This is a genomic window from Sphingobium yanoikuyae, assembly GCF_034424525.1.
GTDB lineage: Bacteria > Pseudomonadota > Alphaproteobacteria > Sphingomonadales > Sphingomonadaceae > Sphingobium > Sphingobium yanoikuyae.
The window spans coordinates 1,722,115-1,815,000 of sequence record NZ_CP139979.1; the positions used below are offsets into that span (position 1 = coordinate 1,722,115).

A 92,886-nucleotide genomic window follows, 5' to 3' on the forward strand; every position below is an offset into this window, starting at 1 on the left:
TTCGCGCCGTTAGGCAAAGGTGCCTTTCCGGTTCAGAGTTTGGGGAGGTCGGCAAATGTCGGCGCCGCACGACGCGTGCAGCGACCCATGCTTATTGATGACCGTTCAGATAGTGCATTTGCAGGCCCTCCCGAAAAACTGGAGTTCCGGCATCATCCCTTGCGTGGGAAATCGTTGCTGCTGTCGCCCTCACGACGGCAAGGCTTTTTCCGGGCACAACACCCACCATTGTGCGCGTTCATTGCGCTAGAACTGATGGGCGTGAAATTTCCGCCATATGTTTCGAAATATTTTTGAAATAAAATCGGATTTACCGGCATATAGCGGAAAAATCGGGTTGGCTCGTTGTTGCGCGTATCGGCCGGCAAACGCCTTCCCTCGGGTGATGCCGGACAGGCCGAAAACAGGGGATTCCATCGATGAGCGATAACGCAAAGCAGGGGGTGACCCGGCGGGAGTTCGCGGCGTCGGCCATGGCCGGTGCGGCCCTGGTCGCGGGTGCCGGGCCAGCCTCCGCCCAGGCGGGCAATGCGCCGGCAAAGCCCGGCAAGGCGGCGATAGAGCCAACCAGATTGGTTAGCGCGGGCGAAACGCTGCGGCCAGAGATCGTCGGCCAGTTCGGCATCGTCGCGGCCGGGCGCCACTATGCCGTGGCGGCAGGTACGCGCATCCTGCTGGCCGGCGGCAATGCGACCGACGCCGGTGTGGCGGCGGTCTTTGCCGCGGCCGTGACCGAGATTTCGCATTTCGGTTTTGGCGGTGAAGCGCCGACCATCATCTATGACGGCAAGACGAAGAAAGTGTCGCTGATCAGTGGCCAGGGCGTTGCGCCGGGGCTGGCCACGCCCGACAAGTTCGCCGATGCCGGCGTCATTCCGGGCAATGGCCCCAATGGCGGCACCGTGCCGGCGATGGTCGATGCAATGGCGCTCGCGCTCCAGCTCAACGGCACGATGGGCCTGCATGACGTGATGCAGCCGGCGATCGAGCTGGCCGACGGTTTCGTCATGTATAATTTCCTGGCCGAAGTGTTCGTCAGCCAGCAGAAGGCGACGTCCAAATACAAGGACGCCTACGACGCCTATTATCCCGGTGGCCAATTGCCCAGGACCGGGGAGATTTTCCGCCAGCCCAATCTCGCCCGCACGATGCGGATCATTGCCGACGCCGATGCCGCCGCGTTCAAGAAGAGCGGCGATCGCAAGGCGGCGATCCAGGCTGGGCGTGATGCCTTCTACAAGGGCGACATCGCCCGCCGGATCGGCGCCGCGATGGAGCGGGACGGCGGCCTGATGCGCTACGAGGATCTGGCCAAATATAAGGGCAAGGTCGAGGCGCCGGCGATGACCAGCGTCTTTGGCTATCAGGTCTGCAAGGCGGGTTTCTGGAGCCAAGGTCCGGCCATGCTGATGGCGCTCAACATTGCCGAGGCGGCCGGGATCGCGACGATGGAGCCGGGCTCGGCGCCCTATCTCCACACCGTTGCCGAGGCAATCAAGCTCGCCTTCGACGATCGCAACATGTATTTTGGCGATCCCGATTTCGCGACGGTGCCAATGAAGGGGCTGTTGTCGAAGGACTATGCGGCGCAGCGGGCCAGGCAGATCGGCCCGCGTGCCTCGCTGGAGCATCGCTTCGGCAATCCCTGGGCGTTCGAGGGCAAGGCGCGGACCACGCCGCAATTCACGCCGCATATGTTGAAGGCCCCGCCCAAGCCAACCGCTGATACGACGGCGATCGAGGTGGTGGACAAGGACGGTAACCTCTTTTCCTGCACGCCCAGTTCCGGCTGGATGCTGGGCGGCGCCTATATTGCGGGCGATACCGGCGTGCCGATGAGCAACCGCCTGACCGTGTTCGACCTTGATCCGGAAAGCCCCAATGTCCTGGTGCCGGGCAAGCGGCCGCGCACCACCCTGTCGCCATCGATGGTGCTCAAGGATGGCCAGCCCTATCTGGCGATCGGGACGCCGGGCGGCGACAATCAGGATCAGCAGATCATGAACGTGCTGCTGCGGGTGCTGGCCTTCAACCAGCCGCTCCAGGCCGCGATCGAGGCGCCGCGCATCAACTCCAATCATTTCCACGGCTCCTTCGGCATCAAGAAGGATGAGCCGGGCGTACTGGAAATCGAGGATCGCGTACCAGAGGCGGTGCGCGACGATCTGACCGCGCGCGGTCACAAGCTGGACGTGCTGGGGCCGTTCGCGGTGTCGACCGGCATCGTCGCGGCCGGCGTGGTGCCGGGCAGCGGCACGCTGCGCGGCGGCGCGGATGTGCGCCGCGAACGCTATATATTTGGTTGGTAAGGGGATCGATCCGATGAAATCTGCCTTCAAGCTTCTGTCGCTGGCCCTGTTGTCGGCCGGCGCCGTCCAGGCCTATGCCCAGCCCGCCAATCTGCCCCCGCCCGGCGGCGAGACCCCGATCGCCTTCGATGTGCATGAAGGCACCTCCATGGCGGTGTCGGTATCGCCCGACGGCAAATGGCTGGCGGTCGACCTGCAGGGGAGCCTGTGGATCATCCCGACCAGCGGCGGCAAGGCGAAGCGGATCACCGACTATTTCAACGATGCCCGCCAGCCGGTCTGGTCGCCCGACGGTTCGCGCCTCGCCTATTTTTCCTATCGCGACGGCAATTATGATCTCTGGACGATCAAGCCCGACGGCAGCGACATGCGCAAGCTGACCGAGGGCGCTTATGATGATCGCGAGCCGGCCTGGTCGCCCGACGGCCGGACGATCGCCTTTTCATCTGACCGCAGCGGCAATTACGACATCTGGACGCTGGACATCGCCAGCGGCGCGATGAAGCAGGTCAGCAGCAACGGGCGCGAGGATCGCATGCCCAGCTGGTCGCCCGACGGCGCGCGCATCGCCTATTCCGGCACGGACGGCGCCAAGACCGCCCTCTATGTCACGGCCCTTGCCGATGGGCAGGAAAGCCTGTTGAAGCAGGTGCAGGGCAAGATCGATGCGCCCTCCTTCGGCCCCGGCGGCGAACTCGCCTATGTGGTGCAGGACGCCCAGGGCAGCCGTCTGGAGGTCGATGGCAAGGCCGTCAGCGGCGCCGAGAATGTCTTCCCCTTCCGTGTGTCCTGGGGGAAGGGCGGTTACTATTATGTGTCCGACGGCAAGATCCGCAGCCGCAAGGGCACCAGCCTGTCGACCGTCAACTTCGCTGCCACGCTTGAGGTGGTCAAGCCCAGCTACGCCCGCGCCAAGCGCGACTGGGATTCGACCGCGCCGCGCAAGGCGCTGGGCATCGTCCACCCGACCTTGTCGCCCGACGGCAGCCGCATCGCCTTTGCCGCGCTCGGCGATCTCTATGTCATGTCGTCTAAGGGCGGGGTGCCGGAGAATCTGACCAAGGATGGCGCGCTCGACACCGATCCGGCCTGGTCGCCCGATGGCCAGAGCCTGGTCTATACCTCCGACAAGGGCGGTGGCCTGCCGCAACTGTGGATCCGCGACATGAAGACCGGCAAGGATCGCCGGCTGACCGATATCGACACCCAGCCGCTGGGCGCCGCCTGGTCGCATGACGGCACGCGGATCGCCTATATCGATGTCGACGGCCGCTGGGGCGTCGCCGGCCTGTGCGTGGTCGATGTCGCGACCGGCAAGATCACCCGCCTTCAGGGATCGCTGGGCCAGCCCGGCAGCCCCAGCTGGTCGCCCGACGGCAAATATGTCGCCATCCCGCTATCCTACAAATATTCCAACAGCTTCCGCGAGGGCACCAACCAGGTCTACATGGTGCCGACCGATGGCGTAGGCAAAGCCTTCTGGCATCTGCCCGAACCCAATATGTCGATGGACACCCGCGCTGGTGGCGGTCCTGCCTGGTCGCCCGACGGAACGAAGATGGCCGCCATCTATGAGGGGCTGCTGAAGATCTGGCCGGTGGCCGCCGACGGCAAGCCGCTGGGACCGCCGCGTTCCTACACCTCCGACATCTCCTATTTCCCGAGCTGGGCGGGCGACAACAAGACGATCCTGTTCCAGTCGGCCGACAAGCTGAAGTCGCTCGACACCGAAACCGGCGCGATCACCGACATTCCGCTGGATCTGACCTATCGCATCGCCAACCCGACCGGGCGCACCGTCATCCATGTCAGCAATCTCGTGGACTCCGTCCATGACGTGACCCAGCATGACAAGGACATCATCGTCGACGGCCACCGCATCGCCGAAATCCGCGACCATGATCCCGCGCTGCACCAGGCGGAGCATTTTGTCGACGGCACGGGGCTTACCGCCATTCCCGGCCTGATCGAGCATCATTCCCATGCCCAGAAGGATTTCGGCTCCAATCTGGAACGGGCCTGGCTTGCCTATGGCATCACCACGGTGCGCGATCCGGGCACGCAAATCTATGATGCAGTGGAGGATCGAGAGGCGGCGGAATCGGGCGTGCGCCTGTCACCGCGCCTCTATGTCGCCGGGCCGCTGCTCGAATGGCAGCGCGTCTATTACAAGATGGGCGTGGCGGTCTCCAGCCCGGCCCATCTGGAGCGGGAGTTCACCCGCATGCGCGCGCTCCATTATGACATGATCAAAAGCTATGTGCGCATGCCCGACCTGTTCCAGCGCCAGATCGTGCGTGCCGCCCATGAGATGGGCATACCGGTCAGCGGCCATGAAATCTTCCCGGCTGCCTTTTCCGGCGTCGATGGCACCGAGCATATGGGCGCGACCAGCCGGCGCGGCTATTCGCCCAAGCAGGGGCCACAGGGCATGGCCTATGAGGATGTGATCCAGCTTTTCGGTCGTAGCGGCCGGACGCTGACGCCGACCCATTTCGGCGCGATGACGCCCTATCTGGCCAAGCATCCCGGCTACAAGGACGACCCGCGCCTCAACCTCTATCCGGTCTGGGCACGGGAAACGATCACCGAAGCCGATCCGATGGCCAGCATGCTGCGCCCGTTGCTGGAGGGGCAATATAAGAGCCTTAAGAAAATGTATGATGCCGGCACACTGGTGACGGCAGGCACCGACACGATGATCGCCAACAATCTCCATGCGGAGATTTCCTCCTATGTCGACGCCGGCTTGACGCCGTTCCAGGCGCTCCAGACCGCGACCGTCAATTCGGCGAAGGATCTGAACCTGGATGCGGGCACGCTGGAGGCCGGCAAGCTGGCCGACATCGTGCTGGTCGACGGCGATCCGCGCGCCGACATCGCCAACACCTTCAAGGTGAAGAAGGTGATGATGAACGGCGTCATCCATGACGTGGACGACATCGTTGCCGGCGGCATGCGGAAATGATCTGGTGACTGCCATTCGCTTTCGATTGACCTGAGCCGTCGGACTGCTGCTATGGGCGTATCCAAAGGGGCGCCATGCGAATTGTCATCATCGACGACAGCGGATTGAGAGCGACGGTCCTGGAAGAAGGGCTGCGTGAGGCGGGCTATGACGATATTCATATCGTCCCGCCCCGCGGCGCCTTCGTTGCCCGGCTGGAGCGGATGGCGCCCGATGTGGTGCTGATGGATCTGGGCAGCCCCAGTCGCGACACGCTGGAGGAGATGCTGACGGTCAGCCGCGCGCTTGCCCGGCCGATCGCGATGTTCGTCGATCAGTCCGACGATGCAATGATCGGCGCGGCGATCGATGCCGGCGTGTCGGCCTATGTCGTCGACGGCCTGCGCAAGGAGCGGGTGAAGCCGGTGCTGGAATTGGCGGTGCGACGTTTCAATGCCTTTGCCCGCATGCAGTCGGAACTGGACGAGGCGCGCACCGCGCTGGCCGACCGCAAGATCATCGACCGGGCGAAATCGATCCTGATGAACCAGCGCAGCCTGTCCGAGCAGGATGCCTATGCGCTGCTGCGGTCGAGCGCGATGAACCAGGGCAAGAAGATCGTGGATGTGGCGCAGGCGCTGATTACCGCCAGCGACCTGCTGGGAGGGGGCATATGAGCGAATTGCTGCGGATAGCCTTTCTGCCGCTGACGGACGTGGCCGTGCTGGCGGTCGCGCGCGAACGGGGTTTTGCCGAGGAAGAGGGGATCGCGCTCGATCTGGTGCGGACCACCAGCTGGGCGACGCTGCGCGACCGGCTGGTCTATGGCCAGGTGCAGGGCGCGCAGATGCTGGCGCCGCTGGCCGTGGCGGTCACGCTGGGCCTCAGCCAGCAGCCCGCCGCACTGGCCGCGCCCTACAAGCTCAACGTCAACGGCAATATGCTGGTGATGGCACCGGACTTCGCCAGGGCACTGGAGCCGGACATCGCCCGGCGGCTTGCCGACCCGCTGGGCACTGCCCATGATTTTGCCGCCGCGATCGGCCTGTGGCGGCGCAAGCCGGTGATCGGTGTCGTCCATCGCTTTTCCAGCCATGCGATCATGTTGCGCTATTGGCTGGCGAGCGCGGGCATCGATCCCGATCGGGATGTCGTGCTGCGCGTGCTGCCGCCCTCGCTGACGGTCGAGGCGATGCGGGCGGGTGAAATTGACGGCTTCATCGCCGGCGAACCTTGGGGCAGCGCGGCGATCGAGGCCGGGCTCGCCGAAACCGTCGCGATCGGCGAACGCATTTGGCAGCGGGGGGTGGAGAAGGTTCTGGCCTTTCGGCAGGACTGGCTGGAGGCGAACCCGGAAACGGTCGATCGCCTGTTGCGCGCGCTCGCCCGGTCGGCCGCCTGGTGCGACGATCCGGCGCATCATGAGGCACTCGCCGATCTCCTGTCCGACCCGCGCTATGTCGACCAGCCCGCCGACCTGATCCTGCGTGCGCTGTCGGGGCGGATCGTGGCGCGCCTCGGCGACGCGCCGATCGCCAATCCCGATTTCATGCTGTTCGCGCGCGAAGCGACCGCCTTCCCCTGGCGCAGCCAGGCGCTGTGGATCTATTCGCAGCTGGTCCGCTGGGGCATGGTGGCCCATGATGCGGAAACAGCGGCGCGGGCCGCCGCCGTCTTCCGGCCGGATATTTTCCGCCGGGCGCTGGCCGATAGCGGCCTGCCGATGCCGGGGGCTAGTATGAAACTGGAAGGGGCGCTCACGACCCCGATGCCGGTCGGCGCCCATCGCGGCGACCTGACGCTTGGCCCGGATCGCTTTTTCGACGGGCGAATCTTCGACCCCGAACGGATTGAGGATTTCCTGCGGGATTCTGCGCCCCTCCGTTGAAATGAAGGGCGAATTTGTGCCTTGCAACATAACGCATTCTACGGGATAAGATAAAGGATCGCGCGACGAGGCGCGTCCAGACGAATGCGCCGTCCCAAGGGTGGGATCGCCATTCCATCCATTTTTCGCAGCAAAGCCGCTGACCGGACCACGCCATGAGTGCGCGCGTCCGGCCTGCGGCTTTTTTCGTTTCCAATTCCATTGGTTGGGGGACGCATCATGGCTACTGCTTATTGGGACCGCGAAGGGGAGGCCGCATCGGCCCCCGCCACGACAAGCTTCTGGAAGGCCGGCCACGCGCCGACCCTGATTGCCGCCTTTCTCTATTTCGACCTGGCCTTCATGGTCTGGGTCTTGCTGGGGCCGCTGGCGCCGATGATCGCCAAGACGCTGGCGCTGACGCCCGCGGAAAAGGGGCTGATGGTGGCGACACCGACACTCGCCGGCGCGCTGCTTCGCGTCGTCAACGGCCTGCTGGTCGATCGCATCGGCCCGAAGCGCTCCGGCGCGATCAGCCAGATCATCGTCATCGCCGGCCTGTTCCTGGCCTGGCTGATGGGCGTCAACAGTTTTGGCGGTACATTGGTGCTGGGCGTGATCCTGGGCTTTGCCGGCGCCAGCTTCGCGATCGCGCTGCCGCTCGCCAGCCGCTGGTATCCGCCCGAGCATCAGGGCAAGGCGATGGGCCTTGCCGGCATGGGCAATTCGGGCACGGTGCTGGCCTCGCTGTTCGCGCCGATGCTGGCCAAGGCATTTGGCTGGAATGCGGTGCTCGGTCTTGCCTGCATCCCGCTGTCGATCGTTTTCGTCGCCTATATGATCATGGCCAAGGACGCGCCCAACGCGCCGCCGGCCAAGCGGCTGGTTGATTATTTCGAGCCGCTCAAGACGGCGGACGCCTGGTGGCTGATGGCCTTCTATGCCGTCACCTTCGGTGGCTTCGTCGGGCTGGCGGCATCACTGCCCATCTATTTCACCGACCAGTTTGGGCTGACCCCGATCATCGCGGGCTATTGCACCGCAGCCTGCGTCTTCGCCGGGTCGCTGGTGCGGCCGATGGGCGGCGCGCTGGCGGATCGGATCGGCGGCGTGAAGGCGTTGATGATCGTCTATGTCGTCGCGGCGCTGGCGCTCGCCGGGGTGTCGCAGGCGACGACATTGGCCAGTGCGCTGGCCCTGTTCGTCCTTGCCATGCTGGCGCTGGGCACCGGCAATGGCTCGGTCTTCCAACTGGTGCCGCAGCGTTTCCAGGCGGAAATCGGCGTGATGACCGGCCTAGTCGGCATGGCGGGCGGCATTGGTGGCTTCTACCTCGCCAGTTCGCTGGGCCTGGCCAAGCAACTGACCGGCAGCTTCGCGCCCGGCTTCCTGATCTTCGCCGGTCTTGCCGTGATGGCCCTGCTGGGCGTGGCGCTGGTCAAGGCGAAGTGGCGCGCCAACTGGACCAGCGGGGCCCGCATCTGAGTTGGAGAGGAGGGCGGCGGCCTCTTTTGAGGACTGCCGCCCCGAGCCACGCTCTTTCCGTCCGAGGGGGGACGATCATCCATGAAATATCTTCTCGTAACGACGGCCGGGCTGGCCGTCGCCGGGCCTGCTTGCGCCCAGCAGATCGACCTGAAACCCGTCGCCGAGGCGCGGCTGCGCTACGAACATGCCGACCAGCATGGCCTGGCGCAGCAGGCCGATGCGCTCACTGTACGGGCCCGCGCCGGCCTGACGGCCAGCAGCGGCGCGCTGTCGGCGACATTGGTGGGGCAGGGGACATTGGCGGTGATCGACCGCTATTTCGACGGCTTCGACAATGCAGCGATCAAGCCGCTGGTGGCCGATCCGCAGAATGTCGCCCTCTATATCGCCCAGTTGCAATATCGGACCAAGTCACTGACCCTGACCGGCGGGCGGCAGAAGATCGTGCTGGATGATGAGCGCTTCGTCGGCAATGTCGCCTTTCGCGACAATGGCCAGACCTTCGACGCGGTCCGCGCCGAACTGACGCCGGCCAAGGGGCTGAAACTGGACGTCTCCTATGCCTGGAGCGTCCGAACCATCTGGGGCTTTCAGGGCAAGGGCGCGCGTCAGCAGGCAGTGAGCGGCGACAATATCCTCGCCAATCTCTCCTATGCCACGCCGCTGGGCACGCTCAGCGGCTTTGCCTATCTGGTTGATCAGGATGAGGCGGCGGTGCAGGCCTATCGCCTGTCGAGCCAGACCTATGGCGTGCGCCTGGCGGGCAGCCAGCCGCTCTCCAAGTCTGCCAAGATCGCCTATCAGCTCAGCTATGCCCGCCAGTCGGACTATCATCGCAATCCCAACGACTATGCCGCCGATTACTGGCTGGCCGACGCCACGCTCGACCTGGATGGCTGGAAGCTCAATGCCGGCTATGAGGTGCTGGGCGCCAGTCATGGCACGGCGCTCACCAGCTTCCAGACGCCGCTTGGCACCAATTTCAAGTTCCAGGGCTGGGCCGACAAGTTCCTGACCACGCCCGCCAACGGCATGCGCGACCTCTATGTCGGCACCGGCTATGGCTGGAAGCAGGTGGGGCCGCTGTCGGGCGTCGCACTGGCCGCGACCTGGCACCGGTTCGAGAGCGACCGGCTCGACCAGCATTATGGCAATGAGTGGGATATCATCGCATCTGCGAAGCTGCGCAGGACCGCCCTGTCGGTGCGCTACGCCCATTATGATGCGCGGGCGATGGCGACCGATACCGACAAATTATGGCTTCAGGCCGACTGGAGCATCTGATTGAAAAGCCATGAGAGGAATCGCTTGAGCGTTCGGGCGATTCCCCATATGCTGCACTGCAAGGGACAAGGATGTCCCGCTTCACATCGCTGCGACGGTTCAGGGTAGGACTGGCAAGGCACTAGATGATGGCAAAGCCGCCATCCAGACTCTCGGGTTTCAATCCCCGAGGGTCTGGATGGCGGCTTTTTTCTTTTCTGGAGTAACGGGGATGGACTTTCAGGACGGGATCGACCCGGTCACGCAGGATGAGGACACTGTCCTGCCGCCCGTGGGGCAAGCACGGGAACATCTGGTCGTCATCGGCAACGGCATGGCCGGCTGCCGCGCGGTCGAGGAATTGCTGGCGCGCGATGCGGGGCGCTATCGCGTCACCATCTTCGGCGCCGAACCCTATGTGAACTATAACCGGATCATGCTTTCGCCGGTGCTGGCGGGCGAAAAGACGTTCGAGCAGATCGTCATCAACGACGCCGCCTGGTATGCCGACAATGGCATCGAACTGATCGCCGGGGATCCGGTAAAGGCCATCGACCGGGCCTCGAAGACCGTCTCCAGCCAGTCGGGCCGCACCATCGGCTATGACAAGCTGCTGATCGCGACCGGTTCCGATCCGTTCATCATCCCGGTGCCCGGCAAGGATCTGCCCGGCGTCATCAGCTTCCGTGACATGAAGGATGTCGACACCATGCTCGCCGCTGCTGCGGATGGCGGCAGCGCGGTGGTGATCGGCGGCGGCCTGCTCGGCCTGGAAGCCGCCCATGGCCTGACCCTGCGCGGCATGAAGGTGACCGTCATCCACCTGATGGACACGCTGATGGAGCGGCAACTGGACGAGGCGGCCGGCTGGCTGCTCAAGACCGCGCTCGAAGGACGCGGCCAGACCATCCTGACCGGCGCCAACACCGAAGCCATTTATGGCGACGGCAAGGTCGAGGGCGTTCGCCTGAAGGACGGCCGCGAGATCCCGGCCAGCCTGGTGGTGATGGCGGTCGGCATCCGCCCCGCGACCGCGCTGGCCCGCGACGCCGGCCTGGCCGTCAATCGCGGCATCCAGGTCGACGATCATATGGTCACCAGCGATCCCGACGTGCTGGCGGTCGGCGAATGCGTCGAACATGACGGTAATGTCTATGGCCTGGTCGCGCCGCTGTGGGACATGTGCCGGAGTCTCGCCGATGGCCTGACCGACCAGCATTCGGGCTATAAGGGCTCGGTCACTTCGACCAAGCTCAAGGTCGCGGGGCTGGACGTCTTTTCCGCCGGTGACTTTTCCGGCGGCGAGGGGTGTGAGGATATCGTCCTGCGCGACGCCTCGCGCGGCGTCTACAAGCGGGTCATCGTCAAGGACGACAAGCTGATCGGCGCGGTCCTCTATGGCGATACCGTCGATGGCGGCTGGTATTTCGACCTCCTCAAGCGCGAGGAAAATGTCGCCGACATGCGCGACATGCTGATCTTCGGCCAGGCCTTCGCCTCGGGAGGGGGCGCGCTGGACCCTAAGGCGGCCGTTGCGGCGCTCTCGGACGAAGCCGAGATTTGCGGCTGCAACGGCGTAGCCAAGGGCCAGGTCGTCTCGTGCATCGCCAAGGGCGCGCACAGCCTGGATGCGGTCCGCGCCACCTGCAAGGCGTCGGCCAGTTGCGGCAGTTGCACCGGCCTCGTTGAAACCCTGCTGGCGCTGACGCTGGGCGACGATGTCCAGTCGGGGCCGAAGACGATGTGCAAATGCACCAGCTTCACCCATGATGATGTCCGTCGCGAGATCGTGGCGCAGGACATGCGCTCGATCCCCGAAGTCATGCAGAAATTGAACTGGTCGACGCCGGAGGGTTGTTCCTCCTGCCGGCCCGCGCTCAACTATTATCTGCTCTGCGCGCTGCCGGGTGAGTATCAGGACGACCAGCGCAGCCGGTTCGTCAACGAACGCATGCACGCCAATATCCAGAAGGACGGCACCTATTCGGTCGTGCCGCGCATGTGGGGCGGCCTGACCAACCCCAGGGAACTGCGCGCGATCGCCGATGTGGTCGAAAAATATAACGCCCCGATGGTCAAGGTGACCGGCGGCCAGCGGCTGGATATCTTCGGCATCAGGAAGGAAGACCTGCCCGCCGTCTGGGCCGATCTCAATGCTGCGGGCATGGTGTCGGGCCATGCCTATGGCAAGTCGCTGCGCACGGTGAAGACCTGCGTGGGGTCGGAATGGTGCCGCTTCGGCACCCAGGATTCGACCGGTCTTGGCGTCAAGCTGGAACATATGACCTGGGGGTCATGGATGCCCCACAAGTTCAAGATCGCGGCATCGGGTTGCCCCCGCAATTGCGCGGAGGCGACGATCAAGGATTTCGGCGTGGTCTGTGTCGACAGTGGTTATGAACTGCATGTCGGCGGCAATGGCGGCATTCATGTCCGGGCCACCGACCTGCTCTGCAAGGTCGCGACCGAGCAGGAGGCGCTCGATTATTGCGCCGCCTTCATCCAGCTCTACCGCGAGGAAGCCCGCTATCTGGAGCGCACCGCGCCCTGGATCGAGCGCGTCGGCGTCGATTATGTGAAAAGCCGCATCGTCGCGGATGATGTCGGCCGCGAAGCGCTGCGCGCGCGCTTCCTCTTCTCCCAGCAGTTCATGCAGGATGATCCCTGGGCGCGTCGCGCCGCCGGCGAGGACGCCGAACTGCACCAGCATCTGGCCGAAGTCCGCCCCATGGAGACGCTCGCATGATCCCGAACACCCAAGTCGGCACCTGGCTGGACATTGGCCCCGTCGATCAGATCTCGCCCGGCAATGCCCGCACCCTGCCGGTGCGCGGCGGCGAGGAAATCGCCATCTTCCACACGCAGGACAACCAGTTCTACGCGCTGGTCAACAAGTGCCCGCACAAGCAGGGACCGCTGAGCCAAGGCATCGTCCATGGATCGGTCGTTGCCTGCCCGCTGCACAATTGGAACATCTCGCTCAAGACCGGCAAGGCACTGGGCAGCGATGAAGGCTGCGTCCCCACCATTCCGCTCAAGGTCGAGGCGGGCCGCATCTTCCTGCTGCGCGAGGCGGTCATTCCCGTGCCCAGCGCGGCAAAGGCGGCCTGATGGCGCAGGCGATCCGCACCACCTGCGCCTATTGCGGCGTCGGCTGCGGCATCGCCGCCACGCCGACCGGGCCGCGCTCGGTCATCATCAAGGGGGACGAGGCGCATCCGGCCAACGGCGGGCGCCTCTGTTCCAAGGGCACCCATCTGGGCGAGACGGTGGGCCTGACCGGCCGGCTGCTCCATCCGATGATCGGCAAGCGCCGCGCCAGTTGGGACAAGGCGCTTGATCTGGTCGCGAAGAAATTTCGCGAGACGATCGAGCGTCATGGCCCGGACAGCGTGGCCTTCTATGTCTCGGGCCAGTTGCTGACCGAGGATTATTATGTCGCCAACAAGCTGATGAAGGGCTTCATCGGGTCGGCGAACATCGACACCAACAGCCGCCTGTGCATGTCGAGCGCGGTCGCTGGCCATAATCGCGCCTTTGGCGAGGATGTGGTGCCGGCCAGCTATGATGATCTGGAACAGGCCGACCTCATCATCCTCGTCGGCTCCAACACCGCCTGGTGCCACCCGATCGTCTATCAGCGCATTCAGGCCGCCCGCGCCGCGCGCGGCACGAAGCTGGTCGTGATCGACCCGCGCCGCACCGAAACCTGCGAGGGCGCGGACCTTCATCTGCCGATCCGGCCCGGCAGCGACGTCGCGCTGATGACCGGGCTGCTCGCCTGGTGCGATGCGCAGGGCGTGACCGATCCGGCCTATCTGGCCGATCATGTGAACGCGCCCGACGGATTCTGGGATCATGTCCGCACCGGCCATGACCTGTGGACGACGGCCCAGGCCTGCGACATCGACCCGGCGCTGCTGAAGGCCTTTTTCGAGCTGTTCGCCGCGACCCCGCGCACCGTCACCCTGTTCAGCCAGGGCATCAACCAGTCGATCCGCGGCACCGATCAGGTCAATGCGATCATCAATGTCCACCTCGCCACGGGGCGCATCGGCAAGCCGGGCGCGGCGCCCTTCTCCATCACCGGCCAGCCCAACGCCATGGGCGGGCGCGAGGTCGGTGGTCTCGCCTCGACGCTCGCCGCGCATATGGACTTCGCGCCGGAAAATGTCGCCCGCGTCGGCCGCTTCTGGGCCGCGCCGCAGATGGCGAGCAAGCCGGGGCTGAAGGCGGTCGACCTGTTTCGCGCCATCGACGAAGGCCGGATCAAGGCCCTCTGGATCATGGCGACCAATCCCGCCGTCTCGCTGCCCGATGCCGGCCGGGTGCGCGACGCGCTGGAGGCGATCCCCTTCCTGGTCGTGTCGGACATCATCGCCGACACCGACAGTAGTACCCACGCCCATGTCCGCCTGCCGGCCGCCGGCTGGGGCGAAAAGGACGGCACGGTCACCAATTCGGATCGCACCATCAGCCGCCAGCGCCCGTTCATGGCATTGCCCGGCGAGGCCCGGCCCGACTGGTGGATCATCACCCAGGTCGCCCGCCGCATGGGCTGGAAAAACGCCTTCGCCTATGATCGGCCGGCTGACATCTGGCGCGAACATGCGCGCCTGACCGCTTATCAGAATGAGGGGCAGAGGCTGCTCAACCTGCGGGCGCAGGCGGCGATCGGTAACGACGCCTATGACGCGATGGACAGTTTCCGCTGGGGCGGGGTGCCCTTTGCCGACGGACATTTTCCGACCCCGGACGGCAAGGCGCGGCTGGTGCTCACGAAGCAGATGGATTTGCAGGGGCCGCTGCGCGACTGGCCGCTGACGCTCAACACCGGTCGCTATCGCGATCAATGGCACACGATGACCCGCACGGGTCTGGCGCCCAAGCTGGCGCGTCATCGCGAGGAGCCGCTGGTCGAAATCCACCCGCAGGATGCCGATGTGCTGGGCCTGGCCGATCGCGATCTGGCGCGGGTGTCGACCGCGCAGGGCAACAGCATCTTCCGCGTCAGCATCAGCGACGGGCAGCGGCCGGGCGAAATCTTCACCCCGATCCACTGGACCGACCAGATATCGAGCGGCGGGCGTACCGGCCTGCTACCGCGTCCGCTGGTCGATCCGCATTCCGGCCAGCCCGGCTTCAAGTCGACCCCGGCCGCGGTCGAGAAGATCTCGACCCAATGGCAGGGCTTCCTGATCCTGCGCGGGCAGGAGCCAGTGAATCTGCCCTGCCTCTGGGCAACGCGGGTCGCGGTGCCGGGCGGGGCGCTCTATGAACTGGCCGGCAATGGCGATGCCGCCCGACTGGAAGCCTGCCTGCCCAGGGGCGAGCGGGTCGAGGCGATCGATCATGTGCGCGGCAGTCGCCGGGTCGCGATCATCCAGGACGGCCGGCTGGCCGGCGTCCTGTTCGTCACCCGCACCGGCCTGTTGCCCTCGCGCGACTGGCTGATCGGCCAGTTGGCGGCCGACGATGTCGGCGCAACCGTGCTGGCCGCCCGCGGGCCGGGCAGCCAGCCGGACAAGGGCGCCACCATCTGCGTCTGTTTCGATATCGGCCTCAACCAGATCGTCGCAGCGATCCGCGATCAGAAACTGGTCGACGTGCCTGCGATCGGCAAGGCGCTGGGCGCCGGCACCAATTGCGGTTCCTGCCGCCCCGCCATCGCCAATATCCTGGCCCAGACATCTCAGGAGACATTGCATGCAGCCGAATGACCTCATCGCGCCGGGCGACGTCTGGCTGGTCGGTGCCGGGCCGGGCGATCCCGACCTGCTGACGCGCAAGGCCGAAAGGCTGATCTGCGCGGCGGACATCATCTTCCACGACGCGCTGGTCGGGCCGGGCATATTGGACCTCATTCCCGATCATGCCGAACGGGTCAGCGTCGGCAAGCGGTCGGGACGCCATTCGAAGGACCAGCAGACGATCGACGAGATGCTGGTGGAGGCGGCGCTGGCGGGCAAGCGGGTGGTTCGGCTGAAGGGCGGCGATCCGGCGATGTTCGCCCGTTCGACCGAGGAAATGACGGCGCTGCGCGCGGTCGGCGTTCGCGTTCGGATCTGCCCCGGCATCACCGCGGCCAGCGCCGTCGCGGCGTCGGCGGGCATTTCCCTGTCGCTGCGCGGCATTGCGCGCCGGGTCCAGTTCGTGACGGCGCACAGCCGCCGGGGTCAGGCGCTGGATCTGGATTGGGATGCCCTGGCCGATCCGGCCTGCACCCTGGCCGTCTATATGGGACGCGAGGCCGCTCAGGAACTCAGTCGCGCGCTGATCGCTGCGGGCTTGCCGGGCGCGACCCCGGCGCTCATCACCTGCGATGCGTCGCTGCCGCAGGAACAGCAGTTGCGTACGCGCCTTGATCTCCTGCCGCTGGTGACGCAGGCTTTTGCCGATGATCGTCCGACCCTGATCCTTATCGGCAAGGCGGTGGCTCAGGCCGACATGGCCATGGCTGGCGCAACGGACGATGTCCGCCGATCGATGGCATCGCGCTGAAGCAGTAACAGCGACGCCGTATATCTAACTGATAATATTGGAAAGTGTTCGGGGAGACAGGATCCCTGACCGAACATCGCGCATATCTAAGTAACTGATTTCACGTCAGTGAACGGCCTGCTCTATCAAGCAGGTGTACACCGATGGGTACAATGATGGGGGGGCAGCCGGGCAAACTATTTCGCAGCTCTCCGTATTCTTTGTTTTACCGCAGAGGTGCTGGCAACTTTTCATGCTTCGCAAATTTCAGGCGTTGTTTGGTAAAGGGTTGAACCGTTCAGCCAAATGTAGGGGTATTCAGACATTAGGTGAACAGAGCAATGTCGGCGACCCATGGCCTGATTTTCGGTCCCCAACAGCATACGTTTGGCTTTTCCGGCAACTGTCGACCAGAATGCGTTGTTCATCAATCGAGCTTTGGACGGCAGCTTCCACCGGAACCAACCACTCGCTCATCGCGAAGCCGCCCAGTAGCTATGCGCCTTACGCTCGGCCATTTAGGCTGACCCGACGCAAGTCCGAAACCTGCCGTTTGTTCGTCTTGTCCTCCGTACCTCAACAAGCTGACCAAAGGAGCGCACCTAGTCGGTGTTCGACCAGTGCACATGCTTCTCCGTATTACCCTCGAACCAAAGCAATCCATTGTAGCGCACGCGGATGTCTGGGTGTCGCTTCTTCCTGAGCGTTGTCGCGCGGCGTTCGCCGATCACCGTCCAGATCGGCTCGAAGTCGTTCTTTCGTGCCAACTCTAGGAACGGGTCGCGGCGAACAAGGACGTAACTGCTCCGAGCGCCACCCTCGGCACTCCCTGTGACGATCGTCGGTGCTCCTTTCGCATCGAGGAAGACGCCGAGGTTATTCGTGTCTGCCGTAAGTCCCATACCATTGATCAGCCAAGGTATCGGCACGTGACGGGAGAACCCGTTGGGCAGGCTTCCATCGAGATGGCTCTCCCAGACGAAGTTTGCGGTAGGCCGAATGGCCCTGTAACTGCAGGACTTTCCGACCCGTCGAGCGTCGAGTGTCATCCACGGTTCATCGCGCCAAGTGTCCCGTCTCGCCAACTCGCCGAGGTAAGGACCGTCGGTCGTCTGGCCCGGCAGCCATTCGTGGAAGTCGTATGCGTCGGCAACTGCGTCTTTGATCAGGCGTGCCTTGTCGTCGGGAGAGAGGAGGACAGGGGCGAGAAAGTGGAAGTCGCTCTGGAGCCACGGCGCATCCAAGTGCCGGTCATCGCGTTCGGCGTCGATGTCGTGCCCCGCATAGCGATAGAGGGTCAACCAACCCGGCTCGCCGAGGTCAGGGCAGATTGCGAGAGCGAGACGGCTGCCAGGCAGGTCCGGATCCGCTACCCAGTCGCCTCGCCGCTCGACCGGCAGCGGTTCGCAGACCAGTGGCGGGACCTGTGGCAGGTCGGTCCGCGTCGTCGTCTCTTGGTCGGCAGGCATGACTGAAGGTTCGAGGTCGCGGGTAAACTCGACGTCGAGCGGATTGTCATAGATCGCAGCACCGCTGCCCCATTGCGGCTTCATCCAGAAGTTGTCGGCGAGGCGCGCCAGCAACTCCATCATGGCGATCCGCTGATATTTCTTGCCAATCCGCTCGATGCGTCCGCCCCGTTCGCTTTTTCCAGAAAGATATCGATCGCCGGGGAAGAGGTCTGCCGTCCAGCCGAACGAGAGCGCCCGGTTGGCCACCCAAACCTTGCATTTCTGAGCGCCGAACTCCGCGCCCTTGCCCTTGCCCGGGATGATCCACTCGTGGCTACCGCCTCCCGTCACCCAGGCGTTTGCTTCGGCCGCATAGCGCTTGCGCTGCGCCGGCGTCAGTAGCGCCAGAAGAGTCGCCGTTGCGCTGGCTATACGGCGGCGGTCGGCCGGAGGGACAATCACCTTGAAGGAGTCGCGATCGAAGCTGACGCGCCTTTCTGCGTAGGCGGTGCGGAGTTCGGAGAACGCGCTCTCAATGTCGCTTCGGCCTGCGACGACTTCCTTGAAGAACGCCTCCCCGCTTTCGTCGGCCGTGATCGGACGCGGACCGGACAGGCGAGCTTCCGAGAAGCGATGCACGCGCCCTTCCAGAACGTAGCGACCGAAGTCGGCGAGGCCATTGTAGCAGGAACTCAGGATGGAATGCGCGCCGACCCGCTCGCCGCGGGCGTCGACGCGAGCCTTCGTGACGCTAAAGCTGGGTGTCGTCGAGCCATAAGGCGGGCGGCAGCGCACGAGATCGACGGATGGATCGCACGAGCCCGCCGACACGGCGAGTTCTATGGTCCCGCGCGCGTAGTCCCTGGCAAGCAAGTGGAACTGGGGCGCCGACCTCGAAGCAATTACTCCAGGCGACGTTCGCGAATGTGCTCAGGATGGCAGGATCTAGCGTTCTCAGCGCTGCTCCGTACAGCGCCGCGTAGAGCCGTTCCACGACGTATGGATCGTCGCAGCTGGTGAAGCGCTCGAACAGCGGCCCGGCGAGCTCGGGGCGGGTCGCGAGGATCGAGAGGATCGCCTTCGACGCCGTGTCACGGATGCGAGCGCTTGTGCTGGCACAGCTCCAGGCGAGAGTTGCGAGCGAAAGGCCCAAGGTGGCGTCGGAGGCCTGGCCGACGCCGGAGTTCAGGCTCCAGTCTGTGAGGCGGACGAGTGGATGACCAGGATCGTCATGGGCGGCGTTGATCGCGACTGTCCAGAAGGCGTCGCGCTCTGCAATGGTCCGGGAGATCAGGTTGCGGTGGAGGAGCTCGACGTTCCAAGGGTGATCCTCGACGACCGCAAGTTCAACCAGCAGCGCGGTGATGTCTTCCTGATGTCGGCTGAGGCGGTTGAGCAGTTCGAGCGTCCGTTCGGAAAAGGCCGCCGGCGAACGCCAGCGGATGCTGTCGACGAAGGCGTCCTCTACCGACCACTTGTCCCACCAGTCGTCGAACCCGCCCGGCAGCTCATCAACCAGTTCCACGCCATAGCGGTCGGCGAAATGCAGGAACAGCGCGTAGAACAGCCCGTTCCACTCATAGACGACCCCATATTTTGCGAGGAGAAAGGCGAGCTTGCCTCCGGGCTCGAATAATCCAGCGGGGGACGGCACCCCTTCGAGTAGTGCACGGGCCAGGAGATGGTCGCCGAAGCGCTGGAATGAAAAGCGGACCACATCGACGTGGGCCGCGAGCGGATCCTTGGGGTTGGTGCCCGGGTCGGGATCGTATCTGAGCAGCCCCCGGAAGCGCAGGGTCTCCAGCCAGGTCTTGCTCGGTGGAGAGGCGAACCCTTCGAAAGCCTGCTCGACGATCCGGTGCGCGTCGCCGCGCGGGACGTTGTCCCGCATTGCTACCGCCATGGACGTCGCCAGCGCCAGCACTGCTGAGCGCAGCGGCCCGACGAGCACATCGCTACCGTCATAGCTCGTGCCGAGATGACGACCGGTCGACGTCAAATAGAAGTTTAGCACCTCGCTGGTGCCCCGCATCCCGCGCGGGAAAGCGGCACGCCCCTCGGCTTGGAGCGCAAGGCATGTAGTCCGCAGGAATAGCGGATTGGAGAATTCCGGGTTCAGCCAAGGCGTTGCCGGGCGTACGATGCCGCGCTTGTCCATGTAGACGCGCGCCGCCCGCTCGACGTCGGCGGGGGTCTCGAAGCCCGTGATCTCGACCGTCGTCGCCATCTGCGTGACCGCGGGCATGATCAGGTGGTCCAGGTATTCACGCCGACATGACACGCAAAGTGCCAGATTGGGGAACGCCAGCACCCGTCGCGCGAACCCTAGTAGAGTGCCCCTCCAGAGCGCGGCGCCGGCACCTTCGTTAAGCGCGTCGATCGCGACGAGTCCCCGTGTCCCGGCCGCTTCGGCGTGAGCAGACAGCGCACCCAGCATCTTGTCGAAACTGGACTGGCCCCATTCAAAGTGTGCAAGCGTCTGATTCTCGGGCGTACCGTGGGTGGTGAAGTCCGTGCCGATCATGAAAAGGGCTGGCGCACCGCTTGCCAGCGCGCGCTCGATTTCGGAGGCGATGAGGTGTGACTTGCCCGAGCCAGCTCTCCCGTCGAGCAGGGCTAAGCGCGAAGCATCGGCTCTGCAGGCGCTGGACGCGAGCAGCTGCAGCACGTCGCCGATCGCGTCATGCAATTTTCGCAGCCCGTCGAGATGGTATTCAAGGGACGCTCGATCATTACTTTCCTCGATCGGAACAGGCGTCGTCCTGTCGGATGGGGCGGCCTTGTCCTTGACCTTTCGCAGGAGGTCGCCGTCGGCCTGGATCGACTCGAACAGTAGCTTTCGCAGTTCGAGCGCGGTGTTTTCCCAGCCGGAATATGCTGCCGCGTCGCGCGGGCCGGGAGGCTGCGCCATGCTGTCGATCAGCTTAGTGGCCAGCGTGTCGATCGTATCCAGTCGCGCACCGTCCGCACTGCCGAGCAGGGTCGGCCGAGGGCCGAGGCGCCGTGTATCAACGAGAACCGCGCGCGTGGTCGCGATGGTTTGGCCGAGAGCGGCGTTGTGCAGCAGGCCGTCAAAGACCGACCGCGTCGATACGTCAACGTGGTCCTCTGGGTGATACCGTTCCTCGAGTGCGTCGACCGTTCGTTGACATTCAGTCGCAAGCCGCTCCGGTGTCATTTCGATCGCGCCGAACCAGTATTCGGAGAGTCCGATCGTCTCTGGTCTGGTGAGCAGTTCCTCAAGGTCGGGTGCCGTCCAGGGGACGAATTCGACCGCCCGACCGAGAGTCGCTGCGTTTGCCGTCCACTTAGCTTTGTGCGTGTCCCACTCGGTCCAACCGTTGGCGGTGGGCGCCCCCGCCTTGGTCCGGCGCTTCGTCGGCCCGGTTAGTGAGCAGGCGATGGCAATGTGCATTGTCGTCATCGTTGGGTGGGTCGACAGCGCGGTGTCGACCGAGTTGTCGATCGCGCCCCAATCGATGCCGGAGGAGGTGACGTAATATTTGGCCTGGTATCCGACTTCATCGCCGTTCTTAAGCAGCCAGACGGCTTCGACCCCGCCGTCGCCGCCCGCGCCATGGATCCGACGGAATTCGGAGCTTCCGTTCGGCGGCACGCGCCTGCCGATCTGGCAAACCAGTTCCTCGAACGTCTCGCGCTGGCCGGCAACGCCGGCGATGATCCGTGTAAAATCAAGCATCTCGTGTAGCCTGGTAAGCGTATCCGCTAATTTTTGTCGCGATTTTTATCGGCACACTGAAATCATTTTTTGGCGCCTCGTCGATAGCCGCCATATCGGCTCGCCTATTGGTGCGCGAGGGCTCATGACCGCGCTTCTTCGGTTGGCGCGGACTCCAAGGTCGCGCCGGCAATCTTCGGCAGCTACACCTATCGATGAGTGGGCCAGCGCGCACGCCCGGTGCACTCGAAACTCGCAGTCCTGATCATGCATGCTAAGACGATGCCGCATGACTGGATCGAACAGCCAAGAGCCCGAAGCAGCGGTGACCGCCGTCAACCACGCGCGGGGGGCCGCCCCGGCGTCGGGCCTTAATTTCCAGGCGGCCGTGACCGCCATCGCCGCCGTTCATCTGCTCGACGGCAGTCCGGTCGGGTGGCTCGACGAGCTTGCTCATGACGCCCCGCTTGCGATCTGGGCGGAGAGCGGCGGACCGGGCGATGATGTCCGTCTCGAGCTTGCCGCCGCCACGGTCGAGGTTCAGGCGAAGAGCGGGCTCCGTGCGGACGACAAGCTGTGGGACGCCCTGCTTGACCTAGCGCGCGGCCTGAACGCGAGACAGATTGCGTTCGGTGTCCTGGCGGTCTCCCCCGACAGCAGCCAGACGGTGCGGCACAAGCTCGAGCGCGACTTGCGCCTGATCGGCAGCGGCCGGACCGACCGGCTTTTCGACATCGGCCACAAGTGGATTGCCAAGCTCGAGGCGGAGGGTTTCGACCTAGTGACCATCTCGCGCGGGCTCCGGATCCAGACGGTCGCCGCGACCGACGGCAATGTCGATGCCGTCCGCGCCGCCAAGGCCGTACTCGGGCGGCATTGCGGCAGCGCCGCCGCCGATCGGGCCTGGTATGCACTGCTCGAAGGCGCCCATACGCTGATCGCGCGCAAGGGCCGCTGGGATTTGCTGGCCGTTGTCCGGCTGCTCATGGCGGCTGGCGTGCCGCTGGCGCAGGACGGCTCGCGCGGCCGAGCGGCCGCGAAACTGATCGCCTGGGTCAGCAGCGCCAATCAGGACTTTATGGTGTTCGGCGCGGACCGGCCGATCCCGCTCGACGATGCTTGGATCGCGCTGAACACGCGGCTGATCGACACGGCGGCGATGCCGGCCGATCCAGCGGCGGCGATCGCGCGCTATCGCGGTCTCGAACCACAAGGCAGCGGACAGGAGCGTGAGCGGACCTATGATGCCGAGTTCGTCGGCAGGTTCCGGCGTAGGGCGGTCATCGTCGCCGGCCCAGGACTTGGCAAATCGACGCTGCTTCGGCGGCAGGCGCAACGTTATAGCGGTGACGGCTATCCGGTGCTCAAGGTCCAGCTACGCAAGGTCGCGGCCTCGCTCGCGGCGGGGAAGACGTTCGAGGCAAGCGTCGTCCGCCACGGTCTGGATGGCTCGGGGATCGATTCTGGCAACCTTCCCGATCCCGGCGGCGATGGTTGGGTTCTGCTCGCCGATGGTCTCGACGAATGCGGCAGCGGGCAGGACGATGTGGCCGGTGGGCTGAGCCGCTTTGCCGCCGGACATCCCGAATGCCGCATCATCGTGACCACCCGGCCGATCGGCTATGAGACCGTGGCGCTGGCGGCTTGGCCGCATTACGAACTGACCCGGCCCGACAGCAGCAGCGCGGCCGCGCATGTCGGCCGGCTGATCGAGGCGATCGCGCCGGAGGGTAGTCCGCTCAAGGCGGATGGCGATGACGCCGCTATGGTGGCATTTCGCCGCGACGGGCCGGCGAACGAGATCGGGACCGATCCGCAATTGCTGGGCATGGCGGCCTCGCTCATCGTGCGCGGCGAACCGCTCGGCGGCTCACGGACCCAGCTCTTCCAGCAGCTATTCTCATCGGTCGAGCGCAGCGCGTCGGTGCAGGCGACGCGTCATGCGGTCGATCTGGAACTCGCGAAGGCGGTGCTCGACCGGCTTGGCTGGTGGGTCACCGCCGAGCCGCTCTGCGGATATGATGCCATCCTCAAGCACGCGACCGCGGACATTGCCGCGCGGCTCGGGACGAAGCCGCTTGCTGCTTCGCGGCAGGTGCGCGACGCCATGCAGTTCTGGGAACGGATCGGCGTGATCGAGCGGATCCATCACCGCCACATGCCGCTCCTCGCCTTCGTGCATAAGAGTTTCGGTGAATATGCCGCGGCTCGTCACCTGGCGGGGATGGACGATGACGCACGGGCGGACGCGTTGCGGGAAGTCGCACGCTCGGCCGAGTGGGCCGAGGTGCTGAGCTTCGCTGCCGGCCTCGGCTTGGGCGCCACCGTCGTCGATACGCTGCTCGGAGAAGGCGAACTGGCGCGGGCGGTGACGATCGCGGCCGATCTCGCGGTCGATCTCCCGCGCGATATCGCCGAGCGCCTGGGCGACACCGCCTTCGCCGCGCTCGAACAGGGGCACCGCGATCGCATGAAGATCGCCTTCGCGCTGGTAACATTTGCGGCGCGCCATCCCGAGGTGATCGGCCCAAAAGCCGCCGAGCGGCTCGATGCGGCGGATGAGGAATTGCAGCAAATCGCCTGGGCCTGCGCGGTTGAAACCGGTCCCCGCTATCATGATCCCGACCGCGCCGCGCAGCACGCGGTGGCGATGCTCGAACGCGAAGGCTCGGGCGTGCGGACCTCGATCATGGGCGGCATCCGGCTGATGCGCTCGGACCGCTTCGACCTCGCGCGGCGTATGGCACTTACCAACCTCAAGCTCCTCGCCACTCGCCTCAGCAAGACCGAAATCGAGGCGCACGTCGGCCGGCTGACCGCCGACGGCAATTCGGCAACGGTCAGGTTCCTGCAGGACGTCACCGATCTCGTCGAGCCCTTGGGAATCAGGCCGAATTGGCCCAAGCGTCGCGCGGGTTCGCTGTCGGACATGATGCGTCGCGATAGCGAATATGGCCAAGCTGAGACCAGGGCGATGCACCGTTTGATGGACGCTATCGCCAGTGCGATCGGCATGGACATGCAGGGCACGCCCGCCGAACCCCTCGACGTCAACCGACATCCCCTGCTTCAGCTCTCGGCGCTGATCCAGATCATCGGCTATTGGGAGTCCGACGGACGCGAGGTCTGGTCCTGGGACAAACCCTATTCGCGCGAGGCCGTTGCCGAGATCTTGCGCGTGGTCATTGTCCTCTCGGACATCGATTGCGTGCGGCTTGCGCGCGAGGTCGCAACGATCCGCCGCAAACTGGCCGATGAATGGCGATCCATTTTTTTCTGGGCGCTCTCGGATATTCATCAGGTCGATGTTGACGATCCACGGTGGGAACGGCTTGCCGAGGCCTCGCCCGACCTCGCGCTGGTCGAGCGCGCCGTTGAACATGAGGCCGTCTGGGTCATGTCGGTCGCCACCGAAATCCTCGCCCGCGCCGGGACCAGTTCCGAACATGTTGCGAAAATGTTGGCCACCAAATCCGGCCTCGCCCTCGCATCGGCAGGCTATCTGGCATTACAATTGGGCGAACCAGCCGGCAGCACTCTCCTGCTCGATCGCCTCGAAGGTCCGCATGTCGGCGGGATGCGGCATCTCTTCTATAATCTGGGGTCGACCGCGACGGCATGGACCGAGCGCATCGCCGCCGTGGCCGAGCGCCACATTCTTGGGCAATCCGAATGGACCGCCAATGCCGCGGCGAAGTTCATTCTCGGCAGGGCCAAGGCCGGCGCCGCAATCGATCCCGATATGCTATGGCGCAGCTATCGGCATTGGCAGACACATGAACCGCGCAATGACGCCGGCGGCGTCATTCCCGATACGCCGCGCGCGCCGCTGTTCGATGCATTGCTGGTCAGGCATGCGGTCAGCGACGACCAACTCATCGAAGCCGCCGGCGATTATCGCCACGATGTAAGCAAGTCGGCCAAAGAACAGCTGATGGCGCGCGCCGCGCAGGATCCCGCCTTCGTTCGGCGGCTCGGCGCCGGCATTGTCGACGGCACGCTCGGCCCCCACCTCACCCGCGAGCTTCTGTCTGCCAGCGTGCCGCTCGACGCGGACACGATCGAAACGATCGTGCAGCGTCTCGACGATCCCTCGCCGCAATGGCGGCTTGCCGCATCGGCGATCCTGCGGGCCGATGCGCTACCTCGGGCGCGCGTCCATACACTGCTCGCGCAACTTGCACGCGACGAGCGAGCCGAGATCCGCGAGGCGGCGGCCCGTATCGAACAGGATCTGTCAACCTAGCCGGCTAGCGGCGCGCCGCAGCCCGACCGTGCGGGCGCTGGCGCGCGAAGCTTCTCACCACACTCAGCTCGTCCATACCGTACTGGCCCAGATCGCGTCATGGGTGCGTGAGGCCAGGCAGGTGACGTCGCGCAGCGCATGGAAGCGCTCGAGCGCCGCATAGTCGAAGCCGCGGCCCGGATTGATCCGGTTGACCAGTAGCGCGCGCTATGCGCTGCGATGACCTGACCTGACCTGACCTGACCTGACCTGACCTGACCTGACCTGACCTACAAACTGCTGAAGGCCAACGCTGGTTAGCTGAGCCATTCCAGTGAATCGCTTGTTCTCTCCAACCCCGCCAAGCTTGATTGCGAGGCGGCTTTCGACCCTGCATTTCTGACAGCGGTCGACCAGTTTGAGCCATTACAGTTCGACTAGTTAGTGTCGGCTATCTGCAATGAATCCGCCATTCCCAACTGCCGCGGTCAGGCTAGAATAATAAACGGACGAGGGTGACCGTTAGCCACTCAACAGTGTTTCGGGCAGTACTATCTGAAAAATAATCCTTCATTATCAGATATTTTTCTTGAAAAAATACATCGTGCTTGATGGCGTGATAAAAACTAAAAACTCACGCAAATAATTTCAATCTCACTTGCAATTTGTTACTTTTCTAGCATATTGCGGTAGGGGGCACTTAGACCATGCCGCATGCTTTGACTTACCGGGGGCAGTCTTAATGCGCTCAAGCTTTCGGTTCTTTGTCGCCATAATCACCGTCAGCGCTGCAGCACCTGTCGCGGTCGCGCAGGATGTCGTCCCGAAGTTACAAGCCGAGCAGGACATTGAGCGGTTGAAGGAGCGCGCAGCGCTCGAACGTGCCCGGGCCGACATCATCGCCGCGAGGCTTGAGCCCATGAAAGGACTAGCGGGGGAAGGGAAAGTCACGCTGGGTGAGGGGGCTGGCCAAACCGAGGCATGGCTCCTGTCGAGCGACGCTGTCGGAGCGGCCGCCGCTATCATTGCCGGTCAGCTCGGCTCGGGTCCGCACGTGATATTGGCCGGTGACGAGGCCCTCTCGTTCAAGCCGCTGACGGCATTTGGCGCAGAGAGTTCTTCGTTGCAACTGCAGCTTGCGGAAGCAGTCGGAGGCGCGCCCAAGAGCTGCGGCGGCGGAGGAGACCTTAACATTGCCGCCGCGCCGATCATCCCACTAATTGCGGGCATCGCCAGCAGCCTCCGCACCGACACCGAGGTGCGAGGAGTCCCCGTTGAAGCCAAGGACCGGCTGCTGGCGACCGCGCTGGCGCGCAGGCTGGCCGGCAGGGCCTTGATCCCGGCGGCGCTGACCGCGCCCGACGAGGCCAGTTCAACAGCTATGCAGCAACTCGGCAACATCCGAAAGTTGGCGAGCACCGCAGCCCGCGTTTCACGGTGCCTTGCCACGGTAAAGAAACCGAGCGAGGTCGCGAAGACCTCGGCGGCCGAACTTACCGCCGCGCTTGCGCGAGCGACGACGTTTCAGACCGCAATTGGCACTCCCGATGCGTCCGGGTCGCCCCCGCTCGCGAACCTTTTAGTGCTGGAAGCCCTGAAAAAGTCCAGTCCCACCGTGGTGCGCGTGCACCTGGACAAGGCGAACGGCACGTTGATCACCCGGCGGAACCTCTGGACGGCGCTTGGAGCGCAAGCGGTCGCAGTGAGCGGCGGCGTCGTAGCGAGCTTCACCGCGACTAAGTCAGCGTCGGGAACGGTCACGCAGGCCGGCGTCGTGCGCTGCACGACGAGGCTCGCTGGTCTCAGGTCGATCCAGACCAACACTGCTGCGGCCGCCAACTGCAGATTAGTCGAGGGAGAAGGTCGATGACGGGACTGTTCCGGTGGATATCGCTGGCGCTCGCGCTTGTGACGGTGGGAGCCGTTGCCGCGACTGGACCGACCGCCGACAAAGAAGCGAAGGTCGTTGTCACGCCTGCGGCGCCTGTAGGCAACACGACGAACGCCGCGCCGACTCTGAGAGAAGCGCAAGCGCGCCCAGCGGATACGTTGGCTATCGACCGCCCGTTCGCCTTCATCTCGCTCGCCAACGTTTGGCGCTTTACTGATGGACAGCCGAAACGGATTCCAGTTTGCTGGGAAACTACGGGGTCAGCACAGGAGAAGGCTTGGGTTAAACAGGCCATCGCGGCATCGTGGGAGGCGGGCTCGGGGATACGTTTCGACTGGCGGGAGACGTGCCCGGAGGGGCTGCAGGGCATCCGGATCCAGGTGGCCGACCAAGGGGCTCACACCAAGGGCCTTGGCGTCGAGTTGCGCGGCGTCCGCAACGGCATGGTGTTGAACTTCGCTTTCGGCGCTTGGAACCAGCCTTGCGCGACCCAGCGCGAATACTGCATTAAGGTCATAGCGGTGCATGAGTTTGGCCACGCGCTGGCCTTCTCGCATGAGCAGAACAGGCCTGACGCACCTGGCGAGTGCGCGATCCAGCGGCAGGGCAGCGACGGCACGCTGCTACTCACGCCCTACGATCCAGACAGCGTTATGAACTATTGCAATGCAACTTATAACAACGACGGGAAACTCAGCCAGTTCGACCGCTTCGCCGCGCAAGCGCTCTATTGTGCGCCCGACGCGGCGCTATGCAAACCCACTGCGCTCAATTGACCCGTAGCAGTTCGCCTTACCTCCACCTTATGGTGAGCTTGATGGCGTTACTGGCGGGGGCGCCCGCCACGGCCCAGGTCGCGACGGAGGTGAGAAGCCAAGTCCGGCGGGCGGTCGTCCGCCTCGAGATCTCGGGTATCGGAAGCGACGGTATGAAGGAGAGCAAGGTCGGAACCGGCTTTTTGGTCACCGAGGACGGTTACGTCCTCACCGCCGAGCACAACGTCCTCTACAAGAACTCCGAGGCCTACTCTAGCGACCGCAAGATCGTAGCATTTGTCAACATCGCACAGGGTCTGCCGCTGGAGGCGCAGTTAATATCGACCGACGCTAGCCTCGGGGTAGCGATACTTAAACTTCCTGAGGAAACGGAGCTCAGGTACCAACCGGTCCCACTCTGCATGGACGCGGAGCCGAAGGCCAACGACGGGCTCGTGGCGTTCGGTTTCCCCGAAGGGCAGCAGTTCGCCGCCCGCGACGGCCCGCTGGACTCGAAGGACGGGGTCGGCGCTCGATGGCAGACGGGCATTTTCGCCATGCCTGGCATGAGCGGTGGACCGGTGACCGACATACAGGGACGTGTTGTCGCCATAATGGAGTCGGGGTCGACGCAAGGCGGACCGCGCTCGACGGTGACTCCCATCCGATGGGCTACCCGGCTCCTGAGCCTCGCACAGCCTTTGTGGGTCAGCTGTGCGCAGACGGCGACCGTCTCGTCCAGCACCGACGTCATAAGCGTCTCGGCGAGCGTCGACTTGATCAATGACGACCATTTGGGCATGTCCGCACGTTCGCGAATGTTCCGGCAGATCATCACGCCGACGCCGGGATACCGCATCGTAAGCACTGCAGTTACAGCGACCTCCGCAAACAACAACTCCGAGCCTTCGGTCGCGCTGCAGCCGGACGGGTCGGCGGAGTTTCGCGTCAACTTGACAAGCGGACCGGTATTCGACCGCTGGCGAGGTTGGTGGAAGGGCGTAGTGGTCACCCGGCAGCGGCGTATTTCCCCTTGATGTAAGTGATACGGGTGCCGTGAGAGTGGGAAACATGCCCAGTCCGTATCCCGCACTGGCGGGGAACGACTTTCACACCTGAGAAAGGCTGGTTCCGCCGGAAGCCGGCATTCAAAGATTTAATTGGGACGGCAGAAATGTCCCAAGTCCCGTGTTGGAGCGTCATGCCATCCCCATGTTGTAACTTCAGGCACAGGCTTGATCTAGTGCACGCCGCACCAAGGCCCAAGGGCCGTCACGTCTGGGATGAGTCTTTACCGTCACTCGAGTGTCGATCGCAGGAACGTGCAACCTGGGCGTTTCCGTCTGCTCGATATGGACGCTGTAGTCGCTGATTTCGGCGAGGTTGCTGAGGTTGGCGATTACCATCCTGCCGATTTCACGGGGGGCGGTCTCAACCCCTCCCGGCCAAACTTCGATTTTCACGATCATCACCGATGGAGGCTCCTTTCCCGGTCATGCGGTTATGCTGCATAGCAGAGATCGTTCCACCGTTGCGGCAGCGGCATTACGTCCGTAATTTCCCGGATCATCGTCGAGCCCGCGTGGCGCTGCGCGCGCCAAAGGCATCACTGCCGACGATCGGTGGCGGTGAGTCTAGCCGCCCGAGTTTGACCACGGGAATGCCGGAAATCTGGCATTTATCCCACATTTTCTGAAAACCGTAATTTGCGGGATAAAACGTCACAGGGTGGCGGAGGAGCGCAGATCCACAGATCATGCTTCATCCTCCCCGCCATAGCCCTTAAGATCTTCCAGGCTGAACTCCACAAGCCCCTTCAGCAGCAGGAGGGCGGCCATGTTGGCACGGTTTCGGGCGCGGGTCTTAAGCATCAGCGCCTTGAGATGGGTTTCTGCGGTGCGCGGAGAAATCGAGAGGGCCCGTGCTATCTGCTTGGCCGTGTGCCCGCGCAGCACCCATCTGGCGACCTCGCATTCCCGATTCGTCAGCTTCACAGATCTTTGATTCACCATATATTTTCTTCAAACTCCTAAGGTCTGATCAAAGACCTCAAGACATTCGAAGACGGTGGTATTCGCGGCCTGCGTAACAGGCTGCGATACGCCCGGCCTCCTAAACAATCCCTCATTTCACGTAGGTAGGCACACGCTGGCGGTCGCTGCTTAATCTGTAGAAAATGGCCATGCTTCAGAGCGAGAAATGACGATCAGATGGAGTTGCCGGCATGCAGACAGAGATAAGCGAACGATTGGTGGAACTGCTGCGGGAAACCGGCCTGCACAGCTCCGACTTCATCGATCAGATACTTGGCACCTCCACCGCCCAGCGGACTTACCACGGCGCCGATGGGAAGGACGCGCTGCTTGGCATCATGCAAAGCCTCCTCATGCTTTGCGGTTCAGAGGAGGCGGCTGTGGACTGGCTGTTCCATTCAGTTTCGTACCAGCAGATCAACGGCAACTATCCATATCTGGCGTTGGAAAATGGCGACTTCTGGTCACTCACCGTCCTACAGGACTGGCTGCAAATCATCGTGCGCTATTGCGCATCCTGTCCGGATCTGATCGCCGAGATTTTCCAGAATTAGAGCTGCATGTCAGGACGCTCGCCTTCGTGACGAGCAGAGTGATGGGCGAAAGCACCTCTGGCTTGATCCACATCTTATTTGCCTTCCGGAGCCGCAAGCGGTGGAGGACCTGGCGCGTCTCCGCGCCACAAGACAGCCTGATACGGCTGGAAAGCCATGCCCTCAGACCCTGACAAAAAGGTGGAGGCGGGGGTAGGCGAACATTGGCAATTTTCACATAATAGCGGGGTCGGCGTTTAAGCCGCCCCGCGAAGGCGCCGCAAAAGTGGGACCCCCACTTTTGCAGTATTGCGCCCAACTTTTCGTGCCTGTCAAAATGGCTGTTTGGTCAGGGTGCCAAATCGCGATTTGGTCATGCTCAGGGGTCAGTTTGACATGCTGCTGACCGCTGGCGCAGCCAAGGCGGTTTACCCTGTCAAAACGATAGGGGGCGGGGTCAGCGGGCTCCGCGGAATTTTCCATAAATTGGGGGGTGGCGTAACAGTCGCCCCCCAAATGCGCAGTAAACTTGGGTCCCCCAAGTTTACGGTATTGCGCCCAACTTTTTCTGCCTGTCAGAATGGCAGTTTTGACAGGGTACCAAATCGCGATTTGGCCATACTCAGGGGCTGGTTTGACATGCTGTTGAACGCTGGCCCGGCCAAGGCCGTTTACCCTGTCAAAACCATGGGGGGCGGGGTCGACACTTCCGTACGAAGAATGGTCGGCAAGGAGGCTTGCGTTATGGCAATTCAGGTGGGGGTTGAATCGCTCACGTCAGAGCATTGAACGACGAGCGCCCTTTCACCCTTGCCTTAGCTTGCGCGCGAACGCCGTGCCTGAGCCTATCAGCAGGTCGGATACGGATCGGCAGGCTCGGCTGAATGTGCGCGGTGAGCGGAGTGAGATACCGCAACGCTTCCAGCTTGATGCCCAAGGCGGCCTCTTCGTCATACGTGCGGGAGGTCTCTGTCTCCCCTTCATGCCCGAAGATGTCGCATCTGACGCTGTCTTGTACGTGGCCTTTCAACAGTGACGTGGCGGTGCTTCTGAACGAATGGACATCCTTGTCCTTCCACGCGCCTCGCTGCTTATGTCGCCATGCTGTTCCTTCCGGAAACGCCCAGGCTCGCCATTTGCTGAAGATGCTTTTGTAAAAGGTGCTGGCAAAGCTGGAGGAGTTTGGCGACGACATTTCCGGAAACAGCATCTTGCAACCGGCTGCTCGGATCTGCGTGACGTAGTCGATGAAGCCCAGGCGGATGAGCTCTGGATGAATCGGAAGCTTTCGGATCGACTGTACAGTTTTCAGCTTCCGGTCCTCCGTGTAATCAATCTGGAAAAACGGAATTTCAGCCTGCTCATGAACTTCGGTGAGCGCGAGTCCGGCAAGTTCAGAGCTACGGCCGCCGTACAACGGCAGCATGAGAGGGAGCCAATACCATGCGTCATGGATGATCTCTGTTCCGGTCTCCAGCCGACGGTCAATCCCAGCGGCGCCTGTCCAGACCGGCGCAGACAGGAGATGCGCAATCTCCTGCTTGCTCCAGCTGGCCCGCTTGTCGCGATCCCTCTTGCGTTGCAGCCGAGCCTTTCGCGCTATGCCCTTACGCGCCGACTTGAACGAGAGAGGTTGGGCAGGGCGATGCCCATCCGCCTCATTGTCACCAGCGGCGAACTCAAGAACTGCGGTGATCCACGTCAGGTGCTTGTTAATCGTAGCCTGGCTCAAGCCGACGTCGTCATCGTTCATGCGGGTCGCTCGATCAAGGCTTGCCGCGATCCCGCCAGCCTTCTCTTCGGCGGTGCGGCCCCATCTGCCTGGCAGCGCCCGGCATAGCTTCACGAACGCCTGCACATGTGACTGTTTGAGGTCCTGGATGTGAACGTCGCGGCCACAAGCATGGTCGAATAGCCGCAAGGCCGTTCGGACCTGACCCACGGTTACCGTATCCCATGCTTTCTCGCTCTCGTGCAGGGCGATGCATTCTTCGGTTGCCTCGAGGAGCAGCTTCTTTGCTCTGGTCGTCCCCCGATTATCGGATGTCGGAGCCGGCGGCTCCTTTTCCGCCACCACGGACGCGAGATGCCCCTCAAGTCCACTGTTCGGCATCTGCTCGAATGCGAAAGGCGTCGTGTCCGCCAACGCATCCTGAATCCAGTCAGCAGTAAAGTTCTCCTCGGCGGACAGCCGTCCCGTTGCCTCCCGGCATGCTGCTGCCCGAGCTGCGCAGACCGTTCGTTTCATGCGGTCGAGATTGTCCTGTGTCGAGCTTATGCCGAACCGTTCGACATAGCTCTGCAACTGTGAACCCGAGACCACGCTGCCCGACTGATAATCGAACACAGCGTTGCCGACCGCCTTCGCGTCAATGAATTTCCAGCCACCGGCAACGAGCCGCTCAAGATCATCGAGCGACCACTTGGCGTCTGGCCCGTTTCGAGCGAGGAAGCTCCACGCCTCAGCGTGGATGGAGTTTGTGGTGGCGTGCTCGCCTGCGGGCGCACGGCTTCCGGCCTGATCTTCAAGTATCCGCTGCAATTGCCAGCGCATCGCGTCGCTGAAAACGCGTTTGAGCTTGTCGGGCCCCATACCCGACGACTGACCGTATGCCATGCGTAATGTCTCGACTGCCGTTCCCAAGCGGAGAGCAATAGAGCGGGCGGAATTAAAATTTCCGGTACGCAATGGTAACGACAGCGTTAGGCATGTGCCTGCAACCGTGATCTTTTTTCGCCAGTAATAGGTGCCGCCACGCAGCGCCACGTTCGGAAATCCCACTACGCCGCCTCAAGGGGTACAGCGAGGGGTACAACCGTGCGTACAATCATCCCACCCCGCGAGGGTTGAGACGTAAAATCAATAACTTAGAGAAAGTTGGTCGGGGAGACAGGATTCGAACCTGCGACATCCTGCTCCCAAAGCAGGCGCGCTACCAGACTGCGCTACTCCCCGATGCACGCGCGCCTTAGCGGTCGATCGCCGCCGGCGTCAATGCCCGAAAATCATGTCGGGCCACATATATTGCGCGGACAAACAAAAAGGGCGGACCATATAGGCCCGCCCTTCGAAATCTCGCCGTGGCAGAGATTAGTGCGCGTTCGCAACGTTCTCAGCAACGTTAGCGGCGTTAGCAGCTTCGTTGGCGGCGTTGGCGGCGTTGTCAGCAGCGTTGGCGGCGTTTTCGACAACGTTCTCGACGACGGCGTTCGAAGCGTTCGCGGTTTCGTTGGCCGGCTTCTCACCGCAAGCGGCGAGGGCCATCAGGCTGGCCGAAGCGAAAACAACAGCGATCTTCTTCATTGTGTACGGCTCCCATAGCATTATGCCGCGTCTGGCACGTTAGAAATGTGACCCTACGCGAGCGACCCGCATTAACGTGTGCGCTGCACAAATCAATGCTTTTCTGACGTCGGTGAAGCGGCAGAATCACGCGACGGGGCGTTCTCTACTATAAAAGTTCAGTTAATGCCCAATGTTTCTGTCGCATTCGCAGCAATGTTGAGCGTGACCGCCCAGGCGGCGACATTCTGCCGCAGCTGCGCCGGATCGATCTTGTCCAGCGTGTCGTCGGGCGTGTGGTGAATGTCGAAATAGCGCGTGCCATCCTGCTGCAGGTCGATCACCGGAATGCCCGCTTCCACCAGCGGTTCGATGTCCGATCCGCCATGCGCCTTGTCACGGCTCGGCACGATGCCCAGCGGCGCCAGCCCCTGTGCGATCCGGGTCGAAAGCGCTTCATGGCCGGCGGGCAGGGTGAAGTCGACCTTCCACACCTTGTCGGCGCCAAAGTCCGATTCCAGCACCAGCGCGTGCGGCTCCTTACCATGGGCGGCATAATAAGCGCGGCCACCATTGCCGCCCACTTCCTCGGCGCCGGCGAACAATATGCGGATCGTGCGGCGCGGCGTGCCGGCCTTGGCGACCTGCAACGCAGCAGCGGCCACGATGCCGCAGCCCGAAGCGTCGTCGATCGCCCCGGTGCCCTGGTCCCAACTGTCGAGGTGACAGGCGGCGACAATGACGCCGGCCTTGGGATCGCTGCCGGGGATTTCGCCGATGACATTGCCCGACGGCTGGTCCTTGGCGGTCTTCGATACGGCGGTCAGGTGGACGCGGACCGGCTGGCCGCGCGAGACCACGCGCGCCATCTGTTCGGCATCGGGTATGCTGACGGCCACGGCCGGGATCGGCGTCACACCGTCGGCCCACATCTGCACGCCGGTATGGGCGATGCGGTGATGATCGGTGCCGATCGACTTCACCAGGATAGCGATCGCGCCCTTCCTGGCGGCGATGCTGGGGCCCTGGCGGCGGGCGGCACCATAATAGCCATAGCCCGACCCGTCCTGGGCGGCGACCATGTCATGGCTGACGAACACGATCTTGCCCTTCACCGCGCTGTCCGGCGCGGCCTGCAGGTCGGCGATGGTCGGGAAGTAGGCGATTTCGCCCTCGATCCCCTGGGCCGGGGTTGATCCGCTGTTGCCCAGCGCCGCGACGACCAACTTCTGCGGGAAGGGGGCGATGATCGCCGCCTCGTCATGGACGCGTTCCCACAGCGGCATCTTATAAGGTTCGATGCGGACGTTGGCGAAGCCCAATGCCTTGAGCTTGGTTGCGGCCCATTCGCGCCCGCGCGCTTCGAGCGGCGTGGCGGCCGGGCGCGGACCGACTTCGGTCGTCAGCCCTTCGGTAATGTCCCAGGCGACATCATCCTTCAGGGCGGCTTCGCGAATCGCCGCGTCACTGGCCGGGGCGGCCTGGACCAGAGCGGGGGTGAAGATGCTGCCAAGGAGCAGGGCGGCGAGCGGGCCCGATCGGATTTTCTGCATGGCTGAAGGCTTACTCAGACATACCCCATTTGCCAATGGCTTCCGCCTTCGCTAATTCGGCGCAAATTTTCCTGTCCATACCCTTTGGAGCTGCGCGAACCCATGTCCGCCTCATCGCAATATGCCTATGTCATGAAGAACATGACAAAGACCTTCCCCGGCGCGCCCAAGCCGGTGTTGAACAACATCAATCTGCAATTCTATCGCGGGTCCAAGATCGGTATCGTCGGCCCGAACGGCGCCGGTAAATCGACCCTGATCAAGATCATGGCCGGCATCGACACCGACATCAGTGGCGAAGCCTGGCCGGGCGAGAATGTCACCGTCGGCTATCTGCCGCAGGAGCCCCAGCTCGATCCGACCAAGAATGTGCTGGAAAATGTCAAGGACGGCGCCCGCGAGATGGCGGACAAGCTGGATCGCTTCAACGAGATCAGCATGATCATGGCCGATCCGCCGGAAGACGTTGATTTCGACGCGCTGATGGAGGAAATGGGCACGCTGCAGGAACAGATCGACGCGGCCGATGGCTGGACGCTCGACAACCAGCTCGAAATCGCGATGGAAGCGCTGCGCTGCCCGCCGTCGGACTGGTCGGTGGAAAGCCTGTCGGGCGGTGAAAAGCGTCGCATCGCGCTCACCCGCCTGCTGATCCAGAAGCCGGACATCCTGCTGCTCGACGAACCGACCAACCATCTTGACGCCGAAAGCGTCACCTGGCTGGAAAATCACCTCAAGGAATATGCCGGGTCGGTGCTGATGATCACCCACGACCGCTACTTCCTCGACAATGTCGTCGGCTGGATCCTGGAGCTCGATCGCGGAAAATATTTCCCTTACGAAGGCAACTACTCCACCTATCTGGAGAAGAAGGCCAAGCGTCTGGAGCAGGAAGACCGCGAGGCGACCGGCCGCCAGAAGGCGATCAATGACGAGCTGGAGTGGATCCGTCAGGGTCCCAAGGGCCGCCAGACCAAGTCCAAGGCGCGTATCGCCAAGTTCGAGCAGTTGGTCGCATCCCAGGAAAATCGCGCGCCCGGCAAGGCGCAGATCGTCATTCAGGTGCCTGAGCGTCTGGGTGGCAAGGTGATCGAGGCCAAGGGCATTTCCAAGGCCTATGGCGACAAGCTGCTGTTCGAGGATCTGTCCTTCATGCTGCCGCCCGGCGGCATCGTCGGCGTCATCGGTCCGAACGGCGCGGGCAAGTCGACCCTGTTCCGTCTGATCACCGGTCAGGAAACCCCCGATTCGGGCGAGATCGACATCGGCTCAACCGTGCGTCTGGGCTATGTCGACCAGAGCCGCGACCATCTCGACGCGTCGAAGAATGTCTGGGAAGAAGTCTCGGACGGTCTCGATTACGTCAAGGTCAACGGCCATGACATGTCGACCCGTGCCTATGTCGGCGCCTTCAACTTCAAGGGCCAGGACCAGCAGAAGAATGTCGGTAAGCTGTCGGGTGGTGAGCGCAACCGCGTCCACATCGCCAAGATGCTGAAGCGCGGCGGCAATGTGCTGCTGCTCGACGAACCGACCAACGATCTTGACGTCGAAACGCTGGCCGCACTGGAAGAGGCGATCGAGAATTTCGCCGGTTGCGCCGTGGTCATCAGCCATGACCGCTTCTTCCTCGATCGTCTCGCCACCCACATCCTCGCCTTCGAAGGCGACAGCCATGTCGAATGGTTCGAAGGCAATTTCGAAGCCTATGAGGAAGACAAGCGCCGTCGCCTCGGCGATGCTGCCGATCGTCCGACGCGCCTTGCCTATAAGAAGCTGACGCGCTGATTTGATCGGGAGGCTGGAAACGGCCTCTCGCAAAATAGCGTCATAACAATGACTTGAAACGCCCGGTGTCCTTCAGGGATGCCGGGCGTTTTATCGTTCCATCGCCTTGGCGGTAATGAAGTTGCAATATCTGCAACGTCGGTTCCGCCCTTCGCAATTGCGAAAGAACGCGCTGCGCTGCACATAGGACGGGCCTTTCAGGCATCCTCTCCTAAAACTTATCAAGGCCGGCCTTTCGGGGCTGGCCCTTTTTTTGTCCTTCGAACGCGGTTTTTTAGGCGGGCACAGCTCACGCGGGGATGGGGCAGGACGCGGCCGGCCGGGCCAGTGCGGCATTCTTCAGGAAATCATGGTCCGTCAGCGCGTCGAGAAAGGCGAGCAGGGCAGGCATGTCGACATCGACCAGCATCGGCGCGGCGTGGCGGCGGATCGCCGATTCGATCGTCGGCGACTGGCCATCGTGCAGCCAGGGGCCGGTGACGGCGACATTGCGCAACGACGGCGTACGGAACTGCTCGGGCGGCGGCTCGAAGCCCGGCGGCAGGGGCTTGCCGCCATAGGCCGCCGCATCGACCTCCTGCGGCGCAGCGGTGCCGACATAATGGGTCTTGCTGTCGGTGAAGTCCGGCTCGGAATGACAGCTGCCGCAGCCCGCTGCGGCAAATTGCCTGGCCCCACGCTGCGCCAGTGGCGACAATGCGCCGCGATCATGGGCGCTGCCGAAGGAGATCATCGTGCGCTGGAACGCCGCAAGAGCCGCGGTCACCCTTGCGAAATCCAGGTCACTGGGTGCATCGGGGAAGGCGGCCGCAAACATCCGGCGATAGCAGGGATTGGCGCCGATCCGCCGGGCCAGCCCGACATCATCCTGCGCCAGCCCCATCTCCACCGGCTTGGTCCCGGTCATCGGCACCATCGCCTGCTGTTCCAGCGTCGACAGGCCGGCCTCGGTCCAGGTCAGGCCGCTGCGCCACGCGACATTGGCAAGGCCGGGCACGTTGCGCACGCCCATGTCGCCCATCACGCCGCGATGGGTGGTCAGGCCATCGGCAAAGCCCTTCTCCTGCTGGTGGCAGTCGGCGCAGGCCATGCTGCCATCGGCCGACAGGGCGCGATCATAAAAGAGCCGCCGCCCGAGTGCGACCTTCGCCGCGCTCATGCCATTGTCGGATGGTACGGCGGGCACCGCGATGCCGGCGGGCAGGGCGGGCCAGCGCCAGGCTGGACGCGCGGCCCCTAGCCCCGTTGCCAGCAATGCCGCCGCCCCGATGATAGCCGCTCCACCCAATCGCATCCGCCGTCCCCTTCGCCGCGCATGACGAACAAAGGCTGACCGATCCGCAGGCTGGGGTAAAGGGGGGCGAGCGTACTCGATCAAGATAGAGCATGGCGACCACCCGCAATGTCATTGCTTCGAACGACGTAGGATATTCTCCCCCGACTGAAAGGGGAACAAAGGAGCGGGATGGCGAATGCTTCTCTATCGGATCATGTCAGCGGAGGCTGGGATGTGGATCACGTTCGAAGTGCAACATGTGATTGGCGTTGAAAGAATGCCTCGGCGGGCGTTTTGAAGCCGAGGCATTTCCTTGATGTATGGCTATATTGGTGAGCGGCAGCGAGAATGCTTGCCTGATCGAAGGTATCGAGGTTGGTTTTGCGCGGGAGGAAGCGGCGCTAAGGCAAGCGCCGGTCGGCACGGCGCCAATTGCATTGCCGCTCGTACGACGGCCTGGCCTATCCGTTCAATGCCGTGCTGCGATCGGGTGGGATTGCCATCGGGGGCTGCGGGCGATGGTCCCGCAGTCCCCAACGCTTTCAGGTCGCGTCGAACCGGGGGGCGCCGGCCGGCAGCGAGAAGCGCTTGAGCGTGCGCGCCTCTGCCTTGGGGGCATAGATGGTCGACATGGCGATATAGTCGCCGGTCGCCTTTTCCCGCGTCAGCGTCAGCAGGATATAGCCCTTGGCGCGCTGGTCGCAGAAGGCGACCTCCGGGCTTGCCTGTTGCAGCAGGTCGCCGATCGGCATTTTCGGCAGCATGTCGCCGATCGACGGGCTGCTGATCGATGACGTGCCGAACTCGACGCCGATGGCATTGCCCTGTGCGTCGGCCAGTTGATTGGCCCAGAAGGCATGGCTGTCACCGGCCAGGACCAGCGGACGGGCGCCGGCCCGGCGGATGCTCTGGTAGAGCCGCTCACGCGCGGCGGGATAACCGTCCCAGGCATCGAGGTTGAAGGGCAGGCCGGCGCGATAGCCGGCTTGCGCCAGTTCCACCTGCGCCCGCACCGACGGCTCCAGCGTCGCGACCATCGCCGCGGCCTTCTCCGCGCCAAACAGCTTGGCGAGGTCCGGGCCGTTGACCCGCGCCATCACCACCTGATTGCCCAATATCTGCCAGGGCGTGCCGGCCTTGACCGATACGGCCAGTTCCTTTTCCAGCCAGGCGCGCTGCGGTTCGCCCAGCATCTCGCGGTCCGGCCGGTTGCGTTCGGCCAGCACCGCCGCAACTTCCGATCGGCCCGGCGTCTCGCCCTTGAAGCCCGCCTGTTCGCTGCGGGCGAGCAGGCGCGTCTCGACCATCAGCAGGGTGGCCAGGTCGCCAAAGTCGAACCGGCGGTTGATCGCTTCCCAGGGATCATTGCCCTGCGGATCGCGGATCGGCATCCATTCGAAATAGGCCTGCATCGCGGCCGCCTTGCGCTTGGCCCAGTCGCCCTCGGTCGCGGGCTGATGATTTTCCGCGCCGCCGATCCAGCTGTCATTGGCGGTTTCATGATCGTCCCAGACGCAGATGAAGGCGGCACGGGCATGCGCCGCCTGCAGGCTCCTGTCGCCCTTGTAATGGGCGTGGCGGGTGCGATAATCGGCCAGCGTCACGATCTCATGCGCGGGTTCCAGTCCGCGCCCGATCTTCTGGCCGATCTCCGCGCCATAGCCGTCGGCGCCATATTCATAGATATAGTCTCCCAGATGCACGACCGCATCGACCCGGTCGAGCGCGGCGATCGAGTCATAGGCTGTGAAAAAGCCGCCGGGGTAGAGCTGGCAGGAGACAACCGCCAGCACCGCATCGGCCGCGGCGCCCCTGGCCAGGGTGCGGAAGCGGCCGACGGGTGATTGCGTGCCGTCCGCCAGTTCGAACCAGTAATGATAATCATGGCCGGCCTTCAGCGTGCGCGGTTCGACCTTGACCGTGAAGTCGCGGGCGGCGCGTGCCTGCGCCGTGCCGCTTTCGACCGGCTTGCCGCCGGCGCTTTCGGCGACATGCCAGCGCAGCGCGATCGCCGCCTGCTGCGCCGGGTCGGCCGGGGTGGCGCGGGTCCACAGGATCGCGCCGCGCTGGGTCGGATCGCCGCTGGCCACACCATGGACGAAGCTGGCGGCGACGGCGGGCGTCGCCGCCATGCCGATGCCGGGGAGAGCGGCGCCCGAGCCGATGAGGCCCAGCGCCGCGCGACGGTCAAGCTTCATGCTGTCCTCGCTCATTGCGCACCGCCAAAGCGGAAGCTGGCCGACACGCCATAGAAGCGCGGCGCACCGCCGATGAAGGTCGGCATGCCCAGGCTGTCGCCGGTATTGCCCGCATCCATGATATATTTCTTGTCGAAGGCGTTCTCGATGAAGCCCTCGATCCGCCAGGCGCCACCGGGCGCCTCATAACCCAGGCGCGCATTGACCAGCGCATAGCTGCCCTGCCATTCGTCCTGGATAGTGTCGGCGACCAGCGCGGCGGGCGGCTGCTGCAGGTCCGGGCGGTCATTGTCATCGTCGAAATAGGCCTTGGACTGCCAGGTGACGCTGGGCGTGAAGATGATGCGGCCGGGACCGGCGGGCAGGGACGCCTGCGCACCGAAGGACGCGCTATGGTCGGGCGACAAGCGGAAGCGGTTGCCATCGCGCACGCCCGTCTTGAAGCGGCTGTGGTTATAGGCATAGGTTGCGAACAGGGTCAGCACATCGCTCGGCACCCAGCGCAACTGGCCCTCGAAGCCATAGCTTTCCGCCTTGCCGGCATTGGTCAGGACGAACTGCGTGCCCTGCTGCACCGTGGTCTGGAAATTATCATATTGGTAGAAGAAGGCCGCGCCGTCGAGGAACAGGGTGCGGTTCATCAGCGCTGTCTTGGCGCCCAGTTCGAAACTGTCGACCGTTTCGGAGTCCAGCACGGAAAAGCGGGTGGCGCCCATCGGCGCGGACGGCGCGCTGGCCGCCAGCACTTCGGGGCGACGGCCACGGGCATAGGTGGCATAGAGGCTGGTGTCGGTGCCCGGCTTGTAGCGGGCGGTCAGGCGCCAGGAAAAGCCGCCATTGCTGAGCGTGTCGCTGTCGACCCCACCATTGCCGGCGGTCGGCTGGGCGCCGAGGCCGAACATCGGCACCGGATAGGCGGCCGAGGTCGGGATGTTCGCCGCGCCGGGCACGGCCAGCGCCTGCAGCAGGGCCGTGCGGACCGCCGCCGGCTGGCCCAGCGCGCCGATCAGCCCGCCCAGGATCGACCGGCCATTGTCGACCGACGACATATAGGTGCTGCGCTTGTCGTCATGGGTGTAGCGCAGACCGCCGCCAAGCTCGAACTGGTCGGACAGGCGCAGGGTCACGTCGCCGAACAGGTCGAAGGCGCGGGTGCGCGCACCATTGGTGGTGCTTTCGAGATGATTGGACTTGAGGTTGGCGGCGATCGCTTGGGCCTGCGCGCTCGACAGCGCGACGCCATAGGCGCTGGCGACCCCCTGCAGCAGCGCGCCGGTGAAGGCCGGGCTGGCGAGCAGGGCGGCCGGCACCGGATCGGTGGCGGCGCGGCCGGGGATGGCACCGCCGCCATTCAGCGCGCCGGCCAGCCGGGCGAGGGTAGCGCGCTCGTCAAACTGGGTGGGGACGCGCTGCGTGCCATTTTCCCAGAAATAGCTGCCGCCCAGGAAGGCGGAGATCGGGCCGCTTTCATAGGTCAGGCGGAATTCCTGACTGAACTGGCGGCCGCGCGCATCTTCCGCCGCGGTCAGCATCGGCAGGGAAATGCCGTCCGCGTCGAAGATTTCCAGCGCGTCGAAGCGGCGGAAGGCAGTGGTGGACGTGAGGTTGAACTGGTCGTTGAGCTTCAGCCTGGCGATGCCGGTGACGCCCCAGACCTGACGGTCGAGGCCAAGTCCCTTGCCGCCCTCGAAACCATCGGCGGCTGCGAGCGCGGCGCCGCTGTTGCGGCCGCGATCGCCGATCACGGCACCGGTGGCCGGATCGGTTGGGTTATAGGCGATCGATTTGAAGCCGGTGCCGCTTGGCGTGTCCTTCTGGTAATTGCCGATCAGGTCGAAGCGCAAATCGCCCTTCTCGCCATGGAAGCTGCCGCGCACCGCCTTGGTGTCGGCCGAGTTGAAATCGGCGCCGCCCAGCAGATTTTCGGTATAGCCGTCGCGCTTGCGGATGCGGCCGGCCAGGCGGATCGCCATGCCTTCGCCGATCGGCGCATTGACCATGCCCTCGGTCAGCCAGCTGTTGTAATTGCCATAGGACACCCGGCCGGCGGCTTCATAATCGTCCAGCTTGGCTTTGTTCTGGATGATGTTGACCGCGCCGATCAGCGCGCCGCGACCATAGAGGGTCGATTGCGGCCCCTTGGCGATCTCGACCCGCTCGATATCGAACAGCTCGACATAGGAGCCGCGCGACTTGGAGATGGAAACGCCGTCCTGATAGACAGACACGCGCGGTTCGTTGCTGGCGGTGCCGCTGTCCGACGTGATGCCGCGCATCACGAAGCCGGGATTGTTGGGCGACTGGTTCTGGACGTCGAAACCGGGCACGAAGCGCGACAGCGCGTCGAACTCATAAAGGCCCATACGGTCCATCTGTTCGTTGCCGACGACGCTCAGCGCCATCGGCACGTCGATCACATCCTGTTCGCGCAGCTGCGCGGTGACGATGATCGAATCGGCTGGGGCGGCATCGGGCGTTTCGGCATGGGCGGTTGCCGTGGCGAAAACGGGCAGGCTGATAGCGGCCAGAGCAAGAGAACGGAAGTGCATGATATTTCTCCCCTGTCGGCGCTCGGGTAGGAGGGGAGTATGAAGCGCGCATGACAGTGATGCGCAGCTTATATGACGGCCGCCGCAGTGCGGCAGGGGAGCGACCTGCCCAGATGGAAGGTGCTGGCGGTCCCCCAAGAAGGAACGCCAAGGCCTGCGACCCGCATGCCGGTCGAAATCACCGCCATTTGCCGATTGGCGTTGCAAATCCTCTTGTCCCGCCACACCAGACATCTACACTGATGGCGGGTGCAGGGGAGTGTCATGGGAATATTGGATTTTCTCTCGAAGCAGTTCGTGGACGTCATCGACTGGGTGGAGGAACCGGGCCAGCTTGGCTGGCGGGTTCCGCTGGCCGATCGGGAAATCCAGAATGGCGCGCAACTGACGGTGCGTGAGGGGCAGATCGCCGCCTTCTTCAACGAAGGGCGCATCGCCGACATGTTCGGCCCCGGCCTCTACACGCTCGACACATCGACCCTGCCGCTGCTTACGGCGATCATGAATTGGGACAAAGGGTTCAAGTCGCCCTTCAAGTCCGATGTCCATTTCTTTTCCGAAAAGGAGCAGATCGGCCTCAAATGGGGAACCGCGCAGCCAGTGACGCTGCGCGACCCCGAACTAGGGCCGCTACGCGTCCGCGCCTTTGGCAGCTACAGCTTCCGTATCAAGGAGATCGCGCCCTTCGCCGCGCGTATCATGGGGACGCTGGGCGAGGTGAAGGTGGCGGACGTCGAGCCACAGCTTCGCGCCGCGATCCAGACCGCGCTGGCGACCGGCGTGGCAGGCGGCGGCACCGCCTTCCTTGACCTGGCCGCCAGCCAGAGCGCGCTGTCCGATGCGCTCAAGGCCGCGGTCGCTCCGGCCTTTGCGCAATGGGGCCTGTCGGTCGAAAGCTTCTTCGTCGAAAGCCTGTCGCTGCCCGAAGAGGTGCAGAAGCATCTCGACAAGGCCAGTTCGATTCGCGTGCTGGGCGATCTCGACCGCTATGCCAAGTTCCAGGCGGCCGAGGCGATCGAGACCGCTGCGGCGCAGTCGGGCGGCGTTGCCGGCGTCGGCGCAGGCGCGGCGGCCGGCCTTGCCATAGGCCAGGCCATGGCCGGCGCGATGGGCAGCGCGGCAAGCGCGCCCGCAGCGCCCGCCGAAGACCCCTTCGCCCTGATCGAAAGGCTGCACAAGCTGCTGGAAATGGGGGCGCTTACCCAGGCCGAGTTCGACAGCAAGAAGGCGGAACTGCTGGGCCGCATTCGCTAAGCCGTCGATGCAATCCCTTGCCTGTCCCACATGCGGCGCGGAGGTCGTCTTCCGCTCGCCGGCGCTGCCCGTCCGGGTGTGCGACTATTGTCGCACGCTGGTCGTGCGCTACAGCCAGAGTGCGGGCGCGATGGGGGAGGCGGCGGTCCTGCCCTTCGACATCAGCCCGATCCAGATCGGCACCGAAGGCCAGTGGTTCGACCAGTCCTTTTCCATCATCGGCCGGGTCCGCTGGGCCTGGGACGATGGCGCCTGGAACGAATGGCTGATGCTGCTGGCCGACGGCAGCCATGGCTGGCTGGGCGAGGCGATGGGTCAGTTCATGGCGCTGCGCGAGGTGGAACTGGCCGGATCGCTGGCGCAGATGATCCGCCGCCTGATGAACGACACGCCGGTCATGCCGGGCGAGAGCGGCAATATTGCCGGGCACAGCTATGAGGTCGCCGATATCCGTACCGTGCGCTGCATCGGCTGCGAGGGCGAACTGCCCTTCACCGCGCCGGCCGGCTGGGAAGCGTTGAGCGCCGATTTCCGCAACCGCGACGGGCGCTGCGCATCCTTCCAGAAGGATCGGCAAGGCCCGTCCCTCTATGTCGGCCATCATGTGACGCTGGCCTCGCTGCAACCGCGCAAGCTGCGCGCGCTGCCGGGCTGGAGCCTGCCTGCCGATGTCGCCTGACGACAGCAGCGTCCGCACCCTGTCCTGCCCGGCCTGCGGCGGGACGATCGCCATGCGCGCGGCCGGCTATACGGTGACGCTCGCCTGCGAATATTGCGGCACGCTGATCGATGCGGCCAATCCCGATGCGCGGATCATCACCCGCTATCATGAGGTGCAGGCATCGCTCGCCATTCCGCTCGGCACGCGCGGCACGCTGCGCGGCGTGGAGTGGGAAGCGATCGGTTGGCTGCAACGGACCGATGGCTGGGCGGCCTGGGACGAATATCTGCTGTTCAACCCCTATGCCGGCTATCGCTGGCTGATCGCGCAGACCGGTCATTGGAGCCTTGGCACCATGCTGACCGCCACGCCGCAGCGCGACGGTGGCGACCTTATCGTCGGCCGCCGCCGCTTCAGCCCCTTCTACAGCGGCAGCACCGCGCGGGTGACGCGGGTGGCGGGCGAATTCTACTGGCGGGTCAAGGTAGGGGAGTCGGTGCGCGCCACCGATTATGTCCGCCCCGGCTTCATGCTGAGCCTGGAACAGGACGACCGGGAGAAGAACTGGACGATCAGCGAATTGCTGACCGGACAGGAAATCGGTGCCGCCTTCGACGTCGCGCCGCCGCCGGCCTGGCTGCCGGGGATGACGCCGCTCGCGCATCAGCCATCGCCCTATGCCCGACGGATCAAGGGCTGGTGGCCGATCGCCGCCCTGTCCTTCGTGGCGCTGCTGGTGCTGGCGTCCCTGTTCGGCTGGACCGCGCAGCCCCAGGGTTTCAGCCTGTCGGCGATCCCCGATGGCCCGGCCGTGTCGCAGACATTCGGCCCGATCCAGTTGCCGCTCGGGCGGCAGGCGATGACGGTGGAGGTGGAAACGCCCGGCGTCGATCAGGGCTGGGTCGATGTCGATGTCGCCTTCGTCGATCGCAAGACCCAGGACAGCTATGATGCCTATGCCCTCAACGAACATTATTCGGGCCGGGATTCCGACGGCTATTGGTCGGAAGGCGCGCGGGCCCAGACGCTGAAGGTCGCCAGCCTGCCGGCCGGTACCTATGATCTGGTCGTCGATGTCCAGGCGCATCATTGGGGCGGCACCGGCAATTTTGCCTTCGATCCATCGAGTGGAACCTACAAGGCCGAAGGACTGCCGCCGGTCGAGATCGTCCTCACCGTGGCGCGCGGCGCGCGCTTCGCCTCCAATTTCTGGCTGGCGGTGCTGATGATCCTGGTTCCGCCATTGTTGATGCTGGTGCTGCACATCCTGTTCGAAAATGCGCGGCTGGCGCAGAAGGATGGCTCGCCGGCCGATGCCGACGACTGGCTGCAGGGGATGCAATTGCCATGAGCCGCAGCAGCTTTCTTTACGCCCTCTGGTGCCTTGGCGTGCTTGGCCTCTATCTCGCCGCCGCATCGCAGGGCTATTCCCCCTTCGCCGATGGCGGCCGCACGGCCGGCGCCTATCGCGCTTATGGTCCCACGCATAAATAGGAGACGTCGATGCTCATCTCGCTGCCGACATTGCTCAATTCGCTCGTCTATGCCGGGGTCGGCATCCTCGTCTTCGTCGTCGGCTTCGTCATTCTCGACCTGCTGACGCCGGGCAAGCTGTGGGAGGAGATACGCGACAAGCAGAATCTCGCCGTCGCCCAGTTTGCGGGCGCCATCGCCATTGCGCTCGGGATCATCGTTGCCGCCGCCATTCATGGCTGACACGCCTTCTGCCCCGACGGAGCGCAGGCGCACCGCGCTGGTCGGGCTGTTGCTGGCCAGCGTGTTCGCGGTCGCGACCTGCGGCCTCATCTACGAACTGCTCGCCGGGACGATCGCCAGCTATCTGCTGGGCGACAGCGTCACGCAATTTTCGACCGTCATCGGCACCTATCTCTTCGCCATGGGCGTGGGCAGCTGGTGCTCGCGCTATGTGAAGCGTGACGAACTGAGGCTGTTCATCCGGGTGGAAATACTGGTCGCTTTGCTGGGTGGCTGGTCGGCTGCGGGCCTGTTCCTGCTCTTCCCGCTGGTCGAACAGTTCCGGCCGATCCTCTACGGCCTCGTCTTCGTCATCGGCTTCCTCGTCGGCCTCGAAATCCCGCTGCTGATGCGTATCCTGCGCGACCGTTTCGACTTCAGCGAGACGGTGTCGAACGTCCTGACCTTCGACTATGTCGGGGCGCTGGCGGCATCGCTGCTCTTCCCGCTGCTACTGGTTCCGCATCTGGGGCTGATCCGCACCGGCCTGATGTTCGGCCTGCTCAATGTCGGCGTCGCGCTGCTCCTGCTGCTGCTGGTCCCCGCGCGGGCCAGCCTGATGCGCGAGCGCATCCTGGCGTTGCTGGTGATGGCCAGTCTGATCGCCGGTTTCCTGCTCGCCGATCGCATCCAGCGCTGGTCTGAAATCGCGGCCTATGGCGAACGCGTCATCTATGCGTCCTCCAGTCCCTATCAGCGGCTGGTGCTGACCCGGCATGACGACGACATCCGCCTCTATCTCAACGGTAATCTGCAATTCTCCTCGCGCGACGAATATCGCTATCATGAGGCGCTGGTGCATCCGGCGATGGGGCGGGTGGCACGGCCCGAACATGTGCTGATCCTGGGCGGCGGCGATGGCCTCGCCGCGCGCGAGGTGTTCCGCCATCCCCAGGTGCGCAGCGTCACGCTGGTCGATCTCGACCCGGCCATGACCCGCCTGTTCAGCCAGACCGGCCTGCTGCGCTCACTCAACGGCGGCGCACTCACCGACAAGCGCATGCATGTTGTCAATGCCGACGCCTTCCGCTGGGTGCGCGAGACCAAGGCGCGATTCGACATCATCATCGTCGACTTTCCCGATCCGGTCGATTTCTCGGTCGGCAAGCTTTACACCGAGACTTTCTACCGCATGCTGCGCCCGCATCTCGCGCCGGGCGGCATGGCGGTGATCCAGAGCACCTCGCCGCTGGTCGCGCCCGCCGCGTTCTGGACCGTGGCGCAGACGCTGGAAGCAGCCGGTTTCCACACACGCCCCTATCATGTCTATGTGCCCAGTTTCGGCGAATGGGGCTTCATCCTGGCCGGACTGGCCGACCCGGGCGCGGCGACGCGGCTGCTGCCTGGCAATCGCTTCCTGTCGGACGCCACCGCGCGCCAGGCACAGTTCTTCCCGCCCGATATGGCGCGCCGTCCGGTGCCGGTGAACCGGCTCGACAATCAGGCGCTGGTGCGCAGCTTCGCCGAGGAATGGGCGCGCTATGAAGGCTGATCCTATAGTCCAGAACAGGCGCGCCGTGCTCAAGGGCGGCATGGCGGCGGCCACTGCTTTGGCTCTGCCCGGCTGTGAAACCTCGACTTCGGGCAGCAGCGGCGGCGCCGATATGACGCTTGGCCACCGGCTGCGCGACGGGGCCTTTCCCGAACCGGAGCGGGAGGCGCATGTGCCCATCCTGATCGCGGGCGGCGGCGTTGCCGGCCTGACCGCCGGCTGGCGGCTGCGCGAGGCGGGCTATGATGATTTCCGCTTGATCGAACTGGAGCAGCAGCCCGGCGGCAATGCGCGCGGCGGCCGCAACGCCGTGTCGGCCTATCCGCTGGGCGCCCATTATCTTCCCATTCCGAATGAAGAGGCGCGAGGTCTACGCCATATGCTGCGGCAGCTTGGCATGATCGTCGGCGATCGGGACGGCAGACCGGTCTATGATCCGCTGCAGCTTTGTGCCGACTTGCAGGAACGCCTGCTGTGGCAGGGCAAATGGCAGGAGGGGCTGGTGCCGAAAACCGGCCTGTCGGCGAAGGACAGAGCCGATCTTGCCGCCTTCGACCGGGCCATGGCCGATTTCTCCCGCCGCCGGGATGCGCAGGGGCGGCCCGCCTTTGCCATTCCCATCGCCTATAGCGCGCAGGATGCCGACCTGATCGCGCTCGACCGGATCAGCTTCGCGCAGTGGCTCGATCGGCAGGGCTGGACCTCGCCGGTGTTGCGCGCCCATGTCCGCTACGCCTGCCGCGATGACTATGGCACCGAACCGGCGGAGGTGTCCGCCTGGGCCGGCATCCATTATTTCGCCGGCCGGCGCGGCTTCACCGCCGATGGCACGGGCGACAATGAACTGACCTGGCCCGAAGGCAATGGCCGCCTCACCCGACTGATCGCCGATCGGCTGGGCGACCGCGTCCTGACCGGCCAGATCGCCTTTCGCGCCCGCCCTGACGATGCCGGCGGCGCAACGGTGGATGTCTTCGATGCCGCGCGCGGGACCAGCATCCGCTACCGCGCCGATGCCGTCATCCTCGCCATGCCGCACTTCATCGCCAGCCGCCTGCTGGGCGAGAAGGCCGACGCCGCCCACAGCTATGCGCCCTGGCTGATCGCCAATGTCACCGTCGATCGCGCGCCGGCGGGGAAGGGGAGCGTGCTTGCCTGGGACAATGTCTCGGCCAGCAGCGCCTCGCTCGGCTATGTCGTTGCCACGCATCAGAACGCCTCGCGCGAAGGGCCGACGGTGCTGACCTGGTATATGGCGCTGTCCGACATGCCGCCCGCCAACGCCCGCCGCCTGCTGGTCGAGCGGTCCGATGCCGACTGGCGGCGGCTGGTGCGTGATGACCTGCTGGCCATGAACCCCGACCTCGACGGCGGGATCGGCTCGATCGACCTGTGGAAATGGGGCCATGCCATGATCCGGCCGACGCCCGGCTTCCTCTGGCAGGTCGCGCCGTCGCAGCGCGCCGCGATCCGAGCGCCCTTCTTCCGCGCCCATTCGGACCTCAGCGGTCTGTCGCTGTTCGAGGAAGCCCATTATCAGGGCATGGCCGCGGCCGAGGCGGCGTTGTCCGCGATCGGCCATGCTCATGAGACTTTGCTGTGAAACCGCCCATGACCTATGATGGCCGGCATCTGCTGGCGGACCTTTATGGCTGTCCCGTGCTCGACGATGTGGCGCTGGTCGAAACCGCCCTGCGCGCGGCTGCGGATAGCGCGGGTGCGACGGTCATCGGCCTGCATCTCCATCATTTCGGCGACGGTCAGGGCGTCACCGGCGTCGCGCTGCTGGCCGAATCCCATATGTCGATCCATAGCTGGCCCGAACATGGCTATGCCGCGGTCGACATCTTCCTGTGCGGCGCGCGCCATGATCCGGCGGCGGCACTGGACGCGCTCTGCCGTCATCTGGCACCGACCCGGATCAGCCAGCAACTGGTCCGCCGCGGGGATATATAGGCGCCGCCCGGCTCAGGCCACCAATACAGGTCGCGTCAGCCGTTCCGCCAGGAAGTCCACGAACACGCGCAGCCGTGCCGGCACATTGGTGCCGCCCAGGAACACGGCATGGATCGTCTCGATATCGCCCGGATTATAGTCTTCCAGTAATGGCACCAGATCGCCCGACGCCAGTTCGGGCTGGACGCTGAACCGGCCGACCCGCGTGATGCCGACGCCATCGGCCGCCAACTGCCCCAGCGTTTCGCCATTATTCGCCTCGATCGTGCCGCGCACGCTCAGTGCATAGTCGCGCCCGTCCTTGCGGAAGGGCCAGACCGGTTCGGCCCGCCGGAAATTGAAGTTCAGGCAGTTATGATCGTGCAGATCCTCCGGTACGACCGGCGTGCCATGCCGGGCGAGATAGGCGGGGGAGGCGACGATGACGCGGCCATTCTCGCCCAGCTTGCGGGCGGTCAGCGGGCTGTCGGCCAGCGGCCCGAAGCGGATCGCGACATCGGCTTGCCCGCCGGCAATGTCGACCAGCCGGTCGCTCAGGCTGATGTCGACCAATATATGCGGATAGAGCTGGGCAAATTCGCCGAGCAGCGGCACGATGCACAGCCGGCCATGGGAATGGGCGGCGCTGACCCGCAGCCGCCCGCGCGGCGCGCCGCGATCGGCGATCGTCTGTTCCGCCTCGTCCAGATCGGCCAGGATGCGGCGCGCGCTGGCCAGATAGGCCTGCCCCTCCGCCGTCAGCGTCAGCGCGCGGGTGGAGCGCAGCAATAGCCGCACCCCCAGCCGATCCTCGATCCGGTCGACCGCGCGGCTGACGGCGGAGGGGGTGAGGCCCAGCAATCGCCCGGCGGCTGAAAAACTGCCCTCGGCCACCACGGTGGCAAAGGTTTCCAGCGCCCGCGCCCGATCGGCATGAAAGGGTATCTTTTCATCCACTGCAAAGATCCTTCGCCTTGCGCCCCTCTAAACTCGGGGAGTCCTGCCTTCCATTTATGCGTCCATCACGGAATGGAAAGGGATGACGATGGAATATCGGCAATTGGGGGCGTCGGGCCTGCGCGTGCCGGCGCTCAGTTTCGGCACCGGCACCTTCGGCGGCTCGGGGCCTTTGTTCGGCGCCTGGGGCCATAGCGACGCGCAGGAGGCGCGCCGGCTGCTCGACATCTGCCTCGCCGCCGGCATCACCCTGTTCGACACCGCCGACGTCTATTCGAACGGTGCGTCTGAAGAAGTGCTGGGCGCGGCGATCAAGGGACGGCGCGATCAGCTTCTGATCTCGACCAAGCTCGGCCTGCCGACCGGCGATGGTCCCAATGACTGGGGCGTGTCGCGCGACCGGCTGATCGGCGGCGTGGAAGCCGCGCTCCGGCGCCTTGGCACCGATCATATCGACCTGTTGCAACTCCACGCCCTCGACGCCTCGACCCCGGTCGAGGAATTGCTGGCGACGCTCGACCATCTGGTTCGCGCCGGCAAGCTGCGCCATGTCGGCGTGTCCAACTATCCCGGCTGGCAGCTGATGAAGGCGCTGGACGCGGCGGATCGCCATGGCTGGCCGCGCTTCGTCGCCCACCAGGTCTATTATTCGCTGATCGGCCGCGCCTATGAGGCCGACCTGATGCCGCTCGCCGCCGACCAGGGCGTGGGCGCGCTGGTGTGGAGCCCGCTGGGCTGGGGCCGCCTGACCGGCAAGATCCGGCGCAGCAGCCCGATCCCGGAAGGCAGCCGCCTGCACCAGACCGCCGCCTTCGCGCCGCCGGTGGAGGAGGAACATCTCTATCGCGTGGTCGACGCGCTGGACGAGATCGCGGCGGAAACCGGCAAGACGGTGCCGCAGGTCGCGCTCAACTGGCTGTTGCAGCGGCCGACCGTGTCGTCGGTCATCATCGGTGCCCGCAATGAGGAACAGTTGCGCCAGAATCTGGGTGCGGTCGGCTGGTCGCTGACCGCCGATCAGGTCGCCCGGCTCGACCGGGCCAGCTACCAGATGCCGGCCTATCCCCACGCCCCCTATCATCAACAGGCCGGCTTCGCCCGGCTGAACCCGCCGCTTGTCTGACGGGAGGAGCATCATGAAGATCAATCCACCGCTGCTCGCGCTGGCGACCGGTGCCTTTGGCATCGGCGTCACCGAATTTGCGCCGATGGGCCTGTTGCCCGTCATCGCCACCGACCTTGGCGTCTCCATCCCCGCCGCCGGCCTGCTCATCAGCGCCTATGCGATCGGCGTCATGCTGGGCGCGCCGCTGATGACGCTGACCACCGGGCGCTTGCCGCGCCGCACCCTGCTGATCGGCCTCGCCGCCATCTTCACCATCGGCAATCTGATCGCGGCGCTCTCCAGCAGCTATGCGATGCTGCTGTTCGCGCGCATCATCACCTCGCTCAACCATGGCGCCTTCTTCGGTGTCGGATCGATCGTCGCCGCCAGCCTGGTTCCGCCCCAGCGGCAGGCGGGCGCGGTCGCCGCCATGTTCATGGGGCTGACCATCGCCAATGTCGTCGGCGTGCCGCTGGCGACCTGGGCGGGTGAAGTCATGGGCTGGCGTGCGGCCTTCTGGGGCATTGCGGCGCTGGGCGTGCTCACCATCGCGGCATTGCGCCTGACCCTGCCCGACATGCCGGCCCCGACCGAGGGCGATGCGCGATCCGAACTGCGCGTGCTGATGCGCGGGCCGGTGCTCGCCGCGCTCGGCCTCACCGTGGTTGGCGCCAGCGCGATGTTCACCGTCTTCACCTATATCACGCCGATCCTGCGCGATCAGACCCATGGCTCGATCGGCTTCGTGACCGCGATGCTGGTCCTCTATGGCGTGGGCCTCACCATCGGCAACTGGCTGGGCGGGCGCTTTGCCGATCGGTCGGTCGACAGGACGCTGATCGTGACGCTCGCTGCGCTGACGGCGATCCTCATCGCCTTCGCCTTTGCCATGCCCTTTGCCGGGCCGACGGCGGTGCTGATCTTCCTGTGGGGGATTGCCAGCTTCGCGCTGGTGCCGCCGCTGCAGGTGCGGGTGATGAGCGCTGCGGCTGATGCGCCCAATCTGGCGTCCTCGATGAACATCGGCGCCTTCAACCTCGGCAATGCGATCGGCGCGGCGCTGGGGGGCGCGGTGATTGCCGCCGGCCTCAGCCTGCCGTTCGTCGCGATCGCCGGGGCGGGGGCTTCGAGCCTTGGGCTGATTGCGCTGCTGCTCAGCCGCCGCAGCGGCGCGCCGCGTGCCGCCACCGCCTGACGCTCACAGATAGGCGACACGGGCCGGCACGGTCACGCGGATGGTCGTGCCGGTCCTGGCGGTGGAGATGATCTCCACCGCGCCATCCATCCGCCGCGCCCGTTCGCGCATGCCGACCATGCCATAATGGCCTTCGCGCGATCCGGCCGCCAGCACGGCTTCGGACAGGCCGATGCCATTATCGATGATCGCCAGCGACAGCCGGTCGGTGCCATGATGTAGTTCGACGATGATGGTCTGCGCGGCCGCATGGCGCAAGCTGTTGCTGATCGCCTCCCGCGCGATCCGCATCATCTCGTCGGCGACCGGGGCGCAGACCAGCCGCGCGGTGCCGGCCTCATCGACACGCCAGTCCAGCCGGTCGCCGACCATCTCGTCCAGCAGCGCGCGCAGACGCACAGCCATCGCCACCGGCTGCAATTCCTGCCGCAGCGAATGGACCCGCTCGCGACTGTCGACCAGCACATCCTCGGCCCGGTCGAGCGCGCCTTCGAGTTCGGCGCGGGCGCGTTCGCCGCGCGGCAGCAGTTCGACCACCGCCTGGAAGCGCAGCATCAGCCCCTGGAACCCCTGCAACAGCGTGTCGTGCAGTTCCCGCGCGATCCGTTCGCGCTCTGTCAGCTGTGCCTCGACCCGGCTGCGCGCCCGTTCGGTCACGACATGCAGGCGCCGACGATAGAGCAGCCAGCCGGCCAGCAGGATCAGGCTGATGCACAGGATGCGGAACCAGCGCGTCTGGTAGAAGGCCGGGGCGATCTCGAACGCGAGCGCCGCGCCCTGCCTGTTCCACACCCCGTCATTGTTCGCCGCGATGACAAGGAAGCGATATTGGCCCGGCGCCAGATTGGTATAGAGCGCCTGCCGCTCCGTGCCGGCATCGAACCAGCCGGTGCCGCTGCCCTCCAACTGATAGCGGAAACGGTTCTGCGCCGCATTGGTCAGGCTGAGGGCGCTATAGTCGATCTGCACCCGGCCGCTATGGGCGGGCAGGACGATGCTGCCCGCAGCCAGCGGATAGGCCCTGCCATCGACCCGCAGCGACCGGATCGCCACGGGCGGCGGCACGCCATTGCGGGCCAGCCGGGCGGGATCGCTCCAGGCCAGGCCCTGATCGGTGGCGAACCAGAGCTGGCCGTCGCGATCGAGGGCGATGTCGTTCGCCTCGAACAGGTTGGATCGCGCCCGATAATCGGCTTCCTGGCCGACCCGCTGATAGGGGATGGGGCGATCGGGCTGGGCAAGGCCCTTGTCGAGCGCATCGCTGCGCATCCGCACGATACCGGTCGCGCCGTTGATCCAGGTCCAGCCATCGGCGGTGCGGGCGATGCCGGTAATCCCGGCCAGATAGGGATGGGTGCGTTCGCCCAATGACTGCAACCGGCCACCCTCCAGGCGCGCCAACCCCTTCATCCCGCCGATCAGCCACTGGTCGCCATCGGCCCGCAGGGTCAGGATCGATCCGATCGGGCTGGTCCCGGCGGGCAGCAGTGCCGTCTCCTCGCCATCGCGAATGTGCAGCAGCCCGCGCCGGCTGCGCCCGGCGATCAGGCCGCCATGCCCATCGGCGCGCAACAGGGTGATGGTGCCGCCCGGCTGCCCCGCCGCGCCGCTCGCCGGCACCAGCCGCTTGCCGTCAAGCCGGTAGAGCCGGTCCATCCCGGTCCAGAACTGCCCGCGATCGTCGCGCGCGCAACTGACCGAAAGCGGCCCCTCCACCGACGTCGTCCGGCGGACATCGCCGCGATCGTCCAAGTCGAGCAGGAAGGCGCCTTCGAGGCTGATCGCCAGCAATTGCCGGTCATCGCCGCACAGCACGCCAATGTCGGCGCGCGGGAAGATCAGCCGGGGCTGGCGCTGGCCCGGCCCGACGCGGTAGACGCCGCCGATACCGGCATAGAAGATATGGGCCGATCGCGGCGGCGCGACGAAGCCGGTCACCAGCGCCTCCTCGCCCGCGCCGACCAGGCTGGCGGCGGTATAGCGCTCCACCCCGGTCTCGGTGCCGACCCAGATATTGCCTTCCCGGTCCTCCAGCGCGGCGAGCGACAGCGGCATGTGCCCGGCCGCGACCTCGACCTTGTCGCCGCCCGCTGGAAGCCGTGCCAGGCCACCATTCTGGCCGGTGATCCAGGCCGTGCCCTGGCGATCGACATGGATATGGCGGGTGACATAGGGGGTGTTTACGGGATCAAGCGGGGCCGCGGCCTGCCCGCCGGAAATCGGCCGGATGCCGCTGTCGTCCGCCAGCCAGATCCGGCCCGCCTTGTCCTCGTCCAGCGCGGCGAAGGGGGCGACCTGCATCGCCAGCGGGGCGAAGCGGGCGGCACCGGGCGCCAGCCGCAGCAGGTGCGGCGGCAAGGCGAGGTAGAGGCTGCTGTCCGACGCGGCCAGCATCGGCCCCATCATGCCGTCGGTCACGCCCTGCTGCGCGCCATAGCGGCGCCAGCGGCCATGCTGGTAACGCGACAGCAGCATCTTGCCGCGCGCTTCCGCCGCGACCCAGATTGATCCGTCGCGCGCTTCCACGATGCCGGCGACGCCGCCCTGCGCCGGCCAGGGATTGGCATCGCGCAGATGGCCGTCGCGATAGCGGGCGATGCCGCCGAAATCATGGCCGACCCAGATGTCGCCATTGCGCGCCGCCAGCAGGGCGGTGACCTGCAAGGATCGGCGCGGGTCGTCGCGATCGGCCAAGATGCGCTCGAACCGGATGCCGTCAAAGCGGTAGAGGCCGGTCGAAGATCCCAGCCACAGATAGCCGTCCTTGCCCTGCGCCAGCGCACGGACATTGCCCGGCGCCCCATCCTTCAGCGTCCAGCGGCTGTGGCGCAACTGGCTGATCGACTGGCTTGGGTCCAGCGCCCGCCCCGGCTGGGCCAGCAGCATGGCCGCGATCGCCGTAATGATCGCCCGGCGCTTCATGATCTTCTGCTCGGTCGCGACATGGGGGCCTTGGGGCGGGAGGAACCGACAGCCGTAGCGCTGCGGGCCGATGCGATACAAGCCCCCCATTAGAGGGGCGCTCGCCCCCTCCATCCGGGCTTTGGGAAATCATGACGCAGCCGCATCATTCCCGCCATGTCGGATATCGCCAGTCCCAACCCGCGCCCCAACCTGCCGCACCGGCTCGACGCTGCGCAGCTTCTGGACCTGCTGACGCGGGCGCAGACGCTGCTGCATCGCGACCCCAACCGGGCGGAGTTGTGCCTCGATCAACTGCGCGACCTGCTGCGGCAGGGCACGGACGCGGACGGCGGCGCCGCCATGCTGGCCCGGCGTCCCGACAGCCATTGCCCGCCGTCGACCGGCGGGCTGGCCGGCTGGCAATTGCGCAAGGTGACCGCCTATGTCGAGGCGCGGCTGGGCCGCACGCTGGTGACGGAGGAACTGGCGCTGGTGGCGAGCCTGAGCCCCGGTCATTTCTGCCGCGCGTTCAAGGTCAGCATGGGCGAGACGCCCCATGCCTATGTCATCCGCCAGCGCATCCGCCGGGCACAGCGGCTGATGCTGGAAACCGGCCACAGCCTGTCGGATATCGCCAGCGCCTGCGGCCTGACCGACCAGGCGCATCTGACCCGGCTGTTCAAGCGGCTGGTCGGCACCACGCCGCTGTCCTGGCGCCGGACCTGGCAGGGATCGCCATTGGCGGCACAGGCATGAACAGCAAAAGGCTGGAGGCGTTCACCGACGGGGTGATCGCGATCATCATCACCATCATGGTGCTGGAACTGAAGGTGCCGCGCGGCGGATCGCTCGCCGATCTCGCCCAATGCCTGCCGCTGCTGATCGCCTATCTGCTCAGCTTCGTGAATGTCGGCCTCTACTGGAACAATCACCATCATCTGTTCCAGCTCAACCCGCGCATCGACGGGCGGGTGCTGTGGGCCAATCTTTTCCTGCTCTTCTGGCTCAGCCTGGTCCCGTTCGTCATCCGATGGCTGGACGAGAGCGCCTGGTCGACCGGAGCGACGGCGGCCTATGGCATGGTGCTGGGCGCGGCGGCGATCGGCTATTTCCTGACCGAACGGGCGATCATCGCCTGCAATGGCGCAGGCTCCAAGCTCGCCCGCGCGCTCGGCATGGACTGGAAGGGGTGGGGAACGCTGGCCATCTATGGCTCAGCTATTCCCCTGAGCTTCGTCAGCCGCTGGCTGGCGGTCGCGCTCTATGTGCTGGTCGTCGCGCTCTGGTTCGTGCCAGACCGGCGGTTCGCGCGGGTCGCGCTGCCCTGACCTTCAGGCCCCGTGAGGCAGGGCGGCCGCCGGGTGGCGGACGCAGAGCAGGGTGCCGACCAGCACGATCGCGCCCGATACCAGCAGCGGCAGTGCCAGCCCCATATGCACCACCATCAGCGCGCCGGCCGCCGCGCCCGCGAAGATGGCGACGATCGCCGCGATCCGCCGGGCGAGATTGGGATTGGCGCCGCCCGCCAGCCTGGAATCCGCCGCAATGCCGGTAACGGTCAGGGTCAGCACGGTGGTGGTAAGGTCGGGCACCTTCAACTGCCGGATGGTGGCGTTGCGAAAGCCCATCGCGATCGCTGTCAGGCTGATGATCGCGAACAGGCCAGCGGCGGGCTGGAGCGTCGGCACATGGAAGTTCAGCGCGACCACCGCCGCGATCCACAGCAATGCCGCCTCGATCAGCGCGGCGACCGTCAGCCAGTGGCGCAGCGGGCGTTTGCCCAGCCCTTGGCCGACCCGGCCGGCGACCAGCGCGCCGATGAAGAAGGTCAGCAGCGCGACCAGATAGGGCGCCACCCTGAAACCCGGCGTCTGTGCTGCGGCGAAGCCCAAGAACACGACATTGCCGGTCATGTTGGCGGTGAACACCTTGCCCAGGCCCAGCACGCTGACCGCGTCGACCAAGCCGGTGGTCGCCGACAACAGCAACAGCAGGCCGGGCAGGGGGGATGCGCTTTGGGACGCTGGCGGCATGATGATGCTCCTCACTGGATCTAGAAACGGAAATTGGCTTCAAGGCCGGTCATGGCGATGGTCTGGGCCGGGCCGGTCTCGCGGATGAAGGCGCCCGGCGCGAAAAATGACAGCGAAGTTGACAGTTCCAGCTCTGCCGTCGCCTGCCAGGCCAGCGTCGCCTCCACCTCCTTGCCGATGAAGCGGGCGCGGCTGTCGCCGGCGGCGCGGATCAGGTTGCCGGGAATGTCGTAAACGCCGTCATTGCGGGCGTAGCGCCAATAGGCCATGCCGGCGATGCTGGCGGAAAAGCCGTCGCCCAGCGGGGCGCTGATCCGGGGATTGAGGCTGACGATGTTGGTCGGCCCGACGGGCGAGAGTTCGCCGAAATATTTGCCCTTGGGGAAGAGCGCGTTGAACGTGCCCAGCCTGTCATCTTCGCTGTCACGATCGCCGCTCACGATGTTGAAGCGGAGCGTGGCGTCGGGCGACAGCGGCAGGCCGGAAAGCGTGCGACCGACTTCGGTGCCGATCGTCCAGGCGGAAATCCGCTGCCCGTCATAATGGCCGAACTGATAGACGCCCTCGACATTCCAGTGCCAGTCGCCCCGTGCCCCATGCGAACGCAGGCCGAGACTGTGGCGCTCCTCCCGCCCGGTCAGCCCGCCGAAGCGCGCGGCGCGGTTGCGATAGCCCAGATAATAGAGGTCGAGGTCCGGCAGCGTCGCATAGGCGCCCCATAGCCTGCGGGTGTCGGACGTGCGATCGTCGAAACTGGCGGGGCCGGGCTGCACCGGATTGAGCAGGAACAGGTCGAGCGCGCGGCCGTCGCCCAGGGACAGGTTGCCGCGCACGCCGTCGAAGGCCAGCGGGGTGTTGGGGCCATAGCGGGTGCCGACCAGCCTTTCGGTGCCGAGCGAAACCATCTGGCGCCCGCCGCGCAGGGTGACGGGGCCGGCGCCGACTTCGGCAAAGCCCTGAAGTAGGTCGAGCCGGCTCTGGTCGATCGGGCTGGCCGAGGGCGCAACACCGACCGCATAGCTCATGATCGGCTGGACAAAGGCACGGGCATGGAGCCGGTCCGGCGCGCCGACATGCAGGTCGGCATAGGGCATGGCCCGCGCCCAGAGATAGCTGTCGTCGGGCGCATCGGCGCCGCCCCAGAGATTATTGGCATAATTTTCGTTGCGCAGCCGTAGCTCGATGCCGGTGGACAGCCAGACATCGTCGCCCAGCGGGATATATTTGAACTGCCCCGTCCAGTGATGGCCGCGCTTTTGCGCATCCGCCAGATCCGACCAATCCTCGTCATAGCGGGTGATCGACAGGGTCGGCGCCTGCCAGGCCTCCCGCGTCTGCGCGGCCAGCGGCGGGCAAGCGCAGAGCGAGAGGGCAAGGCAGACTGATTTTTTACACACGGCGCTGCGCCTGTTCGGCGACCAGCGCCGCCAGGATGAAGCCGCCGATCAGACCCAGATGCTCGAAAAAAGCATTGGTGGCCATGAACCGCTCCTGCCCCATCGGCATCGTCCAGAAGGCGTTGGCGGTGAAGGCGGCCAGCAGGGTGAAGACGCCCAGCATCCCCGCGCCCAGCCAGGCCATGCGGCCGGTCAGGATCAGGATCGGCCCGATCAGTTCGATCGCGATGGTGAGCGCCGCCCAGAGTGCCGGCGGGTTCATGCCGAAATGCGCCTGCTCGGCAACGGCAGCCGGCCAGTCCGTCAGCTTGACGATGCCGCCCAGCAGATAGGCGCCGACCAGCAGCAGCCGGGCGATGAACCAGGTCGGCTTCCAGTCGAGGATCGCGTCTACGAAGCGGGGATCGCGGTCGGCGCGCATCCTACTTGGCCGCCGGCGCATGAACTTCGGCGATATAGCCGCCGGGGAAACGCAGGATCGCGCTCTGGCGACCGGCGACCGTCTGCGGCGCAACCAATGTTTCGACGCCGGCGGCCTTCGCCTTGGCCAGCGTGGCGTCCATGTCGGCGACCTCATAACCGGTCATGTCGCGGCCATAGGGCCAGGGCAGTTGGCCGTCCGAGACGAAGAGGGTTATCTTGCCATAACCGCTGTCGATCGCGACGCGGCGGATCGTCTTGCCAGGCTGGCCGATTTCCTCGCCCTTGGCGGCGCGGTCGTCGGAGACGATCCTGCCATGGGCAAAGCCGGTCCAGTCCCTGATGAACCGGTCAGCGACGTCGGCGGTCAGGTAGATGCGGTTTTCCGGCACGCTGGTCAGCGCGGCATAGCTGGGCTTGGCGGTGTGCCAGTAAAGCTGCATGTTCACGCCGCCGGCCCATTGCACCACTACGTCGCGGCCGATGGGATCGGGGAAGGTGGTGATGCGGCGCACGGCGCCATGCTTCAGTGCCGAGGCGACGGCACCGTCCATGTCGCTCACCAGATAGCCGGTGCGTTCATCGCCGAAGGGATAAGGGATCGGCGTCTTGAAACCGAAGACGGAGACGGTGCCGGCCGGGGTCAGCGCCAGTTGTGACTTGGTCAGGCTGGGCGTCGGCGTCACCTGGAACTCGCCCTGCTTCGACGTAGTGCCGCCGAAGGTCGCGACGAAGCTGGTGACGAAGGCGTCGAACTGGTCTTCGGGCACATAGACATGGGTAGTGTCATATTGCGCGCCGACCGAATAATCGGCGGTGGCGGCAGGCTTGGCCATGGCGACCGGCATAGGCATCAGGATGGCGGCGGCGAATAGGAAGGCGAAGCGCTTCATGGACTATCTCCAGGCAGGAAGTCTTTCTCGTCATCCCCGCGAAGGCGGGGATCCATCTCCGGGCGTTGCGCCGTCGGGCTTGGTTGCGAGATGGATTCCCGCTTGCGCGGGAATGACAATGATTTGCGGTTATCGTCAGACGGCCCAGCAGCCGCAGCCGAGCGATCCCCAGAAGGTCTGGACATCGGCCGCCGGGACATCGGCGCCCAGCGCCGCGGCATGGTCATGGCCATGGACGCCGCAGGCCGAATGGCAGCCACAGGCCGATGCCAGTTGCGCGCGGGCCTCGCGGGTCTTGTGATAGCCGCCGAAGGTGGCGACCGGCGACCAGTCGGGCATGGGCTTTGGCAAATCGGGCGCGAGCGGGGCATAATCGCCCTCGCCATGGACCACCTTGCCGCCGAGCAGGGTCAGGACCGATCGGATATGGACGATCTGATCCTCCGGCACCGAGAAATAGTCGGCCGACAGCAGGGCAAGGTCGGCCAGTTGCCCGGCCTTGATCTGGCCCTTCTTGCCGATCTCGTTGGAGAACCAGGTATTTTCATGCGTCCACATCGCCAGCGCCTTTTCCCGGCTGACGCGATTGTCGCCGCGGTAGAGTGCGAAGCCGCCGACGGTGCGGCCGGTGACGAGCCAGCTCAAGGATACCCACGGGTTATAGCTGGCGACGCGGGTGGCGTCGGTGCCGGCGCCGACCGGGATGCCCGCTGCGATCATGCGGGAAATGGGCGGAGTCCGCTCGGCGGCTTTCGCGCCATAGCGCTCGACGAAATATTCGCCCTGATAGGCCATGCGATGCTGCACGGCGATGCCGCCGCCCAGCGCGGCGATCCGGTCGATATTGCGGTCGCTGATGGTTTCGGCATGGTCGAAGAACCAGTTGATGCCGGTCAGCGGGATATCCCGGTTCACCTTTTCATAGACGTCGAGCGCGCGGCCGATCGTCTCGTCATAGGTGGCGTGCAGACGCCAAGGCCAGCGATGTTCGGCGAGCAGGCGGATGACCGGCTCCAGATCGCCTTCCATATTGGCCGGCATGTCCGGCCGGGGCTGGCGGAAATCCTCGAAGTCGGCGGCCGAATAGACCAGCATCTCGCCCGCGCCATTATGGCGATAGCTGTCGTCGCCCTGTCCCGGCGTGACTTGACGAACCCAGCCGGAGAAATCGGCCAGCTCTTCCTTGGGCTTCTGCGTGAAGAGATTATAGCTGATGCGGACGGTCAGTTGATCGTCCTGATGCAGCTTCTCGATAATCTCATAATCGTCGGGATAATTCTGGAAGCCGCCGCCTGCGTCGATCACGCCGGTGACGCCCAGCGCGTTGACGTCGCGCATGAAGTGGCGGGTCGAATTGAGCTGATAGTCCTGCGGCAGCTTCGGCCCCTTGGCCAGCGTCGAATAGAGGATGGTCGCATTGGGCTGGGCCAGCAGCAGGCCGGTCGGGTTGCCGGCCGCATCGCGAACGATCTCGCCGCCCGGCGGGTTGGGTGTGTCCTTGGTGTAGCCCACGACACGCAGCGCGGCGGCGTTGAGCAGCGCGCGATCATAGAGGTGCAGGATGAAGACCGGCGTGTCGGGCGCGACGGCGTTCAGTTCGGCGATGGTCGGCAGGCGTTTTTCCGCGAACTGATGTTCGGTGAAGCCACCGACCACGCGCACCCATTGCGGAGCAGGGGTGCGGGCGACCTGGCTTTTAAGCATGTCCATCGCCTCGGCCAGCGTCGGCACGCCGTCCCAGCGCAGTTCCATGTTGAAATTCAGGCCGCCGCGAATGATGTGCATATGGCTATCGATCAGGCCGGGGATCAGGCGATGCCCCTTGGCGTCGATCACCGTGGCGTCCGGCGCGGCGGCGCGCACCTCCGCCTCGCTGCCCACGGCCAGGAACTTGCCGTCGCGGATGGCGACCGCCTGCGCCACGGGATTGCTCCGGTCCAGCGTCGTCACCTTGGCATTGACGATGATCGTGTCGGTCATGGGGCGGTCCTTGGCTTGAGCAGGAAAGGGGGAGAGAAGGGCGGAGGCGGCCACGCCGGCCATGGCGTCGCGGCGGGTAATCACGCGTCGCCCTTTTGATTGTCGGCCTGGTTGTTCGGGAGCGTGCCCAGCACATGGTCGCGGCATTCGTTGCGCACGAAGCGGGTCAGTTCATGGGCATCGGCCCAGCGCTTCGCGATCGGCACGATCTGTTCGCCGACCAATATGCCCAGCAGGCCGATCAGGGCCACCACCGGGGGTGCGGGCGAGCGCACCCCCAGCAGCGAATAGACGATGCCGACCAGGAGACCGGCGCCGAGGGAGAGAAGATAGACTTTCATCGCCGGTCTCCTGCGTCTGCGATCAGGCCTGGATGAAGGCGAGGATGTCGGCGTTCAGCACGTCGGCATTCACCGTCAGCATGCCGTGCGAATAGCCCTCGTAAATCTTGAGGGTCGCATTAGGCAGGATCTGCGCCTGCAGCACGCCGGCATTCTTGTAGGGCACGACCTGGTCGTCATCGCCATGCAGCACCAGGGTCGGCACGGTGATCGCGGTCAGATCGTCGGTCTGGTCGGTTTCGGAGAAGGCCTTGATGCCTTCATAATGGGCCTTGGCGCTGCCCATCATGCCCTGGCGCCACCAATTGTCGATGACGGCCGGCTTCACGTCCGCGCCGTCGCGGTTGAAGCCGTAGAAGGGGCCGGCGGCGACATCGTGGAAGAATTGCGCACGGTTGGCGGCGAGGCCGGCGCGCAGCCCGTCGAACACGTCCATGGGCAGGCCACCGGGATAACGGTCGGTCTTCAGCATGATCGGCGGCACCGAACTGACCAGCACGGCCTTGGCCACGCGGCCTTCGGGCAGGCCATGGCGGGCGACATAGGCGGCCACTTCGCCGCCGCCGGTCGAATGACCGATATGGATGGCGTTCCTGAGGTCGAGATGGCGGGCGACGGCGGCGGCGTCGGCGGCGTAATGGGCCATGTCATGGCCTTCGCTCACCTGGGCCGAGCGGCCATGGCCGCGACGGTCATGGGCGACGACGCGATAGCCCTTCGACAGGAAGAACAGCATCTGCGCGTCCCAGTCGTCCGACGACAGCGGCCAGCCATGGTGGAACATGATGGGCTGGGCGTCCTTTGGACCCCAGTCCTTGAAGAAGATGTCGACGCCGTCATCCGTGGTCACGAAGCTCATGGGGATTTCCTTTGCTCGGGTGGGGAAAGGGGAGAGGGGAAGGGGCCGGCGGTGCATGGGGAGAGGGGGAGGCACCGCCGGCCCCTGGCGCAGGTCAGTGGCCGCCTTCGGAGGCGCCGAACATGGCCTTCGCATATTTGATGCCCAGGCCGTATGCGCCGCCAAATTCCTTGGCGATGCCGGTGGTGGACTCATAGGTTTCGGTGCGCGCCCAGTCGCGCTGCAGTTCCAGCATATATTGGAGCGAGGTCATCGGCTTGGCGCCGAGCTGGATCATGCGCTGCACGGCGCGCTCATGCGCTTCCTCGCTGATGTCGCCACAGGCGTCGGCGATGAAATAGACGTCGAAGCCCTGGTCGATCGCGGAGGCGACCGGGCCGACGATGCAGACGCTGGTCCACAGGCCGGCGAAGATGATCCGCTCCTTGCCGATGCGGTTCACTTCCTCGATCACGGCGGCATCTTCCCAGGTGTTCATGCTGGTGCGGTCGAGCAGGGGCTGGCCGGGGAAGGCGTCGGTGATCTCGCTGAACATCGGCCCCGAAAAGCTCTTTTCGGCCACGGTGGTCAGGATGGTCGACACGCCGAACGACTTGGCGGCGCGGCTGACGAGGGCGGCATTGTTGCGCAGCAGTTCCGGCGCGATCGACTTGGTGGCGAAGGCCATTTGCGACTGGAAGTCGATCAGGACCAAAATATGGTCGGTCGGCGAGATGAGGGACTTGCCCGGGGTCGGCGTGGCGGTGATCGTCATGGGTCGGCTCCTTGGTTTCGAGCAGTCGTCGCTGCTGTGAAGACAGTGTTAGCCGGCGTGTTTGATCCGAAATATCCAGATAAAATGCACCGACTTGTTCTAAAAAATAGAAATGGTCAGTCACTGGCCTGACGCGCGCGATCATAGCTGTCCGTCGCCGCCCGATCTTGGATCAGGCTGACGCGTTAGCGATCATTCCGATGTAAAGGGGGCGCTCGCGCGCCGTGTCGTCAGAGGTCGATCAGTCCGCGCTTGATCGCCAGCGTCACCGCATGGGTGCGATCGGTCGCGTCGAGCTTCGAGAAGATCGACTTCATATGGCCCTTCACCGTCTCTTCGCTGATATCGAGTCGCGCCGCGACCTGCTTGTTGCTGTTGCCCCAGGCTGCCAGCGAAAGCACCGCGATCTCGCGTTCGGTCAGCGGGTCTTCCAGCACATGCAGGGCGATCGCGGTGGCGACGGTGGCGTCGAGATGCTTGCCGCCCAGATGCACGGACCGGATTGCGTCGAGCAACTGCTTGCGCAGGCTGGCCTTGAGCAGATAGCCCATCGCCCCTGCGCGCAGCGCCTTGATCGCGCGGCCATCGCCCGAATAGGTGGTCAGCACGATGATCCGGGCGTCGGGATGGATGGCCCGGATCGCGGCGATCGCGTCAAGCCCCGGCATTTCCGCCATCTGCAGGTCCATCAGCACGATGTCGGGGCGCAACCGCGCATATTCCTCTACCGCGCGCCGGCCATTGTCGGCCTCGCCGACGATCCGCATATCGGCCTGGGTCGCCAGCATCGCCCGCACGCCCTCGCGCAGCAGCGCATGATCGTCCACCACCAGGATCGATATGGGGGCGATCGCTGGCTGCATGTCGTGGCTGTGGATCGGACCTGGCTGCATCGCGCCAGAGTGGCGTGTTCCGCTTCCCAAGTCCATGCGATAGTCGCGCCTCATTGTGGCGCGGCCGGCCATTGCGCGATGATCGTGCCCAGCACGTCGGCGGCGCTGTCGGGCTGGTCGAAGGTCCAGTTCAGGCCGGCGAACCGGTCGGGAGCGGGACCGGGAGAGAGATAGGCGTCCAGCGCCGTCAGCACGCCGGCCATCATCGCACGGGCGGCGGCGCGTTGCGCGACCTTCGTTGCCGCCGGATCGAGCAGCCTCAGCAGGCAGGCGATCGAACAACTGTCGAGCCGGAGCGCCGCGCGCATCGCCACGGCGGCCAGCCGGCCCAGCTGTTTGGCATCCAGATCGTCGATTTCCCCCATGCCCACGATCATCAGCGACCGGCAGCGCACCGGCGGCGGCGGGCTGGACAGGATCATCGTCTCGCCGAACCTGCCGTCGAAAAGGCCGCCTGCGCGCAGTTGCGACAAGGTGCCTGACAGGGCGGCGTCGAGCGCGCAGGCACCAGGATCGATCCGGCTCGCGGCGGACAGGACCGGCATGCCGACGATCAGCAGATCGACATCGCTCGCGATCGCATCTACCGGCTCGGCGCGGAAGCGGACGGTGCGATATGTGCCGACGATCGGCGCATCCATGCTCGCCACCCTGTTGATCCTCCCGCCATGACGCAGCCATGCGGGTCGGCGTCTCCTTGGGCCAAGCTAGAGGGGCATGGCGCCCGCGTCGTGGCCAGGGCGCGCGGGATTTGGACAATCATGCGGAATTGCCGCGCAATCGGCGGGACAGTCATGTCCGGTTGATGGACACGCCCGGCTTCAACAAGGTAGCGATGAAGCGGCCGATCCGCGCCCGTGAACATGCGCTCTATCGCGAACTCGACGTCGCGCCCGATCCCAATTCGGGCGATGCCGGCTATTATACCCTGCTGGACCTTTTAGGCGAGGGCTTTGCCGAATGGCTGCTCAAGACGGTGCTGCCGCCACCCGTGGACACCACCGCCCTTAGCTGCCATCGCAAGTCCGTCCGCCGTGCGCGGCGGCGCTGTCCTATTCTGCGCAATGCTGATCTACTCGGGCCATAGAAAGCCCCCCATATCGGCCGCCCTGCTGACGCTATCGCTCTGGTGTCGCGTCACGGGTGCGTGGCAGGCGCAAAGGGTCCGATATGGCCCGACGACACTGTGAACTTCGGGCAAAAATAAACTGTCGCGTCGATTGCTGCGCTGGCGGCCGGGCATTTCCGCTGTCCTACAGGCCATCACTCAGCCTAAATTCGATCGGCTCTTTGATCTGTCGAGACCCTCTCGCGCCTCATGACCGCCTCAGCCTGTCGGCTTTTTCTCGAAGTCGTTCAGTGCCTCGACCGGCGCATTCGTCGCCTCGATCCGCGCGACCTTTGCCGCGGGCGGGCCATCCTGTGCCAGCGTGACGAAGCGATCGACCACGTCAGCCTCGCCCTGCACCAGCGCCTCGACGCTGCCGTCCATGCGATTGCGCACCCACCCCGTCAGCCCCAGGCTGCGGGCGGTCTCGACCGTCCAGTTGCGGTAGAAGACGCCCTGCACCCGGCCGAGGATCATCAGGTGACGGGCGACGACCGGCATCAGCGGATCCGCTTGATCCAGGTCTGGCCGCCCTCGCGCACTTCGGTGGTGAAATTGGGGATGGCGGCGACCAGATCGGACAGCCGCTTGAAGCCATAATTGCGCACGTCGAAGCTGGAGCGGTTGCCGACCCGCTGGCCGACCGGCCCCAGCGCGACGAAACCGCGCTCGTCCCGCTTCGCCTCGTCATAGGCGTCGATCAGCAGGCGCACGACTTCCGGGTCCACCGCCGCGCCGGTGCCCGCGGGCGCAGGCGTTGCGGCTGGCGGGGCCGCTGCGGGGGCAGGTTTGGCGGCCGCGCTGCTCTTGGCCGGCGCCTTCTTCTTGGGTGCCGCCGCCGGCTTGGCCACTGGCACTTCGACCGGCCGCAGCGCTGCGACGTCGATGAAGCGGGTACAGGCGCGGCGGAAGCCCTCGGGCGCATTGGCGTTGCCGAAGCCATAGACCGGGATGCCGTCCTGGCGCAGGCGCGTCACCAGCGGGGTGAAGTCGCTGTCGCTCGACATCAGGCCGAAGCCGTCGACGCGCCCGCTCGACAGCAGGTCCATCGCGTCGATCGTCATCTTCATGTCGGTGGCATTCTTGCCCTTGGTCAGGTCGAACTGCTGCTGCGGTTCGATCGCCTGCGCGACGGACAGTGCCGCCCAGGTCTTGAGCGTCGCCTTGTTCCAATTGCCATAGGCGCGGCGGATATTGACCGTGCCAAGCTCCGCCAGCACGGTCATCACCGCATCGAAATGGGCCGCCGACGCATTGTCCGCGTCGATCAGCAGGGCGATATTGCCGCGCCCTTCCTGCCGCATGGGCATGATGTGCCTCCCGTCAGGCTGCGGCGAAGACGCCGGTCTGTTCGTCCAATATGTGGAGTTGGCCATCGGCAATGGCAAAGAAGCTGCCGACCAGCTTCAGTTCGCCGCTCTTTTCCTTGGCGCGCACGCAGGGGAAGCTGCGCAGGTTGGTGAGGCTGACCTTCACCCCTTCCTGCTCCATGGCGCGCTCGACATCCCGGTCGCGCTGGTCACCATAGCGGTCCACCACCACGTCGCGGGCATCGTCAAGCAGTTGTATCCAGTTATGGATGAAGCCGCCTTCGCCCGGAGGCGCATCCTTGAGGTCATGGCTGAGCGCTGCCTTGCAGCCGCCGCACTTGCCATGGCCCATGACGACGATCTCGCCGACCTTGAGCACCTGGACGGCAAATTCCAGCGCGGCCGACACGCCATGCCAGCCCGGATTGGTTTCGAACGGCGGCACCAGCGCGGCGACGTTGCGCACGACGAAAATTTCGCCGGGGCTGGTGTCAAAGATCTGGGCCGGGTCGACTCGGCTGTCGGAACAGGCGATCACCATCACGCGGGGGCTCTGCCCTTCGTTGAGTTCGTCCCATCGTTCGCGCTGCTGGGACCAGCCGGTGTCACGGAAGCGGCGATAGCCTTCGAGCATGTCTGCAAAGTCGGTCATGATGATTGATGTGCCGCACAAAGAGAGGGCTGGCAAGTATGGTCCTGCATCGCTATCTGGGGCCGATGAACGACATTGCCCCGATCCCCGTCCCCGGTCAGCCCGCCACGACCGAGCGTGCCCGCAAGCCCGACTGGATCCGCGTCAAGGCGCCGACCAGCCCCGCTTATCACGAGACGCGCAAGCTGATGCGGGAAAAGGGTTTGAACACGGTCTGCGAGGAAGCGGCCTGCCCGAATATCGGCGAATGCTGGACCAAGAAGCACGCCACGGTGATGATCCTGGGCGATGTCTGCACGCGCGCCTGCGCCTTCTGCAACGTCAAGACCGGCATGCCGCGCAAGGTGGACGTCAACGAGCCGCAGAACCTGGCCGATGCCGCCGCCGAGATGGGGCTGGAACATATCGTCATCACCTCGGTGGATCGCGACGACCTGCCCGATGGTGGCGCCAGCCAGTTCGTCAAGGTGATCGAAGCGCTGCGCCGCACGACGCCGGGCACCACGATCGAAATCCTGACCCCCGACTTCCGCAACAAGCATGAGCGCGCGGTCGCGATGATCGTCGAGGCACGCCCGGACGTCTATAACCATAATCTGGAGACGGTGCCCCGGCTCTATCCGACCATCCGCCCGGGCGCGCGCTATTATGCGTCGCTGCGTCTGCTGGAGAGCGTCAAGAAGCTCGACCCGTCGATCTTCACCAAGTCGGGAATCATGCTGGGCCTGGGCGAAGAGCGCCTGGAAGTCCATCAGGTGATGGACGACATGCGTTCGGCCGATATCGATTTCCTGACCATGGGCCAATATCTGCAGCCCACGCCCAAGCACGCCAAGGTGATGGAATTCGTCACCCCGGCCGCGTTCAATGCCTATGCGGCGATTGCGCGGGCCAAGGGCTTCCTGCAGGTGGCGTCGAGCCCGCTGACCCGATCGAGCTATCATGCCGGCAAGGACTTCGCCGAGATGCGCGCCGCGCGCGAGGCGAAGCTGGCCAAGGCGGCCGCCACGAAGGCCTGATCGGCGAATGCCCAAGCATAACGAGACCCGCCAGCTGCCCTATAGTCCGGAACAGATGTTCGACCTCGTGTCGAACGTCTCGGCCTATCCGCAATTCCTGCCCTGGGTCAGCGCGATCCGTATCCGATCGGACAGCGAGAGCGAGATGGTTGCGGACATGATCGTCGGCTTCAAGGGGATCAGCGAGAGCTTCACCTCGCGCGTCCACAAGCATCGCCCGGACCATGTCCGCGTCGACTATCTCAACGGCCCGCTCAAGCATCTCCACAATGAATGGCGCTTCCGCGACGACGGGCAGGGCGGCGTGCTGGTGGATTTCGAGGTCGAGTTCGAATTCAAGAACCGCATCTTCGAGATGCTGGCTGGCCAGTTTTTCGACAAGGCGCTGCGCAAGATGATCGGCGCGTTCGAAACGCGCGCGGCGGCGCTTTATGGCGCCGGCGAATCGGGCAGCAGCAATTCGAGCGCGCACAACGCCGCCTGAAGGCGGACGCCGCCCCGACCATTATCCTCGAAATGATGCATGTCGGCCACGACCTTGTCTGGGCTGCCGCCGCGTTCCGCGCGCGCGAAGACGACGGTGCCGACCGGCTTCTGCTCGCTGCCGCCGCCCGGCCCGGCGATGCCGGTGATGGCAACCGCGACATGCGCGTGGCTTTTCTTGAGCGCGCCCTGCGCCATCGCCCAGGCGGTGGCGATGGACACTGCGCCGAACGTGTCCAGCACATCGTGGGAAACTTTCAGAAGTTCCGCCTTCATGTCATTGGAATAAGTAATGAAACCGGCCTCGAAGACGTCGGAGGAGCCGGCGATTTCGGTAAGCGCTGCAGATACCAGGCCGCCGGTGCAGCTTTCGGCGACTGCGACGGTGCGGCCGGCGCGGCGGTTGGCGATGATGACCTTTTCGGCAAGGTCGACGAGTTGGGCGGGCAGGATGGTGTTGGGCATGGTCGGCTCAGAATAGCGTGGGGAGGGAGAGGGTGGCAACCGCCTGCGCGGCGATGCCCTCGCGCCGGCCGGCGAAACCCAGCCGCTCGGTGGTGGTGGCTTTCACGCTGATCCGGTCGAGCGGAACCGCCAATATCTCGGCGATCCGGGCGCGCATGGCGTCGCGATGCGGCCCGATCTTGGGCGCCTCGCAGATGATGGTGAGGTCGACATGGTCGATCCGGCCGGCCCGTTTCAGGACCAGATCGCGGGCATGGGCGAGAAAACGGTCGGACGAGGCTCCGCGCCATTGTGGATCGGACGGCGGGAAATGGCTGCCGATATCACCATCGGCGAGCGCGCCGAGGATCGCATCTACGATAGCATGGAGGGCGACATCGGCATCGCTGTGGCCGGCGAGGCCCCGGTCATGCGGCACCAGTACGCCGCCGAGCCACAATTCTTCGTTGGGCGCGAGGCGATGGACGTCATAGCCCATGCCGACGCGGGTGGTGCGAGCGTCCATGATGCGCGCTTCGGCGCGATCGAAATCCTCAGGATAGGTCAATTTCTCCAGCCTTTCATCGCCTTGCACCAAGATGACGTCATGGCCCCAGGCGCGCAATATCTGGGCATCGTCGGTGGCTTCCTGAGTCTCGTCCCAATCGTGGTGCGCGGCCAGGATGGTCTCGAAGCGGAAGGCCTGCGGCGTCTGCACGCGATGCAGGTCGGCGCGATCGACGCCGTCGCCCATCCGCGCGCCGTCGCTGCGCACCAGCGTGTCGGCGACGGGCAGGGCAGGGATGGCGCCTTCGGCATCTTCCAGCGCGGCCAGCAGCCGGTCGATGACCGATGGGGGCAGGAAGGGGCGGGCAGCGTCGTGGATCAGCACGATGTCAGCGCCGCCGGCCGACGCGATCGACTCTAGCCCGGCCCGGACCGAACCGCGCCGGCTGTCCGCGCCGGTGACGAAATGGGCGATGCGATCGCCGAGCGCAGCCTGAGCACGGTCTTCCTCGCCTTCGCTCAGCACAATGTGGATGGCCGACACGCCGCCATGCGCCGTCAGGGCGTCATGGGCATGGGCCAGCACGGACTTGCTGCCGATCTGCCGATATTGTTTGGGAATGTCGCCACCGGCCCGGCTTCCCTGCCCGGCGGCGACGATCAGCGCGACGATCCTGCTGTTCGATGTCATGCTGCGGCGCATAGACGCTCTGCCCCATGATCGCCAACCTCTAAAGCGCGACAAGTGGTCCGGGGCCTGCCTTGTCGTCGCGGCCATTTTCGGCTAAGAGCTGCCTGTTTTTTAGGCAGTGATAGAAGATGACGCGCAGGCTTTCCCCCATTTCCGTTGGACCGGTGACGGTCGACATGCCGGTCATATTGGCGCCGATGACCGGTGTTACCGACATGCCCTTCCGCACCCTGGTTCGCCGTTTCGGGTCGGGCCTGAACGTCACCGAGATGATTGCGAGCGCGGCGATGATCCGCGAGACGCGCCAGTCGCTGCAAAAGGCCGCCTGGCATCCGCTGGAAGAACCGGTGTCGATGCAGTTGGCTGGCTGCGCGCCGACGGAAATGGCCGAAGCCGCCAAGCTGAACGCTGATCGCGGCGCGGCGATCATCGACATCAACATGGGCTGCCCGGTGAAGAAGGTCGTCAACGGCGATGCGGGGAGCGCGCTGATGCGCGACCTGCCGCTGGCGGCGGCGCTGATCAAGGCGACGGTCGAGGCGGTCGATGTGCCGGTGACGGTCAAGATGCGCATGGGCTGGGATCATTCGAGCCTCAACGCACCGGAACTGGCGCATATCGCCGAGGATCTGGGCGCGAAGCTGATCACGGTTCATGGTCGCACCCGCTGCCAGATGTACAAGGGCAGTGCCGACTGGGGCTTCGTCCGCTCGGTCAAGGATGCGGTCAAGCTGCCGGTGATCGTCAATGGCGACATCTGCTCGATCGAGGACGCGGAAACCGCGCTTGATCAGAGCGGCGCCGATGGCGTGATGATCGGTCGTGGCGCCTATGGCAAGCCGTGGCTGCTGGGCCAGGTGATGCACTGGTTCGCCACCGGCGAGCGTCGTGCCGACCCGAGTCTTGCGGAACAATATAATCTGATTACAGAGCATTATCGCATGATGCTGGATCATTATGACAATATGACCGGCGTCAACATGGCACGCAAGCATATCGGCTGGTACACCAAGGGCCTGACCGGATCGGCGGAGTTCCGCAACACGGTCAATCAGGAGGCCGACGCGCAGCGGGTGCTGGATATGCTGGCCGCCTTCTACGAGCCGCTGATTGCGGCGGATGAACCGGCGGTGGCACTTCAGGCTGCATGACCATGCCATTGCCGTCCCTCCCGCCGCTTCAGATGCAGCAGGATGGACCATCCCTGTCGGAACTGATGACGGCGTTGCCGGTCGCGACCTTGGTAGTGCGGCCGGATAACGGCATTGCCGACGCCAATGTGCGGGCGGAAACCCTGCTCAACATGGCGCGGTCGGCGATCATCGGCAGCGATGTGGCGCGCACGGTGCGGATCGCCGAGGCTGGCGCGCGCTTCGATATCTGGCACAGCAACAAGCCGATCGCCGCCTATGACATCAAGGTCCATGCCGGGCGCACCGCCGAGATGGAGGTGGACCTGATGATTTCCCCTATCGTCGATCATGAGGGCTGGCGGGTGGTGTCGATCCATGCACAGGGGCAGGCCCGCAAGATCGGCCATCGCGGCACGGCGGGCGGTGCGCGATCGGCAGTCGGCGCGGCCGCGATCCTGGCGCATGAGATCAAGAACCCGCTGTCCGGCATTCGCGGCGCGGCGCAGTTGCTGGAGACGAGCAATGGCGGCAGCGACGCGGCGCTGACCCAGCTCATCTGCAACGAGGTCGACCGGATCGCCGCCCTGATCGACCGGATGCAGGATTTCACGACCGATCGCACGCTGGAATGCGGCCCCGGTAACATCTATCCGCTGATCGATCGTGCATCGCATATTGCGGCGGCTGGTTTTGCCAAGAATGTAAAAATTATAAAGCGTTATGATCCATCCCTGCCATTCGCGATCATCAATGACGATGCGCTGGTGCAGGTGATGATCAACCTGCTGAAGAATGCGGCGGAAGCGCTGGAGCATGTCGAACAGCCCTGCATTCGCGTGGAGACGGCGTTCCGGCATGGCATGTCGGTGCTGGTCGGCGATCGCAAGGGCAGCGCCGTGCTGCCGATCGAGATCGTGGTGATCGACAATGGGCCGGGCGTGCCTGAGCATATTCTGGACCACCTCTTCAACCCGTTCATCACGGGCAAGCGGGACGGGCAGGGCCTTGGCCTGGCATTGGTAGACAAGTTGGTGAGGGACATGAGCGGTTTCGTGCAATATTCCCGCGATCAGGAAGCCGGGGAGTCCACCTTTCGCATCCTGCTGCCGATGGGAATGGGCTGATGGCCGCTACGGGCACGGTCCTGGTCGTCGATGATGATCCCGCCATCTGCGTGGTGGTAGGGGAAGCTCTGCGGCGCCAGGGGCACAAGGTGAAGATCGCCGGATCGATCCGCGAGCGCACGGCGCTGATGGAGAGTTTTTCGCCCGATATTCTGATCACCGACGTGATGTTGCCGGACGGCGATGGGCTGGACGGCGTGGCGGAGATTATCGAGCGCAAGCCCGACCTGAATGTTATCATTCTTTCTGCACAGAACACCCTGAACACTGCGATCCGGGCGACCGAGAAGGGGGCGTTCGAATATCTGCCAAAGCCGTTCGATCTCAATGAGTTGACGCGCGCTGTTGCGGATGCCTTGGGGCATCGATCGGGCGGGGCGGACGCGAGCGAGCAAGGATTGCCGCATGACGGCCTGCCGCTGGTCGGTCGCTCGCCTGCGATGCAGGAAGTCTATCGCACCATCGCCAGGGTTCTCTCCAATGATCTCAGCATATTGGTGCTGGGCGAGTCGGGGACGGGCAAGGAGCTGGTGGCCGAAGCCATCCATAGTCTGGGCCAGCGGCGCACCCGGCCCTTCGTCGCGATCAACATGGCGGCCATTCCGCGCGAACTTATCGAAGCGGAACTGTTCGGCTACGAAAAGGGCGCCTTTACCGGCGCGCAGGCGCGGACAGCCGGCAAGTTCGAGCAGGCGCAGGGCGGCACTTTGTTCCTGGATGAAATCGGCGACATGCCGATGGAGGCGCAGACACGGCTGCTCCGCGTGCTCCAGTCGGGCGAAGTGACCACGGTCGGCGGATCGAAGCCGGTGCGGGTCGATGTCCGCATCATCGCCGCCACCAACAAGGATCTGCCGCGGCTGATCGAGGATAACCGGTTCCGTCAGGACCTCTATTATCGGCTCAATGTCGTGCCGGTGTCGCTGCCGCCTTTGCGCGAGCGACGCGAGGACGTGATCTTGCTGGCCCGCCATTTTCTGGATCGGGCGGCGCAGGACGGTTTGCCGCGCAAGGCCCTGGCCGAGGACGCCGCGCAGTTGCTGATGGCCTATCATTGGCCGGGCAATGTGCGCGAACTTCAGAATATCATGCAGCGCCTGGCTGTGCTGAGCCGCGAAAATGTGATCGCGGCCGACATGCTACGCCACGCGCTGCCGCTGGATGCCGTGCCGGCGGACCATGCCGCGCCCGCGGGGCAGCTTGCGCAGGCCGTGCGGGAATGGACCAAGCGGCAACTGGGCGTCGGGCTGGGGCAGGCCAATCCCCAGCTGCATGACAATCTGCTGGCGGTGATCGAGCCGATCCTGTTGCAGGAAACGCTGGCCAGCGTCGACGGCAACCAGATCCGCGCCGCCGGCCTGCTAGGGATCAATCGCAACACGCTGCGCAAGAAGCTGACCGACTATGGCCTCGACCCGCTGCAATTGCGGCTGAGCGATTAGCGAGGGCGAGACGAAGCGCCCAATCGCATCGACCAGCGACATGGTTTTATGTAAAAACTGTGTTTGATCGGGCACGGCATTGTTGTAACGAAGCCACTATGACTGGTGCGGTGACAATCCCCCGACGGGGGCAGGCTTGGGCAAGGCTGATCCGGCCTTACCTGCGCAACGGTCGCCTGGCCGCCGCGATCGAAGCGGTCACGCTCATCCTGTTTTTGGCCACCGCTGGCCTGACCTATCGCCTGTTGTCCGGGCAGGACCAGTCCTACACCCTGCTGACCCCGCCGATCGTGGCGCTGTTGCTGGTAGCCAATCTGGTGCCGGCGATCGCGCTGCTGATGCTGCTGGGGCGCCGCGTAGCCAAGCGTCGGGCCGCGAAATCCGCCATCGGCAGCGATGGTCAGCTCCACGTCCGGCTGGTGGCGATCTTCTCGGTCGTGGCCAGCGTGCCGATGCTGCTGGTCGTGATCTTTGCGTCGCTGCTGTTCCAATATGGCGTGCAATTCTGGTTTTCGGACAGTGCGCGCGGCATGCTGCAGAACGCCAGCGATCTGGCGCGCGGCTATTATGAACAGAATTTGCGCGAGGTCCGCGACGAGACGCTGACCATGGCGAGCGATCTGCGCGACTATCTGGGCCAGTCCAGCGTTTCGAGCCCCCGCTTTGCCGAGGGCTATATCTATCAGGTGGTGACGCGAAAGCTGAACCGGTCGGCGATCATCGAGATTGGCAAGGACGGCGTGGCGCGGACCGCCGCGACAGTCGATCCCGAGAGCCGGCCAGCGTCCGAAATGCTGTCGGCCGATGTGATCAAGCGCCTGGCGTCCGGCGAGGATGTGGTGGTGGCCGCCAAGCCCAACCAGATCGAAGCGGTGACGCTGCTCTACCCCAATTCCAAAATCTATCTCTATGCCACGCGCAATGCCGGCAGTTCGTCCTTCTCCAATGTGGAGCGGGCGCAGAAGGTGCTGGGCGATTATGATCTGTTCGCGGCCCAATCCCGCGCGCTGCAATTGCGGTTCAACCTGCTGTTGTTCGTGGGATCGCTGTTGCTGGTCGGCATCGCCGTCTACATTGCGCTGGCGGTCGCCGACTGGATGGTGCGGCCGGTCAATGAACTGGTGACAGCGGCCCGCAAGATCACGGCGGGCGACCTGTCCGCGCGTGTGACCAGCCCGGCCAGCCGGGACGAAATCGGCACGCTCGCCTCCGCCTTCAACCGCATGACCCAGCGGTTGGAAGCGCAGACCGGCGCGCTGGTTGCTGCCAACAGCCAGCTTGATGAGCGGCGCGCCTTTATCGAGGCGATCCTGTCGGGCGTGAGTGCCGGCGTGCTGTCGGTGGATCGCGGCGGCGTGATCCAGTTGCTGAACAGTTCGGCCGCTACGATCCTGGTGCGTGAAGGCGACGATCCGGTCGGACGGCCGCTGGCCGAAATCTCGGCCGAACTGGCCGAACTGGTTGCGTCGCAGGAGGATGCCGGCATCGTCCAGGTGCGCGCGCAGGGAGATTTGCGCACGCTGGCGGTCAAGGTGTCCGAGGATGTGTCCGGTCATATTCTGACCTTCGACGACATCACCCAGCAATTGTCGGATCAGCGCCGTGCGGCCTGGTCGGATGTGGCGCGCCGTATCGCCCATGAGATCAAGAACCCGCTGACGCCGATCCAGCTGGCCGCCGAGCGCCTGCAGCGCCGCTATGGCGAGGAGGTGACGAGCGACAAGCCGACCTTCGCCCGGCTGACCGGCACGATCGTGCGGCAGGTGGGCGATTTGCGCCGCATCGTCGACGAATTTTCTTCCTTCGCCCGCATGCCCAAGCCGGTGTTCCGGCGCGAGGCGCTGGGCGACATCGCCCGCCACGCGCTGTTCCTGCACGAAGTGGCCCACCCCGATATTCGCTTCGCCTTCGAGGCGGATGCCGGGGAGATGGAAATGGTGTGCGATCGCCGCCAGCTTGGCCAGGCGCTGACCAATATCGTCAAGAATGCGGTCGAGGCGATCGAGCCGAAGCCGGTGCCCGAGGATGGCGGGGTGCGCGGCCATGTGCGCATGCGCCTGCATCAGGCTGATGGCGCGCTGGTGATCGAGGTGCGCGACGATGGCATCGGCCTGCCGCCCGAACGTGAGCGCATCCTGGAGCCCTATATGACCACGCGGTCGAAGGGGACGGGTTTGGGCTTGGCCATCGTCAAGAAGATTGTCGAAGAACATATGGGCGAAATCCGCTTCGATGATGCGGAAGGCGGGGGCGCGCGGGTGACGCTGCGCTTCCCTGTCGCGGCCCTGGAGAAACTGGAAGAGGGGCAGGTGGTTGCCTTGCCCAAAGGAAAAGTGACGGCCAATGGCGCTTGATATTCTGATAGTCGACGACGAAGAGGACATTCGCGATCTGGTTGCGGGTGTGCTGGAAGATGAGGGCTTCACGACCCGCACTGCCGCCAACAGCGACAGCGCGATCGAGGCGCTGGACAGCCGGCGCCCCTCGCTGGTGCTGCTCGACGTCTGGCTGCAGGGCTCGAAGCTCGACGGGCTGGAACTGCTGGACGAGATCAAGCGGCGCGACGCGACCGTCCCGGTGCTGATGATTTCCGGCCATGGCAATATCGACACGGCGGTGGCGGCGATCCGCAAAGGTGCGGCCGATTTCATCGAGAAGCCGTTCGAGGCGGATCGGCTGCTCCATCTGGTGGCGCGCGCCACCGAGACCGAGCGGCTGCGGCGCGAGAACCAGACGCTGCGCGCGCGCTTTGGCCAGGATGATGAACTGACCGGCACGTCGGCATCGATCAACGGCGTGCGGGCGACGATCAAGAAGGTTGCAGGCACCGGCAGCCGGGTGCTGATTTCCGGGCCGGCCGGCGTCGGCAAGGAAGTCGCCGCCCGCATGCTGCACAGCTGGAGCGGTCGTGCCGATGCGCCCTTCATCATCGTCGCCGCGGCGCGGATGGACCCCGATCGGGTCGAGGAAGAACTGTTTGGCGTCGAGGATCCCAGCGGGCTGGTGCGTCCGGGCTATCTGGAACAGGCGCATGGCGGCACGCTCTATCTGGATGAGATCGCCGACATGCCGGTCACCACTCAGGGCAAGATATTGCGCGTGCTGACCGACCAGAGCTTCACCCGCGTCGGCGGGCAGCGGCAGGTGAAGGTGGACGTGCGCGTCATTTCCTCGACCGCGCGCAATCTGACGGCGGAGATCGAGGAGCGGCGCTTCCGCGAGGATCTCTTCTATCGGCTCAATGTGGTGCCGTTGCAGATTCCGTCGCTGTCCGAGCGGCGCGATGATATTCCGCCGCTGGTCGAACATTATCTGGCGCGCTTCGCCGCCGATCGCCGGGTCAATCCGCCCGAGATCGCCAGCGATGCCATGGCGGCGCTGCAGGCCAATGAATGGCCGGGCAATGTCCGTCAGTTGCGCAACGTGATCGAACGGACGATGATCCTGGCGCCGGGCGACCGGATCGGGCGGATCGAGCTGGACATGCTGCCGGCCGAACTCACGAGCGGTGGCGGCGGCGATGGCATCGGCCAGTCCGCCATCATGGGCGCGCCGCTGCGCGAGGCGCGTGAAAGTTTCGAACGGGAATATCTGCGCATCCAGATCCGGCGCTTTTCGGGCAATATCTCGCGCACCGCGACCTTCATCGGCATGGAGCGGTCTGCGCTGCATCGCAAACTGAAATTGCTGGGCATTACCGACGGAAAGGACGGCTGACGCTAGGGAAATTCCCGATGGCGATGTCAGGCATGGACGCCCCTTCGCAATTGCGGTAGGATTGCCCCGCCCTCGACAAGCGGGGGCAGGCAAGACACCTCCGCCCAGAGGTGCGAGAGCGGGTAACGTCCCGCCAATAAAGGACTGGCAAAAACCATGGCCGACAAAGTGAACAACCTTCAGGATATTTTCCTCAACAGCCTGCGCAAGTCGAAGACCCCGGTGACCATGTTCCTGGTCAAGGGCGTGAAGCTGCAGGGCATCATCACCTGGTTCGACAATTTTTCCGTGCTGCTGCGCCGCGATGGCCAGTCGCAGCTGGTCTACAAGCATGCCATTTCGACGGTCATGCCGGCCCAGACGATGGACCTGACCGATCTGCGCAAGGCCAGTGACGGCAATGGCAAGCCCCGCCTGCTGCAGGAAATCTTCCTGAGCGCCGTGCGCAAGTCGGGCAGCCCGGTGACCATGTTCCTGGTCAACGGCGTGATGCTCCAGGGCGAGATCGCCGCCTTCGACCTGTTCTGCATGCTGCTCGAACGCGACGGCATGGTGCAGCTGGTCTACAAGCACGCCATTTCAACCGTGCAACCGCTCCATTCGCTCGACCTTTCGGGCGAGAACGAGCAGGACGACTGATCGTCCACGCCGCATCCGGTCTTCCCGCCGATCCGCGCGGGTAGACCGGAGCGCGGCCAGATGCTCTAAGCTGACATGGCCATATTCAATCGCGACTCCGAGGACGAAGTGGCGCGCGGTGCGCGCGCCGTCGTCGTGCATGCCGAAACCCATGGCGGCGATCGCCGCGACAGCGACGCCCGGCTGGACGAAGCCCGTGGCCTCGCCCTAGCGATCGGCATCGATGTGCGCGCCGCCCAGAGCTTCCGCGTCCGTGACCGCAAGCCCGCCACCCTGTTCGGCAGCGGCCAGGTCGACCAGATCGCCACGCTGGTGAACCAGGAAGAGGCTGAACTGGTCATCGTCGACAATGCGCTGACCCCGGTGCAGCAGAGCAATCTGGAAAAGGGAACCGGCGCCAAGGTTATCGACCGCACCGGGCTGATCCTGGAAATTTTCGGCGAGCGCGCCGCCACCAATGAGGGGCGATTGCAGGTCGAACTCGCCCATCTCGACTATCAGGCCGGGCGACTGGTGCGCAGCTGGACCCATCTGGAGCGCCAGCGCGGCGGTTTTGGCTTCCTGGGTGGTCCAGGCGAAACCCAGATCGAGGCCGACAGGCGCATGATCCGCGATCGCATGGCAAAGATCCGGCGCGAACTGGATCAGGTGACCAAGACGCGCGGCCTGCATCGCGCCCGGCGCCAGCGCGCGCCCTGGCCGGTGATTGCCCTTGTCGGCTATACCAATGCCGGAAAGTCGACCCTGTTCAACCGCCTGACCGGCGCCGAGGTGATGGCCGAGGATCTGCTGTTCGCCACGCTCGACCCGACGATGCGGCAGATCGTGCTGCCGGGGCTGGACAAGGCGATCCTGTCCGACACGGTCGGCTTCGTCTCCGACCTGCCGACCCAGTTGATCGCGGCCTTCCGCGCGACGCTGGAGGAGGTGCTGTCGGCCGATATCATCGTCCATGTCCGCGACATCGCCCATCCCGATACCGAAGCGCAGCGCGACGACGTGCTGGACGTGCTGAGCGAACTGGGGGTGGCCGGTGAAGGCGCGCTGGAACGCGGCGATGGCGAGGCTGATCCGCCGCCGATCATCGAGGCGTGGAACAAGCTGGACCTGCTGGACGCGGAGAGCGCCGCGCAGGCGCGCGAGATTGCGGCACGGCATGATGACGTCGTCATCATCTCGGCCCTGACTGGCGAGGGTGTCGAAGGACTACAGCGGGCGATCAGCAGCCGGCTGACGCGCGGTGCGCGGGTTCATAGCCTGCGCCTGCCGATCAGCGATGGTGCGGCCCTTGCCTGGCTGCATGAGCATGGCGAGGTGCTGGCGACGCGGCCGAGCGAGGCGGAGATGCAGGTGGATGTCCGCCTGTCCGACTCCGGTCTCGCCCGCTTCCTCAAGCGCGACCGTTAATCAGGCAGTCGCGCCACGAAATCCTGCACGACGCGGGCGGAGTTGGCCGAGGCGAGTGCCATGAAGACGCTCATCTGGTTCTGCTCGGCGTCGCCGCCGGCCAGATCCGAGAGGCTGCGAAAGGCGAGGAAGGGCACGCGGTTGGCATAGGCGACCTGCGCCACTGCCGCGCTTTCCATGTCCAGCACCTGCGCCTGGAAAGTCGCGAACAGATATTGGCGATAGGCGGCATTGTCCATGAAGGCCGGGCCGCTGATGCCGCGCCCGCCGACATGCAGGCTGGGCTGGTGCGGCAGGCATTTGGCGGCGGCCGCATCGGCGCAGCGGGCCAGGCTTTCCGAGGATGACAGGGCGCGGGCGATGGCGAGTAGGGCGGGATCGGCCGGGAAGGCGCGGTGCCAGCTCTTGGCTTCGGCCTCATTGCCGACCTCAACATCGCGCGGGAAGATCATGCCATAATTGGGCAGGTCGTTGCCCGGCGTGCGGAAGATCGGCGCATAGCCGCCCGGCGCCTCGCGCGCGATCGTGCTTTCCATGAACTGGCCCCAGTCGGCCGCGACCACGACATCGCCAATATGCAGCGAGGGATCGATGCCGCCGGCAATGCCGGAAAAGAGGATACGCTTCACCGCAAAGCGATCGACCAGCCACTGGGTGGTCATGGCGGCATTGACCATGCTGACGCCGCTTTCGACCAGCAGCACCGGCTTGCCGGCCATCTGGCCAAGCGTCACCGGCACGCCGTTCAAGCGGACGGTCCGCGGCTGCTCGATCCGGCCGACAAGTGCGGCATGTTCGGGCGGGAAGGCGGTCATGATTGCCGTGCGGGGCTGCTCGTCCAGCTTCTGGGCGAGGGCAGGGGATGCGGTCAGCAGGCCGACCAGGGCGAGGAGGAATTTCATGCGGCGGCAACCCAGGCAAAGCGGATGACGATCAAGATGGCGAGCAAGAAGAGCAGCCAGTCGGCGCGGCGCATTTGACCGCGCAACAGCTTCAGGATCGCATGGGCGACAATGCCGAAGGCGATGCCGTTGGCGATCGAGAAGGTGAGGGGGATGAGCGCGAGGGTAAGGAAGGCGGGGACGGCCTCGAACGGCTCTTCCCAGCTGACTTCCACCAGCGGCGCCATCATCAGGCTGCCGACCAGGATCAGCGCCGGCGCCGTCGCATAGAGTGGCACCAGGCCGGCATAGGGCGCGGCGAAGATGGTGACCAGGAACAGCAGGCCGGTGACGATGGCGGTGAGGCCGGTGCGGCCGCCGGCTGCGACGCCGGCTGCGCTTTCGACATAGGATGTGACGGTGCTGGTGCCCGCCGTCGCTCCGACCATGGTCGCGGCCGCGTCGGCGATCAGGATGCGGTTGAGATTGGGGACGCTGCCGTCCGGGCGTGCGAGGCCGGCGCGCTTGGTCACCGCCATCAGCGTGCCCAGATTGTCGAACAGGTCGACGAACAGGAAGACGAAGATGATTTCCAGCACGCCGATGCCATGGCTGCCGGCGAAGACCGCACCGAGATCGAGATGGAAGGCGGTGCTGCCCAGTGCGGAAACATCATAGGGCGTCGGCGTGAAATGCAGCGCGCCGACCAGCCAGCCGAGCAGGGTAGTGGCAACGATGCCGATCAGGATCGCGCCCCGCACCTGACGGATCGACAGGCCGGCGATCAGCGTCAGGCCGAACAGGGTGAGCAGCACCGGCGCCGAGCGAAGGTCGCCGAGCGCGACCGAGGTGGCGCTATTGGAGACGACGATGCCGGCATTGCGCAGGCCGATGAAGGCGATGAAGAGGCCGATGCCACCGGCAACCGCCGCCAGCAGGTGGGGCGGGATGGCGGCGAGGATCATCTGGCGGATGCCAGCGAGGGTCAATGCCAGGAAGGCGACGCCGGAGAGGAAGACGCAGCCGAGCGCGACCGGCCAGGGGATGCCGAGACCCAGCACCACAGAATAAGTGAAATAGGCATTGAGGCCCATGCCCGGCGCCAGTGCCAGGGGCACGTTCGCGACCATCCCCATCAGGATGCTGGCGAAGGCGGCGGCGAAACAGGTCGCAGCAGCCACGCCGACCAACGGCATGCCGGCCTCGCCCAGGATCGCCGGATTGACCAGCACGATATAGGCCATGGTGAGGAAAGTGGTGATGCCGGCGATGATTTCCGTGCGCACATTGCTGCCGCGCGCGGCTATCTGGAACCGGCTGTCCAGCCAGGACGACAGGGGAGCGGTCATCGCGCACGGCCGGGCAGGAAAAGGGAAGGGGCCATGGCCGGCCCGGACAGCGAAGTTGACACCAGATACCCCCTATGCGCGATGGTCGCGATTGCGCGCCCTATGCCGCTGCGCACGCGCCGCGTCAAAGGTAACGATGCATCACAAATGTGTCGACCAGCCCCAGCGTCGGATGGGCAAAGGCATCGGGCACGCGGCCGACAATGGCAAAGCCCATCGCCTGCCACAGCGCGACTGCGCGGCTGTTGGAGGAAACCACGAAATTATATTGCATCGCGCTGAAACCCAGATCGCGGGCCAGATCGAAGGAGGCCGCGCACATGCGCCGGGCAACGCCGCGTCCGGTTGCGTGACCTGCGGTGACATAGCCGGCATTGGCAACATGGTTACTACCGCCCGGCTGGTTGGCGCGGACGTAGAAGGTGCCGAGCAGGGTGCCATCCCCCTCGACGACGCGGACGGTGCGGTCCGGGGACAGCCACAGGGCAAGGGCGTCTTCGCGGCTGATCGCGCGATCGACCGCCAGCGTTTCGCCAGCGCGCAGCACTGGCTCCAGGATTGCCCAGATCGCGTCATGATCCGCCGGCGTGACCGGCCTGATTATTCCGCCTGCTTCGCCTGTTGCCATAGCGCTTCCTTCTCGTCGAGCGACAGGCCGACGAACGCGTCGCCGGCGATTGCCTCCATCTGACGGAAACGACGATCGAACTTGGCATTTCCTCCACGTAAAGCCACTTCGGGGTCAATCTTGAGATGGCGTGCGAGGTTCACGACGGCAAAGAGCAGGTCGCCGACCTCTTCTTCCCGATGGGCATGGCTGGTCGCGCTGGCGACCTCGTCCAGTTCCTCATGGATCTTGGCGATCGCGCCCTGGGCATCGGGCCAGTCGAAGCCGGTGCGAGCAGCCCGCTTCTGCAATTTTTCGGCGCGCAGCAGAGCCGGAAGCGCCTGTGCCACGCCGGCCATGGCGCTTGGGTCAGGGATCTTGTCGGCGCGTTCGGCCGCCTTGATGCTTTCCCACTGGGCATGGCCATCCTCGCGCCGGGCGCCTTCGCCAAAGACATGGGGATGACGCCGGATCATCTTGGCGGCGATGCTGTCGATCACGTCCTGCAGGCGGAAATGGCCGGCCTGTTCGGCGATGCGGCTGTGAAACACGACCTGCAGCAGCAGATCGCCCAGTTCATCGCGCAGGTCCGCCATGTCGTTGCGTTCGATCGCATCGGCCACTTCATAGGCTTCCTCGATCGTGTAAGGGGCGATGCTCGCGAAATCCTGTTCGATGTCCCAGGGACAGCCGGTGTCCGGATCGCGCAGCCGCGCCATGACATCGGCGATCGGCATGATATCTGCGGGACTGGCTTTGGACATGGGAACCTTCGCATTGGCTGCTGATGGGCCCGCGGATAGGCGTTTGCCGGATACAAGGCCACCCCCGATGTCGAAAGGGGCGCTGATAGGCGGAGATGGTGCCCATAGGGACGCGCGTCGGAGCCTGTGGGAGGATTATTCCGCTGCGACGGCATCCTCGTCCTTGACCGCATTGTTCGTCCGCACCTGCACGACCCGCCCCCGGTCGAGATGAACGATGATGTCGGCAAGTGCGACGAGCGATGCCGTATGGGCTATGGCCAATATGGTGATATGGCCCCGCAAACCGGCAATCGCGGTTTCGATCTTGGTCTGTGCGTCCATATCGAGGGCACTTGTCGCCTCGTCCAAGATCAGCAGTCTGGGATGACGCAGCAGAGCGCGCGCGAGGGCGATGCGCTGCCTTTCCCCGCCGGACAGACGGCTGCCACGATCGCCGACCACCGTATCGAGCCCCTGGGGCAAGGCGCCGACGAACTGCCGGGCGTTGGCGGCGTCGAGGGCGTTCCACAATTCCTCATCGCTCGCATCCGCCTTGCCGATGCGCAAATTGGTTGCGATGCTGTCATGCAACAGGAAAACGTCCTGGGGCATATAGGCGATCTGGGACCGCCATTGCCGATCATCCTGGGCAAGGTTGACACCGTCGACCAGGATCTGGCCCTCGCTGGGATCGAGCAGCCCCATCAGCATGTCCGCGATGGTGCTCTTGCCTGCACCCGAAGGTCCGATCAGGGCAATGATCTTGCCGGCGGGCAATTCCAGATCGAGGTTCGCGATCGTCGGCGTGTCCGCGCCCTGATGGGTGATGGATACCCGATCGAAGCGGACATGCCGGGTCAGGAGCGGCATTTGAACGCGCTCCGGCCCGGCGGTGCGGTTCTGCTCTGCCGTGAAGATGCGCAGGAGCCTGGCGACATTCTCATAGCCTGGCAGGCAGAGGAGCAGTTGCTGGAGCGTGCTTTGCAGGGCGTTGAAGCGCGGCGCGAGGCGCATGAACAACAGCAGCATCGTCATCAGCTGCGGCAGCGGCAGCGCGATGACGGCATAGGCCACATAGACGAACAGGGCTGCGGCCGCACCGCTTGCCAACTGGAACAGAGCGGTGCTGTTCGATGTCAGCCGGGCGAACTCGACAGTGCCGACGCGCAGCGTTTCCAGCAACCGATCCAAGCGTTGGAGATAATAGGGTTCGCTGTTGAAAGCCTTGGCGATCTTCATGCCGGTGATGAATTCGAACGCGACATATTGCCGTTCCTGCAGGGAATTCGACATGGATTGCGCATGGCGGGCGATCTTCCGGCGCACCGGGTACAGGCCGAACAGGGTCGCTGCGCCAACGGTCATGGCGAACAAGGTCATCTGCCAGGATATCAGTGTGGACAGCAGGCCATAGAGTGTCAGCCAGATGATATTCTGGCCAAATGACATGAGGCTGAAGACCGCGACCTGGATGCGATCGACATCGTTGCTGAGCGCATGGTTGAGATCGGACCCGCGCATGTTCGCGACCAGCGACCAGCGACCATAGCCGATGGCCGTGAACAGGTGCATGCGGATGTCGTCTACCGCCTGCTGCATCGTGCGGGTCATGAGGAGGAGGCGGCGGCGCGACACCAAGGCCTGAAAGACCATGAGGCACAGCATCGCCGTCAGCAACCAGCCAAGCGATATGCTGCCAATCCAGGGCAGTTGAATGCTGCTCTGGGCCGCACCATGATTGGTGCCGATCAGTTTCAGCAACGGGATCATCGCCAGCAAGGAGCAGCTTTCCAGAATGCTGCCGATCAGGATCAGCAACAGGATGACGGACGCCTGTCGGCCATATCCCCCAAGGGAAAAGCGCGCGAAATCGCTGATCTGACGGAACTGGCTCACCTATGGTCCTCGCAGTCGGAGCGGACGAGTTCGACCGTCTCTTCCAGTCGATTGAGGGCATGCGGGACGTGCAGCGTTGCCACCTGGATGCAGCGGGCAAGGGCAGCGCAACCCTGCATGTGACGGGCCTCATCGGCGGGCGAGAGCGCTGCCTTCCCGAAACGGGTTATGTAGGAGTAGCGCAGGATCGCCGACAGGGCCTGGGTTCCGGCAAGCCGGGTGAGGCCGGGCTGATCCCCCACGCGGTCGAGAACATAGAGGCGTTCGGGTTGCAGCAGATCATGGCGGAAATCGCCCATCAAACGATGCTGGCGTTTGGAAAAGCCGGGATAAACCAATGGCAGCGGCTGTGCTTCAGCCAGTTGCATGGCGTCTGCGGCCTCTTCCGCGAGCTTGAGCTGGCCATAGGCTGGCAGGATTTCGAGCGCGCCGTCCGGGTTTGCGCGGATCGCCAGGAGGTCGTCCGTCAGCAGGCGATGGCCCGCCCGGAGGAAGGCTGCGGCGGTGGTGGATTTGCCCGCCAGCTTGTCGCCAACGAAGATGACGCCATGCCCGTCGAGGTCGATCGCGCTGGCGTGGAGCGTGATGTAGCCGCGCATGTGCAACGCCAGCGCCATGATCGGCCCCAGCAGAGGAAAGGGGAGGTAGGTCACCGGCGTATCGGGATAGGGCTGAATCTCGATGAGGTCGGGGCCGTGGAACTGGAAGGCCGCAACGTCGGGCCATGCCAGGAAATGCGTCCCGTCCGTGCGGAACTGCGTGATCACGCCCTCTTCGCGCGACGGCAAGGGCAGGTCGCGGCTATAGATGATGCGAATGTCGGGTACCGATCCCGCCGGGGCGGTCGTCAGTTCCGGCAGTGGAACATCCGATTCGATCGTCAGCCCAAAGGCACGATAAAGGGACGAGGCCTTGCTGGCGGGGGCAATGGCGGGCTGAGGCGTTGGGCCCATCTTCATGTCATCCTCCTGCATGTACGATGTGAAATTTAGCCCTCGGAGCGGCGGGCCGGGATCGTCTTGCAAGCCAGCGGCCCAGGCTTGCGACCCGGTAGGCAGCGAATAAGGGGGCGGCATCATTGGCCATGGACTGATCGAACTGCGTGATGGCCGTGCGGGCCACATCGATGTCGATAAATGGCGCCAGCATGTCAGCCTGCGCATCCAGCATCGTCAGCAAGGATGCCCGGTGACGCGCCATGCCTGTTCCCAACTGGCCGGCAAAATTGAACTTGTCGCGCCGCATTCGGACCTGCTCGGGCAACAGGCCTGCCATGGCGTTCCGCAGGGATGCGCGCGGATAGCCATTGTCGAGCTTGGCGTGGGCCGGGAGCGATACGCAGAACTCGACGAGACGGCGATCATAGAATGGGAAGCACAGGCGCACCCCGGCTGCAGCAGCCGAACGATCGAGCACTTCAAACGCATAGGGTTGTTGTGGCGATGTCAGGGTCGACAGGTGGCGCTGCTGCTCGGTCTGATAGGCCGAGCGGCTGGGCATTGTCGCTGCCCGGCGCAAACCTATGTCTGTACGACGGACGAGGTCCGGTGCGACGAGCGCGGTCGTGAAGTTCGGTGAGGTGCGGGGCGGATGTGCATGGTGGACGATGCGCCGCCAATTCTGCCGGAATCGCCGTATCGTCGCGATATGATCGAAATGGGGAGACGCTGCCTGCCAGGTCGAACAGCGGAGAATATGGGCCAAGCCATGTGCTTCGCGCAACAAGGTGGCCCAGCGCCGTTCCATCGCCAGTTCGTTCAGCCGCCCAAACCCGTGGGAAACGACTTCATCGCCGCCATGTCCGTCCAGAAGGCGGGGAAGCCCCAGTTGCCGGGCCCTGTGATAGAGGCGTCGTGAACTGCCCAGATTGTAGGCGAGGCAGGGGCCGTCCTGTTCATTCAGGATCATGTCCAGTTCCTGCAGCGGATCCTGATGCTCAGTAGGCAGGAAATGGGGGGCAAAACGCCCTGCTTGCAGAATGGATTTTATGTGCGGGCCATCCGTCCAGTTGGGACTTGTGTCGAACGTCATGGACAGACTTGGCACGGGCGGTCCCGCCGCCTCGGCCCGCAAGCGCGACGCCATCATGGCGATGGACGAGGAGTCCAGCCCTCCGCTGAGCAACACGCCGGCTTGTTCGCTGATCCGACACGAGACCGCCTGTTCGAACAAATGGCGGAACTGCTCGGCGGTTTCTTCATCCCTTGGCGGCTGCGATGCCGCCAGATGCCAGTAACGGCTGATGGTGAGTTCGTCGCGCGTGACCTGAATGATGTGCCCTGGCGGCAGGCGCCGGATCTCGCGATAGAGCGTCGTCTGGGCATCGCCGACTATGCCGGCGACAAAATCTGCTGCACCAACTTCGTCGATGGCGGATGAAATCTCCGAACCGAGCAGCGCGCCAATCGTTGTCGCCGCCATGAACAGCCTGGGCGAAGCATGATAGTAGAACGGGCGGACGCCGAAATGATCACGGGCGCCAAATAATGTCTGTGTCGCTTCGTCCCAGAGCACAAAGGCGAAGTCGCCCAGCAACATGGAGGCGCAGTCTGCGCCATAGCGCTCGTACAGCGCGGCGATCAGGCTGGCTTCAGGGAGAACGGGGCGGGGGGGGAGGCCGAGCCGCGCCTCGATTTCCGCGCGATTGTCGAGCCGGACGTCCGCGGCGACAATGAGGCCCGGACGCCGCTTCTCATGGTCCAACGCCTCCATGCCAGCCCCGGCAAGAATCGTCGGGCCGCTATCTATTGCGCAACGGACGCCGCGTGATACCAGGGAGGCGATGCCTCCACCGGGCCAATGCCGTGCCGGCCGGCCATCGCGGTGGAACAGGCCGGCAAAAGCATTCATTGCCGGACCAGTCCGTCCAGGTCCGCCAGGACGTTGAAGCCGGCCAAGTCCTGCCGCCTGCCGCCAATAATGGGCCTTGCACGATGGTCGAGCAGCCAGGCATGAGCCTGGAAGCTGCCATCTTCGGAGCGGCGTACACCGATCCGGATCCAGCTTTCATGTCCCATCCAGGCGAGCAACGTCCGCGTGGCCACGGCCTGGGTCAGGCATGTGGCGCCGGGAACAAGTCGTGAGACGATGCTGACAGCGCGGGCGACCTGGCGCACCCAGAGCGGATTGCGCTGGCCAGTGGATTGCGGCAGCCATTCGCACAGGCGCGCATAGCTGGTGAGGCTGAGGGCAAGGCGGACAGCCAACACCACAGGCAGTGCGACCGGCAGCAGCAGTGCCAGAAGCAGCCCCGCCAAAGTGCGATCAGGACGCCGGCGCATGCTGAACGCTGATCAATGTGAACTGCGACAGGTTGCTTAACAGGCTCTCCAGATCCTTGCGGCACTGTTCCGGTCGGACATCGAAGCGTTGCTCGATATTGTCCTGCAATGCGCCGACACTGGTGGGGGTCGCGATCGTTTCCCAGACATGGACGCCGACGCGATTGAGCGCGAAATAGCGGCTGGAGGTCAGGTCCAGCAAAACCCTCTCATTGTCCAGGTCGCAAAACACGATGTTGGGATCTGCTGCCACGATTGTCGCGGATGGCCAGGCGATCGTCATCTTTCTTCCCCGCTACCAAGGGCTTTGCAAGAGAATGGACGCCCCCTCTGTCCGAGAAGGGCGTCCACCCCGTTAGGAGAACGTGAGCTCGCCGCGCGGCGTACCGTCCGGGAAGGTCGCGTCCAGGCTTTCGCCGTAGGACGTGCCCTGCGTCAGCGATTCGAACGAGCCGAGTTCGACGAGCTCGGGCGATTCATAAGACTCCTTTTCCATACTCAACTCCTCATCATCTGCTGAACCATTCAGCGGATATAAATTGATCGTAAGTAAATGTTTAAGTCAAATTCCAATCTATCCGCGGTAACACCTATAGGTATAAACACATATCGCCATGATTTAATTTTGTAGGGCAATGTTTTGTATAAGCTAACATTCAAGGTGTGACTGATGTGTTGTTAGACCCTTCCAACAAGGCACGGAAAATTGTGGACATCGTGAGATGCCATGTGGCGCTGTCCGTTCCGCAGATGATCGTTAGCGCTCCCTCTCCGGCGATCGACGCGGATGATTGGGCGGACATCATAATGGTTGGGAAATCCTGTAAACTTCTGCTGCACCTTGGTGCCGGGCTCCGCGTCGCTGGGCAGCATATTCCGGACGCCTTCTCGCGCGAGGAGGACAGGTTCAGGAAGTTGACGCTCGCGATGAACGGCGTGAACATCGCTACAATAACCAATATATCTAAAGCTCTGATCCGTGATGAGCTGCGATTTATAGTTTTCAAAGGGCCGCTTGCGCAGAGAAGAATCCATGGCGGATACTTTCATCGTCCCTCATCGGATGTCGATATCCTGATCGATCGCGGTGATCTGCGTCGCTGCACTGCGCTTCTCCAGGAGGCAGGTTATTTCCTGCCCGCGGAATGTGATCGTATCTGGTGGCGTGCCTTTCTGGGAGAGCAGCATTTCTTCTCGCGTTCGCCGAACCAGGCAACGGTCGACGTTCATCACCGGCTCCAGCAGCCGGGTTGTCCGCACCCCATGGACGTGGGCGCGTTTCTGCGTGAGCCGGCGGATCAGGAACTGGGGCAGGTAAAGGTTCCCTGCATATCGCCAATCCACGAGATCCTGCTGGCAAGCCTGAGCTTCGTGAAGTCTTTGACCCAGCATTGCCACGCAGCGGCCTATCTTCTGGACTTCTGTGCCGCAATTGCCGGGCTCGATCATGCGGCCTTGGCGATTTTGCATCAACGGGCAACGGAGCAGAATATCGAGCATAGCCTGCGCATCACCTTGGCCTGTGCCGAAAGCATGTTCGGCTTGGAAGTACCGGAATTTGCGGAGCCACTGCCGATCTCGGACCTATTTGGCGCGGATTTGTCCCTGGCCGTCTTCACGCCCGATGATCCGTCCATTGCCTGGCCGCGCTTGCGGCATTTGCTGTGGCGGCTATGCGATGACCGGCGAGCCGGCCAGAAACTGGGAACATATATGTGGGTCGGTGGCAGCTTCCTGGCGTCCAAGGCAGCGCGCAAGATACCGGGATGGCCGAAGGAAGATCCCACCATTATCCATGTTGCGCCTGTTGCCGCATCGGGCTGATCGCTCCGCGTGAAAAAGCGTCACACCGTTGCGAACAGATAGTCCGCGTCACTGGCCGCCCGGATCAGGGGGGGGGGGGGGCTGGGTCAGCAACCAGTACTCCCCCCGCTTATTGGTGGCATGCCGCGCATTCGGCCCTGCTATGCAGGCCGCGCATGATCAGGATGTCCATGAGAATGTCCTGCTTGAAAGGGTTGGGAGTTATTCGCTGATCCGGAAGCAGCGGAGCA

Annotated in this window: 77 protein-coding genes and 1 tRNA gene (1 of these 78 only partly in view); 39 read left to right on the forward strand and 39 right to left on the reverse strand. The window is 64.6% G+C overall.

Features of this window, described 5'->3' with window-relative positions:
* Nucleotides 1–419 precede the first annotated feature (419 nt).
* The 10 genes from U0025_RS07900 to cobA all read left to right on the forward strand — a co-directional run bounded on the left by U0025_RS07900 (nucleotide 420) and on the right by cobA (nucleotide 16,375).
* Nucleotides 420–2,309, forward strand: a complete 1,890-nt coding sequence (locus U0025_RS07900; protein ID WP_004212500.1) for a gamma-glutamyltransferase family protein — start codon at nucleotides 420–422, stop codon at nucleotides 2,307–2,309.
* Nucleotides 2,310–2,322: 13 nt separating this feature from the next.
* Complete coding sequence (locus tag U0025_RS07905) at nucleotides 2,323–5,277, forward strand: amidohydrolase family protein (protein WP_004212501.1); 2,955 nt, start codon at nucleotides 2,323–2,325, stop codon at nucleotides 5,275–5,277.
* 74 nt (nucleotides 5,278–5,351) lie between these two features.
* Nucleotides 5,352–5,933, forward strand: coding sequence for an ANTAR domain-containing response regulator (locus U0025_RS07910; protein WP_004212504.1), 582 nt, complete (start codon nucleotides 5,352–5,354; stop codon nucleotides 5,931–5,933).
* Complete coding sequence (locus U0025_RS07915) at nucleotides 5,930–7,144, forward strand: CmpA/NrtA family ABC transporter substrate-binding protein (RefSeq protein WP_004212507.1); 1,215 nt, start codon at nucleotides 5,930–5,932, stop codon at nucleotides 7,142–7,144. Before U0025_RS07910 ends, U0025_RS07915 begins: the two co-directional genes overlap by 4 nt.
* A gap of 219 nt (nucleotides 7,145–7,363) precedes the next feature.
* Complete coding sequence (locus U0025_RS07920) at nucleotides 7,364–8,608, forward strand: nitrate/nitrite transporter (RefSeq protein WP_004212508.1); 1,245 nt, start codon at nucleotides 7,364–7,366, stop codon at nucleotides 8,606–8,608.
* An 81-nt stretch (nucleotides 8,609–8,689) separates the two neighbouring features.
* Nucleotides 8,690–9,895, forward strand: coding sequence for a hypothetical protein (locus tag U0025_RS07925; protein ID WP_004212510.1), 1,206 nt, complete (start codon nucleotides 8,690–8,692; stop codon nucleotides 9,893–9,895).
* Nucleotides 9,896–10,106: 211 nt separating this feature from the next.
* Nucleotides 10,107–12,620 carry a nitrite reductase large subunit NirB gene (nirB, locus tag U0025_RS07930; RefSeq protein WP_004212512.1) on the forward strand — a complete coding sequence of 838 codons (2,514 nt, stop codon included), beginning with the start codon at nucleotides 10,107–10,109 and terminating at the stop codon, nucleotides 12,618–12,620.
* Nucleotides 12,617–12,985, forward strand: a complete 369-nt coding sequence (gene nirD, locus U0025_RS07935; protein ID WP_004212514.1) for a nitrite reductase small subunit NirD — start codon at nucleotides 12,617–12,619, stop codon at nucleotides 12,983–12,985. The genes nirB and nirD overlap by 4 nt, the downstream gene beginning before the upstream one ends.
* Complete coding sequence (locus U0025_RS07940; protein WP_004212516.1) at nucleotides 12,985–15,594, forward strand: nitrate reductase; 2,610 nt, start codon at nucleotides 12,985–12,987, stop codon at nucleotides 15,592–15,594. The genes nirD and U0025_RS07940 overlap by 1 nt, the downstream gene beginning before the upstream one ends.
* Nucleotides 15,581–16,375, forward strand: coding sequence for a uroporphyrinogen-III C-methyltransferase (gene cobA, locus U0025_RS07945; protein WP_004212517.1), 795 nt, complete (start codon nucleotides 15,581–15,583; stop codon nucleotides 16,373–16,375). The genes U0025_RS07940 and cobA overlap by 14 nt, the downstream gene beginning before the upstream one ends.
* A gap of 581 nt (nucleotides 16,376–16,956) precedes the next feature.
* On the opposite strand, the gene U0025_RS07950 is transcribed toward cobA, so the two are convergent.
* On the reverse strand, nucleotides 16,957–18,636 hold the full coding sequence (locus tag U0025_RS07950; RefSeq protein WP_157225229.1) for a hypothetical protein: 1,680 nt from the start codon (nucleotides 18,634–18,636) through the stop codon (nucleotides 16,957–16,959).
* Nucleotides 18,557–21,505, reverse strand: a complete 2,949-nt coding sequence (locus tag U0025_RS07955; protein WP_004212519.1) for an NACHT domain-containing protein — start codon at nucleotides 21,503–21,505, stop codon at nucleotides 18,557–18,559. Before U0025_RS07955 ends, U0025_RS07950 begins: the two co-directional genes overlap by 80 nt.
* Nucleotides 21,506–21,773: 268 nt before the next feature.
* Here U0025_RS07955 and U0025_RS07960 point away from each other — a divergent pair, with 268 nt between their 5' ends.
* The 4 genes from U0025_RS07960 to U0025_RS07975 all read left to right on the forward strand — a co-directional run bounded on the left by U0025_RS07960 (nucleotide 21,774) and on the right by U0025_RS07975 (nucleotide 29,392).
* Nucleotides 21,774–25,730: an NACHT domain-containing protein gene (locus tag U0025_RS07960; protein WP_037491473.1), complete on the forward strand. Its 3,957-nt coding sequence runs from the start codon at nucleotides 21,774–21,776 to the stop codon at nucleotides 25,728–25,730.
* A 721-nt stretch (nucleotides 25,731–26,451) separates the two neighbouring features.
* Nucleotides 26,452–27,579, forward strand: coding sequence for a hypothetical protein (locus U0025_RS07965; RefSeq protein WP_037491475.1), 1,128 nt, complete (start codon nucleotides 26,452–26,454; stop codon nucleotides 27,577–27,579).
* The gene (locus U0025_RS07970; protein WP_004212522.1) at nucleotides 27,576–28,376 is read left to right on the forward strand and encodes a zinc metalloprotease; all 801 of its coding nucleotides are present in this window, start codon (nucleotides 27,576–27,578) and stop codon (nucleotides 28,374–28,376) included. The genes U0025_RS07965 and U0025_RS07970 overlap by 4 nt, the downstream gene beginning before the upstream one ends.
* Before the next feature lie 41 nt (nucleotides 28,377–28,417).
* Nucleotides 28,418–29,392 (forward strand): S1 family peptidase, encoded by a 975-nt coding sequence (locus U0025_RS07975; RefSeq protein WP_004212523.1) that lies wholly within the window; start codon nucleotides 28,418–28,420, stop codon nucleotides 29,390–29,392.
* Nucleotides 29,393–29,578: 186 nt separating this feature from the next.
* Here U0025_RS07975 and U0025_RS07980 read toward each other — a convergent pair whose 3' ends face one another.
* Together U0025_RS07980 and U0025_RS07985 are read right to left on the reverse strand one after the other, a co-directional pair.
* Complete coding sequence (locus tag U0025_RS07980; RefSeq protein ID WP_254792204.1) at nucleotides 29,579–29,824, reverse strand: hypothetical protein; 246 nt, start codon at nucleotides 29,822–29,824, stop codon at nucleotides 29,579–29,581.
* Between the two features lie 285 nt (nucleotides 29,825–30,109).
* Nucleotides 30,110–30,367, reverse strand: a complete 258-nt coding sequence (locus U0025_RS07985) for a response regulator transcription factor (RefSeq protein WP_004212526.1) — start codon at nucleotides 30,365–30,367, stop codon at nucleotides 30,110–30,112.
* A 212-nt stretch (nucleotides 30,368–30,579) separates the two neighbouring features.
* On the opposite strand from U0025_RS07985, the gene U0025_RS07990 reads away from it, so the two are divergent.
* Nucleotides 30,580–30,942, forward strand: coding sequence for a hypothetical protein (locus U0025_RS07990; RefSeq protein WP_004212527.1), 363 nt, complete (start codon nucleotides 30,580–30,582; stop codon nucleotides 30,940–30,942).
* Between the two features lie 751 nt (nucleotides 30,943–31,693).
* On the opposite strand, the gene U0025_RS07995 is transcribed toward U0025_RS07990, so the two are convergent.
* The 4 genes from U0025_RS07995 to U0025_RS08010 all read right to left on the reverse strand — a co-directional run bounded on the left by U0025_RS07995 (nucleotide 31,694) and on the right by U0025_RS08010 (nucleotide 35,757).
* Nucleotides 31,694–33,688 carry a site-specific integrase gene (locus U0025_RS07995; RefSeq protein ID WP_139278699.1) on the reverse strand — a complete coding sequence of 665 codons (1,995 nt, stop codon included), beginning with the start codon at nucleotides 33,686–33,688 and terminating at the stop codon, nucleotides 31,694–31,696.
* Nucleotides 33,689–33,800: 112 nt separating this feature from the next.
* Nucleotides 33,801–33,877 (reverse strand) — tRNA-Pro (locus tag U0025_RS08000).
* 135 nt (nucleotides 33,878–34,012) lie between these two features.
* Nucleotides 34,013–34,225, reverse strand: coding sequence for a hypothetical protein (locus U0025_RS08005; RefSeq protein ID WP_004212530.1), 213 nt, complete (start codon nucleotides 34,223–34,225; stop codon nucleotides 34,013–34,015).
* A 158-nt stretch (nucleotides 34,226–34,383) separates the two neighbouring features.
* Nucleotides 34,384–35,757, reverse strand: a complete 1,374-nt coding sequence (locus U0025_RS08010) for a M20/M25/M40 family metallo-hydrolase (RefSeq protein ID WP_004212531.1) — start codon at nucleotides 35,755–35,757, stop codon at nucleotides 34,384–34,386.
* 102 nt (nucleotides 35,758–35,859) lie between these two features.
* Here U0025_RS08010 and ettA point away from each other — a divergent pair, with 102 nt between their 5' ends.
* Nucleotides 35,860–37,545 (forward strand): energy-dependent translational throttle protein EttA, encoded by a 1,686-nt coding sequence (gene ettA / locus U0025_RS08015; RefSeq protein ID WP_004212532.1) that lies wholly within the window; start codon nucleotides 35,860–35,862, stop codon nucleotides 37,543–37,545.
* 289 nt (nucleotides 37,546–37,834) lie between these two features.
* Here ettA and U0025_RS08020 read toward each other — a convergent pair whose 3' ends face one another.
* The 3 genes from U0025_RS08020 to U0025_RS08030 form a co-directional block, all read right to left on the reverse strand.
* Nucleotides 37,835–38,839 carry a cytochrome-c peroxidase gene (locus U0025_RS08020; RefSeq protein WP_004212533.1) on the reverse strand — a complete coding sequence of 335 codons (1,005 nt, stop codon included), beginning with the start codon at nucleotides 38,837–38,839 and terminating at the stop codon, nucleotides 37,835–37,837.
* A 524-nt stretch (nucleotides 38,840–39,363) separates the two neighbouring features.
* On the reverse strand, nucleotides 39,364–41,034 hold the full coding sequence (locus tag U0025_RS08025) for an alkaline phosphatase D family protein (RefSeq protein WP_254792203.1): 1,671 nt from the start codon (nucleotides 41,032–41,034) through the stop codon (nucleotides 39,364–39,366).
* Nucleotides 41,031–43,568 carry a TonB-dependent receptor gene (locus U0025_RS08030; protein WP_004212535.1) on the reverse strand — a complete coding sequence of 846 codons (2,538 nt, stop codon included), beginning with the start codon at nucleotides 43,566–43,568 and terminating at the stop codon, nucleotides 41,031–41,033. The genes U0025_RS08025 and U0025_RS08030 overlap by 4 nt, the downstream gene beginning before the upstream one ends.
* 264 nt (nucleotides 43,569–43,832) lie before the next feature.
* Between U0025_RS08030 and U0025_RS08035 the strand changes: the two genes are divergently transcribed.
* Genes U0025_RS08035 through speD form a run of 8 tightly spaced genes read left to right on the forward strand, consistent with a single transcriptional unit; the run spans nucleotide 43,833 to nucleotide 50,686 of the window.
* The gene (locus tag U0025_RS08035; RefSeq protein WP_004212536.1) at nucleotides 43,833–44,822 is read left to right on the forward strand and encodes an SPFH domain-containing protein; all 990 of its coding nucleotides are present in this window, start codon (nucleotides 43,833–43,835) and stop codon (nucleotides 44,820–44,822) included.
* Nucleotides 44,823–44,829: 7 nt separating this feature from the next.
* Nucleotides 44,830–45,501: a DUF4178 domain-containing protein gene (locus tag U0025_RS08040; RefSeq protein ID WP_004212537.1), complete on the forward strand. Its 672-nt coding sequence runs from the start codon at nucleotides 44,830–44,832 to the stop codon at nucleotides 45,499–45,501.
* A complete protein-coding gene (locus U0025_RS08045; protein ID WP_004212538.1) occupies nucleotides 45,491–46,834 on the forward strand; it encodes a DUF4178 domain-containing protein in 1,344 nt (447 codons plus the stop codon). Before U0025_RS08040 ends, U0025_RS08045 begins: the two co-directional genes overlap by 11 nt.
* Complete coding sequence (locus tag U0025_RS08050; protein WP_004212539.1) at nucleotides 46,831–46,977, forward strand: hypothetical protein; 147 nt, start codon at nucleotides 46,831–46,833, stop codon at nucleotides 46,975–46,977. Before U0025_RS08045 ends, U0025_RS08050 begins: the two co-directional genes overlap by 4 nt.
* A 9-nt stretch (nucleotides 46,978–46,986) precedes the next feature.
* A complete protein-coding gene (locus U0025_RS08055; protein WP_004212540.1) occupies nucleotides 46,987–47,199 on the forward strand; it encodes a DUF350 domain-containing protein in 213 nt (70 codons plus the stop codon).
* Nucleotides 47,192–48,730 carry a polyamine aminopropyltransferase gene (locus U0025_RS08060; RefSeq protein ID WP_004212541.1) on the forward strand — a complete coding sequence of 513 codons (1,539 nt, stop codon included), beginning with the start codon at nucleotides 47,192–47,194 and terminating at the stop codon, nucleotides 48,728–48,730. The genes U0025_RS08055 and U0025_RS08060 overlap by 8 nt, the downstream gene beginning before the upstream one ends.
* Nucleotides 48,720–50,333, forward strand: coding sequence for an NAD(P)-binding protein (locus U0025_RS08065; protein ID WP_004212542.1), 1,614 nt, complete (start codon nucleotides 48,720–48,722; stop codon nucleotides 50,331–50,333). The genes U0025_RS08060 and U0025_RS08065 overlap by 11 nt, the downstream gene beginning before the upstream one ends.
* Nucleotides 50,330–50,686 carry an adenosylmethionine decarboxylase gene (gene speD / locus U0025_RS08070; protein ID WP_139278698.1) on the forward strand — a complete coding sequence of 119 codons (357 nt, stop codon included), beginning with the start codon at nucleotides 50,330–50,332 and terminating at the stop codon, nucleotides 50,684–50,686. Before U0025_RS08065 ends, speD begins: the two co-directional genes overlap by 4 nt.
* Before the next feature lie 12 nt (nucleotides 50,687–50,698).
* On the opposite strand, the gene U0025_RS08075 is transcribed toward speD, so the two are convergent.
* Entirely contained in the window at nucleotides 50,699–51,622 is a 924-nt protein-coding gene (locus tag U0025_RS08075) for a LysR family transcriptional regulator (protein ID WP_004212544.1), read from the reverse strand.
* Nucleotides 51,623–51,710: 88 nt separating this feature from the next.
* Between U0025_RS08075 and U0025_RS08080 the strand changes: the two genes are divergently transcribed.
* Entirely contained in the window at nucleotides 51,711–52,745 is a 1,035-nt protein-coding gene (locus U0025_RS08080) for an aldo/keto reductase (RefSeq protein WP_004212545.1), read from the forward strand.
* 13 nt (nucleotides 52,746–52,758) lie between these two features.
* Entirely contained in the window at nucleotides 52,759–53,922 is a 1,164-nt protein-coding gene (locus U0025_RS08085; RefSeq protein ID WP_004212549.1) for an MFS transporter, read from the forward strand.
* 3 nt (nucleotides 53,923–53,925) lie between these two features.
* Here the strand turns inward: U0025_RS08085 and U0025_RS08090 are convergent, their stop codons facing one another.
* Complete coding sequence (locus U0025_RS08090) at nucleotides 53,926–56,844, reverse strand: ligand-binding sensor domain-containing protein (protein ID WP_323156760.1); 2,919 nt, start codon at nucleotides 56,842–56,844, stop codon at nucleotides 53,926–53,928.
* A gap of 156 nt (nucleotides 56,845–57,000) precedes the next feature.
* Here U0025_RS08090 and U0025_RS08095 point away from each other — a divergent pair, with 156 nt between their 5' ends.
* The gene (locus U0025_RS08095; protein ID WP_004212553.1) at nucleotides 57,001–57,582 is read left to right on the forward strand and encodes a helix-turn-helix domain-containing protein; all 582 of its coding nucleotides are present in this window, start codon (nucleotides 57,001–57,003) and stop codon (nucleotides 57,580–57,582) included.
* A complete protein-coding gene (locus U0025_RS08100; protein WP_004212555.1) occupies nucleotides 57,579–58,154 on the forward strand; it encodes a TMEM175 family protein in 576 nt (191 codons plus the stop codon). Before U0025_RS08095 ends, U0025_RS08100 begins: the two co-directional genes overlap by 4 nt.
* Nucleotides 58,155–58,157: 3 nt before the next feature.
* Here the strand turns inward: U0025_RS08100 and U0025_RS08105 are convergent, their stop codons facing one another.
* The 10 genes from U0025_RS08105 to U0025_RS08150 form a co-directional block, all read right to left on the reverse strand.
* Nucleotides 58,158–58,859: a YoaK family protein gene (locus U0025_RS08105; protein WP_004212556.1), complete on the reverse strand. Its 702-nt coding sequence runs from the start codon at nucleotides 58,857–58,859 to the stop codon at nucleotides 58,158–58,160.
* Between the two features lie 20 nt (nucleotides 58,860–58,879).
* Entirely contained in the window at nucleotides 58,880–60,256 is a 1,377-nt protein-coding gene (locus U0025_RS08110) for an alginate export family protein (RefSeq protein WP_004212557.1), read from the reverse strand.
* Nucleotides 60,249–60,677, reverse strand: coding sequence for a DoxX family protein (locus U0025_RS08115; RefSeq protein ID WP_004212559.1), 429 nt, complete (start codon nucleotides 60,675–60,677; stop codon nucleotides 60,249–60,251). The genes U0025_RS08110 and U0025_RS08115 overlap by 8 nt, the downstream gene beginning before the upstream one ends.
* A gap of 1 nt (nucleotide 60,678) precedes the next feature.
* The gene (locus U0025_RS08120) at nucleotides 60,679–61,569 is read right to left on the reverse strand and encodes a VOC family protein (protein ID WP_004212560.1); all 891 of its coding nucleotides are present in this window, start codon (nucleotides 61,567–61,569) and stop codon (nucleotides 60,679–60,681) included.
* Nucleotides 61,570–61,704: 135 nt separating this feature from the next.
* Entirely contained in the window at nucleotides 61,705–63,549 is a 1,845-nt protein-coding gene (locus U0025_RS08125) for an amidohydrolase (RefSeq protein WP_004212562.1), read from the reverse strand.
* An 80-nt stretch (nucleotides 63,550–63,629) separates the two neighbouring features.
* Nucleotides 63,630–63,890 (reverse strand): XapX domain-containing protein, encoded by a 261-nt coding sequence (locus tag U0025_RS08130; protein WP_004212563.1) that lies wholly within the window; start codon nucleotides 63,888–63,890, stop codon nucleotides 63,630–63,632.
* Between the two features lie 22 nt (nucleotides 63,891–63,912).
* A complete protein-coding gene (locus U0025_RS08135; protein ID WP_004212564.1) occupies nucleotides 63,913–64,749 on the reverse strand; it encodes an alpha/beta fold hydrolase in 837 nt (278 codons plus the stop codon).
* Nucleotides 64,750–64,843: 94 nt separating this feature from the next.
* Nucleotides 64,844–65,503 (reverse strand): hydrolase, encoded by a 660-nt coding sequence (locus U0025_RS08140; protein WP_004212565.1) that lies wholly within the window; start codon nucleotides 65,501–65,503, stop codon nucleotides 64,844–64,846.
* Nucleotides 65,504–65,733: 230 nt separating this feature from the next.
* Nucleotides 65,734–66,396, reverse strand: a complete 663-nt coding sequence (locus tag U0025_RS08145) for a response regulator (RefSeq protein ID WP_017499786.1) — start codon at nucleotides 66,394–66,396, stop codon at nucleotides 65,734–65,736.
* A 50-nt stretch (nucleotides 66,397–66,446) separates the two neighbouring features.
* Nucleotides 66,447–67,037 carry a M17 family peptidase N-terminal domain-containing protein gene (locus U0025_RS08150; protein WP_004212567.1) on the reverse strand — a complete coding sequence of 197 codons (591 nt, stop codon included), beginning with the start codon at nucleotides 67,035–67,037 and terminating at the stop codon, nucleotides 66,447–66,449.
* Between the two features lie 110 nt (nucleotides 67,038–67,147).
* Between U0025_RS08150 and U0025_RS08155 the strand changes: the two genes are divergently transcribed.
* Nucleotides 67,148–67,483, forward strand: a complete 336-nt coding sequence (locus tag U0025_RS08155; RefSeq protein ID WP_037491480.1) for a hypothetical protein — start codon at nucleotides 67,148–67,150, stop codon at nucleotides 67,481–67,483.
* Between the two features lie 240 nt (nucleotides 67,484–67,723).
* Here U0025_RS08155 and U0025_RS08160 read toward each other — a convergent pair whose 3' ends face one another.
* The 3 genes from U0025_RS08160 to U0025_RS08170 are packed head-to-tail and all read right to left on the reverse strand — an operon-like array spanning nucleotide 67,724 to nucleotide 69,466.
* Complete coding sequence (locus U0025_RS08160; protein WP_004212569.1) at nucleotides 67,724–68,005, reverse strand: acylphosphatase; 282 nt, start codon at nucleotides 68,003–68,005, stop codon at nucleotides 67,724–67,726.
* Nucleotides 68,005–68,814 (reverse strand): NYN domain-containing protein, encoded by an 810-nt coding sequence (locus U0025_RS08165; protein ID WP_004212570.1) that lies wholly within the window; start codon nucleotides 68,812–68,814, stop codon nucleotides 68,005–68,007. The genes U0025_RS08160 and U0025_RS08165 overlap by 1 nt, the downstream gene beginning before the upstream one ends.
* A gap of 13 nt (nucleotides 68,815–68,827) precedes the next feature.
* Nucleotides 68,828–69,466: a carbonic anhydrase gene (locus U0025_RS08170; RefSeq protein ID WP_004212572.1), complete on the reverse strand. Its 639-nt coding sequence runs from the start codon at nucleotides 69,464–69,466 to the stop codon at nucleotides 68,828–68,830.
* Between the two features lie 38 nt (nucleotides 69,467–69,504).
* Here U0025_RS08170 and lipA point away from each other — a divergent pair, with 38 nt between their 5' ends.
* Together lipA and U0025_RS08180 are read left to right on the forward strand one after the other, a co-directional pair.
* On the forward strand, nucleotides 69,505–70,485 hold the full coding sequence (gene lipA, locus U0025_RS08175) for a lipoyl synthase (protein ID WP_004212573.1): 981 nt from the start codon (nucleotides 69,505–69,507) through the stop codon (nucleotides 70,483–70,485).
* Between the two features lie 7 nt (nucleotides 70,486–70,492).
* Nucleotides 70,493–70,969 (forward strand): type II toxin-antitoxin system RatA family toxin, encoded by a 477-nt coding sequence (locus U0025_RS08180; protein ID WP_004212576.1) that lies wholly within the window; start codon nucleotides 70,493–70,495, stop codon nucleotides 70,967–70,969.
* On the opposite strand, the gene U0025_RS08185 is transcribed toward U0025_RS08180, so the two are convergent.
* The gene (locus tag U0025_RS08185; RefSeq protein WP_004212578.1) at nucleotides 70,915–71,433 is read right to left on the reverse strand and encodes a CinA family protein; all 519 of its coding nucleotides are present in this window, start codon (nucleotides 71,431–71,433) and stop codon (nucleotides 70,915–70,917) included. The two genes, U0025_RS08180 and U0025_RS08185, sit on opposite strands and share 55 nt — an antisense overlap.
* 7 nt (nucleotides 71,434–71,440) lie before the next feature.
* Nucleotides 71,441–72,622, reverse strand: a complete 1,182-nt coding sequence (locus tag U0025_RS08190) for a bifunctional 2-C-methyl-D-erythritol 4-phosphate cytidylyltransferase/2-C-methyl-D-erythritol 2,4-cyclodiphosphate synthase (protein ID WP_004212579.1) — start codon at nucleotides 72,620–72,622, stop codon at nucleotides 71,441–71,443.
* Nucleotides 72,623–72,738: 116 nt separating this feature from the next.
* On the opposite strand from U0025_RS08190, the gene dusB reads away from it, so the two are divergent.
* The 7 genes from dusB (at nucleotide 72,739) to hflX (ending at nucleotide 82,072) form a co-directional block, all read left to right on the forward strand.
* Nucleotides 72,739–73,761: a tRNA dihydrouridine synthase DusB gene (dusB, locus tag U0025_RS08195; protein ID WP_004212581.1), complete on the forward strand. Its 1,023-nt coding sequence runs from the start codon at nucleotides 72,739–72,741 to the stop codon at nucleotides 73,759–73,761.
* Nucleotides 73,758–74,867, forward strand: a complete 1,110-nt coding sequence (locus U0025_RS08200; RefSeq protein WP_037491486.1) for a two-component system sensor histidine kinase NtrB — start codon at nucleotides 73,758–73,760, stop codon at nucleotides 74,865–74,867. The genes dusB and U0025_RS08200 overlap by 4 nt, the downstream gene beginning before the upstream one ends.
* Nucleotides 74,867–76,309 (forward strand): nitrogen regulation protein NR(I), encoded by a 1,443-nt coding sequence (gene ntrC / locus U0025_RS08205; RefSeq protein ID WP_004212583.1) that lies wholly within the window; start codon nucleotides 74,867–74,869, stop codon nucleotides 76,307–76,309. Before U0025_RS08200 ends, ntrC begins: the two co-directional genes overlap by 1 nt.
* Before the next feature lie 98 nt (nucleotides 76,310–76,407).
* Nucleotides 76,408–78,663 carry a sensor histidine kinase gene (locus tag U0025_RS08210; protein ID WP_004212584.1) on the forward strand — a complete coding sequence of 752 codons (2,256 nt, stop codon included), beginning with the start codon at nucleotides 76,408–76,410 and terminating at the stop codon, nucleotides 78,661–78,663.
* Nucleotides 78,653–80,026 (forward strand): nitrogen assimilation response regulator NtrX, encoded by a 1,374-nt coding sequence (ntrX, locus tag U0025_RS08215; protein ID WP_004212586.1) that lies wholly within the window; start codon nucleotides 78,653–78,655, stop codon nucleotides 80,024–80,026. The genes U0025_RS08210 and ntrX overlap by 11 nt, the downstream gene beginning before the upstream one ends.
* A 156-nt stretch (nucleotides 80,027–80,182) precedes the next feature.
* Nucleotides 80,183–80,665: an RNA chaperone Hfq gene (hfq, locus tag U0025_RS08220; RefSeq protein WP_004212587.1), complete on the forward strand. Its 483-nt coding sequence runs from the start codon at nucleotides 80,183–80,185 to the stop codon at nucleotides 80,663–80,665.
* Between the two features lie 75 nt (nucleotides 80,666–80,740).
* Complete coding sequence (gene hflX, locus U0025_RS08225; protein WP_004212588.1) at nucleotides 80,741–82,072, forward strand: GTPase HflX; 1,332 nt, start codon at nucleotides 80,741–80,743, stop codon at nucleotides 82,070–82,072.
* Here the strand turns inward: hflX and U0025_RS08230 are convergent.
* The 10 genes from U0025_RS08230 to U0025_RS08275 form a co-directional block, all read right to left on the reverse strand.
* Entirely contained in the window at nucleotides 82,069–82,974 is a 906-nt protein-coding gene (locus U0025_RS08230; RefSeq protein ID WP_004212589.1) for a 5'-methylthioadenosine/S-adenosylhomocysteine nucleosidase, read from the reverse strand. The two genes, hflX and U0025_RS08230, sit on opposite strands and share 4 nt — an antisense overlap.
* Nucleotides 82,971–84,302 (reverse strand): NCS2 family permease, encoded by a 1,332-nt coding sequence (locus tag U0025_RS08235; protein ID WP_004212591.1) that lies wholly within the window; start codon nucleotides 84,300–84,302, stop codon nucleotides 82,971–82,973. Before U0025_RS08235 ends, U0025_RS08230 begins: the two co-directional genes overlap by 4 nt.
* 124 nt (nucleotides 84,303–84,426) lie before the next feature.
* On the reverse strand, nucleotides 84,427–84,930 hold the full coding sequence (locus tag U0025_RS08240) for a GNAT family N-acetyltransferase (protein WP_004212592.1): 504 nt from the start codon (nucleotides 84,928–84,930) through the stop codon (nucleotides 84,427–84,429).
* Complete coding sequence (gene mazG, locus U0025_RS08245) at nucleotides 84,903–85,673, reverse strand: nucleoside triphosphate pyrophosphohydrolase (RefSeq protein WP_004212593.1); 771 nt, start codon at nucleotides 85,671–85,673, stop codon at nucleotides 84,903–84,905. Before mazG ends, U0025_RS08240 begins: the two co-directional genes overlap by 28 nt.
* Before the next feature lie 135 nt (nucleotides 85,674–85,808).
* The gene (locus tag U0025_RS08250) at nucleotides 85,809–87,551 is read right to left on the reverse strand and encodes an ABC transporter ATP-binding protein (RefSeq protein WP_004212594.1); all 1,743 of its coding nucleotides are present in this window, start codon (nucleotides 87,549–87,551) and stop codon (nucleotides 85,809–85,811) included.
* Nucleotides 87,548–88,510, reverse strand: coding sequence for a phosphoenolpyruvate carboxykinase (ATP) (locus U0025_RS08255; RefSeq protein WP_004212595.1), 963 nt, complete (start codon nucleotides 88,508–88,510; stop codon nucleotides 87,548–87,550). The genes U0025_RS08250 and U0025_RS08255 overlap by 4 nt, the downstream gene beginning before the upstream one ends.
* Before the next feature lies 1 nt (nucleotide 88,511).
* Nucleotides 88,512–90,263, reverse strand: a complete 1,752-nt coding sequence (locus tag U0025_RS08260; RefSeq protein ID WP_312219230.1) for an asparagine synthase-related protein — start codon at nucleotides 90,261–90,263, stop codon at nucleotides 88,512–88,514.
* 134 nt (nucleotides 90,264–90,397) lie between these two features.
* A complete protein-coding gene (locus tag U0025_RS08265) occupies nucleotides 90,398–90,832 on the reverse strand; it encodes a lasso peptide biosynthesis B2 protein (RefSeq protein ID WP_004212597.1) in 435 nt (144 codons plus the stop codon).
* A complete protein-coding gene (locus U0025_RS08270) occupies nucleotides 90,816–91,115 on the reverse strand; it encodes a PqqD family protein (protein ID WP_004212598.1) in 300 nt (99 codons plus the stop codon). The genes U0025_RS08265 and U0025_RS08270 overlap by 17 nt, the downstream gene beginning before the upstream one ends.
* Before the next feature lie 72 nt (nucleotides 91,116–91,187).
* Nucleotides 91,188–91,328 (reverse strand): lasso RiPP family leader peptide-containing protein, encoded by a 141-nt coding sequence (locus tag U0025_RS08275; protein WP_004212599.1) that lies wholly within the window; start codon nucleotides 91,326–91,328, stop codon nucleotides 91,188–91,190.
* 233 nt (nucleotides 91,329–91,561) lie between these two features.
* Between U0025_RS08275 and U0025_RS08280 the strand changes: the two genes are divergently transcribed.
* Nucleotides 91,562–92,656 (forward strand): nucleotidyltransferase family protein, encoded by a 1,095-nt coding sequence (locus U0025_RS08280; RefSeq protein WP_254792201.1) that lies wholly within the window; start codon nucleotides 91,562–91,564, stop codon nucleotides 92,654–92,656.
* A 109-nt stretch (nucleotides 92,657–92,765) separates the two neighbouring features.
* Here U0025_RS08280 and U0025_RS08285 read toward each other — a convergent pair whose 3' ends face one another.
* Nucleotides 92,766–92,886 carry the 3' portion of a hypothetical protein gene (locus U0025_RS08285; protein ID WP_312312560.1) on the reverse strand. It continues 92 nt past the right edge of the window, so only the last 121 of its 213 coding nucleotides appear in the window; the start codon falls outside the window, past its right edge; its stop codon occupies nucleotides 92,766–92,768.

What these genes read in the sequence shown, in the direction of transcription:
- U0025_RS07900 (WP_004212500.1), top strand. Translation starts at nt 420, where the DNA reads ATGAGCGATAACGCAAAGCAGGGGGTGACCCGGCGGGAGTTCGCGGCG.
- U0025_RS07905 (WP_004212501.1), top strand. Translation starts at nt 2,323, where the DNA reads ATGAAATCTGCCTTCAAGCTTCTGTCGCTGGCCCTGTTGTCGGCCGGC.
- U0025_RS07910 (WP_004212504.1), top strand. Translation starts at nt 5,352, where the DNA reads ATGCGAATTGTCATCATCGACGACAGCGGATTGAGAGCGACGGTCCTG.
- U0025_RS07915 (WP_004212507.1), top strand. Translation starts at nt 5,930, where the DNA reads ATGAGCGAATTGCTGCGGATAGCCTTTCTGCCGCTGACGGACGTGGCC.
- U0025_RS07920 (WP_004212508.1), top strand. Translation starts at nt 7,364, where the DNA reads ATGGCTACTGCTTATTGGGACCGCGAAGGGGAGGCCGCATCGGCCCCC.
- U0025_RS07925 (WP_004212510.1), top strand. Translation starts at nt 8,690, where the DNA reads ATGAAATATCTTCTCGTAACGACGGCCGGGCTGGCCGTCGCCGGGCCT.
- nirB (WP_004212512.1), top strand. Translation starts at nt 10,107, where the DNA reads ATGGACTTTCAGGACGGGATCGACCCGGTCACGCAGGATGAGGACACT.
- nirD (WP_004212514.1), top strand. Translation starts at nt 12,617, where the DNA reads ATGATCCCGAACACCCAAGTCGGCACCTGGCTGGACATTGGCCCCGTC.
- U0025_RS07940 (WP_004212516.1), top strand. Translation starts at nt 12,985, where the DNA reads ATGGCGCAGGCGATCCGCACCACCTGCGCCTATTGCGGCGTCGGCTGC.
- cobA (WP_004212517.1), top strand. Translation starts at nt 15,581, where the DNA reads ATGCAGCCGAATGACCTCATCGCGCCGGGCGACGTCTGGCTGGTCGGT.
- U0025_RS07955 (WP_004212519.1), bottom strand. Translation starts at nt 21,505, where the DNA reads ATGCTTGATTTTACACGGATCATCGCCGGCGTTGCCGGCCAGCGCGAG.
- U0025_RS07960 (WP_037491473.1), top strand. Translation starts at nt 21,774, where the DNA reads ATGACTGGATCGAACAGCCAAGAGCCCGAAGCAGCGGTGACCGCCGTC.
- U0025_RS07965 (WP_037491475.1), top strand. Translation starts at nt 26,452, where the DNA reads ATGCGCTCAAGCTTTCGGTTCTTTGTCGCCATAATCACCGTCAGCGCT.
- U0025_RS07970 (WP_004212522.1), top strand. Translation starts at nt 27,576, where the DNA reads ATGACGGGACTGTTCCGGTGGATATCGCTGGCGCTCGCGCTTGTGACG.
- U0025_RS07975 (WP_004212523.1), top strand. Translation starts at nt 28,418, where the DNA reads ATGGCGTTACTGGCGGGGGCGCCCGCCACGGCCCAGGTCGCGACGGAG.
- U0025_RS07980 (WP_254792204.1), bottom strand. Translation starts at nt 29,824, where the DNA reads ATGATCGTGAAAATCGAAGTTTGGCCGGGAGGGGTTGAGACCGCCCCC.
- U0025_RS07985 (WP_004212526.1), bottom strand. Translation starts at nt 30,367, where the DNA reads ATGGTGAATCAAAGATCTGTGAAGCTGACGAATCGGGAATGCGAGGTC.
- U0025_RS07990 (WP_004212527.1), top strand. Translation starts at nt 30,580, where the DNA reads ATGCAGACAGAGATAAGCGAACGATTGGTGGAACTGCTGCGGGAAACC.
- U0025_RS08005 (WP_004212530.1), bottom strand. Translation starts at nt 34,225, where the DNA reads ATGAAGAAGATCGCTGTTGTTTTCGCTTCGGCCAGCCTGATGGCCCTC.
- U0025_RS08010 (WP_004212531.1), bottom strand. Translation starts at nt 35,757, where the DNA reads ATGCAGAAAATCCGATCGGGCCCGCTCGCCGCCCTGCTCCTTGGCAGC.
- ettA (WP_004212532.1), top strand. Translation starts at nt 35,860, where the DNA reads ATGTCCGCCTCATCGCAATATGCCTATGTCATGAAGAACATGACAAAG.
- U0025_RS08020 (WP_004212533.1), bottom strand. Translation starts at nt 38,839, where the DNA reads ATGCGATTGGGTGGAGCGGCTATCATCGGGGCGGCGGCATTGCTGGCA.
- U0025_RS08025 (WP_254792203.1), bottom strand. Translation starts at nt 41,034, where the DNA reads ATGAGCGAGGACAGCATGAAGCTTGACCGTCGCGCGGCGCTGGGCCTC.
- U0025_RS08030 (WP_004212535.1), bottom strand. Translation starts at nt 43,568, where the DNA reads ATGCACTTCCGTTCTCTTGCTCTGGCCGCTATCAGCCTGCCCGTTTTC.
- U0025_RS08035 (WP_004212536.1), top strand. Translation starts at nt 43,833, where the DNA reads ATGGGAATATTGGATTTTCTCTCGAAGCAGTTCGTGGACGTCATCGAC.
- U0025_RS08040 (WP_004212537.1), top strand. Translation starts at nt 44,830, where the DNA reads ATGCAATCCCTTGCCTGTCCCACATGCGGCGCGGAGGTCGTCTTCCGC.
- U0025_RS08045 (WP_004212538.1), top strand. Translation starts at nt 45,491, where the DNA reads ATGTCGCCTGACGACAGCAGCGTCCGCACCCTGTCCTGCCCGGCCTGC.
- U0025_RS08050 (WP_004212539.1), top strand. Translation starts at nt 46,831, where the DNA reads ATGAGCCGCAGCAGCTTTCTTTACGCCCTCTGGTGCCTTGGCGTGCTT.
- U0025_RS08055 (WP_004212540.1), top strand. Translation starts at nt 46,987, where the DNA reads ATGCTCATCTCGCTGCCGACATTGCTCAATTCGCTCGTCTATGCCGGG.
- U0025_RS08060 (WP_004212541.1), top strand. Translation starts at nt 47,192, where the DNA reads ATGGCTGACACGCCTTCTGCCCCGACGGAGCGCAGGCGCACCGCGCTG.
- U0025_RS08065 (WP_004212542.1), top strand. Translation starts at nt 48,720, where the DNA reads ATGAAGGCTGATCCTATAGTCCAGAACAGGCGCGCCGTGCTCAAGGGC.
- U0025_RS08080 (WP_004212545.1), top strand. Translation starts at nt 51,711, where the DNA reads ATGGAATATCGGCAATTGGGGGCGTCGGGCCTGCGCGTGCCGGCGCTC.
- U0025_RS08085 (WP_004212549.1), top strand. Translation starts at nt 52,759, where the DNA reads ATGAAGATCAATCCACCGCTGCTCGCGCTGGCGACCGGTGCCTTTGGC.
- U0025_RS08090 (WP_323156760.1), bottom strand. Translation starts at nt 56,844, where the DNA reads ATGAAGCGCCGGGCGATCATTACGGCGATCGCGGCCATGCTGCTGGCC.
- U0025_RS08095 (WP_004212553.1), top strand. Translation starts at nt 57,001, where the DNA reads ATGTCGGATATCGCCAGTCCCAACCCGCGCCCCAACCTGCCGCACCGG.
- U0025_RS08100 (WP_004212555.1), top strand. Translation starts at nt 57,579, where the DNA reads ATGAACAGCAAAAGGCTGGAGGCGTTCACCGACGGGGTGATCGCGATC.
- U0025_RS08105 (WP_004212556.1), bottom strand. Translation starts at nt 58,859, where the DNA reads ATGCCGCCAGCGTCCCAAAGCGCATCCCCCCTGCCCGGCCTGCTGTTG.
- U0025_RS08115 (WP_004212559.1), bottom strand. Translation starts at nt 60,677, where the DNA reads ATGCGCGCCGACCGCGATCCCCGCTTCGTAGACGCGATCCTCGACTGG.
- U0025_RS08120 (WP_004212560.1), bottom strand. Translation starts at nt 61,569, where the DNA reads ATGAAGCGCTTCGCCTTCCTATTCGCCGCCGCCATCCTGATGCCTATG.
- U0025_RS08125 (WP_004212562.1), bottom strand. Translation starts at nt 63,549, where the DNA reads ATGACCGACACGATCATCGTCAATGCCAAGGTGACGACGCTGGACCGG.
- U0025_RS08130 (WP_004212563.1), bottom strand. Translation starts at nt 63,890, where the DNA reads ATGAAAGTCTATCTTCTCTCCCTCGGCGCCGGTCTCCTGGTCGGCATC.
- U0025_RS08135 (WP_004212564.1), bottom strand. Translation starts at nt 64,749, where the DNA reads ATGAGCTTCGTGACCACGGATGACGGCGTCGACATCTTCTTCAAGGAC.
- U0025_RS08140 (WP_004212565.1), bottom strand. Translation starts at nt 65,503, where the DNA reads ATGACGATCACCGCCACGCCGACCCCGGGCAAGTCCCTCATCTCGCCG.
- U0025_RS08145 (WP_017499786.1), bottom strand. Translation starts at nt 66,396, where the DNA reads ATGCAGCCAGGTCCGATCCACAGCCACGACATGCAGCCAGCGATCGCC.
- U0025_RS08150 (WP_004212567.1), bottom strand. Translation starts at nt 67,037, where the DNA reads ATGGATGCGCCGATCGTCGGCACATATCGCACCGTCCGCTTCCGCGCC.
- U0025_RS08160 (WP_004212569.1), bottom strand. Translation starts at nt 68,005, where the DNA reads ATGCCGGTCGTCGCCCGTCACCTGATGATCCTCGGCCGGGTGCAGGGC.
- U0025_RS08165 (WP_004212570.1), bottom strand. Translation starts at nt 68,814, where the DNA reads ATGCCCATGCGGCAGGAAGGGCGCGGCAATATCGCCCTGCTGATCGAC.
- U0025_RS08170 (WP_004212572.1), bottom strand. Translation starts at nt 69,466, where the DNA reads ATGACCGACTTTGCAGACATGCTCGAAGGCTATCGCCGCTTCCGTGAC.
- lipA (WP_004212573.1), top strand. Translation starts at nt 69,505, where the DNA reads ATGGTCCTGCATCGCTATCTGGGGCCGATGAACGACATTGCCCCGATC.
- U0025_RS08180 (WP_004212576.1), top strand. Translation starts at nt 70,493, where the DNA reads ATGCCCAAGCATAACGAGACCCGCCAGCTGCCCTATAGTCCGGAACAG.
- U0025_RS08185 (WP_004212578.1), bottom strand. Translation starts at nt 71,433, where the DNA reads ATGCCCAACACCATCCTGCCCGCCCAACTCGTCGACCTTGCCGAAAAG.
- U0025_RS08190 (WP_004212579.1), bottom strand. Translation starts at nt 72,622, where the DNA reads ATGCGCCGCAGCATGACATCGAACAGCAGGATCGTCGCGCTGATCGTC.
- dusB (WP_004212581.1), top strand. Translation starts at nt 72,739, where the DNA reads ATGACGCGCAGGCTTTCCCCCATTTCCGTTGGACCGGTGACGGTCGAC.
- U0025_RS08200 (WP_037491486.1), top strand. Translation starts at nt 73,758, where the DNA reads ATGACCATGCCATTGCCGTCCCTCCCGCCGCTTCAGATGCAGCAGGAT.
- ntrC (WP_004212583.1), top strand. Translation starts at nt 74,867, where the DNA reads ATGGCCGCTACGGGCACGGTCCTGGTCGTCGATGATGATCCCGCCATC.
- U0025_RS08210 (WP_004212584.1), top strand. Translation starts at nt 76,408, where the DNA reads ATGACTGGTGCGGTGACAATCCCCCGACGGGGGCAGGCTTGGGCAAGG.
- ntrX (WP_004212586.1), top strand. Translation starts at nt 78,653, where the DNA reads ATGGCGCTTGATATTCTGATAGTCGACGACGAAGAGGACATTCGCGAT.
- hfq (WP_004212587.1), top strand. Translation starts at nt 80,183, where the DNA reads ATGGCCGACAAAGTGAACAACCTTCAGGATATTTTCCTCAACAGCCTG.
- hflX (WP_004212588.1), top strand. Translation starts at nt 80,741, where the DNA reads ATGGCCATATTCAATCGCGACTCCGAGGACGAAGTGGCGCGCGGTGCG.
- U0025_RS08230 (WP_004212589.1), bottom strand. Translation starts at nt 82,974, where the DNA reads ATGAAATTCCTCCTCGCCCTGGTCGGCCTGCTGACCGCATCCCCTGCC.
- U0025_RS08235 (WP_004212591.1), bottom strand. Translation starts at nt 84,302, where the DNA reads ATGACCGCTCCCCTGTCGTCCTGGCTGGACAGCCGGTTCCAGATAGCC.
- U0025_RS08240 (WP_004212592.1), bottom strand. Translation starts at nt 84,930, where the DNA reads ATGGCAACAGGCGAAGCAGGCGGAATAATCAGGCCGGTCACGCCGGCG.
- mazG (WP_004212593.1), bottom strand. Translation starts at nt 85,673, where the DNA reads ATGTCCAAAGCCAGTCCCGCAGATATCATGCCGATCGCCGATGTCATG.
- U0025_RS08255 (WP_004212595.1), bottom strand. Translation starts at nt 88,510, where the DNA reads ATGAAGATGGGCCCAACGCCTCAGCCCGCCATTGCCCCCGCCAGCAAG.
- U0025_RS08260 (WP_312219230.1), bottom strand. Translation starts at nt 90,263, where the DNA reads ATGGAGGCGTTGGACCATGAGAAGCGGCGTCCGGGCCTCATTGTCGCC.
- U0025_RS08265 (WP_004212597.1), bottom strand. Translation starts at nt 90,832, where the DNA reads ATGCGCCGGCGTCCTGATCGCACTTTGGCGGGGCTGCTTCTGGCACTG.
- U0025_RS08270 (WP_004212598.1), bottom strand. Translation starts at nt 91,115, where the DNA reads ATGACGATCGCCTGGCCATCCGCGACAATCGTGGCAGCAGATCCCAAC.
- U0025_RS08275 (WP_004212599.1), bottom strand. Translation starts at nt 91,328, where the DNA reads ATGGAAAAGGAGTCTTATGAATCGCCCGAGCTCGTCGAACTCGGCTCG.